The sequence below is a fragment of the Stenotrophomonas sp. 115C5 genome, from assembly GCF_056861055.1.
The window spans coordinates 1-111,552 of record NZ_JBSPUQ010000001.1; the positions used below are offsets into that span (position 1 = coordinate 1).

Genomic DNA, 111,552 nt, shown 5'->3' on the forward strand with positions numbered 1-111,552 from the left:
GGTGTCGGAGTGCGGGGACGCCGTAAACCCGTCCATGGGGGCTTGGCAGCCGCATCCATGCGGCTGACACCCCGCACTCCGACACCGCCCCACCTCTGACAGATTCTCGCGATCTGATGGATCCATGCCATGCGTGGATGAATCTCCATCGAGTTCGACTATTTCGACAATTGATCGAAGAGCATCCACGCATGGCGTGGATCTAACGTGTCGACCAAGGTCGACACCCACCAAGAGCTGGCCATCCCATTCCGGCAGATCGCGGAAAACTGTCGAAGGCGGGGTGGGTCCGGTTGCGGGAGTGTCCGCGGCATGGATGCCGCGGCCAAGCCCCCATGGACGGGTTTACGGCGTCTCCCGCAACCGGACCCACCCCGCCATCCCTCAGCAAACCAGCTTCTGCTGTTGCTGTTGCTGTTGCCCTGGATCGTAGCGGGTGCAGGGCGCAGCCCTGCCGTACCCCTAACCCCGTGCCATTGACTGCCACCACTGCGACAGCAGCTCCGGCCTGCGCAGACGCTCGCGCCACCAGCGCAGTGCCGCGCCATCTTCACCGGTGCGCCAGGCCAGCCAGAAGGTTTCTTCCGGCTTGTGCTCCTCCACCTCACGGATCACCAGCTGGCCGCGCGCGACCGCGGCGCGCGCGCACGGCTCGGGCAGGAAGCCGAAACCCACGCCTTCGCACTGCAGTTTCAGCTTGCTGGCCATGTCCGGCACCGTCAGCATCTCCTGCCCCATCAGCAGGCCGACCGTGCGCGGCAGCAGCCGTCGCGCCGAATCGGAAACCGCGATCGCACAGTGCTCGACCAGCTGCTCGCGACCCAGCACGCCAGGCACGTTGGCCAACGGATGTTCGGGCGCGACCGCGAATACGAACTCCACCGTGCCCAGCGGCTCGACCACGTAGCCACCGCCGCTGGGGCCCTCGCCCGGCGCGCCGACCAGCAGGTCGGCACGGCGGTCCAGCAGGGCCTCCCAGGTGCCGGACAGGGCCTCGCCGATCAATCGCAGCCGGGTCGGTGCCTCGGCCTCACGAAACGCGGCGATGTCCGGGCCGAGCAGCCAGGTCGGGAACACCGAGTCCACCGCCAGGGTCAGTTCGGTCTCCCAGCCCGACGCCACCCTGCGTACCCGCAGTTCCAGCTCGCGGGCGGCGCGCAGCAGGTGCCGCCCCTCGTCCAGCAGCGCGCGGCCGGCGTCGGTCGGCTCGGCGCGCGGGCCAACCCGGTCGAACAGCTGCACGCCCAGGTCCTCCTCCAGCTTGGCCACGGTGTAGGAGATGGTCGAGGGCACCTTGTGCAGGGCCTTGCCGGCGCCGGCAAAGGAGCCGCGGCGGTCGATGGCATCCAGGATCTGCAGGGCATCGAGGCTGAGCTTGAGCATTCGAATTTTTCGATGATGGCTGTCAAAACTATCCGTTTTTCAAACCCCGGGCGCAAGCGGATACTTCTCTTCAACGGGGAAACACAGCGGCTACCGGCCCACCCCGCCCTATCGAAACCATCGAACAAGGAGATTCCATCATGCTGCAGATCCGCAAGAGCGCTACCCGTGGCCTGGCCGAGCATGGCTGGCTGTCCTCGCGCCATACCTTCTCCTTCGCCAACTACTACGACCCTCGCTACGTCAGCTTCGGCCCGCTGCGGGTGATCAACGAAGACAAGGTGATCGGCGGCCAGGGCTTCGGCACCCACAGCCACAGCAACATGGAAATCATTTCCTACGTGCTGGGTGGCGCGCTGGAGCACAAGGACTCGATGGGCACCGGTTCGGTGCTGCGCTACGGCGACGTGCAGCGCATGAGCGCCGGCAGCGGCGTCAGCCACAGCGAGTTCAACCACTCGGCCGACGAGACCGTGCATTTCCTGCAGATCTGGATCTTCCCGGATACCGAGAACATCACGCCGTCCTACGAGGAGACCCACTTCGCACCGGAGACCAAGCGCGGCCAGCTGCGCCTGATCGCCTCGCCGGACGGTGCAGACGGTTCGCTGCGCATCCACCAGGATGCCCGCATCTTCGCCACCATCCTCGATGGCGGCCAGAAGCTGCACCATGCGCTTGGCAACGGTCGTGGCGCCTATGTGCAGGTGGCGCGTGGCCAGCTGCAGGTCAACGGCATCACCCTGGAAGCCGGCGATGCACTGCAGGTCAGCGACGAAGCCCAGCTGACGCTGGAAAACGGCAACGACGCTGAAGTGCTGGTGTTCGACCTGCCGCTGTAACCACAACGCCCGCGATGCCGAAAAGCATCGCGGGCGTATGTGTAGAGCCGAGCCCATGCTCGGCTGCGGTTTGACAGCCAGCCGAGCGTGGGCTCGGCTCTACAAAACCCGCGTCAGAACCTGTAGTTCAAGGTCAGCCGCACATTGCGCGGCTCGCCCCAGGTGTAGGTGCTGTACCAGTTGAAGATCGTGTAGTACCGCTTGTCGAGCAGGTTGTTGACGTTGACCGTGGCCGACAGGCGATCGTTGAACTGGTAGCGCGCCATCGCATCGAGCAACCAGTAAGGCTGCGTGCGATGCACCACCTTGGCCTGGGTGGCGGGATTGGTGATCTCGCCGAAGGTCGAATCCTGCCAGCGTGCGCCACCACCCAGCGTGAGCCCCTGCCAAGCACCGCGCAGGCGATAGCTGGTGTGCAGGCTGAACTGGTTCTCCGGTTCCAGCGTGGTCACCTTGGTCCCCGCCTGGCGGGCGATCTTGTGGGAGAACCCACCCTGCACCTGCCAGCCCTCGGCCAGCTGGCCCGACATTTCAAGCTCATAGCCCTTGGTACGCACGCCCATCAACGCGCGGTAGGCATCCTGGCCATCCGGCGTCTTACCGCCGGTGGGCTGGGCGAAGTTGTCCTGATCAAGCTGGAAAAGCGCCGCGCTGGCATTGAGGCGTCCATCGAAGAACTCGGCCTTCAGCCCCATCTCGTAGCTGCGGCCTTCCAGCGGATCCAGCGCTTTGCCCTGCTCGTCGCGCTCGCTGTGCGGCTTGAAGATGGTGCTGTAGCTGGCATACACCGAATAGTGCTCGCCGAGGTCGTAGACCACGCCGGCATACGGCACATAGACGCCGGTCTCGCGCGTGTCCGGCGAACGGTAGCTGGCCAGACGGCTGCCGACGATCAGCTTCAACGGATCGGCCACGTCGAAGCGGCCGACCACGTACAGGCCGTTCTCGCGGGTCATTTCATTGTTGTCGTAGCTGCGCTGCCATTGCGGCTCAGCAATGTCGCCATTCCAGCTGCGGTAGTCCGGCACCGTATCCGGGAACCCCGCCTGCGGGCCGTAGCCGGTATTGGTCCAGCGCTTGCGCGAGGCACTGCCGCCAACCACCAGCTCATGCTCACGCCCGAACAGGCCGAAATGCCCGCTCACATAGAAGTCGGCGGCGTTGCTGACGGTCTTGCCAACGTACTTGCCGAGCCAGAGGCTGACACCCTCGCCGGTCAACGGATCGGGATTGCCAGCGGCGGCACCGGCCAGTGCGGCGTCATAGCCGTTGACCTGGTGGTTGAGCTGCAGCTTGGCAATCCAATCGTTGGCGAACGTGTGCTCCAACGTGGCGAAACCGGTACGCACGTACTGGCGCCAGCCGGCCCATTGCGCACCATTGTTGAACGAGCGCGGCATGCGGTTGAAGTTGCCGGCGCTGTCCAGCAGCGGAATGCCGCCCCACGTCGAGCCCTTCGGGTCGCTGTCCATCACGTCGCCACCGACCGACAGCAGCGTGCGTTCGCCCAGATCGGCTTCCAGCACGGCATAGCCCACCTTGCTGGTGCGCTGGTAGTTGTCCAGGCTGGAGCGCTTGTCTTCCCAGGCGCCCACGGCACGGCCACGCACGCGGCCATCGGCAGTCAGCGGACCGCCCACATCAAGCTCGGCGCGGTAGTCATCCCAGCGGCCGACACCCAGTGAGGCACTGCCGGCGAAGTCCTTGCCCGGCTTCTTGCGCACCAGGTTGATGGTCGCGCCCGGATCACCCATGCCGGTCAACAGGCCGGTCGCGCCCTTGAGCACTTCGATGCGGTCATAGATCGCGGTATCACTGAGCGTGTTGCCCGCCGAGTAGGCCGAGTCACGCGACATCGGGATACCGTCGTACTGGAAGTTCTGCACGGCGAAGCCACGCGCGTAGTACTCGGTGCGTTCGCTGTCGTAGGTGACGATGCTGATACCCGGGGTCACCCGCATGACGTCGTCGATCCCGTGCAGGCCGAAATCACCCATCTGTGCGCGGGTGATCACGCTGATGGTCTGCGGGGTCTGCCGTGGCGTCAGCACCAGGCGGGTGGCGGTAGCGATGGTGCCGGGCGTGTAGGCGCCGCTGCCCTCGGTGATGGTGCCGAGCAGGTTGGCCGTGACCTGCACGGTCTGCAGGGTCTGCGAGGCGGGTGCCGGTTTGGCCTTGTCCTCGTCCTGGGTGGACTGGGCAGCAGCGGTGCCGCTGCTCAGTGCAAGCAGCAGCAGGCCTTGAGCCAGTGCATGCGGCAGCGGCAGGCGACGCGGAAACAAGCGCGGAAAACGGACAGGCACAGACAGCACGGCGGGACCTCCACGATAGGGTGGGATCCTCTGGCGGCGGCTGGAGGGAAGAGAGGGGAGCGGCCGGATGACCGCAGGCGCAGGAGTGTACTCCCCTGCGCCCCGGCTGTCGTGCGGTGTGCTGGCGCGGGATCAGCCGCCGATGGCGGCGCAGGCCTCCAGGATCAGCGCGGTCACTTCCTTCGGCTGCGAGGCCAGTGAAGCATGGCTGGCATCGAGCTCCAGCAGGCGCTTGGGCTGCATCCTTGCGGCCATGGCCTTCTGGTTTTCCGGCGCGATCATGCGGTCGTGGCGGGACAGCTGGTACCAGCTCGGCCGGTGCTTCCACGCGGGTTCGCTGACCGTATCGCCGAAAGTGCTGGCCAGCGGCGCCTTCTGGGTAACGGCCATCACCCGGCCTTCGTCTTCGCTCAGATCCTGGCAGAAGCTCTCATGGAACTTGTCCGCACGCAGCCACAGGTAGCCATCACTGTCCGGTGCCAGGTTCGGTGCCGCCTCCGGCAGGTGCTGCTGGGTGATGCCACCCGGGCTCTCGCCGGCATCAGGCGCGAAAGCGGCGATGTAGACCAGGCCCTTCACGTTGGGCTCGTTTCCGGCCTGGCTGATCACGGCGCCGCCATAGGAGTGGCCGACCAGCAACACCGGACCGTCGATCTGCCGGATCATTTTCTGGGTGCGTCCTGCGTCGTCGGCCAGCGAGGTCAGCGGCAGTTCCACCGCCTGCACACGGTCGTGGCCGTTGCGGTGCAGTTCCAGGATCACCTTGGCCCAGTGTGCGGCCCCGCCCCAGAATCCATGGACGAGGAGGATGGTCGGTGTCGTGCTCATGTACGGATCTCCGGCAGCGGCCGGCGGGGTGCCGACCGTGCAGCCACTGTCCGTGGGCGACGTTAATCGCTGGTGACGCGATCGGGTCACTGCAATCGTATGCGTCGCCCGATGTCACGCATGGCACTTGCCGATCCGGCCTGAAAACGTTTTCATGAAAGTCCCCTGGAGCTTCGCATCGCGCATGACGCCTTCATCCCCACGTGCCCAGCAGCACGCCACCCGTGCCGCCTTCTTCATTCCCGGATTCGCCACCGCCGCGTGGGCGCCGATGGTGCCCTACGCCAAGGCCAAGGCCGGGCTGTCCGACGCCAGCCTTGGCGCCGTGCTGCTGTGCCTCGGGCTCGGCTCGCTGCTGGCGATGCCGTTGGCGGGCGCGCTGACCGGGCGGCTGGGTTGCCGACGGGTGATGGTGATCACCTGCGCGATGATGCTGTGCGCCCTGCCCTTGCTGGTGCTGGCGCCCTCGCCGGTGGCACTGGGTGCCGCGCTGTTCGTGTTCGGCGCCGGCGTCGGTGCGCTGGATTGTGCGATGAACATGCAGGCGGTGGCGGTCGAGCGCGACGCCGGGCGCGCGATGATGTCCGGCTTCCACGCCTTCTACAGCATCGGTGGCTTCGTCGGCGCCGGCTGCATGACCGGCCTGCTGATCCTGGGTACACCGCTGTGGCTGGCCGCGCTGGTGTCGGTGGCGGCACTGCTACTGGTCGCGGTGCTGTCGGCGCCGCACTGGCGACCGCAACGGATCCTGCACGAAGGCCCACTGCTGGCGCTGCCGCACGGCGTGGTGCTGTTCATCGGCGTGCTGGCCTTCGTGGTTTTCCTCGCCGAGGGCTCGATGCTGGACTGGAGCGCGGTGTTCCTGGCCGAAGTGCGGCAGGTGCCGCGTGACCAGGCCGGCGCCGGCTTCGCGCTGTTCACGCTGGCGATGACCGCGATGCGCCTGTTCGGCGACGGCATCGTCGAGCGCCTCGGCCGCACCCGCACCCTGGTCTTCGGCGGCATCACCGCCGCAGCCGGGTTCACGTTGGCCACGCTGGTACCGTCGTTCCCGGTGGCGTTGGCGGGCTATGTGCTGGTCGGGCTGGGCTGCGCCAATATCGTGCCGGCACTGTTCTCGATGGCCGGCCAGCAACGGGTGATGCCGGAGAGCATCGCCATCACTGCGGTGACCACGCTGGGTTACGCCGGCATCCTCGCCGGCCCGGCAGCGATCGGTGCACTGGCACACGGCACCAGCCTCGGATTCGCCTTCCTTTGCGTGGCCGCGCTGCTGCTGGGCGTAGCCGCATCCGCGCGAGCACTGGCACGACGGGTGGCCTGACAGAAAAAGGGGACGGAGGGGATTAAGTCGTTTCCAACCTGGGTGTGCAGGAAACGACTTAATCCCCTCCGTCCCCTTTTCTCAGCTGCGCGTCAGCCACTCGGCCTGGGCCGGCAGTTGCGGTGCCGGGCAGGCGCTCTGCGGATGGTGCTCGTCGCGCGCCATCCAGTCGTCGACCACTCCGGCCAGCAGATCCAGCCGCAGCGGCAGGGTGATGTGGTCCTCGCCGCGCATCTCGATGTAGTGCGCGCGCGGATTGGCCTGGGCCAGTTCACGGCCCTGGCTGACCGGTATGTGCTGGTCGCCCTGCCCGTGCAGCAGCAGCACGCAGGCGCGGGTATCGGCCAGCGCGCGCGCTACATCCACGCGGTCCAGATCGACGTCGATGCGGCGGCTCGCGGCGGCGATCACCTGGTTGATGTCCTGGCCGCCATAGCGCCAACGTGCGTACGACGCCACCGCCTGCGCCTTCAGGCCTTCCGGCTGCAGCCCCATCAGGTGCGGGATCATCGTGCGGATCGCCACACCCGCATTGGCGAACGATTCCATCGCCACCACGCCCTCCACCTGGTCGCCGAGCTTTTCAGCGGTGAACACCGCTGTGGCGGCGCCATAGGACACGCCAAACAGGTACAGCGGGCCGGTCACTTCACCACGTGCACGCAGCTCGCTGATCACATCGACCACGTCATCCGATTCATAGGTGCCATAGCCCGACGGCCCAGTGCCGGACTGTCCATGGTTGCGCAGGTCGAGCGTGACCACGCGGTAGCCGGATTCGGCCAGCTGCAACGACCACGGCAGCATCGAATCACCATTCATCATCCAGCCGTGCAGCAGCACCACGGTGCCGCGCGGTGCCTGCGCGCGGAACGGTTGCGGTACTGCCAGGCTCAGGCCGGTATCCAGCGGCAGGCCGTTCTCGTGGCGCTGCGGCAGGTAGTGGTAACGCGCGCCGTAATCACCGGGATCGAACACACGCCAGAAGATCGGCACGCCATCGCGGCCCGGCGCGAAGCCGTGGCGATTGGGCAGTTCGGCAATGGCCGCGGCAATGCGCGGACGATCGAGCAGGGTCGATACGCCACCCGGCGCGATCAGCCGATCGGCGAGCGAGGTGGACGAGGCATTGATCGAGGATGAGCATGCAGCCAGCCACAGGCCGGCGCACGCCAGCAACAACAGCAGCAGGCGCTTCATGGGCAATCGGGGAAAAGGTGCGACAGCGTGGCAGGTTAGCGACGCGTGCGTGGGCCATCTATCGCGCGTGGATGACGGCTTGATGACAACGCAGGAACGATTCAGCTTGGTGTAAAAGCTGTATCCGTTCAGTCATTGATCCGGATCAATGAACGCGCGCGCGGGATTGCCCACAGTGCCGCCATGCGCACCTCGTTCAAGCTCGCCATTGCCCTGGCCGCCACGCTGGCCGCCGCCTACGGCATCGCCCGCACCACGCCCTACTGGTTCGCACCGCGACAGACGGCGCAGGTCGACATCCACGATCCGACGCTGATCACGCAGGGACAGTACCTGTCGCGCGCGGCCGACTGCGCGGCCTGCCACACCGCGCCCGGCGGCAAGCCGTTCGCCGGTGGCCTCGGCATGCAGACGCCAATGGGCACGATCTACTCGACCAACATCACGCCCGATCCGGACACCGGCATTGGCGCCTACGACTACGCCGACTTCGAGCGCGCGGTACGTCGCGGCATCCGTCACGATGGGCAGCCGTTGTATCCGGCAATGCCGTACGCCTCGTACGTGATCGCCAGCGACGCCGAAATCAAGGCGCTGTACGCCTACTTCATGGGCTCGGTGCAACCGGTGAAGCAGAACAACGCCGACAGCACGATCCCGTGGCCGGCCAACATGCGCTGGCCACTGGCCTGGTGGCAGCTGCTGTTCACACGCCCGCGCACGTTCAACCCGGATCCGTCGCTGGATGCCAGCCAGCAGCGCGGCGCCGAACTGGTGGAAGGCCTGGCCCACTGCGGCGCCTGCCACACGCCACGCGGGTTGGCGTTCCAGGAAAAGGCGATGGCCGATGATGGCAGCCGCCAGTTCCTGTCCGGCTCGGTGCTGGAAGGCTGGTATGCGAAGAACCTGCGCAATGAATCGACCGGTCTGGCCAGCTGGAGCGAGGGCGAGATCGTCGACTTCCTGCGCACCGGTCGCACCGATCGATCGGCGGCCTTCGGTGGCATGGCCGACGTGGTCGAGCACAGCACGCAGTACCTGTCCGACGCCGACCTGCTGGCCATGGCCCGCTACCTGAAGCAGCTGCCAGCGCGTGAGGGCCGTAGTGCGCAGTGGTCCCCCGGTACCGACACCACCACCGCCGCACTGCGCAGCGGCGACTACCGTGTCGCCGGTTCGCTGGCCTATGCCGAGCACTGCCAGGCCTGCCACCGTGCCGACGGGCGCGGCATGCCCCGCGTCTATCCGGCCCTGGCCGGCAACTCGATCGTGTTCGCCGATGACCCCAGCTCGCTGGTGCAGGTGACCCTGATCGGCGGCCGCACGCCGCATACCCCGCATGACCGCATGGCCTTCACCATGCCGGGCTTCGAGCAGCTGCCGAACGCGCAGCTGGCACAGATCCTGACCTTCATCCGCAGCAGCTGGGGCAACCAGGCCAGCGCGGTGAGCGAGGTCGACGTGGCGCGCATGCGCCGGGTGGTGCGCGACAAGCCGGTGCACTACGTTCCGCAGGAGGCCGCACAATGAAGCGTTCGCGCACGCGTTCCCGCCTGCTGATCGGCAGTGCGATCAGCCTCGTGGTGCTGGCCGGCGCCGGTGCCCTCGCCTACCGTCATCTGTATCCGGACCTGGATGCCGCTGTGGCCAGCACGATCGATATCCTCGATGCGCAGGGCAAGGTGGTCGGCCACTACCACGCACCCAGCGCCGAAGAGATCGCCGGGCTCGGCAATGCCGAATCGGTGATGCTCGGCCGCCGCATCCTCAACGAGACCGCACGGCTGCTGCCGGACAATGTCGGCAACGATCTGAACTGCAACTCGTGCCACATGGCCGAAGGCAAGCGGCCGTTCGGCAATCACTACTTCAATACCGGCGGCGGCGCCTATCCGCGCTACATGCCGCGCCCGGGCAAGATGATCGGGCTGACCGAGCGCATCAACGGCTGCCTGCAGCGTTCAATGAACGGCAAACCGCTGCCGAAGGACTCGCCGCAGATGCGCGCGATGCTCGATTACATGGCGTGGTTGAGCAGTCCTGTGCCAGAGGGTGCAAAGGTGGCCGCCCCCAGTGAGGGGCCCATCGACAGCACGCTGACCCCGGACCCGATCCGTGGCCAGGCACTGTACGCCGTGCAGTGTGCCGCGTGCCATGGCGACAACGGCGAAGGACGGCGCGACGCCAGCGGTGACATCGCCTTCCCGCCGCTGTGGGGTGACCACAGCTTCAACATCGGCGCCGGCATGGCACGCCTCTACAAGGCCGCCGGTTTCGTCAAGCACAACATGCCGCCGGCGGTGACCCGCGAGCCACCACTGGGCCAGCAGGCGATGCCCGACCAGGATGCGGTGGACATCGCCAGCTACTTCATCAACCAGCCCCGGCCGGACTTCGCCAACAAGGCCAAGGACTGGCCGCGCGACCCGAAACCCAAGGACGCCCGGTACTGAGCACCCCGTCGGTCAGCGCTTGACCAGCTCGACCCGGCGATTGCGCGACTTGCCTTCCTCGCTGCCATTGTCGGCCACCGGCCTGTCGGCGCCGAAGCCGGCCGCCTGCAGGCGGTCGGCGGCGATGCCCTTTGCGGTGAGCGCGGCCACCACCGAGGCCGCGCGATCCTCCGACAGGCTACGGTTGCGTGCCGCGGCACCGCTGTTGTCGGTGTGACCTTCGATCGACAGTTTCAGCGAGGGATCGGCACGCAGCAGGTCCAGCACCTGCGCCAGCTGTGGTTCGGACGTTGGCAGGATCTGCGCCTTGTCGGTGGCAAAGTTGACCTGGATCGCCACGCGGCCGTCGCTGTCCAGCTTCTTCTTCAACGCATCGGCCGGCAGCAGCGCCGCGGTCTGGGTGAAGCCCTTGCGCTCGGCCACCACCCAGCCTGCGCTGAGGTATTCCAGGCGCGCGTGCACCCACACCTGGCGACCATCAGCCAGATCGACACGGTAGACCACGGTGTCGTAGTTGTCCCAGCTGTAGCTGGCCGCATTGCCGTAGGACGACCGCACCTGCTTCGGCACGCCCTCGGCCGCTTCGTGCGGGATGCGCCCCTCGAACACCTTGGTGCCGTTGACCTGGGCCATCATCGCCTGCAGGTTGCGACGTACTTCATGCATCGAGTACTCGCGCTCGCCCTTGTCGAAATCGGCAGCGAAGGTGCGGCCCTCAACCTGTTCGAACTGATCGCCGGTCCAGAACGGGAAGGCATCGAAATCACGCTGCTCGGGCTTGTTCCGGTCACGATAACCGGCCGGCGGGGACAGGTGCGGGAAGCTGTCCGACCACTGCACGGTGGCCTTGAACGGCACTTCATCCACGACCACCAGTCCAGCGCCATTGCTGTCCACTGCCAGCTGCACCCACACGGTGCGATTGGCCTGGCGCAGCACGTACACCGTAGTGGGAGCTTCCTGCTCACCGTTCACCGCATCGATGAAACCACCTCCGATCTCGCCTTCCAGCTGCGGGCCGTAGTAGATGTCGCGCAGCAGCGCGCCTTCGAAAACCTTGCGGCCGCCGGCGGCGGTGATCACACCGTCGAAGTTGCGCTGCACTTCCAGTGCGGAAAACGTTTTGTCCGGTGCGCCATCGCCGTCGGTCACGATACGTGCCGACCAGCTCGGGCCTTCCACCCAATGCACGCCGTTGCCCATCCGGAACGGGAAGCGCGCCCAGGCGCGTGGGTGGGCGTTCTGCGACGCATAGCCCTGCGGCAAGCTGAAGAACGGCAGTTTGCCCAGCGGGGCGTCGCTCAGCGGCACGCTGGCTGGGTCGAAGGACACCAGCGGCACAGCCTTGCCCTCACGGTCGGTGAGTGCGGCGCCATCGGCGGCGGCTGTTGAACCGACTGGGGCGGCGGCCGCTGCTGCGGTCTCATCCGCCGTGGCTGGCGCAGGCGGTGCCACTCCTCCATCCGAGGGCGTCCGGTTGCATCCTGCCAGCAGTACCAGGGCTGCACCGCCCAGCCAGATCTTCGATCGCTTCTGCATCGCCACCACCTCAGGTCCATTGAAGCGCCGAGCATACCCGAACGCCGTGACCGCCCCCACAGTGCCATCGTTCCTGCGCTGCCACGTCATGCCGATGTCATTGCCGCTGCCGACACTCCGGGGTTTCCTCCCTCTGAAGGTCCGGTTTCGATGCGAACGATTGCGCGTTTTCCCCGTGTCTCGCTGCTGGCTCTGCTGATCGCCCCCGCCCTGGACGCCCTCGCAGAAGCACCGCAGGGCGATACGGGCCAAGCGCGCAGCAGCGATGCGCGTACCCTCGACCAGGTGCAGGTAATCGGCCAGGCCACCAGCTACGCCAAGACCTCGGTGCGCGCGGAAACGCTGAACCGGCAGACCGTGATGAGCAGCGTCAACGACGCGCTCAACGAAGTACCCGGCGTGGTGGTCAGTGAAGCCGATGCCACGGGTTCTTCGGTATGGGGCACGCAGATCAGCATGCGCGGCTTCGTCACCAATCGCGATACGCAGCAGATCGGCACCACCATCGACGGCCTGCCCAACGGCGGCTCCGGCTACGGTGGCGGTTCGCTGGCCAACCGCTACATCGACACCCTCGACCTGGAGACGGTGGAGGTCAGCCAGGGCACCGCTGATATCTCCTCGCGCTCGAACGAGGCGCTGGGCGGCACGCTCAACTTCCTCACCAGCGACCCGCTGCAGGACAGCCGCCTGCGCTTCGTAGTCGGCGCCGGTGACAACGAGGCACGCAAGTACTACGTGCGCTACGACACCGGCCAGCTCGGCGGCCACACCCGCGCCTGGGTCAGTGCCTCCTCGTCGAAGGTGCACGACTGGATCGATGGCACCGGCCACGCCAGCAACGACCACATCGCCGGCAAGTTCATCACCGAACTGGATCGCTGGACGCTGACCGGCTACCTGTCCTACAACGATGCCGACGAGCCCGAATACACCAGTGTTTCGCCGAAGGGCTTCGCAACCAACCCGGAGCGCGACAACCTGGTCGGCACCCTCACCGGCATTCCCTACCTGGACCAGAACTACCGCTCCGGTTCACGTGCCCTGCGTGAGAACACCTTCGGCTACCTGCGTGCGGCCTTTGACGGCGGCAGTGGTTTCAAAGCCTCGGTGGCCGCCTATGGCCACCGCATGCAGGGCCGCGGCGACTGGCTGCCGCCGTACCTGGCGCAGGTCAACGACGATGGCGCGGGCCGCCCCGAGTCGGAGTACATCGGTGGAAAAACCGTGTACGGCGGCAGCAACCGTGGCCAGATCTTCTTCGTCAATCCCGATGGCAGCGCCGCACAGCGCCTGGCCAGCTGCACGCCGCGGCTGGGCTTCACCGCCGAGTACGATCCGAACTGCTACGCCGGCAATGTGCTGGGCGCGCAGTCGTATCGCCATACCCACTACGACAACGACCGCATGGGCGTGACCGCCGACGTCGAGTGGCGACAGACCTTCGGCGCGGTCGACAACACCATCCGTGGCGGCCTGTGGGTGGAGAAGCTGGACCGTTCGGCGCGCCGCGACTGGCATCGCCTGCTCGCTGTCGGCCAGAGCATCGACTTCGACCACCAGCCGTACTGGGTGCAGTTCGAGGACAAGTACAAGGTTGACGAGCAGATGTACTATGTCGAGGACGTGGCCCGCTTCGGTCCGTTCAGCGCGCGCCTGGGCGTGAAGCAGTTCTTCGTCGACCAGTCGCGCCGCCGCGTGATCGGTGCCAGCGAGCACGTGACCTCCGATTCCAGGTCCGATCCGCTGCTGTCCACCGGCTTCACCTGGGCGCCAGGCGTGGAAGGCATGGAGTTGTTCGCCGGCTTCTCGCAGAACTTCGCCGCCATCCCGTCCGGTGTGCTCGGTGAGACCGACCCGCAGCGCTTCCGCAACGTCGAACCGGAAACCGCCGACAACATCGAAGTGGGCATGCGCATCAGCCGCTGGCCGCTGACCGCCTCGGTCACGCTGTACAACATCAAGTTCGACAACCGCATCGTCTATCTGCCGGCAGGTTTCGTCAGTGGCATCGACTACCTGGGCGAGACCGATGGTGTCTACGAGAACTTCGGCGGCGTGGAAAGCAACGGCCTGGAAGCCGCGTTCGGCTATGGTTGGGACAACGGCTGGCGGCTCAACGCCGCCTACACCTACAACCGCTCCAAGTACCTGGGCAGTGGCGATGCCGCACGCGATACCCAGCTGGGCATCGTCGACGGAGCCAAGGTGATCGGCCAGCCGGAAAACACCCTGGTGCTGTCGGCCGACTGGCAGGGCGCGAACTGGAACTTCGGCCTGTCCGGCCGTTACCTGGGCACGCGCTACCTCGATGCCGCCAACGTCAACAAGCTGCCCTCCGCCACCGTGTTCAACGCCAACATCGGCTTCGACCTGCAGGGGCTGTCGCCACGCCTGAAGGGCATGGGCGCCAACCTGGTGGTGAGCAACCTCACCGACAAGCGGTATCTTGCAGGGGTGGACGGCCGCGACAATGCCTTCATCGGCGCCCCGCGCACCGTCGGCATCTCCTTCCGCGTGGACCTGTGAGTGAGCCCGTGACTGATATCGGCCGACGCCGGTTGTTGCAGGCCGGCGTTGCCGCCGGCCTTTCCCCGCTGCTGCCCAGCATTGCCCGGGCAGCAGCGATCGCCCCCGCCGCGCAGACGCGCAGCCTGGAAGACCTGCAGCACATCGTGGTGTTCATGCAGGAGAACCGTTCGTTCGACCACTACTTCGGCACGCTGCCGGGGGTACGTGGTTTCGGCGACCGCTTCGTGGCCCCTGCGCCGGCGCTGCAGGCCAGCGGCCGCACCCGCAGCCTGTGGCTGCAACCCGATGCCAGCGGCCAGCGCGCGATCGCACCGTTCCCGCTGGATACCGCCGCGCACTTCGGCTACATGCGGGTGGAGGGCACACCGCACACCTGGCCGGACGCACAGCGTGCCTGGGACCACGGGCGCATGGGGCAATGGCCGAAGGCCAAGCAGAACCACTCGATGGGCTACTTCCAGCGCAGCGACCTGCCGTTCCAGTTCGCCCTGGCCGACGCCTTCACGATCTGCGACGCCTACCACTGCGCGATGCAGGCCGGCACCAACCCGAACCGGGTGTTCCTGTGGACCGGCCACAATGATGCACACGCGCGTGCTGGTGGCCCGGTGATCGCCAACTCGCACGACAATTTCCCCGAACAGGGCGGGCACCCGGCGTCGTACCGCTGGACCAGCCATGTCGAGCGCCTGCAGAACGCCGGCGTGTCCTGGCAGATCTACCAGGACATGGCCGACAACTTCACCGACAACCCGCTGGCCGGTTTCGAGGTATTCCGCCAGGCCCATCGCGCCGCGCCGGGGCATGACCCGCAGTTGCGCGCACGCGGTGTCAGCACCCGTGGCCTGGCGCAGCTGCGCCAGGACGTGATCGGTGGGCGCCTGCCGCAGGTCAGCTTCATCATCGCCGACGCGGCCGGCAGCGAGCATCCCGGCCCCTCCAGCCCCGCCCAGGGCGCGGCCTATACCGCGCGCGTGCTGGACGCGCTGACCGCCGATCCAGAGGTGTGGAGCCGCACCGCGCTGTTGCTGATGTTCGACGAGAACGACGGCTTCTTCGACCACATGCCGCCACCGGCACCGCCTTCACCGCTGGGCACCGGCTGGGCAGGTGCGTCTTCGGTCAGTACCGAGGGCGAGTACCACCGCCATCCGGCACCGGGCGACGAGAAGTACGACCTCGCCGAACTGCGTGGCCGCCCATATGGGCTGGGTCCGCGCGTGCCGCTGTATGTGATCTCGCCGTGGAGCCGCGGTGGCTGGGTCGATTCGCAGGTGTACGACCACACCTCGGTCATACGGTTGATCGAACGTCGCTTCGGTGTGGCCGCACCGAACATCTCGCCGTGGCGCCGCGCGGTCTGCGGTGACCTGAGCAACGCGTTCGACTTCGCCCAGCGCGATACCCGCCCGTTCGTACGCGGCCTGCCGGACGTGAGCGCGGTGGCCGCGCGTGCCGCCGCCCTGCCGGGACGCACCGTGCCCGCGTTGCCCGAGGGACTGAAGCCGGCGAAACAGGAAAGCGGTGTACGCCCGGCGCGTGCCCTGCCCTACCGGCCGCAGGCATCGATTGCCGCTGTCGACGCCTCGGGTGTGGATCTGGCGCTGTCCTGCGAAGGCGCAGCAGCAGTGCTGCATGTTTACGACCGGCTGCGGCTGGATGCGGTGCCACGCCGCTACACGCTGCTGCCGGGCATGCCGCTGCGCGAGCGCTGGCCGCTGGACACCCAGGGTCGCTATGACCTGTGGCTGCTGGGCCCGAACGGCTTCCACCGCCACTTCCAGGGAGCGGCCACGGGTCCTGCCGTGCAGGCTTCAACCGATCGTGCGGATGGCCAACTGCGGCTCCGCCTGCACAATCTGGGTGACAGCGCGCAGCAGGTGCGTGTGCAGCCTGGCGCCTATGCCGGGCATATGCCCGAGCAGACGCTGGTGCTGCCCGCACATGCAGAGACCGCGTTGGCGTGGGACGCAACGCCCACCGCAGGCTGGTACGACCTCCTCGTCGGTGTGGGCGACAGTGCCCTGCGCCTGGCCGGCCGCGCCGAGGATGGGCGCCCCGGCACCAGTGATCCGGCGATGGGCAGCGAGCCATTGCGCTTCGATCACGATTGAAGGATCTCTGTAGAGCCGAGCCCATGCTCGGCTGCTTTTCCGGTCAGCTATCGAAGAGCAGCCGAGCATGGGCTCGGCTCTACAGGGTAGACCGGTAGATTCAGGCTTCCTGCAGCCCCGGCCGGCCATGCTCCACCGCATAGCGCTTCCAGCTCTGCACCGCGCCATTCGGCTGCATCACGGTATCCAGCGTCTTCATGTCGCCGATCCACGCATCGCGGGTGACATCGCACAGCACGTAGCCACGCTTGTCGGTGGTCGCCTTCAGATAGGGGCTGTGCGCAAGCTGGTTGCTGGCATACGCGTCCACACCCTGGCCATCGGCGCCGGAAGTGATCGACGTGGCGAGGAACTCGCTGGAGATCACGCCCGAGTCACGGTGGTCCTGCACCAGATCGCTGGCATAGTGGCGATGCGCGTCGCCGCAGGCGGTCACCACGTTGCCGAAGCCCACCTTCTGGATGTGGTCAAGCAGGCGCCGACGGCTGTCCAGATAGCCTGACCACTGGTCGTCGGACGACTGCACCACGCCGTCCTTCTCGCGCATGTAGTTGCCCAGTGCCACCTGGTGGGCGATCGTGTGCCAGCGTGGTGCGGCATCGGCCAGGCCGTCGAACAGCCAGCGCTCCTGCTTGACCCCCACAATGCTGCGCTCTGGCGATTCCACCTCCTCACGCAACGCCATGTTCACCTGCTTGCTGCGGTACTGGCGGGTGTCGAGCAGGTGCAGATCCATCAGCGTGCCGTAGCGTGCGCGTCGGTACATCTGCATGTGGCCATCGCGCGGGAATGCCGAGCGGCGCAGTGGCATGTTCTCGTAGTAGGCCTGGAACGCCTGTGCGCGACGCAGCAGGAACACTTCGCTGGGCGTGTCATCCTGGTCTTCGGCACCGGCCCAGTTGTTGTCCACTTCATGGTCGTCAAAAGTGACGAACCACGGTGCCGCCGCATGCGCGGCCTGCAGGTCGGGATCGCTCTTGTACTGGGCGTAGCGGCGACGGTAATCATCCAGCGTATAGATCTGCGGGCCGACGTGGTTGCGCAGGTTGGTGAACGGCTGGCCGTTCATCTTCCGCAGGCCAGGCTGGCTTTCGCCTTCGTAGATGTAATCACCGTAGTGGAAGACGAAATCCAGCGGTTCCTCGGCGATGCGCCGCCACGCGGTGTAGTGGCCTTCTTCGTAGTGCTGGCAACCGGCCACCGCGAAGCGCACGCGATCCACTGCGGCCGTGGCTGCGGGCAGCGTGCGGGTACAACCGACCGCACTGGCGTGGCCGCCTACGGTGAAGCGGTACCAGTAGGGCCGTCCGGGCGCCAATCCGTCCAGCTCCACGTGCACGGCGTGGCCGAGTTCGGGATGCGCCATTGCCGAACCCTGGCGCACCACCTTGCGCATGCCATCGTCTGCTGCCAGTTGCCACTCGACCGCCATCGGCCGGGTCGGCATGCCACCGCCGAACACCAGCGGTTCGGTCGCCAGGCGCGTCCACAGCACCATGCCATCGGCCGAGGGATCACCCGAGGCCACGCCCAGGGTGAAGGGTGTGCTGGCAAAGCGCGGCTTGGCCAGCAGGTTGCGCGGGTTCAGCGCGGTGGCATCGGCCTGCGCGGCCAGCGCGTGTGCCGTGCCCATCCAGGCACCGGCAGCGGACAGGCCGGCCAGGGCCAGGAATCGCCTGCGATTGATCGTCTCCACGGCTGTGCCCTCAGTTGTAGATGATGTGGAAGTAGAAGAAGCGGCCGTAGTCGTCGATCTCGGTACGGAAGCGCCCGTTCGGGCCGGTGCTGTAGGTCGGCTGGGTGTTGAACAGGTTCTTGGCTTCGTACTTCAGCGTCACGTGCTTGCTGACCTTGTGGCTGAAGGCCATGTTGAAGGTCATGTACGGGTCGTAGTAGGAATCCAGCCACTGGGTGTCGCCGAAGTCGACCAGCATCCGGCTGCGGTAGGTGCCGGACAAACGCAGCTGCGCGCTCTTCCACGGCATGCGCCAGATCACCGAGCCATTGAGCGACCAGTCCGGCTGGTACAGCAGGCGGTCCAGGCGGCGCTCGGTGCCATCACTGATGCGGTAGTTGGTCTGGCCTTCCAGCCGCGTGGCGTTGAAGTACATGTCGAAGCGCTGGCGGCCCCACTGCAGGTTGCGGTTGGCCACCGCGAACTCGACGCCGCGCAGCGTGGACTCATCGGTGTTCATCGGCTGGGTCACCCGGTAGCGCGTGTCACCCACGTTCTCGAAGGTGGTCAGGGTGTAGATGTCGTCCTTGATCACCTTGTCGAACAGCGCAACCGAGACCAGGCCGTTGTTGCCGTTGAAGTACAGGTCCCACGCCAGGTCGATGTTGGTGGAACGTCGCGGCTGCAGATCGGCATTGCCCTGCTTGATGGTGCAGAAGCCCCTGCCCTCCTCGTCATCGCCACAACTGGTGCTGGTGGCCTGGGCGATGTTGCTCGGCGTCGGCCGGCCCAGCGTGCGGCTGGCGGAGAAGCGCAGGCGCTGGTCCTCGGTGAGCTTGAAGGTTGCGTTCAACGAGGGCAGCAGATTGTTGTAGCCACCGCTGGTCGTTCGGAAGGCAGAGGTATAGGTGGTGCCACCATCGTCGCTGAATGGACTGTAGGCATCAAAACGGGTGTGGTCGTAGCGCAGGCCGCCGATCAGCAGCAACCGGTCCCAGGCGTAGTGCGCGGATACATAGGCATTGGTGATGTCCTCCACATACTTGTAGTCGCTGGTGAAGTTGGCATTCGGATACGCCGCATTGTTGTTGCCCAGTTTCGGCAGCAGTTCCTCGTTCCACTTGCGGTTGTCGACCAGCGGGAAGCCCGGCACGCTGCCCAGCAGCGTCGAACCCGGATACAGGTAATCGTTGAGCGTGGCATTGCTCTTGAAGTAGTCGAAGTCGATGTCCTGCCAGATCTTCAGATGGCGGTACTCGGCGCCGGTGGCCAGGCCGAAGCCACGCGCATCGGCGTCGATGTTGTAGCTGAAATCCGCGCGCAGGTTGTCGATGCTCTCCTTGGCATCGCGCGGGGAGACATAGGCCTGCGCCGGATTGAGCTTGAACGCGGAGCTGGTCAGCAGGCTGGAATCGGAAACCGCCACCGCGTTGGGGAACCCGTGGCTGTCGTTCTCGTAGTCGACGAACAGATTGCTTGGGTAGGCGCGCACACCCCAGTAGACCTGGTTGTTGTGGAAGGTCTCTTCGGTGTGGCCACCGCGCAGGGTCAGCCGCGAGCGATCACCGATATCCCAGTTGAAGCTGGCGATGGCACCGCGGTTGTTGCGGTCCCAGCGGTCGTGCCGGTTCTTGATGTAGATGCTGTTGATCTGGGTGGTGCCGCTGTCCCCGGTCTGGTTACGGATCGGAAACTTGGCATTGCCGTACAGATCGGTCTTGTTCATCGTCGAGTTCTCGTAGAACCGGTACGAGTACAGCAGCAGCGATGCGTAGAACGGATCATCCGAGGGCTTCCACTCGAGCTTGGCAGAGCCGCCGAAGTTGGTGATGAAGTTGGTATAGGTGCCGGTGCTGAAGTTGCCAGGCGCACGCAGCCCGTTCCAGCCCTTGGCGTCGTCCGGACCCGTGGTACCGTCAGTGAGGTATTTGCCAGCATCGTTGTAGTAGTAGTTCGACTCCACCCAGCGCTTGACGCTGTTGCGCGAGCGCTGTTCATAGCGCGCCACCGCAACGATGCCGAATTCCTGGTCGGCGCCGAACTGGTTGGAGAACACCATCTTGGCGCTCTTGCCGAAGTGACCCAGGGTCTCGTGGTTGCCGCCAGCGCTGCGCTCGACGTTGGTCTCGGCGGTGGAATAGATGCCTGCCACATCGGCAAACACGTACTTGCCGGACCGGTCGAAAGCACTGCGGCTGATGATGTCGATCACGCCGCCGATCGCATCCGGTGCCTGCTCCGCACTGAAGCTCTTGTAGATGTCGGTACGGGTGCCGATGTCGCTGGGAATCAGCTGCAGGTTGTTCATGCGCTCGCCGGAGCCACTGCCTCCCACGCTGGCAATCGCGATGCCATCGATGGTGGTGTAGTTGAGGTTGGCCTGTACGCCGCGCACGGTCACGTAACGTGGCTCACCGGCATCCTCCACCGCGCTCAGGCCTGGAGCGGCCATCAGGCTCTCGGCCAGAGTCTCGTCGCCGTAGCTGTCCATCTCGTCGTAGACCACCGAATCCTTGATCACCGGCGAGGTCTTCTTCTGGTCGATCACCTCGTGCGCGGCAATCACCTTGACGGTGTCCAGGGTCGGCGCGACCACCGCCTCTGCCTCGCGCGGCTTTGGCGCGGCCGGCTTCGGTTCGTTGCGAGCTGGCGCCGGATCGATGGCGATGACATTGCCATCCACCACGGTGTACCCCAGTCCGGTACCGGCCAGCAGCGCATCCAGCGCCTGCCTGACGGTGGCACCGCGCGGCACCGCACCGGCCATGCGGGCATCACCGTCGGCCGAGTACAGGAACTGCACCCCGGAGCTGCGCGACAACTGCTCCAGCGCATGGGCCAACGGCTGCGCCGCGATCGGCGTGGATACACGCGCCTCCAGGCCATCGGCACCGGCGGCGAAGGCCAGCGGCACGCTGCAGGGAGACAGGGCGAGGATGATCGACAGGTAGAGCGTGTTGCGCATCACGGGTCCTTGGAAGAGAGAAGGCAGCAGGCGCCGCTGCGCGGATCGGCAGCGGCTTCTCCCAAGTAAGAGCCCGCATCCACCGAAGTGGAGAACGCGGATTCGATGAATTTTTTCTGACAGTCCACGGCCACGTCGGCCTCAGCGACTGACAACCCGCACGGTGTCGCCTTCGCGCCTCACCACGAAACGCGGGTCGCGTTCGAGGAAGGCCTGCAGCGCACCGATGCGATGCGCATCGAGACTGCCCGACAACCGTGCCGATGCCGCGCCTTCGTCCAGCACGCGCACCTGTACCTGGTTGTGCCGGTTGAAGGCAGCGGCTACCTCGTCCAGCCGCTCATCCAGGAAGGACACCTTGCGTTGCTGCCAGTCCAGCAGCATCGACAACGGTACATCCAGCGACTCCACCGCATGGCTGCGCGCGTCGACCTGCACCACCCGGCCTTCGCCCAGTTGCGCAAGACGCCGGGCGTCCGCACCCTGGCTCCAGATCTCCACCTCGCCGGAAACCACGCCGATGCGCGTGCCCTGCAACCGTCGGGACACATCGAACACCGTGCCGATATCGCGGATCTGCAGTCCGTTCACCTGCACCTCGAACGACCGTCGGTCACGGGCGATATCGAACGTGGCCTCGCCCTGCAGCAGCTCCACCTTGCGGCTGAACCAGCCCATGCGTACCCGCAGGCGGCTGTCCGCGTTGAGCCGCACCTGGGTCTGGTCGGGCAGCACCACGTCGCGAAGCTCACCCTGTCCGGCACTGTACAGCTGCTCGGTGGGCATCACCTGCGGAACCAGACCCACGCCGAGCAGGGCGATACAGGCTGCGGCAGCCGCCACCCACCAGCGCGCACGACCGCGACGCGGCACAGCGCGCGGCGGCGCGTGCACGCTACCGAACAGCGGCACCACCTTGGCGGCTGCCTGCCGTGGCGGCACCGGCGCCTCTTCAGGCAACGGCGATTGCAGCGCCTCACCGACCTGCCGGTGCAGCGCGAGGGCGTGCATATAGGCGCGCACGTGCTCCGGCGAGCGCTTCATCCAGTCCAGGAACGCAACCCGCTCGGCCTCGCCCAGTGTTCCGTCACGATTGCGCAGGAACCAGTCCATGGCCTCGCAGGCGAGCGTGTCGTCGGCCACGGGCGAAGAGTTCCGGTTCATGTGTGCTCCCTGGCGCCCAGCGCCTTCCTGCAAGCCTCCAGCCCCTTGCCGATGTGCTTGCGCACCATGTGCACCGACACCTGCAGCTGCTGGCTGATTGCCGGGCAATCCAGCCCATCGCGGTAATGCAGCTCCATCACCCGCCGCGTGGTTGCAGGCAGTCGTGCGATGGTGGTGCGGATATCGTTCCAGCGCTGCGCACGCTCGAATTCGCCTTCGATGTCTTCTTCGCTTTTCAGCACTTCGGCCAGCAGATCGACATCTTCCAGCGGCGGCAGCGACGACCGCGCGCGCGCATGCTCGCGCGCCAGGTTGGCCGCCACGGTGAACAGGTAGGCTTCCGGGTTCTCGACCGCATCGGCATCCTCGCCGGTGCTGCGCAGCAGCCGCAGGTAAACCTCCTGCGCCAGGTCTTCGGCATCCTCGCTGGCCGAACCGCGACGCAGGAAGAAGCCACGCAGCAGTCGTCGCCGCAGCGCGTAGCTCTTCTCCCAGATCCTCACGCTGTTCACGGCCGGCCAACCACCCCGAGGCTGGAAAGCCCCGCAGGGTGACCGCCATCGATGACAGTGGCGTTTCAACCTCCGGCAGGCAGCCGCTAGAATGCCGCCCCTGCACTGTCCCGGCAGCCGGCACAAGGAGTGCCCCGCAATGAACGCACGCACCGCCATCAACACCCTCAGCAGCCTGCTGTTCCTGCTGCTGGTCGCCCACACCACCGCCTACCAGCAGCAGATGTGGCCGCCCAGCCGGGTCATCCATGTGCATCCGGTAGTCGTCGCCCTCGCCTATGCACTGGGCGTGCTCACGCTGCTGCTGTGGATCGGTGGCCGTCGTGCACCGGAACCCGCCCAACGCCTGGCGCGCTGGCTACCCATCGTCGCCTGGTGCCTGCTGGGCGTCGGCGTGGCGATCATCCCGGTGTTCCTGCCTGGGCTGTCCCCGGCCTGATCAGCGGCCACACCCAGCGCATGCGCGCATGATACGGCGCGCGGTGCCAACCCTTGCTTGCCAGAGACCCAAGCCCCGCCCGCCTACCGAAGCCCGGGGGGCAGGCCTACGCTTGTCTTCTCGGTGGCCGCCACGGTCGCCCTTCGCGTCACGGCCCCCGCCGTTGCGACCCCGCTCCAGTGCTGTGCGCCCTGCCGGTGTTGTCGCCCAGGCAGAAGTCCGACCGGCGCCCTCTGGAGACAGCCATGAACCAAGCCCTCATTCCCTTCGATACCGACCCACTGGAAACCCAGGAGTGGCGTGAATCGCTGGAGGCGGTGATGCAGGCCGGCGGCCGGCCGCGCGCGCACTACCTGATCGACCAGCTGAGCGATCTGGACGCGCAGCAGCACGGCGACCTGCATACCCGTGCCTGGACTGCCTACGTCAACACCATCCCGCCCGAACGCCAGCCGGCCTACCCGGGTGACCTGGCCATCGAGCGCCGCCTGAATGCGATGATCCGCTGGAACGCGATGGTGATGGTGCTGCGTGCCGGCAAGCATTCCAACGTCGGCGGCCACATCGCCACCTACCAGTCCGCGGCGGTGCTGTACGACGTCGGCTTCGATCACTTCTTCCGTGGCCGCACCGACACCTTCGACGGCGACATGATCTACATCCAGGGCCATTCGGCGCCGGGCATCTACGGCCGCGCGTACGTGGAGGGCCGCATCGATCCGGCACGGATGGACAACTTCCGCCGCGAAGCCGGCCGCGAAGGCCTGTCCTCGTATCCACACCCGCGCCTGATGCCGGAGTTCTGGCAGTTCCCCACCGTATCGATGGGGCTGGGCCCGCTGACCGCTGCCTACCAGGCGCGCTACATGCGTTACCTGGAATACCGCGGCCTGAAAGAACACCAGGGCCGCAAGGTCTGGGCCTTCCTCGGCGACGGCGAAATGGACCAGCCCGAATCGCTGGCGGCAATTTCCCTGGCTGGCCGCGAGCGGTTGGACAACATTGTGTTCGTGGTCAACTGCAACCTGCAGCGCCTGGACGGTCCGGTACGCGGCAACGCCAAGGTCATCCAGGAACTGGAAGGCACCTTCCGCGCGGCCGGCTGGAACGTGATCAAGCTGATCTGGGGCAGCGGCTGGGACGACCTGCTGGCCCGCGACCACAACGGCCTGCTGCGCCAGCGCATGATGGAATGCGTGGACGGCGACTACCAGACCTTCAAGTCGCAGAGCGGCGCCTACGTGCGCGAGCACTTCTTCGGCCGCTATCCCGAGCTTCTGGAGCGGGTCGCGCACATGAGCGACGACGACATCTGGGCGCTGGCACGTGGTGGCCACGATCCGCAGAAGGTGTACGCCGCCTACCAGCAGGCGGTGAACACCAGCGGCCGGCCGACAGTGATCCTGGCCAAGACGGTCAAGGGTTTCGGCATGGGCGAAGCCGGCGAAGGCCAGAACATCAACCACCAGCTGAAGAAGATGAGCGCCGATGCGGTGCGCGCCTTCCGCGACCGCTTCAACCTGCCGGTCAGCGACGACCAGCTGGAGGAGATGCCCTATCTGCGCCCGGAACCCGGCAGCGCCGAGGCCACCTACTTCGCCGAGCGCCGCCGCATCCAGGGTGGGCAGCTGCCGGCGCGCCTGGCCAAGGTCGATCCGCTGCCACTGCCACCGCTGTCGATCTTCAACACCCAGCTGCAGGGCAGCGGCGATCGCGGCCAGTCCACCACCATGGGCTTCGTGCGCATCCTCACCAGCCTGCTGAAAGACCCGGAACTGGGCAAGCTGGTGGTTCCGATCGTGCCCGATGAATCGCGCACCTTCGGCATGGAAGGCCTGTTCCGCCAGATCGGCATCCACTCCTACCTGGGCCAGCTGTACACCCCGCAGGATGCCGGCCAGCTGAGCTATTACAAGGAAGCCAAGGACGGCCAGATCCTGCAGGAAGGCATCAATGAATCCGGTGCGATCTGTTCGTGGATCGCCGCCGGCACCGCCTACAGCAACCACGGCCTGGCCACGATTCCGTTCTACATCTTCTATTCGATGTTCGGCCTGCAGCGTGTCGGTGACCTGGCCTGGGCCGCTGCCGATGCGCGTACCCGCGGCTTCCTGCTCGGTGCCACGTCGGGCCGCACCACGCTGATGGGCGAAGGCCTGCAGCACGATGACGGCCACAGCCACGTGCTGTCGTCGGTGATTCCGAGCTGCGTGTCCTACGACCCGACCTACAACTACGAGCTGGCGGTGATCATCCATGACGGCCTGCGCCGCATGTATGTCGACCAGGAAGACATCTACTACTACATCACCGTGCTCAACGAAAACTACCCGCAGCCGGCACTGCCGGAGGGCGTGGAAGCGGGCATCCTGAAGGGCCTGTATCTGCTGCATCCGGCAGCCGCCGATACAGCCTCGCAGCCACGCGTGCAGCTGATGGGCAGCGGCTCGATCCTGCGCGAAGTGGAAGCCGCAGCAGAACTGCTGCAGCAGGACTTCGGCGTCGCCAGCGATGTCTGGAGCGCCACCAGCCTGACCGAACTGCGCCGCGACGGCCTGGCCGCCGAACGCTGGAACCTGCTGCATCCGGCCGAGGAGCCACGCGTACCCTACGTGCAGCGGTGCCTGCAGGGCCATGAAGGCCCGGTGGTGGTGGCCACCGACTACATGAAGATCGTAGGCGACCAGATCCGTCCCTTCATCAACGACCGCCGCTTCACCGCACTCGGCACCGATGGCTTCGGCCGTTCCGATACACGTGAATCGCTGCGCACTTTCTTCGAAGTAGATCGCCACTTCATCGTGCTGGCCGCCCTGAAATCACTGGCTGACGAAGGTCGCATCGAACGCTCGCGGATGCAGGAGGCCATCGACAGGTACGGCATCGACACCGGCAAGCGCGACCCGGCTGCGGTATAAGGCTGCTGCATTCACCACGCCCGCTGTGCGGGCGTGGTGCAGGCGTCGCCGCTACGGTATCCGCTTGAACAGATTGGTCTGCAGGATCGGGGTACCGTCGTGACCGTAGAACGCCTTGGTCTCGGTCATCGTCGTACGGTCGGCCGCCACGGTATAGATGCGGGTGGAGGCCGGCGTGCCGTGGTCCACCAGCTGCATCACCAGGGTGTTCGGCGCCGGCAGTTTCAGATTGGCCTTGTCCGCGCCGTAAGTACCGGACAAGGGCCCCGGCGTGCCGTCCAGCGCCAGCGTGCCGTCGGACTTCATGGTCTTGCCATCGTGCAGGACGATGTCCACGTGTGAACTCCAGCGACCCGCACCGGCGTCCTTGAACTCGAGCACCACGTGCTTCGGGCGCTGCGCTTCGGGTAGCGCAGACGTGGCGATATCCAGCGACCAGCGCCCCAGCAGCGGTGAGGGCGAAGCTTCCACCGCCAGCGCCGGAACGGCCGAGAGCGAAAGCGCAGACAACAACACAGCGGACAACAGTTTCATACGTTGCTCCGTTCCAGTGAAGAAAGCGCTGCGTGACGCGTGATCGGGGGCAGCAGGGCGAATGCTGCGCGCCTGCGGCGGGGGGTGCAAGCCACTCGCTGAATGCCCGGCCACGCGCCATGTCAGGACCATGTCACACAGGGGTAGTAGAACGATCCAGCATCTCCGGCTCTTCTCCCCCAGTACACGGCGTTGAACGCGCAGCCCTCGCCACGGCACCTTTATGCCGCCGGCCACTTTGCCCGCACCCTGGCCTGGTCGTTCGTGGATCTGGTGCTGGGCTACTACCTGCACGCCCGGCTGGGGCTGCCGGCGGCCCACACCGGCCAGCTGCTGGCCATTTCACTGGCCTACAGCAGCCTGCTCGATCTGCTGCTGGCCGCCGTGTTCACCCGCATGCGCAACCAGCAGCGCCTGGCCCTGCGCCTGCAGCTCATCGGCGGGCTCGGCACGGCGGCCAGCGCCTGCCTGCTGTTCAGCCCGGGCAACGCAACCGAGCCCGCCTTCCTGCCGTTGCTGGTCGCATCGTTGCTGTTCCGTACCTGCTACGCAGTCTACGACGTGGCCCAGAACGCGCTGACGTCGTTGCTGCCCCGTGACGAGGACGAGGCCATGCGCTATGTCTCCACCCGCGCCGTGGTGGTGCCGATCTCCAAGCTGTGCATTGCCTCGGCGCTGTTCGGCGTGGTCGGTACGCCTGCGTCCCAGGGCAGTGGCAACGCGTTGCTGATCTGCATAGTCATCGGCGTGCTGATCGCGGCCGCTGCGCTTCCTTTGGCCCGCGTCGCAACGCCCTCACGGCCCTCCGCAACCAGGACGCCCGCTGCCGTTGCCCTGCCCCTGCCCCTGCCCCTGCCCCTGCCGGCGCTGCTGCCGGTTCTGCTGGCCGCGGCGGCGGAGACGGCGCTGGTTGGCCTGGCAGGGCGTCTGTTCCCCTTCGCCGAACATGGGGCAGCGCTGACCTTCGCGATGGTGGCGGGCATGGTGGTTGCCCCCTGGCTCTGCCTGCGCCTGCGTTCAACGCTGCACAGCGAGACCGGGATGCTCGCGCTGATGTCGGTGCTGGCCGTCGCCGCCGTTGGCGTGTACCTGGCCATCCCCTCCACGCCCATAGCGATTGCATGTGCCGCCATCCACGGGACGGCGGTGGCCAGCGTCGGCCTGGTGCTGTGGCGACGCACCGCGCTGATCGCCCGTCGCCATGCCATCCATAGCGGACGCGACGATGACCTCAGCTGTTTTGCACTGCTCACCGGAACCATGAAGCTATCCATCGCGGCCTCTTCGTTGCTGCTGGGGGAAGTGCTGCCCGGTATACAGGCGGGCGATCCGGGCACCTCGGCCGCACTGGTCTCGCTGGTCGCCGCCGGCAGCCTGCTTTCGCTGGCCGCATTGGCCTGGCCCATCCCCCCAGCACGCACCGAGGGCCTGCAACCGTGAGCCTGGCCCCGACATCGCGGCTGCGCCGCAAGCCGCTGATCGCGCTGGATGCGGACCACAAGCGCATCATCTGGCTGTTGCGCACGATGGGCGCCGTTCCCCGCATCACCATCGCCCACCAGCTGGGCATGCACAACGGCGCGTTGACCCGCCTGGCGCGTGAACTGCTGATGCTGGAAGTGGTCGAGGAACAGGGACAACTGTCCGATGGCCAGCGCGGCCGTCCCTCGGTGCCACTGGCGCTGTCCGGTCGGGGCGGCTATGCCGCCGGTGCCACGGTGCATCCCGGTTGGCTGGAGATCGCACTGGTGGATTTCGCCGGCCAGGTCATCGCCCGCGATGCCACCGCATTCGACAGCGCAGATCCCCTCGATTTCGTCCATTGCGTGGACCAGCGCCTGCGCAGCCTCACCAGCAGCACCGGACTGATGCGCGCGCGCTTTCTGGGCCTCGGCGTGGCCGTTCCGGGGCCCGTGGTCGAAACCGGTCCGGCACGCCGGCACGCGGTGGACTGGCTGCATGGCTGGCGCGATATCGACAACGACCAGTTCTTCGAAGACTACTTCGGCTTCCCGGTGTGGGTGGAGAACGATGCAACCCTGGCGGCGTTGGCGGAGTATTACGACAGCGGTCTGATCCGCGACTGCGCTTCGGCGCTGCTGCTGTATGTCGGCCACGGCGTGGGTGGCGGCGTGATCCACCGGCGTGATGTGATGCGCGGTGAGTTCGGCAATGCAGGCGACATCGGCCGCCTGTTCCGCATGGACGCACCGCGCCCCTCGGGTATCGACTTGCTGGCCACGTTGCGCGAGGCCGGCGCCGGAATTCCTTCGTTGTTCGAGCTGGAGGCCTGCCTGGAAAGCCATGCCGGCATCATCAGTGCCTGGGCCGAACGCGCGGGAAACCAGCTGGGCGCAGCGGCCAATACCGGCGTGGCGTGGCTCGATCCGGGCGCCGTGATCCTGTCCGGTTCGCTACCCCGCCAGGTACTGGAAGCGTTGGGGCAACACCTGCAGCAGCCGGCACGCTGGAGCAGCGCGCTGGACAGCCTGCGCCTGCCGCAGGTGCATGTGTCACGGCTGGGAGGATCCGCGGTTTCGGTGGGCGCAGCGCTGCTGCCGATCCACCAGCTGGGCGCCGATGCCATCGTTTAATTGTTTATTTCCGCCGAAGTAAACAATTCCGTCATCGCCCGGACCTACCGTGCAGCGGTCCCCCTTCCCTGCATGGCCGCCCTCCGATGAACATCAGCCCCCTGGTCCTGGGAATCTCCCTGGCCTTGATATCCCTGCATGGCAACGCTTCTGCGCAGGACGCCTCCGTCCAGAACCAGGGCAGCGCCGACGCCGCAACGCTGGACGCGGTGGTGGTCACCGGTGCGGCACGCACCCAGCGTCGTTTCGATGCGTCCTTCGCGGTCAATTCACTCAGCCGCGAAGACGTGCAGAAACTCGCACCGAAAAGCTACGCCGACCTGCTCGGGTCCGTGCCCGGCATCCATGTCGAAGCCACCGGAGGCGAGGTGCAGAACATCACCCGGCTGCGCGGCATTCCCACCGATCGTGGCTTCATCGCTTTCCAGCAGGACGGCCTGCCGCTCTACCAGGAGCTGGATGGCCACTTCTTCAACTCCGGCGACGGCATGAACCGGTTCGACGTGATGAACCAGCGGGTGGAGATCGTACGTGGTGGCCCGGCGCCGATCTATGCAAGCAGTGGCGGCGCCATCGTCAACAACATTCTGGCCGAGGGCTCCGAAGAGACCCACGGCAAGGCCCAGCTGACCGTCGGTGACACCGGGCTGTACCGCGGCGAGATGTACCAGTCCGGCGCCCTCGGCAAGGACACCTTCTACGCGGTCGGTGGATTCCTGCGCCAGCACGATGGCTACCGCGACAACGGCTTCCCGAACGACAAGGGCGGGCAGATCAGGGGCAATATCAAGCACTACTTCGATGACACCAGCTGGTTCAAGGTCAGCGGTACCTTCGTCGATGACCACAATACGTTCTACCTGCCGATCCCGGTCGCCGATCCACGCAATCCCAGCGTTCCGCTGGACCCGTACATCGACTACTTCGACGGTACGCTGAACTCGCCGTCGCTGCGCAGTGTCAACCTGAAGTACCTCGATGGCGGCGGCGTCCTGCAGGGCATGAACCGCGACCTGGCTGATGGCCGGCACATGCGCTTCGGCAATATCGGCTTCCAGTACGAGAATACCGCCAGCGATTGGACGATCTCGCTGAAAACCGGTTACACCAAGGGCCGCAACACCTTCGACGCACTGTACTCGACCACCAACCCGGTCGACGCACGCACTTTCGCCAACGGCTATCTGGGCGCGGCCCGTACCTCCTTCGGCGCCGGCGTCGCGCGGATCGGCTACGCACTGGCCGGCAGCAACGGGGCGAGCGCCTACGACCCCTATGCCGACTCCGGCCTGGTGATCTCGGCCCAGTACCGGGCCGCAGATTCGGATTTCTACTCCGGCCAGGCCGACCTCAGTGCGACGCGGCTGTTTGAAACGGCCTGGGGCAGCCACGATCTGAACATCGGTGCATACACGGCCTTCTTCGGCACCACGGCCTTCAGCCTGTACCAGGACATGCTGATGGAGATGCGCGGCAAGCCACGCCTGCTGGATCTGGTGGCCTACGGCAACGATGGCGCCCCCTTGGGATACGTCACCGACAAGGGCACGCTGCGTTACACCACCACCCTCAATCGCGGCAAAGTGGATGCCCGCATGTTCGCGGTGTATGCCAATGACACGTGGGCACTGACGGACCGCTTCAAGCTCGACGCTGGTATCCGCCATGAACGCTATCGCTATGAAGGCTACGCAGAGCAGACCGCCCAGGTCGACCTCGGCGACCGCAGCACACTGGCCGACAACACCACGCGCCGGTTCACCGGCGTCGTCCAGAACCATCGCCTGGACCCGTCCGCGACCAACTGGACCGTCGGTGCGAACTTCGATTTCACCCCTTCGGTGGGTGCTTACGCCCGCGTCTCGCACATGGAGATCGTTCCCAACTCGTCAGTGGCACGCTCGATCGATCCCACTATCGTGCAGACCCAGCTGGACCAGTACGAGTTGGGCCTGAAGGCCGGGTTCGGCCGGTCCTACCTGTACCTGACCGCGTTCTACACGAAGTTCGACCCACTCAACGCCTCGTTCGTGGCGTTCAACCCGACCACCGGCCGCAATGACCAGTCGGTGCCGTTCATCGGTACCGCCGTCTCCAAGGGCATCGAACTGGATGGGCTGTTCCGGCCGCTGGACTGGTTCAGCATTGCCGGTTCGATCACGGTCAGCGATCCGCAGTACGACAGCCTGCAGAACGATTCCGGCGCCGATCCGGCCGCCGTCAACGGCAAGCAGATCGTTCGCGAGCCCAAGCTCTACGGCAACCTCCGCCCGACCTTCAGCTTCCAGCACGGCCAGGACCAGTTCGAGACCTGGCTGCGCTATGACGTGGTCGGAAAATCCTATGTTGATCTGTTCAACCAGACGGCGCTGCCTGCCTACCAGACCCTGGGGCTGGGCGTTTCATGGAAGCGCGGCAACTGGGGCGCACAGCTGGTGGGCGACAACCTGACCAATGAAAAGGGACTCACCGAGGGCAATACCCGCACCGACGCCCTGGCCGGACAGGGTTCGGCCGAGGCAATCTATGGACGGCCGCTGTTCGGCCGCAACGTCCGCCTGATGGTCAGCAGGAGCTGGTGATGCATCGACGATTTGCCTTGTCCCTTGCCCTGCTTGCCACGGCAGCGCTGCCGCTTGCGGCGGCGGCCGACGACCGCGACAGCGCCGCGCTGGCCGCACGACTGTTCCCGACCCTCGTACAGTTGAAGCCCGATACGCTGCCCGGTGATGCGCGTGCCCTCCTGGCCGAACGCATGCAGCAGCTGGCCGGCTGCCGGACCGCCACCTGCACGCTCGCGTCCGCACGCTGGACGCCCGCGCAGGCAGGCCTGTTGACCGCTGCGGCTCCCGCGCACGCCGAGGCCATCGAGCGGGAGCTGGCGGGCCTCAACAACATCCTCTCCGTCTATGGCCAGGGCCAGCCGCCCCGCTACGACGCCATCGACGGCCCGATCGGCGCAGCGGGCAGCACGCGACTGGCCGGCGACGTCACCATTGCCATGCAGATGAGCGAGGTGGACGCCAGCGCGGCCTACACCGCCTTCGATCGCAGCATCGCGGTGGCGGTGGGCCTGCTCGATGCCAATGACCGCCTCGATGCGATCCGCTTCGAGCCGATCAGCGCGGAAACGAACGCCGCGCCGTTTGCGCGTGCGCGGCAGCTCGATTGGAATGCGCATCCGTACACCGCGCTCATCGTGCTGGGCCAGGGACCGGACGAATTGACCACCCCGCTCAGCGCCGGCAGCAAGCTGCGCCTGAAGGCAGCCGCGCAGCGCTACGCGGCAGGTGATGCACCCTTCCTCATCGTCTCGGGTGGTGCGGTACACCCACGCGGCACCCGCAGCGTCGAAGCGGTGCAGATGCGCGAAGCGCTGATGGCACGCTTCGGCATTCCCGCAGATGCAATCATCATCGAGCCGTATGCCCGCCACACCACCACCAACCTGCGCAATGCAGCCCGGTTGCTGGCGGCCCTGCAGGCACCGCCGCGGCAACCGGCATTGGTGGTCAGCAGTCCATCACATATCGATTCGGTCGCCAGCAGCGCCTTCAGCGAGCGCAACCGCCATGAACTGGGTTACGTTCCGGGCGAGGTCGGTTCACGTGTTTCGCCCTACGCGATCCCGTTCGTGCCGGCTCCCGAATCGCTGCGCATCGACCCGATGGATCCGCTGGATCCCTGAACCGCGCGACGGCATCCTCAGTAGCCAACCTTCACCGTGAACATCACGTTTCGCGGTGCCCCGTACCAGCCCTGGTTGTAGAAGCCGATCTGCGAGTAGTAGTGGCGATCGAACAGGTTGTTGATGTTGACCGCCGCCGACACGTTGGAGCTGAACTGGTATCGCGCCATCAGGTTGACCAGCGCATAGCTGGGCTGCTGCACCGGCACCCGGCGATTTCCGGGTGCGGTGGCGGTCTGGTACATGCGGTTCTGCCAGTCCACGCCACCGCCGATCGTCAGCCGGTCCCAGGTACCCGGCAGTCGCCAGGTGGTGAACAGCTTGAACAAGCTGCGCGGCTTGGCGGTGTTGATCGCCCTGCCCTGCGCGTCCTGCGCGATGAAGGTGGTGAAGCTGGTGCCCAGGCTCCACCCCGGCAGCGGCTCACCGGCCAGTTCCAGTTCCAGGCCGTCCACCGTTGCGCCCTTCACCGCACGATACGCCGCCTGCGTACTGCCCTCGACCAGACCCCCCGTGGCCTCGGCCAGATTGTCCTGCTGGGTGCGGAACAGCGCCGCCGACGCATTCAAGCGCTCCTGCAACCAGCTGCCCTTCAGGCCCAGCTCATAGCTGCGGCCGCTGACCGGGTCGAGGATCTGCCCGGATTCGTTGCGGTTGTTCTGCGGCTTGAAGATGCCGGTGTAGCTGGCGTAGGCGCTGCTGTAGCCGTTGAGGTCCCAGACCACACCGGCATACGGCACGAACTCGTTGCGGTACCGGTACTTACGCTTGCTGCCGAAGTAGACCTGGTCGGTCTCCCAGTTGCTCAGGCGGCCACCGACGATTACATGCAGCGGATCGGCCAGCGACAGCCGCACCACCGCATAGGCACCGCTCTGCTGATTGTCCAGATCATCGGCCTGGGTCTTGCTGCTGGCCCACACCGGTTCCGGCGTACCGGGCCCGTGCCAGTCCAGATAGCTTGCCAACGGCGGCAACGGCGCCAGTGCGCGGTACTGCCCCAGTGCGATCTCGTCGCGTGAGCGCGACCAGCCGACGGACGCCGTGTGCTGGCGGCCGAACAGCTGGAAGGGACCGGTCAGGCTGACGCTGACCGCCTCGCGGCGCACCGGACCGTCGTAGCGGGTGAAGCTGTTGCCATTGGGCATCGCCCCGGTCACCGGATCGGGATAGCCGCCCCGGTAGAGATGCTTCATCTCCATATCGGTATGCGAGCGGCTGTAGGACACGCGTGCCTGCCAGTCGTTGCCGAAGCGATGGTTGAAATCGAAGAAGCCGTTGCGGGTATCGGTGGTCATCCGTGCCCACGGCGCGGTGGCCGATACCGAGCGGTCGAAGCGGGTACGCGTGCCGTCGGCGTTGAACAGCGCGAAGCCGCTGCCGAAGCCACGATTGTCGTTGGCCTGGTAGGAGATACCGGCGATCAATCCGGTGTCCTCGCCCAGGTCCACGCTGACCACGCCGTAGAGCGTCTTCGCGGTGCTGTCCAGGCCCGCCGTATAGCTGTCCCCCTCGGCCTGCGCGGCGACCATGCGGCCACGCACGCGCCCTTCCGGGCTGAGTGGGCTGGACACATCCACCCAGGCGCGGCGTGCGTCCCAGCTGCCGAGGCTGATGCCGCCATTGGCGGCAACGTCGCGCAGCGGGCGCTTGCGAACGTAGTTCACCGCCGCCGACGGATTGCCGGCACCGGTCATCAGGCCATTGGCGCCGCGCACGATCTCGATGCGGTCGTACACCACCATGTCCAGGTTGTTCTCGCCGAAATTCCACGGCGACAGCACCGGCATCACCACGCCATCGAACTGATAGTTGTCGATGTCGAAGCCGCGTGCCGAGAACGAGTAGCGGTTGGCATCACTGCGCGTGACCGAGATGCCCGGAGCAGTGGCCAGCGCATCGGCGGTGCTGAGCAGGCCCCGGTCCTCGATCTGCTGGCGGGTGATGACGCTGACCGACTGCGGCGTCTGCCGCGAGGTCAGTGACAACCCCGTCGCCGTGCCCATGGAGTCGGTGGTGTAGGAACGTGAGGATTCGGTGCTGCCATCGAGGTCGGCCGTGACCTGCACGGTGGGCAGCTGCGAGGTGTTCGCGGCAGGGGCGCGCTCGGCGCCGTGGGCAGTATTGAACAGCGCCAGGGTCGTGCCGATGGCGGTTGCCAGGGCGCGCGGGCGGATACAGGCGGGCATGGGAGATCCAGCAGGAGGGAAAGGCTGGATGAGAATTATTGTCATTTGAGCGTGAGCACACGTATGCCCGGACGCAGCAGATGTATGCGCGCTGCCGACGCTGATCCGGGGTCAGCGCAGCTGGCTGGGCGCGATACCGTAGCGCGCACGGAACGCGGTGGCGAAATTCGTAGCGTGCCGGTAGCCGACGAAATGCGCGGCCTGCTGCACGCTGCAACCCTGCCGCAGCTGCTCGCAGGCCAGTTGCAGGCGATGCTCGCGCAGCCAGCCGAACACCGAGCACTGATACACCTGCTGGAACTTCAGGCGCAGGCTGCTTGGGCTCATACAGGCCAGGCGCGCCAGATCCTCCAGGCAATGGTCGGCGGCTGGAGCCGCCTGCAGGCAATCTATCACCCGCAGCAGCATGCGACGATCACGTGCTGAAACACGCAGGTCCGGCGATGCCTCCCGCGCAGGTGCGCCCAGCGCCAAGGCCAGCATCTGCAGGCCGATACTCTCGCACAGCAGTGCATGCATCGCGCCGTGCCAGCTGCCCGACAGCAGCTGGTCAGCGGCGTGCTCGAGGTGCCCGGGGACCTGCCAACCACGTAACCGCGGGTGACCGGTGCGATGTGCGGTGGACAGCAGTTCGCTGATCATCGGGTCGTCAATCCCGTCGGGTGCCTCCAACGAGACATTCAGGCTGCGCATCCGCTGCCCTGCGGGATGAATCGCGGTCATCGGCGCCGCCTCGGCCAGCACCATCGCGCCGGCGCCCGGGCTCATGCCGATCACCGCCTGCCCGGCCAACCGGGCCCCTGCGCGTCCCTCCAGCATCACGATCGCCGAGAAGGCCGGCGGCGATTCCGAGGTTGCCTCGAACGGCTGATGGGCGATCACGTCCGACAGCGCCAAGGTCATGCCCGGGCGCAGGCGACGCTGCTCCACCCTGCCCTGCACCACGCACTGTTCACCCGACAGATCTGCGGCCAGTGCAGGCAGGCGATAGCGGAAGCCGCTGCTGCGGCCCAGGCGATCGAGGTCGGCAAGGGTGAGGTTGAGCATGATGGGACCAGGCTGGAACGTCCTGCATTTTCATATGAGAACCATTCTCATATCCAGCCCCGCCACAAGGCCCATTCCACCCTTGTCGATACAAATAGTTACGTTATAACATTTCACATTGTTTTCACGGATCGTGCCATGCGTCGCCACCTGCTTGCTGCTGCCATTCTGTTCGTCGTCCACACCGCCCAGGCCGCGGACGAACCCACCCTCCCCACCCTCCAGGTCCAGGCCTCCCAGCCCTCGCGCATCGACAGCCGGGTCACTGTCGACAACCCACACGCGCAGAACCGCACCCTCGGCGGCCTGCTCGAACACGTCTCCGGCGTGCAGAGCAGCGCCTTCGGGCCGAATGCCGGCGCTCCGGTCATCCGCAGCCTCAGCGGCAACCGCGTGCAGATCCTGCAGGACGGCCAGTCCATCCTCGGCATGAACGCGATCAGCGGCGACATCAACATTCCGTTCGATCCGCTGTTCGTACGCAGTGTGACCGTCAACAAGTCCTCCGACACCGTGCGCTACGGCGGCAATGCGATCGGCGGCAGCGTGGAGATCGATTCGGGCCTGATCTCGCGCAGCATGGAAGACAAGGACCAGTCGATGGAACTGGTCCTGCGCAAGGGCTTCAATGCCGCCGACGCGCAGGGCTTCCGCATGAACTTCAACAACCAGCGCAACCTCTCGACCAACCTGCAGGTCTCGCGCCAGCGTATCTCGCACTACGACATCCCCGGCAACAGCAAGGCCAGTGTCTGCAACACCGGGCTGTTCCCGCCCACCGGCGGCGTCAACTCGGCGCTGGCCGACAGCTGCCAGAAGGAGGCGCGCGTCCAGCAGATCTACAACAAGGCCTCGCAGCCCTACATCGACCAGTTCATGACCGAAAACCCGGACTGGGCCGATGGTGATTTCTCGTTCTACACCAACAACCCGACCTCGATCTGGCAGCGCCGCACCTACATCAATCCGGTCAATCCGGCCTATGTCGCCGGCACGCCGTCATACGTACAGAAGCAGATCAACAACGATGTGACGCCCGATTACCATCACCGGTTGGGCAACAGCTACGCGCGCAATTCGCAGGTGGCGTTCGGGTCGACCCTGTTCTTCGAGCGTGGTTACGTGGGTGTCAGCATCGATGCCAAGGACAGCGAATACGGCGTGCCGGGGTTCTCGATGCAGAACCTGTCGTTCGGTTCCAACTACGCCAACGCATTGCCGGTGGGCGTGGTGATCAAGCAGGAACGCTACGCACTGGAAGCCCTGCTGCGCGATCCGTTGCCGTGGTTCGAGCGCGCCGAACTGCGTGTTTCCAAGCTGGACAACACCTCGGGCGAGCGGCTGGGTGCCACCCGAGCCAACGACTACGATTTCGAGAGCACCCAGGCCGAACTGCTGCTCAGCCACCAGCGGATCGGACCGCTCAGCGGCCTGCTCGGATTCAGCCACCAGTCGCGTGATGTCACCGGCAGCGGCTCGCTGCGCTACCTGCCTGACGTCGACACCCGCAGCAACGCGGTGTTCCTGAAGGAGACGCTGGACTTCGGCTGGGCCAGTTTTGACGCTGGCGTGCGCCACGAGCGCGTTGACCATGACCTGCAACCAAGCCGCTTCAAGACCGCGCGCAATGCCGCCAACACGAAACTGCAGGATCGTTCCTTCCGGCTCAACAGCTACAGCCTGGGTTCGTATGTCGAGCTCGGTCCGTTGTTCGCCGCCAAGGTGCGCTACTCGTCCTCGCAGCGCGCACCGGAGATCAACGAGTTGTATGCGAGCAACGCACACTACTCGGTGATGACCCAGGAAGAAGGCAACCAGAACCTTGAGCCGGAACGCGCGAAGAACCTCGAGCTGACCGGCCTGTTCCACGTAGGCGGTTTCGAACTGTCGGCCACCGCCTACCGGATGAAATACGAGAACTATCTCTACCTCGGCTATTCCGGCGTGCAGACGGCCAACCGCCTGCCGCTGAAGTACTGGAAGCAGACCGACACCACGGTGAAGGGCTTCGAGATCGACGCATCGCAGGCTCTGGACCTTGGCCGCTATGGCACGTTGAACATCTCTGCCTTCGCCGACCTGGTGAAGAACAAGGCCGATCACCCCGATTCGCTGCGTGCCCACAACGACGGCGAGTACCTGCCGAACATGCCGACCAACCGCTACGGCGCCAACCTGCAGTGGCAACGCGAGGGTTGGAAGGCGCAGCTGTCCAGCACCTACTACGACACGCAGAAGTACCTCGGCCGCAACGTCAGCGAGGAAGTGCCGCTGGATGCCTTCAATCTGGTCGACCTGCAGGTCAGCCGCGAGCTGCCGGTGCGCAACAGCTACATCGCCGGCATGGAGGTGTTCGTCAATGGCAGCAACCTGCTCAACGAGGAAGCACGCCCGCACAACTCGCCGCTGAAATACATCGCGCCGTTGCCGGGGCGTGGGTTCCAGGTGGGGGTGACGGTAAGGCTCTGAGCCGGGGGCATCCGAAGCGCCATCCATTGATCGATGATCAGTGGATGGTGCACCGGCAATGAGTGCCGCCATAAAGAAAAACGCCTGCAGATCGAGGATCTGCAGGCGCTTCTTTGTATCTGGCGGAGTGAGAGGGATTCGAACCCTCGATAGAGCTTTTGACCCTATACTCCCTTAGCAGGGGAGCCCCTTCGGCCACTCGGGCATCACTCCGGGGTTTTCTCCGCGTCTGGTGCGTTGCACCTCAGCGGGGCGTGAATCATAACGTTAATCGAGTGCGAAGGTAAAGCGTTATTCGGCAGAATTTTCGCTACCGGTGCCACCGGCTTCGTCACCGCGCTGGATGCGCTGATAGATCTCTTCGCGATGCACAGCGACGTCCTTCGGCGCGGTGATGCCGATACGCACCTGGTTACCCTTGACGCCAAGCACGGTGACGCTCACCGAGTCACCGATCATCAGGGTTTCGCCGACGCGGCGAGTCAGGATCAACATTTTTGTAAGTCTCCATGGAACCGTGTGGAAGGGTATCCCCCACCGGCTTGACGCTCCGTCAAGAAGCGCTACCACGACAAAGGGAAAAGATTCGCAATGGTACCGTCAGCCGTCCCGCTCCTACAAGGAGGGGGACGGCCAGGTTCATCACAGGCGGGGGCTGACCCATTCGACGACTGCAGCCAGCGCAGTGGCAAGGGCGGGCCCGTCCTCGCCACCACCCTGGGCGAGGTCCGGGCGTCCGCCGCCCTTGCCCCCGATCTGACTGGCGATATGGGACAACAGTTCCCCAGCCTTGACCTTGCCCATTGCGCTGCCGTTCACACCCGCGACCAGGGCGGCCTTGCCGTCCTGGGCGCCGGCCAGCACGATCACCGCGTCGCCCAGCTGCTGCTTGAGGCGGTCCATGGCGTCACGCAGGGCCTTGGCGTCGAAACCCTCCAGACGGGCGGCCAGCACCTTCACGCCAGCAACCTCGACGGCCTGGCCTGACAGGTCGGCCGTGGCACCGGCGGCGACCTTGGCCTTCACGGCTTCCAGTTCGCGCTCCAGCTGCTTCTGGCGCTGGCCGAGGGCACGGATCTTCTCGACCACGTCCGTGGCGCTGCCGCCGAGCAGCTCGGCGGCTTCGGCCAGGCGGGCCTCTTCGGCATCCACATAATCCAGGGCGCCCTGACCGGTAACGGCCTCAATGCGGCGTACGCCGGCGGAAACACCGCCCTCGGAGGTGATCTTGAACAGGCCGATGTCGCCGGTGCGGTTGACGTGGGTGCCGCCGCACAGCTCGGTGGAGTAGTCACCCATCTTCAGCACGCGCACGTGCTCGCCGTACTTCTCGCCGAACAGCGCCATCGCACCGAAGTCCAGCGCTTCCTGCATGCCCATGTTGTGCACTTCGGCGGCGTTGTTCGCGCGCACCTGCTGGTTGACCTTGCGCTCGATCACGGCCAGCTCTTCCGCGCTGATCGGCTGGAAGTGCGAGAAGTCGAAACGCAGGCGGTCCGGAGCGACCAGCGAGCCCTTCTGCTGCACGTGGGTGCCCAGCACTTCGCGCAGGGCGGCGTGCAACAGGTGGGTGGCCGAGTGGTTGAGAATGGTGGCGCCACGGCGCTCGCCATCCACCTGGCCGGACAGCACATCGCCGACCTTCAGGCCGCCTTCGGACAGGGTGCCGACGTGGCCATGGAACTGGCCGGCGAACTTCTGGGTGTCTTCCACCACCAGGCGCACGCCGTTGCCGGTGAGCACGCCGGTGTCGCCGACCTGGCCGCCGGACTCGGCGTAGAACGGGGTCTGGTTGGTGATGACGATGACTGCGTCACCAGCATCGGCCGACTGCACCGGACGGCCGTCCTTGAGCAGGGCCAGCACGGTCAGGCCGTCGGCCTGCAGGCGGTCGTAGCCGAGGAACCGGGTCGGGCTCAGGGTCGCCACCAGCTCGGCCGGCAGCGTCACGCCGCCACCGAACTTGCCGGCCGCACGTGCGGTTTCGCGCTGCTGTTCCATCGCAGCATCGAAGCCGGCGATATCGACGGTCAGGTCGCGCTCGCGGGCGATGTCCTGGGTCAGGTCGAGCGGGAAGCCATAGGTGTCGTACAGGCGGAACGCGTCAACGCCCGGGATCACGCCATTGCTGGCCTTGCCCGCGACGTCCTCGAAGATCTTCATGCCGGCGTCGAGGGTTTCAGCGAAACGCTCTTCCTCGGCCTGCAGCGCACGGGTGACGGTGTCCACCGCTGCCGGCAGTTCCGGATAGGCCTCGCCCATCTGCTCGACCAGGGTCGGCACCAGCTTGCTGAAGAACGGCTGGCGCACGCCCAGCATCCAGCCGTGGCGCAGGGCGCGGCGGATGATACGGCGCAGCACGTAGCCACGGCCTTCATTGGAGGGCAGCACACCATCGACGATCAGGAACGAACAGGCACGGATGTGATCGGCGATCACACGCAGCGACTTGTTTTCCAGGTCGGCGGTGCCGGTCAGCTCGGAGGCCTTGCGGATCAGAGCCTGGAACAGGTCGATCTCGTAGTTGGTGTGCACGTGCTGCAGGATCGCCGCCAGGCGCTCCAGGCCCATGCCGGTGTCCACGCACGGCGCCGGCAGCGGCACCAGGGTGCCATCCGGCTGGCGGTCGAACTGCATGAACACCAGGTTCCAGATTTCGATGAAGCGGTCGCCGTCCTCATCCGGGGAGCCCGGGGGGCCACCGGCGATATGGTCGCCGTGGTCGTAGAAGATCTCGGTGCACGGCCCGCACGGGCCGGTGTCGGCCATCTGCCAGAAGTTGTCCGAAGCGAACGGCGCGCCCTTGTTGTCACCGATGCGCACGATGCGCGCTTCCGGAATGCCGACCATGTCGCGCCACAGTTCGTAGGCTTCGTCGTCGGTCTGGTAGACGGTGACCAGCAGGCGCTCGGCCGGCAGCTTCCAGACCTGGGTCAGCAGTTCCCAGGCCCAGGCGATCGCGTCCTTCTTGAAGTAGTCGCCGAACGACCAGTTACCCAGCATTTCGAAGAAGGTGTGGTGGCGTGCGGTGTAGCCGACCTGATCGAGGTCGTTGTGCTTGCCGCCCGCGCGCAGGCAGCGCTGGACGTCGGCCGCGCGCACGTAGCTGCGCTTTTCCGCGCCAAGGAACACGTCCTTGAACTGCACCATGCCGGAGTTGGTGAACAGCAGGGTCGGATCATTGCCCGGCACCAGCGGCGCCGACGGCACGATGGTGTGGCCTTTGCCCTTAAAGAATTCAAGGAAGTCGCTGCGGATCTGGGAAGTCGTGAATTTGGCGGATGCGTTCATTGGGGGCTGGCAGTCTGCGGGCCGGCGGGCCCGGACCACCGGCCGCATTGGCCAGGGTCGCGAGGGACCGCCGAAAACCTAAAGGGTATCAGGCCCGGCGCCGCCAGTCTCAGTCATCCGGGTCGTAGCGGGTCGCGCGGCGGATGCTGTCGCCGTCGAAGCCGCGTCGGGCCAGCAGATCGGCGGCCTTGCGCCGCTGCGTCAGGTCCTGCGGGCCGGCCTCGCCAAAGCGTCGACGGACCAGATCACGGGCGTTTTCCTGCCAGTCGCCTTCGTAGCTGTCCATCGCCGCGGCAATCGCGGCACTGTCCAGGCCGTGGGTCCCCAGCTCGGCGCGGACATGGATCGGCCCATAGCCGGTGTTGGCACGCATCCGCACCAGATTCTCGGCAAAACGGGTGTCGTCCTGCCAGCCGGCCTCGGTGAGCTTGGCGACAGCCGCCTGCGCCGCATCGTCTTCGATGCCGCGTGCGGTCAGCTTGCGGGTGAGTTCCTTGCGCGAGTGTTCGCGGCGGACCAGCAGGCCCAGCGCCCGTTGCACGGGGGTCTGCTCACGCGGCCGGCGTTTGCGACCGGTGGGAATGTCGTCGGCGTCGGACATGCGTACTCCAAGGGTGGCGCCATCCGTGGCACCCAGCCCATCCCTGGGCGATTCGAACCTGCGGGACAGGGCGACGTCACTGACGGCGCCGCCCTGCCCCACAGCAAGCTTTACTCGTCGTCGCCTTCGTCGTCGCCTTCCTCACGGCTGGCTTCGGTCGGCTGGAACTTCTCGCGCAGCTCGGCTTCGAGCTTCGCAGCAACTGTCGGGTTGTCGCGCAGGTAACCGCGGGCGTTGTCCTTGCCCTGGCCGATGCGCTCCTCACCGTAGCTGTACCAGGCACCGGCCTTCTCGACCAGCTTGGCATCCACGCCCATGTCGATCAGTTCGCCTTCGCGGCTGATGCCCTCGCCATATAGGATCTCGGTGATGACCTGCTTGAACGGAGGCGCCAGCTTGTTCTTGACGACCTTGATCTTGGTCTGGTTGCCGATGATCTCGTCGCCCTTCTTGATCGCGCCGATACGGCGGATGTCCAGGCGCACCGAGGCATAGAACTTCAGCGCGTTGCCGCCGGTGGTGGTTTCCGGGCTCTGGCCCGGCATCATCACACCGATCTTCATGCGCAGCTGGTTGATGAAGACCACCAGGGTGTTGGAGCGCTTGATGTTGCCGGTCAGCTTGCGCAGTGCCTGGCTCATCAGGCGGGCCTGCAGGCCCGGCAGCTGATCGCCCATCTCGCCTTCGATTTCAGCCTTCGGGGTCAACGCGGCGACCGAGTCGATCACCAGGATGTCGACCGAACCCGAACGGACCAGCATGTCGGCGATTTCCAGCGCCTGCTCACCGGTATCCGGCTGCGACAGCAGCAGGTCGTCCACGTTCACGCCCAGCTTGGCGGCGTAGATCGGGTCCAGCGCGTGCTCGGCGTCGATGAAGGCCGCGGTGCCGCCCATCTTCTGGCATTCGGCGATGGCCTGCAGGGTCAGCGTGGTCTTGCCCGAGGATTCCGGCCCGTAGATCTCGACGACACGGCCCTTCGGCAGACCGCCGATGCCCAGTGCGATGTCGAGCATCAGCGAACCGGTCGGGATGGCTTCGACGGGCTCGACCACGCGGTCGCCCATGCGCATCACCGAGCCCTTGCCGAACTGCTTTTCGATCTGGCCCAGAGCTGCAGCGAGGGCGCGCTTCTTGTTCTCGTCCATCGGTTGGGTCCTTGCAGAGGTCGTGTCGTTGGAGGTGCTGTCTTTGGGGGTCTTCTTTGCCATGGGCTCACTTTAAGTCGGATGTATCGCACAGGCTGAGATTCTGCCCGGCGCTCTGAAAAGAATTATCGGACATCCGTACCAACCTCAGTGGAACCAGAGAATCGCCACAAAAGACCGCGGGGTAATGCGCTATGGAACGGGTCAACGGTTGGGTCGCAACAGGCCGCAATAGAGGCCTTCGATCGAGAAGTCCTGGTCCGGCAGCACCTCGATCGGCTTGTAGTCGGGGTTGCGCGGCAGCAGGCGGATACGATCCTTGGCGATCTTCAGCAGCTTGACGGTGATCTCGTCATCGATGCGGGCCACCACGATCTGGCCGGAATGGGCGTCGCGGGTGCGGTGCACGCCGATCAGGTCACCGTCGAAGATGCCTTCGTCGATCATCGAATCGCCCTGCACCTTCAGCAGGTAGTCCGGTGCCGGCGAGAAGAACACCCGGTCCAGCACCACGAAATCGTCCGAGCCGATATCGGCGCCGATCGGCAGGCCCGCCGCAACCCGGCCGAGCACCGGCAGGCGCAGCACGCTGTCGGGCAGGCCCGGCTCGGCCAGCTTCTCGACCGGCGGCGCCTGCACCAGGCGGATGCCGCGGGCCTGGCCCGGGATGCGACGGATCGCACCGGCCTGCTCCAGGGCCTCCAGGTGGTACTGGGCCCCGCGCACGCCCTTGAAGCCGAACGCACGTGCGATTTCAGTCTGCGACGGCGGCGCGCCTTCGCTCTCGATACGCTCGGCGATCAACTGCAGGATCGCCTGCTGGGTGTCGGTCAGGTCCATGGTTAGTAGTATTACTACTAACGTGCAGGACTGCAAGTGCCGGAGACGACACGGCGACATCTGTAGTGCCGAGCCGTGCTCGGCAATGTGGCGAATGGCTGGGCTGACCTGGGCAAGAGCAGCCGAGCATGGCTCGGCTCTACAGGAATCGGTGCGGCAAGCACACTAGGTGTGCTTGCCGCTTCTCCATATCGAGAACAGGATCCACACGCCGCAGAAGCCGGCGCCGATGAAACCGCACACACCCAGCGCCAGCAGCCAGCGGCTGGAGACACCCCCTACGCTGTGCATCACGATCGACGAGCCGATGATCAGCGCAGCAGTGACGATGCCCATCACCAGCCGGTTCGCCGCACGGTTCACCTGCTCGCCGAAGCCCTGCAGCGCGCTGGTTTCCACCTTCAGCTGCAGCCGCCCACGGCGCGCCGCCTGCACCAGCTTGCGCAGGTCGCGGGGCAGCTCACCGGCGAAGTCGACCAGGCCCAGCAGGCTGCGCCGGCCACGCTTGAGCAGCGCCCTGGGCGCATAGCGCTGCAGCACCACGCGCTCCAGGAACGGGCGCGCGGCGCTGGCCATGTCGAAATCGGGGTCCAGCTGGCGGCCCATGCCTTCCAGGGTCAGGAAGGCCTTGATCATCAGTGCCAGATCGGCCGGCAGGGTCAGGCTGTAGCTGCGCAGCAGCTGGGTGATGTCGCCCAGCATCAGGCCGATGCGCAGGTCCTTCAGCGGCACGCCACGGTACTGATCGACGAACTGGCTGATGTCGTGCTGCAGCCGGTTCTCGTCCACCTCGACACCGCCGGCCCAGTCCAGCAGCACGTCAGCCACGCCCTGCGGATCCTGCTCGACCAGCCCGTGCAGCAGCTGCGCAACCTGGAAACGCCGTACTTCGGACAGCGCGCCAACCATGCCGAAATCAATCACGCCGATGCGGCCATCACGCAGATAGATGATGTTGCCGGGGTGCGGGTCGGCGTGGAAGCTGCCGTCCTCCAGCACCATCTTCAACACGATGTCGGCGCCACGCCGTGCCAGCTCGCGGCGGTCCAGCCCGGCCGCATCGACACCGGCCAGGTCTCGGCCGGGAATGCCGTCGACGAAATCCTGCACGTTCAGGCTCTCGCAGGTCCACTGCCAGTGCACGCGGGGAATCAGGATGTCATCACGACCATTGAAGTTGCGCGCGATGCGCTCGGCATTGCGGCATTCGGCGGCGAAATCCAACTCGCGGCGCAGCGACACGGTGAACTGCTGCACGACTTCGGCCGGGCGGTAACGACGCAGGTCTGGCAGTCGGGCCTCGACGATCTCGGCCAGGCGGGCCAGCAGCCGCAGGTCGGCCTCGACCACATCGCGGATGCCGGGGCGGCGCACCTTCAGCACCACCTCGCGACCATCATGCAGGCGCGCGCGATGGGCCTGCGCCAGCGAGGCGGCGGCCATCGGGGTTTCATCGAGGAACGCGAACACGTCCTGCGGAGACGCACCAAGATCGGCTTCGAGCTGCTCGCGGATATCCGCATATGGCAGCGCCGGCACCGCGTTCTGCAGCTCAGAGAGCTCGGCGATCCATTCCGGCGGCAACAGGTCGACACGCGTCGCCAGCACCTGGCCGAGCTTGACGAAGGTCGGGCCGAGGTCCTGCATTGCGCTGCGCACACGCACCGGCGCGGTCATCCGCAGCAGCTCCTGCCGCTCCTCGTTCCAGTGCAGCAGGCGCCCTGCCCGCTCCAGCGTGCTGGCCAGGCCGATGCGCCGCACCACATCGCCGAAGCCATAGCGGATCAGGACGACGGCGATTTCCTGCAGTCGGCCCAGGTCACGGACCGTGCCCAGCGTTTCCCACATCATGCGTGCTCCGGACGATTACCGGAGCAGCATGTCACAGCTGGGCGTCGATACCGCGCAATGCCGCCGCCACGGTTTGCCGGCGGATGGCTTCGCGGTCACCATCGAACTGGAAGAGTTCGGCGCGGGCATAGCCGCCACGGCGCTTCCAGCCGATCCAGACGCTGCCGACCGGCTTGTCCGGGCTCCCTCCACCGGGGCCGGCGATCCCGGTCACCGCGACGGCGATACCGGCGCCGGAGTTGACCAGCGCACCGGACACCATTTCCAGCACGGTTTCGCGGCTGACCGCGCCGAACTGCTCCAGGGTCTGCGCGCGTACGCCCAGCAGGCGCTGCTTGGCCTCGTAGCTGTAGACCACCATGCCGCAGTCGAAGAACGCCGAGGAACCGGCGATGTCGGTCATGCACTTGGCGATCCAGCCACCACTGCAGCTTTCAGCGGTCACCAGCTGCAGCGAGGCCTGCTGCAGGCGCTGCCCGAGCGCGGCGGACTGGGCATTGAGATCGGCGTCGGTGGGAATGGACATCGGCATGACGGTGGGGTGAAGAACCTGCACGTTGTACCGCAGATGACAGCCGGATGTCGCGCCCCTCCAGCAAGGTCGCGCTGCCGGCCAGCGGCCGGCACTACCGGGCCGGGCCGCTAGCTCACCACTCCGGCAGTTTCTCCGGCAGCAGCGCCCGGATCGGCGCGCCGTCGGCACTGGCGGCCAGCTTTTCGGCTTCGGCGATCGGCAGGTCGACCTGCAGCAGCCAGCCATCTTCATCGGCCTGCTCGCTGCGGATCACTTCCAGCTGGTGCAGGCGCGCACGCAGGCGGCCGGCATCCGGCGGCAGTCGCAGTTCGCCGGTAACGTGCTGCAGGCCCAGGCGCTTGCCCAGCACTGCCTGCAGCAGCTCCAGGCCCTGCCCGTCACGCGCGGAAATCCACACCCGCTCGCGACGGGACTCGTCCGGGATACCATCCTGGCCATCGTGGCGGACGTCGGCACCGTCGATGCGGTCGATCTTGTTGAATACCAGCAGCTGCGGCAGGTCACCGGCACCGACCGCGGTCAGTACCTCGTCCACCTGCGCGATGCGCTCCTCGCGGTGCGGATCGGCAGCATCGACCACGTGCAGCAGGAAATCAGCCTCGCGCGCCTCGGACAGGGTCGAGCGGAATGCGGCGACCAGATCATGCGGCAGGTCACGGACGAAGCCGACGGTATCGGCCAGCACTACGTTGCCCCCCGGCACCGCAATGCGGCGCACGGTCGGATCCAGCGTTGCGAACAGCTGGTCGGCGGCATAGGCCTCGGCGCCGGTCATGGCGTTGAACAGGGTCGACTTGCCGGCGTTGGTGTAACCCACCAGGGCCACGCGCGGCAGCTCGCTGCGCACGCGCGCACGGCGCATCTGGGTGCGCTGCACTTCAACCTTTTCCAGGCGCTTCTGCAGCTGCTCGACCCGCTTCTGCAGCAGGCGGCGGTCGGTTTCCAGCTGGGTTTCACCCGGGCCGCGCAGGCCGATCGAACCGCCGCGCTGGCGCTCCAGGTGGGTCCAGCCGCGCACCAGCCGCGTGGCCAGGTGACGCAGCTGCGCCAGCTCGACCTGCAGCTTGCCCTCGTGGCTGTGCGCACGCTGGGCGAAGATGTCCAGGATCAGGCCGGTACGGCCGATCACCCGACGCTCGAGGAAGCGTTCCAGGTTGCGCTCCTGGCCCGGGCTCAACGCATGGTTGACCAGGATCAGGTCGGCACCACTGGCGTCGGCCGCAGCCTTGATCTCGTCCAGCTTGCCGCTGCCGATCAGGGTCGACGGATTCGGACGGTCCAGGCGCGCGGTGATCGTCGCGGCAATGCTGGCCCCAGCCGAGCGGGCCAGATCACCGAATTCTTCCAGCACATCGTCTTCCAGCTTGCCGAAATGGGGCTGGATCAACAGGGCGTGTTCGCCCTTTTTCGAGCGGTCAAACATTCACCGCTCCGGTATTACTCGTCTGCTTCATCACCTGCCTGACCACCTTCACCCGACTGCACGTAACCACCGCCCGGACCGACCTTCACGTTGCGTGCCGGAACGACCGTGGAAATGGCGTGCTTGTAAACCATCTGACTGACCGTATTGCGCAGCAGGACCACGAACTGGTCGAACGACTCGATCGTGCCCTGCAGCTTGATGCCGTTGACCAGGTACACCGAAACCGGCACGCGCTCGCGCCGCAGTGCGTTCAAGAAAGGATCCTGCAGCGATTGCCCCTTGGACATTGCACACTCCTGTTTATTGTTCTTATTGGGTTGCCGACGGTTGCCACGGCCCCCGAGCCGCCCGCCGACCGATGATGTTACACGGCTGGCGGCGGTTCAGCGTGCGACGAAGGTCGACACCGCGCCGGCCAGGCGCTCATGGTCGATATGGGGGTCGAACCAGCGCGCATCAAGTTCGCCGCGCAGCCAGGTCAGCTGGCGCTTGGCCAGCTGCCGGGTGGCGAAGATCGCCTTGTCACGGAAACGGGTGGCATCGCCCTCGCCGTCGAGGTATTCCCAGGCCTGGCGGTAGCCGACCGCGCGCACCGCCGGCAGGTCCAGCGGCGCCGTCACGGCGGCCATTTCCGGCATCGCGCGCAATGCCCGCACCTCGTCGAGGAAGCCCTGCGCCAGCATGGCGTCGAAGCGCGCCTCGATACGCTGGTGCAGCACCGCGCGGTCACGCGGCGCCAGGATCAGCTTGAGGGTGCGTACCGGCAGCGGCGCCACGCCCGGCCGACGCTGCCATTCGGTGATGGGGGTGCCGGTCAGGCGGTAGACCTCCAGCGCCCGCTGGATGCGTTGCGGGTCGGTGGCATGGATGCGTGCCGCCGCAGCCGGGTCGACCTTTGCAAGCTCAGCATGCAGTGCCGCCCAGCCACGCTCGGCCGCCTCGGCGCTGAGCGCCTCGCGCATCACCGGGTCGGCCTCCGGCATCGGCGACAGGCCCTGCAGCAGGGCCCGGAAATACAGCCCCGTTCCACCGGCCAGGATCGGCACTTTGCCACGCGCCACGATGTCGGCCACAACCCGGCCGGCATCGGCGGCGAACTCGGCTGCCGAGTAGGTCTGCCAGGGATCGCGCAGATCCAGCAGATGATGCGGCGCCTGTGCACGCTCGGCGGCGTCAGGCTTGGCCGAGCCGATGTCGAGGTGGCGGTAGACCAGCGCCGAGTCGACGCTGACGATTTCGCCATCCAGCTGCTGTGCCAGGGCGATCGCGGTTGCGGTCTTGCCACTGGCGGTCGGCCCCATCACGGCGATCGCCAGTGGCCGCCGGTCGATGCCCATCAATCTTCGTCCGGCCAGCGGATCGTCGGCGTGGCGTCGGCACGTGGCGTCGGCACGGCGTCGACGGCCTGCCAGATCTTCAGCGCATCCACCGTAGCCGCCACGTCATGCACGCGCACGATGCGCGCACCGCGCTGCACCGCGATCAGATGCGCGGCCACGGACGCCGCCACGCGTTCAGACGGGGTGTCGCGCCCGGTCAGCTCGCCCAGGCTGCGTTTGCGCGACAGGCCAGCCAGCATCGGCACGCCCAGCTCCAGGAAGCGCTCCGAGCGGGCCAGCAGGGTCATGTTGTGGGCGGTGGTCTTGCCGAAGCCGAAACCGAGATCGATCAGCAGGTTCTTCTTCGCGATACCTGCCATCTCGGCAGCGAACAGGCGCTGCACCAGGAAGCCGTGCACCTCGGCGACCACGTCGTCGTAGTGTGGATTCCCCTGCATGTGGCCCGGCTCGCCCTGCATGTGCATGAGCACCACCGGCACGCCGACGTCGGCAGCGGCTTCCAGTGCGCCGTCCTGACGCAGGCCGAAGATGTCGTTGATCATGCCGGCGCCAGCGGCCACCGCCGCGCGCATCACCTCCGGCTTGAAGGTGTCGATGCTGATCGGCACCTGGGTGCGGGTGGCCAGCTGCTCGATCACCGGAATCACCCGGCGCAGCTCATCCTCGATCGATACCGGCGCAGCGCCCGGGCGGGTCGATTCGCCGCCGATGTCGAGCAGGTCGGCGCCCTCCTCGACCAGCTTCAGGCCGTGGGCGACGGCCGCCTCGGTGGTGTCGTGCGCGCCGCCATCGGAGAACGAGTCCGGGGTGACATTGACGATGCCCATGACCCGGGCACGGTCCAGGCGCAGGATGCGGCCGGCGCAATCGAGCTGGGGCGAGGTATCGAACATGGGCAATCCTGCAGGGACAACGGCGGGTAGTTTAGTTCGGCAGGGCGGCGCCCTGCACCCGCCGAGGCCAGAGCGACAGCAACAGCCGGAGCAACAGCGGGTTTACTGAAGAATGGCGGGGTGGGTCCGGTTGCGGGGGCCGCTGCAAGTACGTCCATGTAAGCTCGGTCGCCGCATCCATGCGGCTCACGCCCCCGCAACCGGACCCACCCCGCCTTCGACAGATTTCCGCGATCTGCAGTAGATCCACGCCATGCGTGGATGAATCTCCATCGGAATCGAATATTTCGAATTGGAATCGAAATGCATCCACGCATGGCGTGGATCCACCGCGTCGACCAAGGTCGACACCTACCAACAGCCACCGAAATCTGTCAGAGGTGGGGCGGTGTGGGTTGGCAGGACCGTTGGCGCCATGGATGGCGCCATCGAGCCCCCAAGGACGGGTTTACGGCGTGTCCTGCCAACCCACACCACCCCGCCATCCCCAGCAACCCGCTGTTGCTGTTGCTCTGGCTCGTAGCAGGTGCAGGGCGCAGCCCTGCCGCGCCCTCAACGACGGCGGCGCTTGCGATCCACGTACAGGGTCTTGGCAATGCTCAGCACGATGCCGACCGCGATACCCACCACGCAGCCCAGCAGCAGGTTGTCGGCGCCCAGGCCCACACCCACGCCGACCACGGTGGCGATGACCATTTCGACGGTGTGGGAAATCGGTTCGGGCTTCGGGGCGGACATGCGGGCTCCAGCGTCAGTGCGGTTCTTCGGGATGGGCCAGTGGCCCGGAAACGACGAAGCCGGGTTGCCCCGGCCTCGTCTGGTGTCACATGCAGCGGGCCGTCAGTGCGATTCGGCCGGGCCTGCGATCGGCGGCAGCGGACGGGCGTCGCCGCCCTTGTCGTTGCCACCGTCCTTGTTCGACTTGTTCCAGCCGGCCGGCGGCGGCGGCTCGCGGCCTTCCATGATGGCGTCGATCTGCGGCGCGTCGATGGTCTCGTACTGCAGCAGCAGCTGGGACATCGCGTGCAGCTTGTCCAGGTTGGCCGTCATCAGCTCGGTGGTACGCGCATAGGCCTCGTCGAGGATGTTGCGCACTTCCTCGTCGATGCGGCGAGCGGTGTCGTTGGAGACACTCTTGTGCTGGGTGACCGAACGACCCAGGAACACTTCGTCGTCCTCTTCGCCATAGGCGATCGGGCCAAGCTGGTCGGAAAGACCCCACTTGGTGACCATGTTGCGGGCCATCTTGGTGGCGCGTTCGATGTCGTTGGAAGCGCCGGTGGTGACCTTGTCGGCACCGAAGATCAGCTCCTCGGCGACGCGGCCACCGTACAGCGAGCACAGCTGCGACTTGATCGCCACGCGGTTCATCGAGTACTTGTCGCCTTCCGGCAGGTACATGGTCACACCCAGCGCACGGCCGCGCGGAATGATGGTGACCTTGTAGACCGGGTCATGCTCGGGCACCAGGCGGCCGACGATGGCGTGACCAGCTTCGTGGTAAGCGGTGAGCGTTTTCTCTTCTTCGCTCATGGCCATCGAGCGGCGCTCGGCACCCATCAGGATCTTGTCGCGGGCACGGTCGAAGTGGTCCATGCGGACTTCCTTCTCGTTGCCACGCGCAGCGAACAGGGCGGCCTCGTTGCAGAGGTTGGCCAGATCCGCACCGGAGAAGCCGGGGGTACCACGCGCGATGACCATCGGCTCGACATCGTCGGCCAGCGGCAGCTTGCGCATGTGGACCTTCAGGATGTGCTCGCGGCCCTTCACGTCCGGCAGGCCGACCACGACCTGGCGGTCGAAACGGCCCGGACGCAGCAGCGCCGGGTCCAGCACGTCCGGACGGTTGGTCGCGGCGATCACGATCACGCCTTCGCCACCTTCAAAACCGTCCATCTCGACCAGCAGCTGGTTCAGGGTCTGCTCGCGCTCGTCATGACCGCCGCCCAGGCCAGCGCCACGGTGGCGGCCGACGGCGTCGATTTCGTCGATGAAAATGATGCACGGCGCATGCTTCTTGGCCTGCTCGAACATGTCACGCACGCGGCTGGCGCCGACGCCGACGAACATTTCCACGAAGTCCGAACCGGAGATCGAGAAGAACGGCACCTTGGCTTCGCCGGCGATGGCCTTGGCCAGCAGCGTCTTGCCGGTACCGGGCGGGCCCACCATCAGCACGCCGCGCGGAATCTTGCCGCCCAGCTTGGTGAACTTGGACGGGTCGCGCAGGAAGTCGACCAGCTCACCCACTTCTTCCTTGGCCTCGTCGCAGCCGGCGACGTCGGCGAAGGTGACCTTGATCTGGTCTTCGCCCTGCAGCTTGGCGCGCGACTTGCCGAAGGACATCGCGCCCTTGGCACCGCCGCCGCCGCCCTGCATCTGGCGCATGATGAACAACCAGAAGCCGATGATCAGGATGACCGGCAGGAAATTCATCAGGATCGCGCCGAGGGAAATGCCGCTGGACGGCTCCTCCTGCACGATCTCCACGTTCTTGGTGCGCAGCACGTTGATCAGGTCACGATCGAACGGCGCGGTGATGGTGGACGACTGCCCACCGCGGGTGGTGTAGGTCAGCTGGCTGGTACCGCCGCGCATGTCGCCGCCAAAGGCGACCTTCTGCACGTTGCCGCTGTCCACCTGGTCCAGGAACTGCGAATACGACGCGCCCTGCGCCCCGGCCCCGGAGGACTTCGGCGAGAAGCTCTGGAAGACCACCATCAGCACGACGGCGACGACCACCCATAGCAGGAGGTTCTTGGTCAAGTCGTTCATCCTCATTGGCTCCGGTGTTCCTCTCAGTGCTGGCGTTGCGTTGGGGTCGAACTTGCGTACGTTGCGAGCTTACTTCATGTGGGCGCGTTTTCCCTGACCCAAGGCATACACCTCGGGAGAGCGCTTGCGCGAGGCTTCCGGCTTGCGGATGGAGACCTTGTCGTACCGGCGGCGCATGTCGCGCACGTAGTCGTCAAAGCCCTCGCCCTGGAACAGCTTGATCAGGAATGCCCCACCGGTCTTCAGGTGGTTGTCGGCAAAATCCAGGGCCAGCTCCGCCAGGTGCATCATCCGCGGCTGGTCGACCGCGCCTACACCACTCTTATTGGGGGCCATGTCCGACAGCACAAGGTCTACCGGCTGATCCCCGAGCATGGCTTCAAACTGCGATAGAACGGCTTCTTCCCTGAAGTCACCATGAAGGAACTCCACACCGGCCAGCGGCGGCATGTCCAGGATGTCCAGGGCCAGCACGCGGCCGGTGTCGCCGATCTGTCTCCGCACCTGCTGAGACCAGCCGCCCGGGGCCGCGCCAAGGTCGACCACCACCATGTGCGGCTTCAGCAGGCGGTCACGTTCGAGCAGCTCTTCGAGCTTGTAGGCGGCGCGCGAGCGCATGCCTTCGGCCTGGGCCTTCTTCACGAAGGGGTCGGAGAAGTGTTCCTTGAGCCAGCGCTGGCTGCTTTTGCTGCGGGTAGCCATTGAAAATAGGGGCTGATGGGGTCCTCATGATACCCTGATCGCCCCATTCAACCGTGTTTTCCTGCATGTCCATCGCCCTGACCGCTTCCCAGACCCGTTTCCTGCGCGGCCAAGCCCACGACCTGAAGGCCCTGCTGCAGACCGGCGGCAAGGGTGTGACCCCGGCCTTCATCGCTGAGCTGAACGAAGTGCTGGAGCGCCACGAGCTGGTCAAGGTGAAGGTCGCTGCCGAAGACCGCGACGCCCGTGACGTGATGATCGGCGAGATCGTCGAAGCCACCGAAAGTGCGCTGGTGCAGCGCATCGGCCACGTCGCCGTGTTGTACCGCCCGAGCAAGGAACAGCGCCAGATCGTGCTGCCGCGCGGCTGATCGCCCTACTGCCATGCAGCTGAACCACGAACCGCCGGATTACGCCTACAGCCTGCGCGCCGCAGATGGCCGCTCGGCCAAGGTGAATGATCAGGTGCTGGGCAGCAGTTTCTTCCTGACCCCGGACCAGCTGGTCGAGCACTGGCCGGTGAAGCAGGCCGCCGAACTGCAGCTGGCCGACCTGGAGCCGATCCTGGCGCTGAACCCGGCACTGATCGTACTCGGCACCGGCGACCGCCAGGTGTTCCCGCCAGCGGTGGTGATGGCCGCCTGCCTGTCACGCGGCATCGGCCTGGAAGTGATGAACAATCCGGCCGCCGCGCGCACCTTCAATATCCTGGCCGGCGAAGGCCGCAAGGTCGCCGCCGCCTTCATTCTCGAAGGCTGACGTGGCGTCGCCGGGCATGGCCCGGCGGTACCCTGGATCACACGTACTCTGTAGCGCCCCAGCCCATGCTCGGGCGGCGCCGCGTCGCGGCGCGGAAAGCCGCCGGGCGTGGCCCGGCGCTACCCGATCACACGGTGATCAGCGTGCCGGCAGATACTGCTGCGGGTCGACCGGCTTGCCGTTGTAACGAATCTCGAAGTGGACCATGTCGCGGTTCGCACCGGTACGGCCCATCTCGGCGATCTGCTCGCCGGCCTTCACGCTCTGCCCTTCATTCACCAGGCGCTTGCGGTTGTGGCCATAGGCCGACAGCCACTGGTCGCTGTGCTTGATGATGATCAGCTCGCCGTAGCCGACCAGGCCGGCACCGGAATACACCACCACGCCATTGGCGGTGGCCTTGACCGCCTGGCCGCTGGTGCCGGCGATGTCCACGCCCTGCTTGGTCGCATCACCGGCCACGTAGCGGCCGACGATCGCGCCGTCAGCCGGCCAGCGCCAGGCGATATTGCTCTTCACCGGACCGACTGGCGCCGGAGCCGGCGCGGTGCTGCCGCCGCTGCTGCTACCCGAACGCGGCGGGGTGACCACCGTGGTGGGCGCGCGGCCGCCGCTGGCACCGGCCGGATACAGCCGGATCACCTGGCCCGGATGGATGGTCGAGGGGTTGTCCAGGCTGTTCCAGGCAATCAGGTCGGCCGGGGTGATGTCGTGGATGCGGGCCAGCGCATAGATGGTGTCGCCCTTGCGCACCACCACGGTCTGCCCGGGCTTGGGCACCGAGGTCTTCGGCGTGGTCACGCCACCGGTGCTGCCGCCACCCGGGCGGACCACAGTGGCGGTGCCGCAGGCGGCCAGGGTGGAAACCAGCAACGCCAGCGCGCCGATGCGCACTCCCTTGCTCAGACGATCAGGACTCATGCGAACTTCGACCTCCATACAAGCCAGGCGATCAGCACCACCACCAACGCGGTGGCGATCCAGCCCAGCGGTTCAATCCAGCGACGCAGTGCCGCTTCAGCACGCGCACCACCGATACGGATGACCGCAGCCAGCACGAACACGCGCTTGCCACGACCGATCAGCATGCTCAACAGATACTGCGGCATCGGTACGCCGACGATACCCGATGCCCACGTGAAGACCTTCATCGGGATGGGCATGAAACCGCCCAGTACCAGGAAGGTGAACACCGCCCACGGCGACTCGGCCATCTTCGCCTGCACAGTGGTGATGCCCTGCTCGATCGCCGGCAGCATGCCCAGCGCTTCGAACAGCGGCTTGATCGCCTCGAAGGCGAAGTGGCCCAGCGCGTAGCCGACAACCGCCCCGACCATCGAGCCGGCCAGGCTGAGGGTGGCGAACCACCACCCGCGCTTGGGCTGGGCCACGCACATCGGCGCCAGCATCACCTCCGGCATCACCGGGAAGATGATCGCCTCGAAGAAGCTCAACACCGTCAGGTAGGTCGGCGCGCGTTCGTGCGCCGCCCACTTCATCGCCCGCTCGTACAGCGGCCCGAAAATCTTCATGCAACCCTGCTCCGTGGATTAGTCGAGCATGCCAGACAGCAGCGGCACGAACGTGACCGGCGCCAGCACGTGTTGTTCGATGCTGCCGTCGGCCTTGCGATCCAGCTGTACCAGCGACTGCGCCCCGGGGCCACCGACCGGCGCCACCAGGCGGCCGCCCCCGGCCAGCTGCTCGATCAGGGCGTCGACCAGTGCCGGCGCCGCCGCAGTGACCACGATGGCATCGAACGGACCGTGCTCGGCCCAACCGACGCGGCCGTCGTCATGCTTGGTGCGGATGTTCATGCCCAGCGCACGGAAGCGCTTGCGGGCCTGGCGCAGCAGATCGCCGATGCGCTCCACGGTGTAGACCTCCAGGCCCAGCGCACCGAGGATGGCGGCCTGGTAACCGGAACCGGTGCCGACTTCCAGCACCCGCTTCGGCGCGACCTGGAGCACCGCCTCGGTCATCCGCGCGACCACCCAGGGCTGCGAGATGGTCTGGCCGTGGCCGATCGGCAGCGCGGTGTCTTCATACGCACGCGAGGCCAGTGCCTCGTCGATGAACAGATGGCGCGGCACCACCCGGATCGCGTTCAAGGTCGGCTCGTCGACGATGCCGGCTTCGCGCAGGCGATCGACAAGTCGGTCGCGCACGCGCTGCGAGGTCATGCCGATACCGACGGCTTCCGGTTGCAGGCGCAGGCGTGGGCTCATGCCGGCTGGTCCAGCGCCGCACTGAGGCCGCCAACCCAGCTGGCCACCTTCTCCAGTGCCTGGTAACGGGTCAGGTCGACCTGGATCGGAGTGATCGAGATGTGGCCGGTGCGCACCGCATGGAAGTCGGTGCCGGGACCGGAGTCCTGCTCACGACCAGCCGGGCCGATCCAGTACACCTCGCTGCCGCGCGGGTCCTTCTGCGCGATGCAGCCTTCGGCGCGATGACGGTTGCCGAGGCGGGTGACCTCGAAGCCCTTGACCTCGTTCCACGGCAGATCCGGCACGTTGACGTTGAGGATGGTGTCAGCCGGCAACGGATCGGCCTTGAGCCGGGCGACGATCTCCACTGCGGCGCGCGCGGCGGTCTCGAAGTGCTTCGGATCATGGTTGCGGGTAACCAGCGAGACCGCCACCGCCGGCAGGCCGAGGAAGCGACCTTCCATCGCCGCCGAGACGGTGCCGGAATAGATCACGTCATCGCCGAGGTTGGCGGCGTTGTTGATGCCGGACACGACAATGTCGGGTTCGAACTCGAGCAGCCCGGTCAGCGCAAGGTGCACGCAGTCGGTCGGGGTGCCGGCCACCGAGACGGTGTAATGGTCGATGCGCTTGAGGCGGATCGGCAGGTCCAGGGTCAGCGAATTGCTGGCGCCGGAGCGATCGCGGTCGGGCGCGACCACCGTGACCTCGTGTCCGGCCTCGCGCAGCACCGAAGCAAGCATCCGGATGCCTGCGGCGTCGACGCCATCGTCGTTACTGACCAGGATTCGCATCTTCGATTTAACCGCTTGATTTTCCAAGAATTCGATTCCATCACCGTGCAGTGTGGGCGGGACCGTCGTACTCCCCTGCGGAAGCCGTCGACCCTGCAAGGGCATCGTCTATTGTGCCGCATGCGAGCCGCCGGTCCTACCCTGCCGGCGGTCACGGCCGACATCGAACCGTCATAGGCAGACCTGCGCCGGCGGTTTACCCTGTACGCATGTCGCACCCTGAAGACGAAGATCCGGCCGCATTGTTCCGTGCGGCCATCGGCGAAGTGACGCCGCTGCGCAAGGATGCCGAGCCGGCACCGGCTGCGCCCCGGCCGAAGCCGCGCGCGCGCATGGCCGAACGTGACGAGGCCGAAGCCGCCGGCGAGTTCGCCCGGCTGCTGCGCGACAGCACGCCGCTGGAAGCCGGCGACGTGGCCAGCTATCGCCGCGACAACCTGCCACCACGCCTGTTCCAGCGCCTCAAGCGTGGCCAGTACTCGGTACAGGACGAACTGGACCTGCACGGCGCCACCGCCGCGCAGGCGGAGACGCTGTTGCGCCAGTTCCTGCTGGAGGCGCATGCACACGACTATGGCTGCGTGCGCATCATCCACGGCAAGGGCCTGCAGTCCGATGGTGGTGCGCCGGTGCTGAAGAACCTGGTTGATCGCCTGCTGCGGCTGCGCAACGACGTGCTGGCGTTTCATTCGGCGCCGACCGGGCAAGGTGGCACCGGTGCGGTGCTGGTACTGCTGGCGCGCAGATGAAAAAGGGGACGGAGGGAATTAAGTCGTTTGTGGCACAAACGACTTAATTCCCTCCGTCCCCTTTTTCTGTCAGGCCTGCGAGGCGTCTTCCACCGCGCCGAGCTCGTGCAGCACGGCGGTGGCGTAGCAGCCAGGCGGCAGCGCGAACGACAGCTCCAGTACGTCATCGGCCAGCCACTGGTGCTGCAGCAGCGCCGGACGCAGGCGCAGCGCGCGGCGCTCCTGCTTCAGGCGTGCGTCTTCCAGGCCGGCCCGCAGGGCCTTCGATTCCTCGTCGTCCAGCGCAGCCAGCTCCAGCTCGCGTGCCGCATCGGTGCTGCGCAGCTCGCCTTCGCCCCACAGCGGCGCGCTGGGATGGATGTCGAAACGCGCCAGGCGCTCGGCCAGCACGTCGGTGTACGGCTCGGGTCCGAACACGCTGCGGCTGCCATCGAGCATCCACACTTCGCCCTCCAGCGGCTGATCCCAGTTGCCCTGCTCCACGCGCGCGGCCAGCACGCGGTTGAACAGCGCCGAACGCGCGGCTGACAGCAGCAGCGAACGCTGATCCTTGCGCATGCGGCGGCCACCGAACATCGCCAGTGCCGCCGGCACGTTGCCGCCGTCGCGGCCAAAGCGCTGCTCGCCGAACCAGTTCGGCAGGCCGCGCTCGGCAACCTGCTGCAGGCGTTCGCTGATCGCTGCGGCATCGCCCTGCACTTCACGCAACACCAGCTTGAAACGGTTGCCGGCCAGTGCGCCACGCTGCAGCTTGCGGTTGTGCCAGGTGGCTTCAAGCACTTCGATCTCATCACTGGCCAACTCGGCCAGGTCCGGCGCAATGCGCTTGGGCAGGTGCACGCTGAAACGCTGGGTGGTGACCGCGTGGCGATCCTTCATGCCGGCGTAGCTCACCGCCATTTCCGGCAGGCCGGCCCACTTGGCCAGCACCTTGGCCACATGCACGGTGTTCGCGCCGCGCTTGCGGATGTGCAGCAGCAGGTGCTCACCTTCGCCGGTGGCCTCGAAGGCCGGCAGTTCGTCCACCTGGAAATCTTCCGGGGTGGTGCGGATGCGCGCTGTGAGCAATGGCGCACCGAATGCAAGCGGCAGCGGAATCATGCGGCCACCAGCAGCACCACGGCCTGCGCGGCGATGCCTTCACCACGGCCGGTGAAGCCCAGCTTTTCCGAGGTGGTGGCCTTGACGCTGACCGCATCAAGCGGCAACTGCAGCAGTCCGCCGATGCGCTCGCGCATGGCCAGCGCATGCGGGCCGACTTTGGGTCGCTCGCAGATCACGGTGATGTCAGTGTTGCCGACACGCCAGCCACGCTCACTCAGCAGGCTGTCGCAGTGGCGCACGAAATCACTGCTGTCGGCACCCTTCCAGCGGTCGTCACTCGGCGGGAAATGCTGGCCGATGTCACCCAGCGCCAATGCGCCGAGCATCGCATCACACAGCGCATGCAAGATCACGTCGCCGTCGCTGTGGGCGAGCACGCCGCAGCTGTGCGGTACGTTCACGCCGCCGAGCATGATGTGATCGCCTTCACCGAAGGCATGGACGTCATAGCCCTGGCCGATGCGGACGGGCGGGAAAGGTGCGGTGCTCATGGATGCAACCCTTGCAGCAGGGCCGCGCGGGCAATCAGCTGGCGCGGCGGGAAAGTACGAATTCGAACCGGTCCAGATCGGCCGGGGTGGTGACCTTGAAGTTGTCCTCACTGCCTTCCACCAGCAGCGGGCGCTGGCCCTGGCGCTCCATGGCCATGGCCTCGTCGGTGACTTCAACACCGGCGGCAGCAGCGTCGGACAGCGCGCGGCTGAGCTGGTGGCGACGGAACAGCTGCGGGGTCAGTGCGCGCCACAGGCGCTCGCGCGGCTCGGTGCCGTCGATGCCACCGTCGTCGCCTGCACGCTTGAGCGTGTCGCACACCGGGGCGGCCAGGATCGCGCCAACCGGGTCGGCACGGCCGACTTCAAGCAGGCGGCCGAGATCGGCCAGGGACAGGTTCGGTCGCGCCGCATCGTGGACCAGCACGAACTCATCGGCGCGCACCGACTCCGGCAACGCCTGCAACCCGGCCAGCACCGAGGCGGCACGGGTCGCACCCCCGACACAGGTCAGCACCGGCTTGCCCGCCCACTCGTTCCAGCCCGGCCAGTCGGCGTCGTCCTGGCCGATCACCACCATCGCACCGGCCACGGCCGGGTGCGCCAGCAGGGCGTCCAGGGTATGGGCGAGCAGGATCTGCCCACCTGCCTGCAGGTACTGCTTGGGCAACGGCGCGCCGAAGCGGGTGCCACGGCCAGCAGCCGGAACCACGACCCAGATGGCCGCGCTCATGGCACGTCCGCCGGATGTTCGCCAGCCTGGGCAGTGACGCCTGCAGCAGGCTGCGCCGGGTGGACCGGCGCATCCTCGACCACGCGGTAGAACTTTTCGCCAGGCTTGATCATGCCCAGCTCGCTGCGCGCGCGTTCCTCGATGGCGGACTGGCCTTCCTTGAGGTCCTTCACTTCGGCAGCCAGCGCATCGTTGCGCTGCTGCAGGCCCTCATTGTCCCGCTCCTGGTTGGTGACCTGGGCTTCGAGCATCATCACTTCGCCCGAGTTGCCCGGACCGAACCAGAAGCGGTACTGCAGCCAGCCCAGCAGCAGGGCCAGCACCAGCAGCATCCAGCGCCAGTCGCGCATCGGCTCAGCGCTTCAGCGAAACGAACGCGTCACGACCGGCGTAACGCGCGCCGGCGCCGAGGGCTTCCTCGATGCGCAGCAGCTGGTTGTACTTGGCCACGCGATCGCTGCGGCACAGCGAGCCGGTCTTGATCTGGGTGGCGGTGGTGGCCACTGCGATGTCGGCGATGGTGGTGTCTTCGGTTTCGCCCGAACGGTGCGAGACCACCGCGGCATAACCGGCGCGGTCAGCCATGGCAATCGCTTCCAGGGTTTCGCTCAGGGTGCCGATCTGGTTGACCTTGATCAGGATCGCGTTGGCGGTGCCCGAGTCGATGCCTTCCTGGAAGATCTTCGGGTTGGTCACGAACAGGTCGTCACCGACCAGCTGCACCTTCTTGCCGATGCGGTCGGTCAGCAGCTTCCAGCCGGCCCAGTCGTTCTCGGCCAGGCCGTCCTCAATCGTGATGATCGGGTACTGCGCGGCCCAGTCGGCGAGGAAGTCGACGAACTGCTCGGAGGTCAGGCGCTTGTTCTCGCCGACCAGGTTGTACTTGCCATTCTCGAAGAATTCGCTGGAGGCCACGTCCAGGCCCAGCAGCACGTCTTCACCGGCGGTGTAGCCGGCCTTGCCGATGGCTTCAAGGATGGTGTCCAGCGCTTCGACGTTGCTGCGGAAGTCCGGTGCGAAGCCGCCTTCGTCGCCAACCGCCGTGCTCAGGCCGTGGCCCTTCAGCACCGACTTCAGCGAATGGAAGATCTCGGTACCGGCGCGCAGCGCTTCGGAGAACGAGGTGAAGCCGACCGGCAGCACCATGAACTCCTGGAAGTCGACGTTGTTGTCGGCATGCGCGCCGCCGTTGATGATGTTCATCATCGGCACCGGCAGCGACGGGGTCACGCCGGTCTTGGCGGCCAGGTACTGCCACAGCGCCTGCTTGCTTGATGCGGCAGCGGCGTGCGCGGCGGCCATCGAAACACCCAGCAGTGCGTTGGCGCCGAGGCGGCCCTTGTTCTCGGTGCCGTCGAGGTCGATCAGGCGACGGTCGAGGCCGGCCTGGTCGGTGGCCTCCAAGCCCTTCAGTGCGGCGGCAATCGTGGTGTTGACGTTGTCGACGGCCTTGCGCACGCCCTTGCCCAGGTAACGGGTCTTGTCGCCGTCACGCAGCTCGACCGCTTCCTTGGTGCCGGTCGAGGCGCCGGAGGGAACCGCGGCACGACCGAACGAACCGTCCTCCAGGATGACTTCGGCTTCCAGCGTGGGGTTGCCACGACTGTCGAGGATTTCACGGGCGTGGATGCTGCGGATCGTACTCATGGTCGGACCGGTTACCTGTCTGGAGAGGGGCGACAAAACGAATGCCGCGTGATTATCCCCGGCTGCCCGCCACTTGCCAAATGGAATGGGCGGCTTCAGCCCCAGCTGGACCCGATCACGATCAGCACCAGCGACACCAACATCACCAGCAACGCACCGGCAATCGCCGCCAGGATGGGGCCACGCCGCCGTCGCCAGGCCAGCACCATCGCCACCGGGCTGCCCAGGAAGGACAGCACCATCGTGACCAGCGCGCCCAGCAACCACCATTGCGTGGCCTGCACGCCGCTGTTCCCGTCCCCCGGCGGCCGGAAACTGGCGGTGAAGGCCAGCACGCCCACCACCAGCGCGATCCAGGTCAACACGGACAGCCCCAGGGCGATCAGGCCCCAAGGCCAGCCGCGCGCCGATGTGGTCGTATTCATCAAAGCACTCCGTAGAACAGGGCGCCCAGCCACAGCGAGAGCAGGATGATCGCCAGGCCAGCGGCCACCTTGCCGCGATTCAACCGCCAGGCCAGCACAGCGGCAGCGACGCATCCCGCGGCACCGAGCAGCTCCGCCACCAGCAGCGCAATGAAGTACGCGCGCAGATTGAGCGCGCTGCCACCATCACCCGGTGGGCGCACGGACGCGGCGCCGATCAGCACCAGCCCGAACATGCCCACGGTGAACAGCACGGCCAGGGCCAGTGCGATCAAGCCCCACGGCCACTGCTTCCAGTGCCGGCGGCGGCGCTGGTTTTCCAGCGCCCGCCACGGGTCACGACTCACGCGAAGCGCGAGAAGCCGTGCTTCTTGGTCACCGCATCGAGTTCCATCAGGGTCTCGAGCAGCGCTTCCATCTGGTCCAGCGGCCATGCATTGGGGCCATCGGACAGCGCCTTGGACGGGTCCGGATGAGTCTCGGCGAACAGGCCGGAGATGCCCACCGCCACGGCGGCACGGGCCAGCACCGGCACGTGCTCACGCTGGCCACCGGAACTGGTGCCCTGCCCGCCCGGCAACTGCACAGAATGGGTGGCGTCGAACACCACCGGGCAACCGGTATCGCGCATCACCGCCAGCGAACGCATGTCGCTGACCAGGTTGTTGTAGCCGAAGCTGGCACCGCGCTCGCAGACCATGATCTGCTCGTTGCCGGTGGCCTTGGCCTTCTCCACGACCGGCTTCATGTCCCACGGCGCCAGGAACTGGCCCTTCTTGATGTTGACCGGCTTGCCGGCCGAGCACACCTTGCGGATGAAGTCGGTCTGGCGGACCAGGAACGCGGGGGTCTGCAGCACATCCACCACCGAGGCCACTTCGTCCATCGGGGTGTATTCGTGGACGTCGGTCAGCACCGGCACGCCGATCTGCTTCTTGACCTCGGCCAGGACCTTCAGGCCCTCCTCCATGCCCGGGCCACGGAAGGCGGTACCCGAGGTGCGGTTGGCCTTGTCGAAGCTGGACTTGAAGATGAAGTTGACGCCGAGCTTGTCGGTGACTTCCTTCAACTTGCCGGCGGTATCCAGCTGCAGCTGCATCGACTCGATCACGCAGGGGCCGGCGATCAGGAACAGGGGCTGGTCCAGCCCGACCTCGAATCCACACAGTTTCATGGCGTTTCCTTGTTGTCCGCAGCACCGGCCGGGCCGGTGCGCTGGGGGTTGAAGCATGCAGGATGGGGGCCGAAGCCCCCATTCACAAGTCAGGCGCGCGCTTCGGAAAGCAGCTTGCCGCCGGCCTTTCGCTCACGCGCGGCACGGATGAAACCGATGAACAGCGGGTGGCCGTCACGCGGCGTGGACAGGAATTCCGGGTGCGCCTGGCAGGCCAGGAACCACGGGTGCGCATCGCGCGGCAGTTCGACCACTTCCACCAGGGTGTCGTCCATCGACTTGCCGGCGATCACCAGGCCAGCATCTTCCAGCTGGGTGCGGTAACGGTTGTTGAACTCGTAACGGTGGCGATGGCGTTCGGCGACCACGTCCTTGCCGTACAGCTCGCGGGCCAGCGTGCCCGGCTTCAGGCGTTGTTCCTGCAGGCCCAGGCGCATGGTGCCGCCCAGGTCGCTCTTGTCGTCGCGCTTTTCGACATCGCCGGTGGCGGTGCGCCATTCGGTGATCAGGCCGATCACCGGGTTCGGTGACTGGCGGTCGTTCTCGGTGCTGTTGGCGCCTTCCAGTCCGACCACGTTGCGGGCGTAGTCCACCACCGCCGCCTGCATGCCGTAGCAGATGCCGAAGTACGGCACCTGCTGCTCGCGGGCGAACTTCGAGGTCAGCACCTTGCCTTCGAAACCACGGTCACCGAAGCCACCCGGCACCAGGATGCCGTCGACATCGGCCAGTGCAGCCATGTCGGTGCCTTCCAGGTCCTGTGCTTCCAGCCACTTCAGGTTGACCTTGGTGCGCTGGCGCAGGCCACCGTGCTTGAGCGCTTCGCCGACCGACTTGTAGGCGTCCTGGTGATCGACGTACTTGCCGACCACGGCGATGGTCACTTCGTCCAGCGGGTGCAGGGTCGCATCGACCGCGTCTTCCCACATCGACAGATCGACCGGACCGACCTTGTCGGCCAGCTTCAGCTGGTTGACCACGATTTCGTCCAGGCCCTGCGCGTGCAGGCCCGACGGAATGCGGTACAGCACGTCCACGTCCGGCACGCTGATCACCGCGCGCTCGGAAACGTTGGTGAACTGGGCGATCTTGCGGCGCTCCGAATCCGGCACCGCCTGCTCGGAGCGGCACAGCAGCACGTCCGGCTGGATGCCGATCGAGCGCAGTTCCTTCACCGAGTGCTGGGTCGGCTTGGTCTTCAGCTCACCGGCGGCGCCGATGTACGGCACCAGGGTAAGGTGCATGAACAGCGCCTTCTCCGGGCCACGCTCGGTGCGCACCTGGCGGATCGCCTCCAGGAACGGCAGCGACTCGATGTCGCCGACGGTACCGCCGATCTCGACCAGCGCCACGTCGTAGCCTTCGGTGGCTTCGTCGATGCAACGGCGGATCTCGTCGGTGATGTGCGGAATGACCTGCACGGTCGCGCCCAGGTAGTCGCCGCGGCGCTCCTTGCGGATCACGTTCTCGTAGATGCGGCCGGTGGTGACCGAGTTCTTGCGGCTCAGGCGTGTGCGCACGAAGCGCTCGTAGTGGCCCAGGTCGAGGTCGGTCTCGGCGCCGTCGTCGGTGACGTAGACCTCACCGTGCTGGAACGGGCTCATGGTGCCCGGGTCGACGTTGATGTACGGGTCGAGCTTCATCATCGTGACCTTCAGGCCACGGGCTTCAAGAATGGCGGCCAGCGACGCGGCGGCAATGCCTTTGCCGAGCGAGGACACCACGCCGCCGGTTACGAAAATCAAGGGAGTCATGGCTGCAAGCATCCTGTCTGGAAATGGAAAACGGCAGCACCACGCGCACCCGGAGGGCGGGCATGGTGCTCAGAGGGGGTTTTCCGGTTCGCTGGGACAGCGAGGGAGGCGCGGATCCGTGCGGCGGCAGGCGCCGGACGGGGACCACCGTGCGAGGTCGGGGCGGCCGTGCCGGTCAAATCGACCGTCACCTGCGACCCGCCATGCTGGAAGCCACGCTTGGCCGCTCCAGCCCATTCGCAAATGGTGGACACGCACTTACTCCCGGAAAGCCATAGTTTACAGATTGATGGCCGCCAACCCAAGAGGCAGATGGCACGCCACTAAAAAGAAACGCCCCGCAAAGCGGGGCGTTCCGGAGCGCAACCCTTGTCGCAAGGGCGCCTGGCAGGCTGCGGGATCAGCGCTTCTTGCGCGCTTCTTCCTCTTCTTCCTGCTGCGGGGCCGGCTGGCCCTGCGCCTTCATTTCGGCATTGGCCTGGGCCCGACGCTTGGCCTTGGCATCGGCTTCGGCCTGCGCCTTGTCGGCCTGGTCGCCCTGCTGCGGGGCCGGCTGGCCGGCGTTCTGCGCCACCACCAACGGCACTGCAACGGCGGCAGCGGCCAGGATCGCAATGGTCAGCAACTTCTTCATGAGGTCCTCCTCGCGGTATGGCTTGGATGTTTCGACCCAACAGGGGTCGCCGGCGTTCAGATTCCAGCGGCTGCCATTTTACCCCCTCTGCGTCGCCGAGACTGAACCGCAGGCGTGCAAAATCCCGTGCCAGACCCCACACTTGCCCGTCGCTCCAAGCTTTCGAAGACAGATGAACGCCCGCTATAACGCCGCCGATATTGAAGTCCTGTCCGGCCTTGACCCGGTCAAGCGCCGTCCCGGCATGTATACCGACACCGCGCGCCCGAACCACCTGGCGCAGGAAGTGATCGACAACTCGGTGGACGAGGCCCTCGCCGGCCACGCCCGCTCGATCGAGATCACCCTGTACAAGGACGGCAGCGTGGAGGTCAGCGATGACGGCCGCGGCATGCCGGTGGACATCCATCCGGAAGAGAAAATCCCGGGCGTCGAGCTGATCCTCACCCGCCTGCACGCCGGCGGCAAGTTCAGCAACAACAACTACACTTTCTCCGGCGGCCTGCACGGCGTCGGCGTCAGCGTGGTCAACGCGCTGTCGACCCTGGTGGAAGTGCACATCAAGCGCGAAGGTGCCGAACACCGCATCACCTTCCGCAACGGCGACCGTGCCACCCCGCTGGAAGTGGTCGGCAGCGTCGGCAAGAAGAACACCGGTACCCGCGTGCGCTTCTGGCCCGACCCGAAGTACTTCGACACGCCCAAGTTCGCGGTGCGCGCGCTCAAGCACCTGCTGCGCGCCAAGGCCGTGCTGTGCCCGGGCCTGACCGTGAAGCTGACCGACGAAGCCACCGGTGAAGTCGATACCTGGTACTACGAAGACGGCCTGCGCGATTACCTGAAGCTGGAACTGGGCGATCGCGAGATGCTGCCGGCCGAGCTGTTCGTCGGCAACCTGAAGAAGGACACCGAAATTGTTGACTGGGCCGTGGCCTGGCTGCCGGAAGGCGAGCTGGTGCAGGAAAGCTACGTCAACCTGATTCCCACTGCCCAGCACGGCACCCACGTCAACGGCCTGCGTACCGGCCTGACCGAGGCGCTGCGCGAGTTCTGCGACTTCCGCAACCTGCTGCCGCGTGGCGTCAAGCTGGCCCCGGAAGACGTGTGGGACCGCGTGTCGTTCGTGCTGTCGCTGAAGATGACCGACCCGCAGTTCAGCGGTCAGACCAAGGAACGCCTGTCCTCGCGCCAGGCTGCAGGCTTCATCGAAGGCGCCGCCCACGATGCCTTCAGCCTGCTGCTGAACCAGAACGTGGAACTGGGCGAGAAGATCGCCCAGATCGCCATCGAACGCGCCAGTGCGCGCCTGAAGACCGAAAAGCTGGTCGTCCGCAAGAAGGTCACCCAGGGCCCGGCCCTGCCCGGCAAGCTGGCCGACTGCATCAGCCAGGACCTGTCGCGCACCGAGCTGTTCCTGGTGGAGGGTGACTCGGCAGGCGGCAGCGCCAAGCAGGCTCGCGACAAGGACTTCCAGGCGATCCTGCCGCTGCGCGGCAAGATCCTCAACACCTGGGAAGTGTCCTCCAACAGCGTGCTGGCGTCGGAAGAAGTGCACAACCTGGCCGTGGCCATCGGCTGCGACCCGGGCAAGGACGACATTGCCGGCCTGCGCTATGGCAAGGTCATCATCCTGGCCGACGCGGACTCCGACGGCCTGCACATCGCTACCCTGCTCACCGCGCTGTTCCTCAAGCACTTCCCGGCGCTGGTCGATGCCGGCCACGTGTTCGTGGCGATGCCGCCGCTGTTCCGCATCGACGTGGGCAAGCAGGTGTTCTACGCCCTGGACGAGGAAGAAAAGCGCTCGATGCTGGACAAGATCGAACGCGAGAAGATCAAGGGCGCGATCAACGTCACCCGCTTCAAGGGCCTGGGCGAGATGAATCCGCCACAGCTGCGCGAGTCGACCATCCACCCCGACACCCGCCGCCTGGTGCAGTTGACCGTGGACGATCGCGAGCAGACGAGCTCGCTGATGGACATGCTGCTGGCCAAGAAGCGTGCGTCCGACCGCAAGGGCTGGCTGGAGTCGAAGGGCGATCTCGCCTCCCTGGAAGTCTGACTCCCGCAGCCCTCCTGTAGAGCCGAGCCCACGCTCGGCTGCATTCCGCGCCGTGCCGGGCAGCCGAGCATCGGCTCGGCTCTACAGAGATCCCGCCCCCATCGGCAAACCCGGCGGCGCCATAATGCGCGTCCATCCGCGTGGACCATCGTATTGGCCAGCCACTCGCTGCTGTTCCCGGGCCTGCCGCTGCACAGCGCACGCCTGGTCCTGAGCCCGATCCGCCGCGACGATGCGGCCGCCCTGTTCGCGATCCAGTCCGATCCGGACGTGATGCGGTTCTGGAACCACCCGGCGTGGACACGACCGGCCGAGGCGCGTGCGCAGATCGACGATGACCTGGCCGCACAGGCCACCGGCACCCAGCTCAAGCTGGCCGTGCGCGAAACGCTGGACGGACCGTTGCTGGGCATCTGCGTGGTGTTCGCCCTGGACCGCGATGCCGCACGTGCCGAGATCGGCTACCTGCTGGCCCCCGACAGGCAGGGCCAGGGCTACATGCACGAAGCGCTGCAGCACCTGCTGGACTACCTGTTCCAGACCCTGCGCCTGCATCGCGTGGAAGCCGAAGTCGACCCGCGCAACCGGCCCTCGGCACACGTGCTTGAACGGCTGGGCTTTCACCTGGAGGGCGTGCTGCGGCAGCGTTGGCGCATCCAGGGCGAACTGTCCGATTCGGCGGTATACGGCCTGCTGGCCGACGACGACGTGCGCACTCCTCTGCCCGCTTGACCCAATCTGGCCAGTGGCGGCCTCGACGCGCGGGCATGCCTTTGGACACATACGGCATGCCCGCCACCGGCCTAGCATCGGAACCCCCTTCCGCTGCCAATCCGGTGCCATGAAGTCCCTGCTGCATACTGCCGCGCTCTGCGTCGGCCTGCTCATCGCCCCTGCCAGCGTGCTGGCCGCGCCTGACGCCGAGGCCAAGCCCGATCCGAAAGACGACAAGACCGAAGCACCTGCGCTGCCCGCCGATGCGTCGGCCCGCCAGAGCATGCGCCTGGCCGGCCGCACCCTGGACTACACCGCCACTGTCGGCACCCTGCCGGTGCGTGATGCGAAAGGCAAGGTGATCGCCGATGTGGTGTTCACCGCCTATACGATGCCGGGCAAGGACCGGCCGGTGACCTTCGCGCTCAACGGCGGCCCGGGGGCATCGTCGGTCTACCTCAACATGGGCGCGATCGGACCCAAGGTGGTGACCTTCGGCTCCGAGGGTGACAGCGCCTCGGCACCCGCCACGCTGCACGACAACCCCGGCACCTGGCTGGACTTCACCGACCTGGTGTTCATCGATCCGGTCGGCACCGGCTTCAGCCGCGCGCGCATCGGCGATGACGAAGCGAAGAAGCAGCTGTACAACCCCAGCGCTGACATCGAGTACCTGTCGCGCTCGATCTACGACTGGCTGCTGCGCAACCAGCGCATGGGCGCACGCAAGTACCTGACCGGCGAGAGCTACGGTGGCTACCGTGGCCCCCGCATCACCCACTTCCTGCAGACGCGGCTGGGCGTGGCGATGAACGGCCTGGTGCTGGTCTCGCCCTACCTGAGCCCGACCCTGGAAGACAACGCCGATGTCTCGCCGATGGCATGGATGCAGACACTGCCGTCGATCGCCGCCGCGCACCTGGAGCGCCAGGGCAAGCTGACCGATGCAGCGATGCGTGACGTGGTGGAGTACACCCGTGGCGACTACGCCACCGCGCTGATGAAGGGCCGCAGCGACCCGCAGGCGACCGAGGCGATGCTGCGCCGGGTAACCGAGCTGACCGGGCTGGACCCGCAGTTCGTGCGCCGCGCCGGTGGCCGCCTGGAGACGCAGGCCTATCTGCGTGAGGTGTTCCGCGACAAGGGCACGCTGGGCAGCCGCTACGACTCGAACGTGACCGCGTTCGATCCGTTCCCGAATGATCCGGAGCAGCGCGCCAATGATCCGTTGCTGGACAGCATCATTGCGCCGACCACCACGGCGATGGTCGACTTCGTGACGCGCGTGGTCGGCTGGAAGGTGGATGCGCGCTACCAGGCGCTGAATTACGACGTGAACCGGCTGTGGGACCGCAACGGCGAGCTGCGCCAGGGCGCGGTGACCCAGCTGCGCCAGGCGGTGGCGATCGATCCGCATCTGCAGGTGCTGATCGTGCATGGCTGGAACGACCTGTCGTGCCCGTTCATGGGGTCGATCCTGACGGTGGACCAGATGCCGGCGATGGGCAGCAATCCGGACCGGGTGCAGGTGCGCAGTTATCCGGGCGGGCACATGTTCTACAGCCGGGCCGACAGCCAGGCGGCCTTCCGCAGGGATGTGCAGGCGTTGTTCCAACGTAATTAAGGGGTTCGGCCGGGCCTGCGGCCCGGCACCCGCCGGATCAACGGCAACGGCTAGGTCAACGGCAAGATCAACTGCAAAAGCGGGCTTCCTGAGGGCTGGCGAGGTGGGGTGGATATGCAGGACACGCCGTAAACCCGTCCATGGGGGCTCGATGGCGCCATCCATGGCGCCAACGGTCCTGCATATCCACCCCACCCCGCCGCTGACAGGTTCCTGCTGCTGTTGGTGGGTGCCGACCGTTGGTCGGCACGGGATCGGATCCCTGCTTCTGCTCTGGTAGGTGTCGACCTTGGTCGACACGATGTGTGCGGAAAAATTCTTTGCCCATGAAAAAGCCCGCCGGATATCGGCGGGCTTTTTCGTTTGCAACCTTGGCGTGGCGATCAGGTCCAGCCGAACAGCTCGAACAGCTTCAGGATCAGGTACGCACAGCCACCTGCCGCCGGGATGGTCAGGATCCAGGCCCAGACGATGCGTTCGATCACGCCGAACTTCAGCGAGCGCGGGTTCTTGGCGAAGCCGACGCCCATGATCGCTGTGGAGATGCTGTGCGTGGTCGAGACCGGCATGCCGAAGTGGGCGGCCAGGGTCAGGATGGTGGCCGAGCTGGTCTCCGCGGCGAAGCCGTGGATCGGGTGCAGCTTGACCATCTTGTGGCCCAGGGTCTTGATGATCTTCCAGCCACCCGAAGCGGTACCAGCAGCCATCACCACTGCACAGGTCAGCACGATCCACATCGCGATGCCGTCACCGGCGTGCGCGTCCGGGTGCATGAAGGCCAGCCAGGACGGCAGGTCGTTCAGTGCGCCGGTGGCTTCGGCACCGATCAGGGTCATGGCGATGATGCCCATGGTCTTCTGCGCGTCGTTGTGGCCGTGGGCAAAGCCCATGTAGGCCGCCGAGGCGATCTGCGCCTTGCCGAAGAAGGCGTTGACGATGCGCGGACGGGCCAGGCGGCCGATGGCGCCACCGATCTTGGCCAAGCCGGCGATCAGGCCCCACAGCAGCACCATCACCACGATGCCCAGCAGGAAGCCGGCGATCGGCGAGGTGATCATCGGCACGAACACCTTCCACAGCAGGCCCTTGTTCTGCGCCCAGCTGCCCAGGCGCTCGGACCAGATCAGGGCGTCCCAGTTGTTGTGGGCCGCAGCCAGGCCGGCGCCGCAGAGGCCACCGATCAGGGCGTGCGAGGACGAGGACGGCAGGCCCTTCCACCAGGTGATCAGGTTCCAGATGATGCCGCCCAGCAGGGCGCACAGGATCACCTGCGGGGTGACGTCGACCACGTTGGTGTTGAGCAGGCCCGAGGCGATGGTCAGCGCCACCGCGGTACCGGTCAACGCGCCGATGAGGTTCATGAAGGCGGCCAGCATCACCGCCCAGCCGGGCGAGAGCACCTTGGTCGCCACCACGGTGGCAATGGAGTTGGCGGTGTCGTGGAAGCCGTTGATGAACTCGAAAACGAGCGCGGCCAGGATCACCACCAGGACAAGGGTCAACATGCGGCGGCGTCCGTCAGCTGTTCTTCAACACGATCTGGTACGCCACCACGCCGGCCTCGCGGCAACGGTCGATGGCCTTTTCCAGGATCTCGAAGAATTCCTTCAGCAGGAACATCTGCAGGTTGTCCAGGCGACCGGAATAGATGTCGCGGTACAGCTCGAGCATCAGGCGGTCGGCCTCGTTCTCCAGCGAGCGCAGCTTCTCGTTGAGCGCGGTCATCCGGTCCAGGTTCATGTGGCGCAGGTCGGCGACCATCTCCACCACCACGCCGGCAGCCTGTTCCAGCATCGCCGCGCGCGGCGCGAAGTCGATGTGCTCCAGGTGGGTCGTGGCCAGCGAATAGCGATCGGCGAACTTCTCGATCTGCTTCGGAATCTTGTACAGGGCCGAGCCCAGCGCCTCGATGTCTTCGCGCTCGATCGGGGTCATGAAGCTGTCCACCAGCGCCTGGCTGATCTTGTCCGAGGCCGCGCGTTCGCGCAGGCGGGCCAGCTTGAAAGCGTCCAGCGCGGGCTGGCGGTCGGCCTCGCGCAGCATGGAATGCAGCGCCTTGGCGGCGTCGGAAGCCGCGACGGCAGCCTCATCGAGCAGGGTGTAGAACTGTTTGCCGGAACCGAAAATGGTCTGCAGAGAGAACATTGAGAAACCTGTCAGCCGTCGCGGGAAGGACGGCACCAGACGGAATTATGACGGCTAGATGACCATCACGGGTATCCCTGCCTCCTTTCGGGGCCCTGAAACCCCCAACCTGAACAGGCGGTTGCCACCCTGCCACGCCCCTTTGCTAAGATGCCAGCGCGCCTCCGGGCGCACCTTATGGACGACGACCCTTATCCCCCTGCGCCGCGCCGGACCCTGTTCCTGAGCGCCAGCCGCCATCGCAAGCACCCGCCCTCCCTGCCACCAACCGGGGACGATGCCCGTGTTTGAAATGATCCTGATTGTCTTCGCGCTGGTTCTGCTGAACGGCTTCTTCGCCATGTCCGAGATGTCGGTCATGACCTCGCGCAAGAGCCGCCTGAAGCAGATGGCCGCCACCTCCAAACGTGCCGCCAAGGCGCTGGAGCTGTCGGAGAAGCCGGAGAGCTTCCTGTCCACCGTGCAGATCGGCATCACCGTGATCGGCGTGCTGACCGGCTACCTCGGCGGTGAAGCGCTGGGCGAGGCCTTTGCAGGCTGGATCCAGGGCCTGATGCCGGGCTTTGCCTACGCCGGCAATGTCGGTACCACGCTGGCGGTCAGCCTGATCACGTTCATCACGCTGATCTTCGGCGAACTGGTGCCCAAGCGCCTGGCACTGACCCGCTCGGAAGCCATCGCTGGCCTGGTTGCCATGCCGATGAGCTGGCTGGCCAAGCTGGCCCTGCCCTTCGTCTGGCTGCTGTCCAAGACCACCCAGCTGGTGCTGCGCCTGTTCGGCCTGGGCAAGGATGAAGTCGCCTCGGTGACCGAAGAAGAGATCCGCATGCTGGTGGCCGAGAGCCACGAGGCCGGGGTGATCGACGCCCACGAGCGCGACATGATGAACCGCGTGATGCGCTTGGGCGACCGCACCGCCGACAGCCTGATGACCCCGCGCAACCGCATCGCCTGGCTCGACACCCAGGCCGGGCTGGAGCGCAACCTGGAAATCATGGCCGAGCACGAGTTCTCGCGGTACCCGGTGTACCGCGACAACGACATGGACGTGGTCGGCGTGCTCGAACTGAAATCGCTGGCCACGCGCATGGCGCGCGGCGACAACGCGCTGTTCCAGACCCTGCGCGAACCGCTGTACGTTTCCGAATCAACCCACGCGATGAAGCTGCTGGAGATCTTCCGCGAGGAACAGCAGTCGATGGCGCTGGTGGTGGACGAGTACGGCGAGATCCAGGGCTTGGTGACCATCAGCGACCTGATGGGTGCCGTGGTCGGCCGCCTGCAGGCGGTGGAGAACGCCGACGAAGATGCGCTGGTGGTGACCCGCGAGGACGGCTCGCTGCTGGTGGACGGCTCGCTGCCGATCGAAGACGTGCGCGAACTGATCGGCAGCAACGACCTGCCCGACGCCGAGGACGGCGACTACTACACGCTGGCCGGCATGTGCATCCACTACTTCGGCCGCATTCCGCACGCCGGCGAGTACTTCGACTGGGCCGGCTGGCGCTTCGAGGTGGTCGATCTGGACGGAGCGCGGGTGGACAAGCTGCTGCTGCGCACGCTGTCCGACGAGCAGGCCGATGAGCTCACCGCCTGAGGCCGGCCAGGGTCCGGGCGAACAGCGCCCGGCCTACCGCAACGAGGGCATCCGTACCCTGTTGGAGATGTTCGCCTCCGGCGATCCCGCCGAGCACATGCCGCTCGGCCAGATCCTCAGCAACCTGCAGCAGAGCGCGTTTGGCGTGTTCCTGTTCGTGGCGATCCTGCCCTCGTTCATCCCGATCCCGGGCATGGGCGGTGCAGTCAGTGGCCCGCTGGTGATCCTGATCGGCCTGCAGATGCTGTTCTGCCTGCGCCGGCCGTGGCTGCCTGGCTTCATTGCCCGCCGCGGGCCAAAGCGCGGCACCATGCATCGCTTCCTGGACCGCATCGACCGCCCGCTGCGGCGCCTGGACAAGATGCTGAAACCCCGCCTGCCGCAACTGCTGACACCGCTGCCCGCCCACGCCTTCAGCGGCCTGCTGCTGGTGTTGCTGGGCCTGCTGCTGTCGCTGCCGATTCCGTTCACCAACTTCCTGTTCGGCTTCCAGCTGCTGCTGTTCTCGTTGGCGCTGCTGGAACGCGATGGCGCGCTGATGCTGTTCAACTGGATCGCGGCGCTGGCAGCGATCGCATTCTTCGGTTTCAGTTCGGGGCAGCTGGTGGGCTATACGGTGGAGCTGTTCCAGCGTTGGTTCTGATTGCTGTTGCAGCGCCCGCCGGGCATGGCCCGGCGGGCCGAAGCCCTCAGCGCAGATCGATGAACCCGTTGTCGGCCAACGCCGCCGGTTCGTCCTGCACCGCCGACAGAACGAAACTCAGCGCCGTGCCCAGCAGTGTGCCCGGTCCATCCCAGTACTCGGCCGACTCGGCCCGCACCTGGATCAGGCGCAGGTTCGGGTCATCCTTGCCGCCCGGGAAGAACAGCTTCATCGCCGGTGACCACAGCTCCTCGATCTTCGCGCGATCATCGACCACGCGTGCCCGCCCCGCCACCGACACGTAGGTGTTCTTCGAGGGCGAGGCGTAGGCCACGTTGACCCGCGGATCGAGCGCGATCTCGGCCACCTTCGGGCTGTCGCCGGTGATCACGAACCACAGGTCACCGTCGAAGGCGACCTGCTGGGTGGCCAGCGGCCGGCTGTAGAGCAGTCCGTCCACACCAGTGGTGGTGAACATCGCCACCTCCACGTCCTTGATCAGCTCGGCCAGTTGGGCAATGTGTTCGGCACGGGTCTCGGCCATGGTGGGGACTCCAGTAAGGGGGAGCCCCCATCAGACGCGGATCGGCCGCAACAGGCCGTGACGCAATTGTTCAGCCCGCGTGGCGGGCGTGCCAGGCCTGCATCGCCAGTTCGAACGAACGCAGGCGCGCGCGGTGGTCGTACAGGTTGGCGGTGAGCATCAGCTCGTCCGGCTTGTGCCGGTCGACGAAGGCTGCGATGCCTTCGGCCACCTGCTTCGGATCGCCCAGCACGGTGCAGGCCAATGCCCGCTCCACGCCCAGTTTTTCGTGCGGCTCCCAGAAGGACTCGATGTCGTCGATGGGTGCCGGAATCTTGCCCGGCCGGCCGCGACGCAGGTTCACGAAACTCTGCTGCTGGCTGGTGAACAGGCGGCGCGATTCGGCCTCGCTGTCGCTGGCAACGACGTTCAGGGCCAGCATCGCGTGCGGCTGCTTCAGCGTGGCCGAGGGGCGGAATTCACGGCGATACACCGCCAACGCTTCGTCCATCACGTCGGGCGCGAAGTGCGAGGCGAACGCATACGGCAGCCCCATCGAGGCGGCCATGCGCGCACCGAACAGGCTGGAACCGAGGATCCAGGTCGGCACCCGCAGGCCACCACCTGGAACCGCCTGCACCGCCTGCCCGGGCTGCACCGGCTCGAAGTAGTGCAGCAGCTCGCGCACGTCCTGGGGGAACTGGTCGGCGCCGTCGAAATAGCGGCGCAGTGCACGCGCGGTCGGCTGATCGGTGCCCGGCGCACGACCCAGGCCGAGGTCGATGCGGTCCGGATACAGCGAGGCCAGCGTGCCGAACTGCTCGGCCACCTGCAGCGGGGCATGGTTCGGCAGCATGATGCCGCCGGCACCGACGCGGATGCGCTTTGTGCCACCCGCCACGTGACCGATCAGCACGGCGGTGGCCGCGCTGGCGATGCCGGGCATGTTGTGGTGTTCGGCCAGCCAGTAGCGGCGGTAGCCCAGCGCATCGGCGTGCTGGGCCAGTTCCAGCATGTTGGCGAAAGCGGCTGTGGTGTCACTGCCCTCGCAGACCGGGGCCAGGTCAAGGATCGACAACGGGATCATCAGGCGTTTTTCCGTCACAGGATCCCCCATGCATGGGGACGGCCAGGCGCCGCGGCTAGTGACGGTGGCGGGATGCTGATTCCCGTGGGGCAGGTTCAGCGCCCACCGGATCGTGTAGAGCCGAGCCCATGCTCGACTGCCGTTCGTCGACCAACAGCGGCCGAGCATGGGCTCGGCGCTACAGAAGCGCGGTCAGAACGCGCTGGGGCGCGGCTCCGGCAGCGGCTGGTCCACCATCGGCTTCAGCTCGGCGTCCAGCGCCACGCGCTCATCGAACACGAAGCAACGGCCTTCGTAGCCTTCGCCGCCCACCTCCTCGAAGTAGCCGAGGATGCCGCCATCGAGCTGCAGTACATTGTCCATGCCGTCATTGACCATCCACAGCGCGGCCTTCTCGCAGCGGATGCCACCGGTGCAGAAACTGACCACGGTGCTGTCCTTCAGCGCTTCGCGGTGCGGCGCCAGCGCCTCGGGCAGGTCGGTGAACTTGTGGATGGGCAGCACCAGCGCATCCTTGAAGGTGCCGTACTCCACTTCCTGCAGGTTGCGCGTATCGAGCATCACCACCGGCTTGCCGGCGTCATCATGCCCCTGCCGCAACCAGCGCTGCACCGTGGCCGGATCGATCGCCGGCGCGCGCGGATAGTCCAATGGCTGGCCGTCGTCACGGCGGAAGCTGATGATCTCGTCCTTCACCTTGGCCTTCAGCCGCGCGAACGGCTGATGCTCACTGAGGCTGGTCTTGACCCGCATATCGGCAAAGCGCGCGTCAGAACGCAGTGCCACGTAGAAACCCTCGACCGCCTCTGGCGCACCGGCCAGGAACAGGTTCAGCCCCTCGCCCGCCACCAGGATCGTGCCCCGCAGCTGTGCCGCCTCGGCGCGCGCCAGCAACTGGTCACACAGGGCCTGGGGAGCGTCGATGACGGCGAAATGGTAAGCGGCGGTATTGGCGATCATCCCTCCATTTTAGCGCCAGAGTGCCCCAGGGTCAGATTTACCCGTTCATCCACGCATGGCGTGGGTCTGCTGTGTCGACCAAGGTCGACACCTACCAACAGCCGCGCCATCCCACGGGAACCAGCTTTTGCCGTTGCCGTTGCCTCTGCGGGTGCCGGGTGCAACCCGGCCGAACCCCCTTATCCCCGCAACACCACGAACGGCAGCAGCACCAGCGCCGCCGCACCGGCCATCGCCAGCAGCACCAGCACCACATACCCCGGTCGGCGCCGGAACAGGCTGCCGAACGTCTCCGCCGTCCCCTCGCGCAACGCCTGCTCGCGCTCGGCACGGATCCGCGGCCCGCGTTCGGCCTGATACTCCGCCATCAGCGCCTTCGCACGCGGATGATCGGCGTCCTCGCGCAGCCACAGGCCGCCGTTGGAAATGCCCCAGGGGCTGGGTTCGGTGCGATACCAGGCGATGCCGTGCTGGTCGAGCAGCGTGCAGACATCGGCATATTCGTCGTCACCGACATTGCGCAGATTGAGCAGGAGTTTTGCCATGCCCCCATGATACCCGGCGCCGATGCGCTACCCTTGCCGCCCTCGCCCTGCGCCCTTCCGGAGACGCCCGATGCGCCGCCTGCTGCTTCCCCTGCTGCTGTCCCTCGCCGCCGTTGGCTGCTCGACCGAACCGTCCGGCCCGCCGCCGGGTGGCACCCTGACCACCTTCGAGCGCCTCGATACCGTCCCAGGCACCGGCACCGAGGCCGTTGCCGGCAACAAGGTCACCGTGCACTACACCGGCTGGATCTACGACAACCGCACCGAGACCAAGCACGGCAAGACCTTCGACAGCTCGGTCAGCCGTGGCGAACCGTTCACCTTCGCACTCGGCGCCGGCCAGGTCATCCGCGGCTGGGATGAGGGCGTGGCCGGCATGAAGGTCGGCGGCAAGCGCACGCTGATGATCCCGCCGGACTACGGCTACGGCGACCGCCGGGTTGGCCCGATTCCGGCTGGCTCGTCGCTGGTGTTCGACGTCGAGCTGCTCGATGTCAAACCGTAATACTGCACTGCTCCAGCGGGTCGCCGTCATCGGCGGCGGCCCAGCCGGCCTGTTCGCCGCCGAGCGCCTGCGCGCCGCTGGGCTGGAGGTCGACCTGTACGAGGCCAAGGGATCGCCCGGCCGCAAGTTCCTGATCGCCGGCAAGGGCGGACTCAACCTGACCCATTCCGATCCGCGCCCGCTGTTCGACAGCCGCTACCGCGAGCAGGCTGCCGTGGTCGGCAGCTGGCTGGATGGCTTCGACGCGCAGGCACTGCGTGACTGGGCCGCCGGCTTCGGCGTGGAGACCTACGTGGGCAGCTCTGGCCGCGTGTTCCCGGTCGACCGCAAGGCAGCGCCGCTGCTGCGCGGCTGGGTGCGTCGGTTGAAGGAGCAGGGTGTGCGCCTGCACGCCAACCACCGCTGGATCGGCTGGAGTGACGACGGCGCCTTGCGCTTTGAAACCGAAGACGGCGCCGTTGAAGTACATGCCGATGCCACCCTGCTGGCCATGGGCGGCGGCAGCTGGCCGCAGCTGGGCAGCGACGGCGCCTGGGTCTCGCCACTGCAGGTCCGTGGTGTGGACATCGCACCGCTGCAGTCGGCCAACTGCGGGTTCGACGTGGACTGGACCCCGTTCTTCGCCCAGCGCAATGCCGGCGCGCCGTTGAAGCCGGTGGTCGCGCACTGGATCGACCTGGCCGGACAGCCACAGTCGCTGCAGGGCGAATGCGTTGCCAGCGAGTACGGCATCGAAGGCAGCCTGATCTATGCGTTGGCGGCGGACCTGCGCGAGACCATCAACCGCGATGGCCACGCGATGCTGTGGCTGGACCTGGTGCCGGGCCGTGACGAGGCGCGCCTGCTGGCCGATCTGTCACGCCCGCGCAAGGGCCGCAGCTTCGGCGAGCACCTGCGCCGCCAAGCCGGCCTGGATGCAGTGAAAGCCGCGCTGGTGTTCGAGATTCTGGGTAAAGAAGCGGGCAATGATCTGCCTGCCGTTGCGGCTACGCTCAAGCGCCTGCCGCTGCGCCTGCTGCGTCCCCGGCCGATGGCCGAAGTGATCAGCACCGCCGGCGGCGTGCGCTTGGATGCGCTGGATGATGGCCTGATGCTGCGGGCAGTGCCCGGCGTGTTCTGTGCCGGCGAGATGCTGGACTGGGAGGCACCGACGGGTGGCTACCTGCTGACCGCGTGCTACGCCAGTGGCCTGCGCGCTGCGGAAGGCGTGATCGGGTGGCTGGCGGAGCGGTGATGCCTGCCTTGTAGCGTCGAGCCATGCTCGACTGCGCTACCTGTAGAGCCGAGCCCACGCTCGGCTTGAATCAAAAGCAGCCGAGCGTGGGCTCGGCTCTACAGAACGCAGAAAACGGGCACTCACCACGGCCGGCGCATGCTCACCGAAGCCAGCGCCACGCCGCTGGGATGCGGGTAGGCCTCTTCGCGCACACTGATGAACCCCTGCCGCTGATAGAACGGCACGGCGTTGAGCGAGGCCGACAGCACCACCTCGCGCCCAGGATCGGCCATCGCCAGCAGGCGCTGCATCAGCGCCTGGCCGATGCCCTTGCCGCCACGATCCGGATCGACGAACAACGCATCGACTTCATTGGCATCGGCATCGAACACGCCAAAGCCGAGCAGACCGCCCTGCTCGTCCTCGGCCACCACGCAGCCCCCCTGCCCCAGCAACCGCGCGTACTGCGACGGTGGCGGCGAGGCAGACCACGGATCGATCACCTCCGCCGGGTAATGGCTGCTGCAGGTCTCGCGAACGCAACGCGTGCGCAGCGCCCACAGCGTGGTCACATCATCCATGGTGCCGGTCCTGAACTGCATGACATCTCCTTGTAGAGCCGAGCCCATGCTCGGCTGTTCTTCGTTCCAACGTCGCGATGCCTGATCGAAAGGCAGTCGAGCATGGCTCGACTCTACAGAGCCGTTATCGCGACTTGCTGGCGCGCAGTGCCTGGATCTTCGGCGGCGGCTGGAAGGAATCGCTGCGCGCATCGGCCCAGAACGCATGGAACACCGCATGGTCGGGCACCTTGTGCAGCAGCTCGCCCGGTTCCAGGTAGCGGTACAGCGAGGCCAGCGAACGGATTTCCACCGGCGAGACACGACGCAGGATGTGCTCCGGCCCCAGTTCGGCTGGATCGTTCAGGCCCGCGGCACACAGCAGTTCCTTCAACGCATGCAGCGTGTGCTCGTGGTAGCTGTACACACGGGTGGCCTTGTCCGGTGCATCCAGATGCCTCCAGCGCGCGGGATCCTGGGTCGCGATACCGGTCGGGCACTTGTCGGTATGGCAGCTCAGTGATTGGATGCAGCCCAGCGCGAACATGAAGCCTCGGCCGGCATTGCACCAGTCGGCCCCCAGCGCGATGGTGCGCGCGATGTCGAACGCACTGGTGATCTTGCCGGCCGCACCAATGCGGATGCGATCGCGCAGATCGAGGCCGACCAGGGTGTTGTGCACCAGCAGCAGCGCCTCGTGCATCGGCACGCCGACATGGTCGACAAACTCGGCCGGTGCCGCACCGGTGCCGCCCTCGGCGCCATCGACCACGATGAAATCCGGCAGCAACCCGGTTTCCTGCATCGCCTTGGCAATGCCGAACCACTCCCACGGGTGGCCGATGGCCAGCTTGAAACCGACCGGCTTGCCACCGGACAGCTCGCGCAGGCGCGCGACGAACTGCAGCAGCTCGACCGGCGTCGAGAACGCCGAGTGACGCGACGGCGACACACAGTCCACCCCCATCGGCACGCCACGCGTCACCGAGATCTCGGCGGTCACCTTCGGCGCCGGCAGCACGCCACCGTGGCCCGGCTTGGCGCCCTGCGACAGCTTGATCTCGATCATCTTGACCTGGTCATGGGTGGCATTGGCAACGAAGCGCTCCTCGCTGAAACCACCCTTCTCGTCACGGCAACCGAAGTAGCCCGAGCCGATCTCCCATACCAGGTCACCGCCCATCTCGCGGTGGTAGGGCGAGATCGAACCCTCGCCGGTGTCGTGATAGAAGCCGCCCTGGCGCGCGCCTTCGTTCAGCGCGCGGATGGCATTGGCCGACAGTGAACCGAAGCTCATCGCCGAGATGTTGAACACGCTGGCCGAATAGGGCTTGGCACAGTTCGGGCCGATCAACACGCGGAAGTCATGCTTGGCGATGGCGGTCGGTGCCAGTGAATGATTGATCCACTCGTAGTCCACCGCATAGGTGCTGCGCAGGGTGCCGAACGGCACCGTGTCCATCTCGTTCTTGGCGCGCTGGTAGATCAGTGCCCGCTGCTGGCGCGAGAACGGCACGTCTTCCAGGTCGCTCTGCACGAAGTACTGGCGGATCTCCGGGCCGATCGATTCCAGCCCGTAGCGGAAGTGCGCCATCACCGGATAATTGCGGCGCAGGGTGCTGCGCTTCTGCAGCAGGTCCCAGGTCCCCAGCGCCACCATCGCGGCAGTCAGGCCGACGCCCCAATACCAGGCCGGCCAGATCGTGGCCAGCCACAGGCATATCGGGAACATCAGGATGGCGAGCAGGTAGACGATATACCGGTGCATGGCTTTCCTCGGTTGCAACTGCCCCGAGTCTACCGCGCCGTTCGCTGCCCGGGCTTACAAGCGATCGTCAACCACGTTGCGCGGCCAGGCCGATTTCACGTCGTAGACCAGGCCACCCGGCGCCAATAGTCCCCGGATTGCGGATTCATCCATCGCCTTGAAACGGGCGTGGGCCACCGCCAGCACCACCGCGTCATAGCGCCCTGCCCCGGGCTCGGCCAGCCAATCCAGGCCCTCGCCGGTCAATGCCGCCGGGCCGACCCACGGGTCGCTGACCTCTACCTGCGCGCCGGCATCGCGCAGCCGTTGCGCCAGTTCCAGCGCGCGGCTGTTGCGCAGGTCCGGGCAATCCTCCTTGAAGGTCACGCCCAGCACCAGGATGCGTGCGTCCGCCGGCGCACGGCCACGCTCGGCCAGCATCGCCAGCACCCGCGCGGCCACGTGCTCGCCGACGCGGTTGTTGACCTGCCGTGCGGTGTGGATCAGGTCCGGGTGGTAGCCCACGCTCTCTGACTTGTGCAGCAGGTAATACGGATCGACGCCGATGCAGTGACCGCCGACCAGCCCCGGCCGGAACGGCAGGAAATTCCACTTGCTGCCGGCGGCGTCGAGCACGTCCTGGGTATCGATGCCGAGCCGATCGAATATCAGGGCAAGCTCGTTGACCAGCGCGATGTTGACGTCGCGCTGGATGTTCTCGACCACCTTGGCCGCTTCAGCCACGCGCATCGAAGGTGCCGGGAACGTACCGGCGGCGATGATGCGCTGGTACAGACCATCAATCACCGCAGCGGCTTCCGGTGTCGAGCCGGAAGTGATCTTGCGGATGTCGGCCAGGCGCCGCTGACGGTCGCCGGGACTGACCCGTTCCGGGCTGTAGCCGCAATAGAAGTCTTCGTTGAAGCGCAGGCCCGACCCCTGTTCCAGCAGCGGCACGCACACTTCCTGGGTGGTGCCGGGGTACACCGTGGACTCGTAGATCACCAGATCGCCGGCGCGAAGATGACTGGCAATCAGCCGTGTCGCCGAACGCAGGGGCTCCAGGTCAGGCTGCTCGTAAGCATCGATCGGGGTCGGCACGGTGACGATGTAGACATTGCAGGCATCGAGCAATGCCGGATCGCTGCCGTACTGCAGAAGCTGCGCACTGGCCAGCTCGTCGGCTTCCATTTCCAGCGTGTGGTCCTGGCCGCTGCGCAGCTCGGCGATGCGACCGGCATCGATATCGAAGCCCAACGTCGGCCACTGCCGGCCAAACGCCGCCGCCAACGGCAGGCCGACATAACCCAGGCCGATCACCGCAAACCGGGGGGCGCTGGCCGCCGCAACCGGCGCACTCATCGGCACATCCCGTGCAACGGATGCGATCGCACATACGCTGCCATGGCTTCGGCCAACACACTCATCTGCTGCACCACTCCGGGAAACCTGCGCCAGAAAGGCTACAGCCTACCGGCCCCGACGCCCTGCCGCCAAGGCGGGCTCAGGACCCCAACGCCACCGCGGCCGGTTCCAGTTCACCGTCTGCGCCGGTCCAGGCCTGCAGCAGGCGCTCGAATCCACCGCTGCCAAGCAGGAAGCCGGGCCACGCGGCATCGACAATCTGCGCCAGCAACTCCGGCTCGATCCGCCGCGTGCCCATCGACCAGCGCGGAAATGCGCGCTGCACCACGGGTGCACGGCACAGCACCTTCAGCTGCACGTGGCTGCGCGCGTTGAGAATGCGCTGGAACACCGAATCGATGCCGTCCTCCGGGCCCTCGAGATACTGCAGGAAGCGTGCTCCGTCGAACATCAGGACACCGGTGACACCGGCTACACGATTGAATGCCGTGGCGTCGGCCAGCAGGCGGTCAAGATCGGTTGTCTGCAGATCGGCGCGGGCCTCACTGGCATAGGCAATCGCGTGCAGCGACATCAGGTGGCTCCCCCCCTGGGAACGATGGCAGGGACTATGACATGAATGCGATCGACAGTTAAGCACGCCGCCGTGATGCAATCCGGTCGCGGCACCGCAGGTGGGCTACAATCGGCGCCGCGCTGCAGGCCCGGATGGCGAAACTGGTAGACGCATCGGACTTAAAATCCGCCGGGGGCAACCCCATGCCGGTTCGATTCCGGCTCCGGGCACCATACGCACGCAGCACCCCCTCTCAGATCGCCCGCGAGTAACGCGGTTGCTCGTGCGCGGCACGCAGATACGGGTCGAAGCACATCGCCAGCAACCGCAGCAACGGTCGCCCAGGTTCGCTGGCACGCACCACGCCATCGCGGTACTCGGCCAGTCCGTCTTCCTGCAGCCGCTGTACCGAATGCAGGTCCTCGGCGAAGTACTGCTCGAAATCGATGCCATGGCGCCGCCCCAACAGGGCGCCATCCACCTCGCCCTGGCACATCAGCTGCTGGATCAGTTCCGCGCGCAGCTGGTCGTCGGCACTCAGCGCCACGCCGCGCCAGACCGGCAGCTGGCCCTGGTCCACCGCATCCTCCCACGACGGCAGGTCGCGCGGATTCTGGCTGTAGGTGGCACCGATGTGGCTGATCGCACTCACGCCCAGGCCAAGCAGATCGGTATCGGCGTGGGTGGTATAGCCCATGAAGTTGCGATGCAGCTGGCCGGCGCGCTGTGCGCGTGACAGATCCTCCTCCGGCAGCGCGAAATGATCCATGCCGATGTACTGGTAGCCGGCCGCAGAGAGCTTCTCCACCGCCAGGCCCAGCAGCGCCAGCTTGTCTTCCGGCGAAGGCAAGCGGCTTTCGTCGATCTGCTTCTGCGCGCGGAACAGATGCGGCAGATGCGCGTAGCCATACACCGCCAGGCGATCCGGGCGCAGCGCCAGCACCAGTTCGAGGGTGCGGCCGAATCCTTCCAGGCTCTGCCCCGGCAGGCCATAGATCAGGTCGACGTTGACCGAACGCATGCCGCTGTCGCGGCAGGCGCGCAGGATGTCCAACGTCTGCTGCACACCCTGTATGCGGTTGATCGATTCCTGCACCTGCGGGTCGAAATCCTGCACGCCAAGGCTGGCCCGGTTGAAGCCCAGCCGCGCCAGCATGGCGACGTCGCGGGTGTCGATGAAGCGCGGATCGAGTTCGATCGAGAAATCGCGCTGCGGCGAATCACTGAAATCGAAGCGCCGGCGCAACCCTTCCACCAGCGTGGTCATCGCCTCGGCATCGAGGAAATTCGGCGTACCACCGCCCAGGTGCAGCTGGATCACCTCGCGGCCATCATCGAACTGCGGCGCCAGCAGGTCGGCCTCGGCCAGCACGCGCGAGACGTAGCTGTGGCCACGACCGCGATCTCGGGTGATCACCCGGTTGCAGCCGCAGTAGAAGCAGGGGCTGGAACAGAACGGCACATGCACATACAGCGACAGCGCGCGGGCCAGCTGGTTGCTGTCGGAGATCGCCTGGCGCAGCGCCGGCGCGTCGAAGCCATCATGGAAATGCGGCGCGGTCGGATACGAGGTGTAGCGCGGGCCCGGCCGGTCGTGCCGGCGCAGAAGGTCGGGGTCGAAGGTCCAGGCCAGGCCACCGGCGGCGGGAGAGAACGTGTCCATGCCGCCAGCATCGCGCCGGGCGGCCTGCGCCGCCTTGACCCAGATCAATCCTTGCCGGGGATCCCCAGCACCGGCAGGCCTACCTGCGGCCAGCGCAGCATCTGGTAGCGCTTCCAGAAGGTGTCACCGATGCGCGCGGCCACGTCGTTGGCCAGCTCCTGCATCGGCGGGTTGTTGCATTCGGCAGTGGTGATCCGGAACAGCACCAGCCAGCGGTCGAACAGGTCCTTGTCCAGCTCGATGGCCATGTGCTTGGACATCGGCGAGCCCTTGAATCGGCGGGTGCCGCGCAGCATTGCCGACCAGAAGTCGACCAGCTGCGCCAGATGCTCAGGCCAATCGTGGACGTGCGCCTCGAACACCGCTCCCAGCCGTTCTTCCTCACGCACGCGGGCATAGAAATCGTGAACCAGGCGGGTCACTTCCTGCTCGGTGCACAACTCGGGTGAGGCGACGGGGAGGACAGGCGGCGGTGTTGCGTTCATGGCGTACCCAAAGCGTGCCGGCAGTGTGCCGCACCCAGGCGGCAGCGCCGTTGATCCAGATCAATGTCGGCGCAGTCCGCTGCACCTAGGCTGCCACGCTTGCAGGAAGCATGCCCTGCGGATACAGCGCCGACCCTGGCGAAGTATACGCGCCGCCCACTTTTCGATCCGGGACAGCATGAACAGACCTTCTCCCAACCGCCGCCAGCGGCTGATCCAGCAGTGGGGCGCCATCCTCTGGCCCAGCTTCATCGCCGCCGGCGTTGCCAGCGTGGTGTTCTTCGCCTTCGTCGATCCGTTGCGCCTGCAGGCCATCAGTTTCCCGGGCACGGCAATCAGTCGCGAACTGGGCTATACGGCGGGATTCTTCATGTTCTGGACGGTAACGTCGCTGTCCAGCGCGGTCACCTGGTACCTGCAGCGGCCCATGCCGAGCGATGACGACGACGAGCTGCCGCTGGGATGAGCACGTCCTGCACCCGTATTCCTCGCCCCTGGCACTGGCGCGGCACGCTCAGCGCCGCCTTGCTGGCGCTGTTCTACGCACTGCCGTGGCTGCGCTGGGAGGGTCGCCAGGCGCTGTTGCTGGACATCAACGCGCGGCGATTCGACCTGTTTGGCTGGACGTTGTGGCCCAGCGACGCCGGCGTGCTGATCGGACTGCTGGCGGTGCTGGCGGTGGGCCTTGCGCTGCTTACCCACCTCGCCGGGCGCATCTGGTGCGGCCATGCCTGCCCGCAGACCCTGTGGCGGCGCGCCTTCGACGGGATCGCCCGCAGCGCGGCCCGCATGCTGCCTGCACCTGCTGTACGCCCGGCCACCCAGCTGGCCTGGGGACTGCTATCCGTGTGGACCGGCGTTACCTTCGTCGGCCTGTTCAGCCCCATCGCCGAACTGTTGACCGCTGCGCCCCACGCCGGCTGGAGCCGCTGGGAAACCTTCTGGGTGCTGTTCTATGCAGTCGCGACCTGGGGCAATGCCGGTTTCCTGCGCGAGCAGGTCTGCCGCTCGCTGTGCCCGTTCGCACGCATGCAGCCGCTGCTGACCGATCCGCACACACCGCGCATGCTGTACGACGCCCGTCGCGGTGAGCCGCGCGGGCCACGTCCGTCCGGGCTTGGCGGAGTACTGGGCCGTGGCCGCGGCCTGCTCGACCCGACCACTGCGCAGGACTACGTATTCCGCGCCGCGCATCCGCTGCTGGCCGGACCGATGCCGACCTTCAGCGCCGACCGCCTCGGTGACTGCATCGACTGCGCTGCTTGTGTCAGCGCCTGCCCGATGCAGCTGGACATCCGCCAGGGGCCGCAGGCCGATTGCCTGGCCTGCGGCGCCTGCCTGGAGGCCTGCGCACAACAACAGCACCGGGCCGGTTTCGGTCCGGGGCTGGTGCGCTACTGCAGTCCGCAGGCGATGGCTGGACAACCGAAGCGCCTGTGGCGACCCCGGACCCTGGCCCTGCTGTCCTTGTTGCTGGCGCTGCTTGCCTGCGGCGCCTGGCGCCTGCTCTGAATCAACGCGACCCGTTGGCGTGCGGCGGCACAAGCTGCGCACGCCGGACGATGCCCAGCTGTTCGATGATCAGCGCCATTTCGTTGGTGACTTCGGTACGCTCGGTCCCCTGCGGGACCAGACGGTCCAGCACCTGCTGGTAGGTATCCCAGAACGCCGGACCGCATCCGTGTTTGTGGTAACTGGCTTCCAGTTCGCGGCGTACCCGTTCAGCCAAGCCATGCATGCCGTATTCCATACGACCTCCGTTGGACTTGTTCTGCATTGTTGACGGTCTACCGACTCACTTGCGTGCTACTGAAAGACTCCCAGGCTTCACGCTTGGTTGACTCCAATTAGTCATAGATTTCACGACAGGTCAATTACATGCAGCGACTTTCGCGATTGAAATTATTAATCGTTCACGAAACTACATACGGGGACCCGGACCCCGCGGATGGGGTGAAGCCGACAGTAAGCGGGACCCAGGGACCGACACCTCCAGTAGATGGCGCCGATTGTGATTCTCAGATCGATCGATCTTACCTATTTTGCTAAGCATACTTAGCAAAAGGCGCTTAGCGTGCTAGATGCGACAAAAGGCGGCGCAAGTCAGATGGATTCGCCCGCCGACGCTTCTGTCGTGGGGAACAGGTTCGGATAGCGCTGATGCAGGATGTATTGCCGCAGGGCCGGAATCGGGAAGTCCCTCGGCCATTGCGACACTGCGGAACGGCTTATGCCAAAGAAGCGTGCCAGTTCGGCGTCGGTGCGGAATCCCAGCCGGGTGCGCACCTGCCGCTTGCTCCAGAATTCGGTCACGGTCGGTCCTTCTGTTAACCAGACTGATTCTTGCGACAAGGCTTCTTCGCAATCCACGCGTTAAGCTGGCTTGCATAGATGAATACTCTCGGCCAACGACTCGCGGCAGCCATGAAGAAAGCCGGGCACCCACGCCCGGCCGATCTGGCACGCGCCGCCAAATCAACGACAGCAACCATCAGCAACTGGCTCAACGATCACGTGAGCGCCTCGCACGTGAAAGCCGAACAGCTGTTCCGCATCGCAGATGCGGCCAAGCTGGACGCCCGCGAACTGCTGTACGGGGTCAGCGGGCTCGGCGTCGGTGAGCCCGGCAGTGCCTACATCCCCAGCCAGGCCCATCTGGATGTCTGGCAGGACGCCTACGAGCTGGTCAGCCATCTGGTGGCCGAGAACGGGCTGGAGATCGACCACCGCCGCCATGCGGCGCTGGATCTGCTCGCGTTCGAACTGCTGATGGATGGCTTCAGCCGCAGCAAGGTGGCTCGCGTTCTGACGACCTCGATGACGTGAATGCACCGCCGCTGGTAGCATGGACCGCGATGGGGATGGGGCTCCCCCGATAACCGCCTGAGAAGGCTGATGGCTCCTGCCAGGACGAACCCGGTGTTCGTCGACGGCAGGTCGTGCCTGCCCTCGGCGTTCGCCATTGACCCTGCGAACCCGCATTCGAGGCACGCCATGCAAGCATTGAACAATTATTTCCTGGTCTTCGTCGGCGGCGGCATCGGCGCCTGCCTGCGCCACGCCTGCAACCTGATCGGCGCGCGGGTGGCGGTCGGCAGTCCCTGGCCCTGGTCGACCTTCCTGATCAACATCAGCGGTGCGCTGCTGATGGGCGTGGTGGTCGAGGTCTTCGCCATGCGCAATGGCGCCTCGCCGCAGCTGCGCCTGCTGCTGGCCACCGGCATCCTCGGCGGCTACACCACGTTTTCCACCTACGCGCTGGAGATCGGCCTGCTGCTGCAGCGTGGCCAGCATGGGCTGGCGGCACTGTATGCCGGTGGCTCGGTGGCGCTGGGCCTGGCCGGTCTGTTCGGTGGCATGAAGCTCGCCCGGCTGGTGCTGGGCTGACCGATCAGGCCGCGCTGGCCCGCGCCTGCCCGCGCCATTCCCGTGGCGACTGCCCGGTATGCGCCTTGAACGCGCGCGACAACGCCGCTTCGCTGCCATAGCCCACATCGTCGGCGATCCGCTTCAGCGGCCGCCCCTGCCGCAGCGCCTGTTGCGCGAGTCCGACCCGCCACCCCTGCAGGTACTGGCCTGGCGTGGTGCCCATCGCCTCGCGGAAGCTGGCGGCGAACACGCTGCGTGACATGCCGGCGACCTCGGCCAGGTCTTCCAGGGTCCAGGACTGTGCGGGCGCTTCATGCATCGCCACCAATGCCAGCCGCAACCTCGGATGACCCAGCCCGGCGAACAGGCCGCCGCGCATCTCGCCACCTTCCATCAGCTGGCGCAGCACCTGGATCATCACCACCTCGAACAGCCGGTTGACCATCGCCGCCCGCCCGCAGCGCTGCTCGAACGCCTCCTCGAACAGCAGCTCCAGCGCCGCGTTGCCGCCATACAGGTCGGCCAGCGGCAGGCAGATGAAATCGGGCAGCGCAGCGCTGATCGGATTGAGTCGGCCGCCCTCGAAATGCAGGTTGGCGCAGGCCATGTCGGCGCCCTGCTGCGGGTCGGTACTGAATCGATGTGGCATCGGCCGCGGATACAGCAGCAGGCTCGGCACTTCGACCTGCACGGTCTGCTGCCCGTGACTGACCTGCAGCGGCCCGCGCCGCACCAGGTGCAACTGACCCGCCTCGTCCTCGCCGTCCACCGTGTTGATACCGCACAGCGCGCCGGCATGGAACACCGAGGCAGTGACCGCAAAACGTTCGAGCAGGATGGCGAGACGGTCGACCATGGCGGGACTCCGGGTCAATCAAAAAGGGCTCAATGCGACAGATCGTATCGGAATCAACACTGAAAAGGACGGCACTGGCCGCGTGATCCCCCGGGCGCTATACAGGCCGTACGTTCCCGCGCATGGAGGCACCGATGTCTCTCCGCATCGCCTTGGCCCTGTTGCCGCTGCTGCTCGCGGCCCCGCACGCACTGTCCGCCTCACCCTCGAAGATCGAACACCTGGCCTGGCTGGCCGGTTGCTGGCAGCTTGATGGCCAGTCGGCCGGTGCCGGCGAGCAGTGGTCCATCCTGGCTGGCAACACCCTGTTCGGCAGCAGCCGCACCCTGCGGGACGGCCGCACGGTGGGCTTCGAGTTCATGCAGCTGCGCCAGCACGATGATGGACGCCTGGTGCTGACCGCCCTGCCCTCTGGCCAGAACGCCACAGACTTCAACGCCACCCGGGTCGATGGCAATGAAGCCGTGTTCGAGAATCCCGCCAACGACTTCCCGCAGCGTATCCACTATCGGCGCCTCGACGACCAGCGCGCGCATGCGCGCATCGAGATCGCGCAGGACAATCCGAAGCAGGCAATGGACTTCCCGATGCATCGCGTCGCATGCGGTGGACCGGTGCCCGCGACCTGACCGGCACCGCGCCCAGTCCTACGCCGTATGGCGGATCACCACGAAGCCCTCTTCCGCGGCCGGTGCCACGAAGTGGCGGGTGATCTGTGCGAACTCCTCGTCGCTGGCCTGGAACGGATGCTCGCCGAGTGCATTGCGCGCGCGCAGCCGCGCCTTGCAGACGTCGTCGGCAACATCGAGGAAATGCAGTTGATGTGCAGCGCCAGCCGGCGAGAACACTTCACGTGCCCACGCGCGGCTGGCTGGCGTATTGAATGGAAAATCGAGCACCACCGAAACACCCGCCTGCAGCAATGCGCGCAGATGATCGGCCAGCACAGTGCGCAACGTGGCTGCGCGCTGCAGATAGTCGGCAATGGAATGGATTTCGCCCGGGTACAGCGCCGCCAGCCATGCGTCTTCGCTGATCAATACGTGGCGCGGCGCCAATGCCAACTGCTGAGACAGGGTGGATTTGCCGGCACCGATCTTGCCACACACCAGGTGCAGGGTCGGCGCAGGGTCGTTCGATGAAGAGTCGTGCATCTGCGTTCTCCTTGGTGGATTCATCTACCCGGGAGAGCGCTGCATGCAGCCCGCCTTCCCGGGCGGGCTGCATGGCCGTGACGACCGCGCGCTACCCCGCCTTCCCGTGAGGAATGCGGATAATCGACGCGGTGCTGAGCAGGGCCATGCCGCCAGCGTAGAGCGCCGCCTGTTCGGCCCGCAACCCCCTGCGGCAGTGCAGCGCGCGCAACGTTTCGTTGGCATCTATGCTCGGCGCCATTCCCGCATGGAATGACCCCGATGCGTCCCTTGCTTCGATGCGCTGTTGCCCTCTGCCTGCTGCCCTGGATGACATCGCTGGCTGCACCGCCGACGGCGGCACGCATGCTCAGCGGCGAACTGCAGGGCGCGCCCTGGCGGTTGGATGTACCGGCAGACTGGAACGGCGACCTGGTGATGCTGGCCCACGGCTATGAGCCCGTGGGCGTGCCGCGCACCACGCCGATGGCCGCCAACGACAGCACGGCAGCGCTGCTGGGCGCCGGTTACGCCGTCGCGCAGAGCGCATACTCCAGCCAGGGCTGGGCGGTGACCGATGCGATTACCGATACGGAACGCCTGCGCCAGCAGGTAGTGGCTGAACTCAAGCATGTGCGCCACACCTGGATGCTGGGATTCTCGATGGGCGGTGCCGTGACCATTGGCAGCCTCGAGCGCTTCCCGCAGCACTATGCCGGTGGCGTGTCGCTGTGCGGTGCCAATCTCAGTGGCGAACAGATCGCGGCCGACCTGCTGACCACGCTGGTCGCGTTCGATTATTTCTTCCCCAAGGCGAAGGGGCTGCCGGGCACCGGGTTGGCATCGCGCGAAGCCGCCGCGCTGCCACAGGGCGAGTTGTACCAGGGCATCGCCAATGCACTGCAGCACGATCCATTGCACGCCGCGTTGCTGGCGCAGCGGCTGCAGGTCTCCGCTGATGCACTGGCCGGCACGATCAGCCTGCATGCGCTGGTCCTGCATGAACTGGCCACGCGCAGCGGCGGCATGCCGGTCGGCAACCTTGGTGTGGTGTACAGCGGATTCGGTGACGACGCCGCGTTCAATGCCGGCGTGCAGCGCATCGATCCCGTGCCTGCGGCGCAGGCGCATGTCCGCAATGCGCTCGCATTGACCGGCGCGGTGAAGCGACCGCTGGCGATCCAGTTCAACCACAACGACCCCACCATCGTGCCGCACATGCAGGCGGTGTATCCGCAGATGGCCGCACGGGCTGGCGCGCGACCATTGCCGCGCGTGCTGCCGCCAGTGGGCGAAGGGCATTGTGGCTTTTCGGAAGCACAGGTGGTCGACGCCTTGAAGGCGGTACAGCACTGAGACCACCGCGTGCCGCAGCGCATCAGGACCGTCCAGCAAGTGCTGCTATGGTGGCCCGGCCCATTGACGGGCACACAAAGGACTGACGTGATGATCAAGACGACCTTGAAGACCGTGATGCTCCTTGGCATGGCCGTGACCGGGCTGGCCTTCGCCGCAGGCCCCTGTGAATTCTGCAGCCAGCAGTACGAATATTGTCTGCGTGCAACCTCAGGCCCACTGGCCAAGACACCCGCAGAATGCCTGGCCCAGTACAAGATGTGCCGCGAAATGGATTGCCAGTCCTCCTGACCGGCATCCGGCCGGCTCCTGCGGGAGCCGGCTCAGCCGGCGATGCCGCCAAGCGCTTACGATGCAGGGACCGGTGCAGCACCCGCCACCTCCCTCCCTGCAGAAGCAACGCACACGATGGCCTTCTTCGAACGACTGAGCGACACCCGCTACCTGCCGACCGAACACACTGGCGGTGCCTGGAACATCCGCGAGCAGCACATCGCACCGGCGATCGGGCTGCTGGCGCACCACCTGGAACGCGACGCCGCAGCGCGCGGCCACGGCTTCCTGATCGCGAGGCTGTCCTACGACATCCTCGGCACCATTCCGATCGAAGCGATGGAGGCCGACGCACAGGTGCTGCGCGGTGGTCGCACCATCGAACTGGTCGAAGCCACGCTGCGCCATGACGATCGCCCGGCGCTGCGCGTGCGTGCATGGCTGATGCAGCCGAACGATACGCAGGCCATCGCCGGCACGCCGATCGCTGCTATCGCACCACCGGAATCAATGCCCGCGTGGGATCCAGGTACGGTGTGGCCAGGTGGTTTCATCAAGAGCGTGGAGATCCGCCGGTACGACCAGGGGCCCGGCCGGGCCACTTACTGGGCGCGCGCGAAGCACGCGCTGCTGGACGGCGAGCCGGTCAGTCCACTGGCCCGTGCCGCCACCCTGTTCGATCTGTCCAATGGCATGGCCGTGCGCGCCGATCCGAAGGAAGTCGCCTTCCCCAACCTCGATCTGACCGCGCACCTGTTCGGCATGCCCGAAGGCGAGTGGCTGGGCTTCGATACGTCGGTGTCGTTTGGCCACCAGGGTCTCGGCTTGACCAGCACGGTGCTGCACGATGCACGCGGTCCGATCGGCATGCTCGGCCAGGCACTGACCGTGCGCCCGTGATCCCAACGGGCGGCGTCAGCCGCCCAGCGTGCCCATGGTGAAGGTGTAGCCGGAGCTCATCAGGAATTCGCGCATGCGCATTTCGGCGCGCCGCGGTGAGGCCAGGTTGGCCGGGGCGTACAGAGCATAGACCAGGCCCGATCCTTCGATATGCTCGCGGCGGACTTCGCAGCGGGCGGTTTCCGAGGCAATCACCCATCCGTCTTTCAGCCGATCCGGTCCGATGGATTGCCCGTTCTTGAGCCGAAAGGTCAACCAGCGCACATCTGCCATGATTTTGCTCATTTCCGATTCGCTCCGTGCCGCAAGCGATCCGTAGTGTCCTTGCTCGCCATTGCAGCTCCCTAAGACGTGGAACTCGACCATAGCGCCTTTCCATGTCGCAGGTGGCTGAGACTGACCGCAGGGCTCAGGTCGCCAGGGTGAACAGCCGCCACAGTGCCTCGCGCCCCGGCGGAGTCAGGCGTAGTTCGCGCCGGCCCTCGACGCGTCGGAGCCAGTCGTTGCTCACGAAGCTGTCCAGCATCGCCTCGCCGACCAGGCCCGCCAGATGTGGACGCCGCTCGGTGCAGTCCAGGCACCCCCTGCAATAGCGCGCAGGCTTGGCCGCGACGGGCTGCCTGAGTAAATCGGCCAGTGGCTGGCCCAGTCCTCGCAGGAAATCGGCACCGCCCTCGCTCACCCGCCAATGCCCCAGGCCCGGCAACACATGCCCCGCCCTCAGCAAATGGTCGGTGATGGCCACCGCGTGCACGCCGGCCAGGTGTCGATAGCAGGAACGTGCCTCACGCAACGCCGGCATGCTGCGCGATGCGGAAGCCGTGCAGGACGGCGTGCGGTCAGCAACGCGCAGGATACCCTCCAGCATGTCGGCAACCTCGTGCGAGGCCAGCCGGTGGTAGCGGTGGCGCCCCTGCGCGACAGACACCAGCAGATCGCCCTCAACCAGCCTGCGCAGATGCGTGCTCGCCGTCTGCGGTGTCACTCCGGCCACGCGAGCCAGCTCCGTCGCGGTATACGCACGCCCATCCATCAGCTGCAGCAGCATGGCCGCGCGCGCCTGGTCGCCGACCAGGGCACCGACGCTGACAAGGGAACCAGGGGTGTGGACCATGGCCGCATTGTGGCACGCCGTCGCAGGCCAACAGTTCGATGCAGGCCGAAGCGTCGGCACCGTCTGCCAAGGCACAGTGGCTACCCCGTTAGCGCAAGGCCTGCCGTGAAAAACGCTCCGATCCCCCGCCGCCGCATCACCCCTTCAGTCCTGTATCCGGGCACGCCGGTGCTGCTGATGACCACGCTGAACGACGACGGCAGCAGCAACATCAGTCCGCTGTCTTCGTTCTGGGCCCTGGGCAACCGGGTGGTGCTGGGCCTCGGCGTGCAGGGCCAGGGCTATCGCAACCTGCAGTTGCGCAACGAGTGCGTACTGAACTTCCCCTCATCCGCGCAGGCCGCACAGGTCGAGGCCATCGCGCGGGCGACAGGCTGCGATCCGGTGCCCGCTGCCAAACAGGCGATGGGCTACGTGCACGTGCGCGACAAGTTCGCGCTGGCCGGCTTCAGTGCGGTCGCATCGACACACGTCGCGCCAGAGGCGATTGCCGAGTGCCCGCTGCAGGTGGAAGTCAGCGTGATGGCGATGCACCCGCCCGGCGAGGATGACGGCCAGGGCTTCGTGATCGTTGAAGGACGGATCCGTTGCGTGCATGCGCACGAAGCGATCACCGTGGCGGGCACCCAGCACATCGACGTTGCGCACTGGAAACCGCTGATCTACCTGTTCCGCCACTACGTGGGCGTGAGCGAACCGGTCGGGCGCAACTTCCGCGCGGAGACCCCTATGGGCGCTTCTGCCTAGCTCCCTAGACCGTTTCGCCCTGCAGATCGAGCACGGCCGTGGTCCAGCGGCGCTCTCCCAGCGTAGCCACCATGCCGCCTCGATAGACGAAACGGCGCGCGTGACCGTCTTCAATGAAGCAGGTCTCGTTCTGCATTGGCACATAGCCCGCAGAGGCATAGTGCCGATGATCCAAGGCGAACAGCACGGCGAAATCGATACCGTGCCGACGCAGCTCCGCATGGGCCGCCTCGATCAAGCGCGAGGCAACGCCTTGCCGGCGAACGTCGGCACGCACCACCACGCCGCCGATCAAGCCTATGCGTTCCGGCTCGCCATCCAGCAATACGTTGCGTTCGTACAGCGCAAGGTGAGCGACCACATGATCGCCTTCCATCGCCAGGACCAGAGCGACCGGCCCCGGGATAGCATAGCCGTCGCCCTGCATGTCCGGGAACGCCTCGCGGAGCAGATCCTCCGCTTGGTGACGGTGATCCGGCGCCACGCGCTCCCTGCTGGATACCTGAACGTGCATTGCCCTGTCTTCCTGGAACATGTGTCCAGCCTCATCGTGCCACGGAAACATGACCGTGCCCGCGGCAACATTTCACCGTCAGTGCAGCGAGATCCAGTACGAGACGATATCCGCGTAGCTGCCCGCGCGTTTGACTGCCCGCGGCTCTGTGCCAATTACGCTGAAGCCCAGCGATTCATACAGCGCGCGCGCGGCAGTGTTGTCCGCCAGCACCGTGAGGTTGAGCGATTCAATGCCTTCCGCGCGCGCAGCCGCGAACGCTGCAAGAAGAAGCTGGCGGGCGACACCCTGGCCACGATGTTCGGTGCCCACATGGACACTGTGCACTTCCGCCGTATGCCGTCGCGCCATTCGCATCGGGCGTACATAACGCAGGAAGCCCGCAAGCATGCCGTCGATGAAAGCGCCGAAGTAGCGCGCACCAGGATCAGCAAGCTGGGCGCGCATCACCTCCGCCGAGTCATTCTGCGCCTCGGCCAGCGTGGACAGGAACGCCGCAGGCGACTCGCAAAGCGCCTGCAACCGCGCTTGCCAGAGAATATCGGCGTCGTCAGCGCTGAGTTGCCGGATAGGCATGCGACACCCCCGTGAAGTTGTTGATGCACAGGTGCCCAGCGTAGCGCGGGTCCACTGATGCGGCGTGCATGCAAGAATGTGGAACGTCCTTTTTCATTCTCCGCCATGACTGAACTGCAGATTCCCCGCGTTGGATGCGGCGCCGTCGTCCGTGATGCCGACGGCCGCATCCTGCTGATCCAGCGCGGACGCGAGCCGGAGCGCGGGCATTGGGGCCTGCCCGGTGGCAAAGTCGACTGGATGGAAACGGTGGAGGCCGCCGTGGTCCGCGAAATCCGCGAGGAAACGGCGCTGGAAGTGACGCTGCTGCGCCTGCTGTGCGTGGCCGATCATTTCGAGCCTGCGCTCGCGCAGCACTGGATCGCGCCGATCTTCGAGGCTCGGGCAGCTGCGGGTGCCGACGCCTCCATCCAGGAGCCGGGGGTTCAGACCGGGCTGGGCTGGTTCGCGCTGGATGCTCTGCCCCAGCCGCTCACGCAGGCCACGGTGCAGGCGCTGGCCCGGCTGTAGCGGGTATCGATCCGGGCGCGTGCCGGCATCCAGGCAAACAAAAAGCCCTGACCGAGGTCAGGGCTTTTCAATTGGAGGCCTCAAGCGGAATCGAACCGCTGTAAACGGATTTGCAATCCGGTGCATAGCCACTCTGCCATGAGGCCAACGTACTGCGCGCCAGGAACGGAGCCCTGACAAGACAAAACCCCAAGATGGGGCCTGTCGGAACATGGAGCGGGAAACGAGACTCGAACTCGCGACCTCAACCTTGGCAAGGTTGCGCTCTACCAACTGAGCTATTCCCGCGTAAGCCGACATGGTACCGGAAATCCGGAAAACACACCAGCGATTTCACTTTTCTGACTGCGCGTAAAGCCTTGTGGCCCAACGTGCCCCGCCTTGCCGTTGCGAGAGAAAAACAAGGCCCCTACCGGGGCCCTGTAGAATCTGGAGCGGGAAACGAGACTCGAACTCGCGACCTCAACCTTGGCAAGGTTGCGCTCTACCAACTGAGCTATTCCCGCAGATTCCGTTCGACCTGCGTCGAAGGAGCGCTATTGTGTCCAAATTCCTTCACGCCGTCAACAGTCTTCACATCGTGAGGTCACGGGCGTCCGCACTGGGGTACGCTGCCCCGCCCGGCCCGGTTCGTCCATGTTCCTTCGCGGCACGCCCCTGTTGATCGCCCTGCTGCTGCACCTGCTGGTGGCGTTGCTGTATTGGGTACTGATTCCGCTGGGGATGAACGGGTATCGCGACCATTTCGGCTTCACTTCACATCGTGACATCGGCCTGGGCATCGCCCAGTTTTATCTGTTCTGGATGTTCATTGGCGCGCAGCCGCTGATCGCGGTGTTGCGGCCGCTGTTCGCCAAGCTGTTGGTGCTGGCGATCCCCTTGGCGTTCGCGACCTGGACACTGATGCACAACCACCCGCTGCGCCTGCTGTACTTCACCATCGGGCCCGGCCTGCTGGCACTGGCCGCGATCGTCACATCCGCATGGTATGCATCACGCAGCCGCCTGCCCGCCACCACGGACACCGCCGATGCCTAGACGCTACATCCGCCTGTTCTGGTTGCTGGTCGCGTTGACCTGGTTGGCGCTGATCGCCGCACTGGTCAATACCGGCTTCACTCCGGACTACTGGCTACTACATCGTCTGGAAGGCGCCGAGCTGCCCTACCCGACCAGCACCGTCATCGTGTTCGCGTTGCTGGGTACGGTTGAACTGGTGGTAGCCGCCTTGATCGTGCGGCCCTGGAGACTGAAACGACTGTGGCTGCGCCTGCTGATCGCCTTCGTTCTGCTGCTGGCGTGGTCGGTACCGTGGATGCTGTCGGCCATGCACCAGCCACCCGTGCACGGCATGCATCTGCTGTGGTTGCTGCTGCTGGACGTGGGCCTGCTGCTGGCGCTGTGCGCGGTGTCGGCGGTGAGCGCGTGGCGGACACTGAGGCATCGAAAGGGCCCATAGACGGCCCCACCCCAACGCCTACTTCCGGAACTCCACGCGCACATGCTGGCCGAAGCGCGCCTTGGCTTGCCCGTCGAACTCCAGCACGCATTCCACCACCTTGGCTACGCCACGCCCTGCATCTTCAGGCAGGCGCGCCTGCGCGAACACCGGGCTGATGCGCACCACGCGTGCCGGCGGCAGCGTGCCGGTGTTCTCGGCGCCATCGCTGTCCGGCACCACGATGGCGTGCATGCCGACCTGCACGGCGTCGGCATAGGCGGCGCTGAGTTCGGCACGCACCTGCAGCGGGCGCGCCGGCAACAACGAGATCGCCGGCTTGCCGGCCTGCACGAAGGCGCCAAGGCCCGGCACCTGGCCGACCACCGTGCCGGCTTCCGGTGCGCTCAACGACATCTGCTGCAGTTTCAACCTGGCGTGTTCCAGCTTGTGCTGCGCCATGTCGACCTGCGCACCGGCCACGTCGACATCGGCGCGCACACCCGCCAGCTGCTGCTTGGCCGCATCGGCCTGCTGGTTGGACGACACGCCTTCGCTGGCGCCGGTGGACAGGCGGGTGGCATTGCGCTCCAGTTCGCGCAGCTGCGCCTGGCTACCCTTCAGACGGTCATTGGCCAGGGCCAGATCAGCGGCGGCCATCGCCACCTCCTGCTGCAACAGGGCGCCATCCAGCGACAGCAGCAGCTGCCCCTTCTTCACCGTGGCGCCCTCCTTCACCGGGGCGGCAGTGATCGAGCCATCCACCGGCGGCGCCAGTGCGATCAGCCCGCCTTCGACGTCAATGATGCCCCGCGCCACGGCAACCTTGCTGGCGGCGGCTGCATCTGTCCTGCCCAAAGGCGCCGGTGCAGCCGCGGGCGCGTCCTTGGAACAGGCACCGAGCAGCAATGCCGCGGACAGGGCCAGGCTGAGGGGAAGCAGGTGCGACGTCTTGGTCATGGGGCGGACTCTACAGTTTCGTTCTGGCGGCGGTCATCACGAACCATGCCGTCTTCCATGGCGATCACCCGATCGGCATGCCGGATCAGGCGCGGATCGTGGCTCACGCACAGCACGGTGGCGCCATGCGCACGTGCGTAGCGATGCAGGATGTCGATCACGCGCTGGCCGTTCTCGGCGTCCAGCGCGCTGGTGGGTTCGTCGGCGAAGATCAGCGTCGGCGACTTGGCGAAGGCGCGGGCAACGGCCACACGCTGCTTCTCACCGCCGGACAACTGCGCCGGGCGCATGTTGCTGCGGTGGCTGAGGCCGACTTCTTCCAGCGCACGGCGCGCCAGCGGTTCGCTTTCACGATTGCTCATGCCGCGGTAGCCCAGTGGCAGCTGCACCTGCTCCAGCGCGGTCAGTGCCGGGAACAGGTTGAAGCCCTGGAACACGAAACCGACATGGTGCAGGCGGAAACGCTCCACTTCGCTGCGGCTCATGTGGCCCACATCCTGGCCGAGTGCGTGCACACGGCCACCATCGGGCGCGGACAAGCCGGACAGCAGCGACAACAGCGTGCTCTTGCCGCAACCCGACGGGCCCGACACCAGGGTCAGCTCGCCAGGATAGATGTCCAGCGACAGGCCACGCAGCACCGGCACCTGCACATCGCCGGACATGAAGCCCTTTTCCAGTGCGTCGGCCTGCAGGGTCGGGGCAACGGCGCGTGTAGAAGTCATCGGCCGGCCCTCAACGCAACAGCAACGATGGATCGGAGCGAACCACGCTGCGAACCGCCATGATGCTCGACAGCATGGCCATCACTGCAACCAGCGCCACGCAGCCGAGGATCACCATCGGCGTCAGCTGTACCGGCACGCGCTGGGACTGCGCGATCAACAGCACAGCGGTGCTGAACGCTGCGGCCAGCAGCATGCCCATGCCACCGATCAGCAGGGCCTGCTCGAACACCACCCGCGCCAGCGCATAGCGACCCGCACCAAGTGCATTGAGCGTGGCGTACTCGCGCACCGACCCGGCCACCACCGACGCGAACGACTGGTTGGTGATCACCGCGCCAACGAAGCAGACGATGACGGCCATGAACAACACTGCGATACCTGCGCCGGTATCGAACAGCCAGTACTGCTGCGAGCGGCTGGCAAATTCCGGTGCGGTCCAGAACTCGACCGGTGTGGCCTGGCCCATCGACGCTGCAAGGCGGTCACGCACGCGGTCGGCCAGCTCCGGCGAGCGCAGGCCCGCCACGAAATAGGTGCTGCCCTCGTGCGGATCAGTACCGGCGATGGCGCGCGCGGTATCCAGCGAGGCCAGCACGTTGACGCCACCCAGGCCACGCAGTCCCGGCTGCGCGGCAACCACACGCACGGCCTTGCCGTTGATCCAGGCGCGGTTGTTCTGCAGGTCCACGCCCAGCGTATCCAAGTCGGCGCTGTCGACGATCACGGCACCCGGTTCGCGCAGCTGTGCACGCACATCGGTCGGCAGGATGCGCGCGAACATCATGGCGTCGTCACGGGTGGAAATGCCGGACAGGTACACCGACACATTGCCGGTACCCTGCGCGCTGGAACGCCATTCGCCGTCGACCCACTCGTAGGGTTCGACGCGGGTGACATCCGGGTCCATGCGCAGGTGGCTTTCGACATCCGCGCTGATCGCATGGCCGTAGTTGACACTCTGGGTGCCGGGGAAACCGGCCCAGATATCGGCCGAGGATGCCTTCACGTAGATCGCGGCGGTACCAAAGATGCCCAGCACCAGCGCCGCCTGCACGATCAACAGCACGCCGGCGAAACACATCGCCAGCACCACCGGCAGGAACCGGCGCCACTCATAGGCCAGGGTCTTGCGGGCCAGCGCGATCATTGCTGTTCGCCCTCACCCTCAGCCGGCAGCGGGGCTCCGCCGAGGGCACGGTACAACGACGCGAAGGCCAGCACGCGCGCACCCTGCGCGCCGATCAGGTCGGCCTGCGAGGCGAGCGCGGCACGTTGCGTGTCCAGCCCATCGAACTCGCTGGACAGGCCCAGCTGCACCTGCCGCGCCTGGCGCTTGACCTGCTGGTCGGCGGCCTCATTGGCCACACGCAGCGACTGGATACTGCTGTCCTGGCGCGCCAGGCTGCCCAGCGCACCTTCTACTTCGCTCACGCCTTCCAACACCGCCTTGCGGTAGCCGAGCAATGCGGCGTCCAGCTGCTTCTCATCGGCCTGGAAACGCGCGCGGCGTTGACCCCAGTCCCACAGCGGAATATCGACGTACGGACCGATCGACGGACTGGAATCGGAATTGGAGCGAGCGTTCTGGGTAAGGTTGTAGGCGTACAGGATGGAGCCGCCAAGGCTGACCCGCGGATACATCGCGGCGCGCGCCGAACCCTTGCTGGCGGCAGCCTGCATCACCTCCGACTCGGCCAGCAGGATCTGCGGACGATGGCGCAGCAGATCGGCGGGCACCTGCTGCAACGAGAACGTGCCCAGCTTCGGCGGCGTGCGATACGCGCGCCAGGCCGGATCCGCGCCGTCACGGCCCAGCAGCAATGCCAGCGCGCGGGCCGCGTTGTCGGCGTTTTCCCGAGCCTGTGCGATGGCGGCGCGGGTGGCGGCCTGGCGTGCACGCAGGCGGTCCAGCTCGCCCGGCTCATCCAGGCGCAGGCGCTGTCGGACCAGAGCCAGTTGCTCGCCGCGGACATCCACGGTCTGTTGCCGGGCCAGCAGGTCCTGCTGGGCCTGTGCCACGGTCAGGTCCAGATAGCTGCGCACCACGTCGGCAATCACCGCCACTTGTGCGGCATTGCGCAGCGCCTCGGCATTGCCGGCCGAGGCCTGCGCGCTGAGCTGCGCACTCTCGGCGGCGCCGAACAGGCCAAGGTCCCAGATCGCTTCGATGCCGGCATGGAAATAGGTATCGACCGCAGCAGCGTCCTGCACCTGCTTTGCGCTGGCCGAGATTTCCGGCAGGAAACGCGAGTCGGAGGTGCCGGCGACGATCCGCACGGCCTGCAGCCGCAGCGTGGCCTGCTGCAGGTCGAGGTTGCCTGCGATGGCCTGGTCCACCAGTCCGTCCAGCGCCGGGTCGGCCAGCACCTTCCACCACTGCCTGGCGTCCACCGCCACACCCTGCCCCTGCGGCACCTGGGTCCAGGCGCTGGGTGTGCGATCAGGCAGGTCCGGGACGGACACCGACATGCAACCCGCCAAGGCCAGGGTTGCCAACAACGCGCCGGGGCGCAGCACTGCCTGCAGGGAGAGTCCACGCCCTGTCCTGGGCACTGCCACTGAAGTGATACGCCTGACCACCAGCCCGCCAACGTGTAGAAGGAGCATGAAGGCTACCGTGCGATTGTGGAGCGAACATGGAGAAATCGTCCGAAAAAGGTCACAGCACGCGTGCGGTTCAGGCAACGCCGACCCAGCCTTTCACTACGCTTTCAATGCGTTCCCGGCACGGAACACTGGACGACTTTCACGGCGTATTGCACATTGCGGCACTGCCTTGCTTCGATGCTGCCCGACCGTGAAACACCCTCGCCGCTGGCTGCTGATTGGCTCGATCACGACAGCGACTGTCGGTGTGATCGTGCTCGTCCCGACAACCCCACTGGTCTCGAACGCCCTGCTCCTACTGATGGAGCGCAGCAACTTCATTCCCGATGAATCTTCGATCTTCACCTTCGAGCCATATGCCATCAACCAGCGCTCGTCGAACTACTGGTTGTACGGAAAGGATCGCACCTACTACTACCACTTCACCTACGAGGATGACGTTCCCTACGTCTACATCCCGCAGGACAACCGCTGCCCCGGTTTCGACCGGCAGAATGCCCGGACCTGGTGCAGCGCCCTGCCCGGCAAGGCACACTAGCGCGTGGGTGGTGCAACCGGTGTGACAAACGAAAAACGCCCCCTTGCGGGAGCGTTTTTCTTGAATCTGGAGCGGGAAACGAGACTCGAACTCGCGACCTCAACCTTGGCAAGGTTGCGCTCTACCAACTGAGCTATTCCCGCAGATTTCGTTCGACCTGCGTCGAAGGAGCGCTATTGTGTCGATATTGCTGCACGGCGTCAACAGGAATTTTCACCTGAAGTGAAGGGCGGCGTTCAGGCCTCCAGGACCGATACCTCAGGTCCGCAGGCCACGGCGGTGGAAGTAGACCTGCTCGGCAATGCGCCGCGTGGCCGCCGTGTGCAGCAGCGCGTTGAGCGGCCAGTCGACCTGCAGATGATCCATCGCCCAGCGCAGCAGGCGCTTGCCATGGAATGCCGGCGCCACCTGCCGCGCCACCCGTTCCGCTTCCGGCCCTTGCCCGCGCAGATGGCGGGCCATCGCCTCGCCGACCGCCCAGCCATGCCGCCACGAGGAGTGGATGCCCCCGGCGGAGAGCGGCGAGACGATGCCCGCCGCGTCGCCGGTCAGGATCACGCGTTGGCCGGTGATCGGCCCATCCGGCCGGCCGCAGGGCACCAGGCCGGCGCGGGTGGCCGAGGGACGCGCCGAAGGCGGAATGCCGACCACATCGCGCACGTGGCCGAGGAAACCTTCAATATCCGGCGGCCGCACCGGTTGCGGGTCATGACGCAGCGCCAACCCGACCTGCAGGCCGGTTGGATTCTGCGCGACCCAGCCGATGTAACCCGGCGCGTAGCGCTTGCTGACGAAGCAGTGCAGCGCGTCGCCCTGCGTCACCTGCAGGCCGGCGAACTCACGTTCGACGCCGTAGAGGTTGTCACGCACCTGGCCGAGCCCGGTGCGCTGTGCCACGCGTGAGCGTGCACCATCAGCGCCAACCAGATAGGCACATCGCCCTGCCCCATCCACCAGCCAGCCGTCACCATTGCGATGTGCATCGGTGAAGGACTGCTGCAGGCGCAGGTCGACACCATTCGCGCGCAGTTCGCTGGCCAGCCAGCGCATCAGGTTCGGCGTATCGGTGGTGAGGAAGTAATAGCCCGGCGCGGCCAGCAACACGCTGCGCAGATTCGGCGCATACAGGCGCACGTTTGCGACGCGTTGCACGAGATGTTCGGGCATTCGCCCCAGCCAGGTCTGCTCCATCGCCTCTTTCACCACGATGCCGGTGGTGTGCAGGCGCTCGCCGGGGTCGGCCTTGCGTTCCAGCACGCAGACGCGCAGGCCGTACTGGGCAGCAGCCAATGCGCAGGCGGCACCGGCGAAACTGGCGCCGACGATGACCACGTCGTGATCGTAGGCGGAAGGAGTGTGGAGCATGGCTGCATCGTCCTGGAGGAACGGAGATGCAGCTTCGAACTGCCGCGTGGTGAGGCGAAGGAGTGGCGGTGAAGTGGGGATGAAGCGGGTTCTACGCAAACGAAAAACGCCCCCTTGCGGGAGCGTTTTTCTTGAATCTGGAGCGGGAAACGAGACTCGAACTCGCGACCTCAACCTTGGCAAGGTTGCGCTCTACCAACTGAGCTATTCCCGCTTGGGAGGCGAAATTTTACCTATTCCAAGGAAGGCGTCAAGCGCCTTTTTTTTTAGGGTCTGCGAGATGCCCGGCGTCGCGTATCGGCGCCATGCGTGGATACGCGCATCGATGGGCTCAGTTGCCCAACTTCTTCTGCCGCGCACGCTCACGCGCGGCGCGCTCGTCATCGCGCAGGCTCGGCCAGGCGGCGTGCAGGTACTGCAGGCCCGACCACAGGGTCAGCACTGCGGCAATCGCCAGGGTCCAGTCGCCGATGTGGAACACCGGCCAGCCCATCCAGATGTCTTCCACCGGTACGTTCGGGGCCACCGAGTACAGCAGGCACAGCAGCGCGACCATCTGCGCGGTGGTCTTGACCTTGCCGATCATCGCCACGCGCACCTTGGCGCGCTGGCCCAGCTCGGCCATCCATTCGCGCAGCGCCGACACCGCGATCTCGCGGCCGACGATGACCGCCGCCCAGAACGCCATCCACGGCGTTGGGTGGCCCTGCACGATCAGGAACAGTGCCACTGCCACCATCAGCTTGTCCGCGACCGGGTCGAGGAAGGCACCGAAGGCTGACTCCAGCTGGTAACGGCGTGCGATCCAGCCATCGAGCCAGTCGGTGATCGCGGCCAGGCCGAAGATTGCCGCCGAAGCGAAGTTGGTCCAGGTGTAGGGCAGGTAGAACACCAGCACCAGCACCGGGATCATCACGATCCGCAACAACGTCAGCCAGGTGGGCAGGGTCAACTTCATGCTTGCGTGCTTCTCTCTCTACTCGGCCGCATCAGGCGTGGCCAACCCGTGCAGGTTAGCGTAGATACGTGCCGCGAGGGCGTCATTGATGCCTTCCACCTTGGCGATTTCCGCTTCGCCAGCGGCTTTCAGGCCCACCAGGCCACCAAAATGCTTGAGCAGGCTGGCGCGGCGGCGGGGGCCGATACCGGGGATGTCCTCCAGCTTGCTGGTCATCCTCGCCTTCTGGCGGCGGCCGCGGTGGCCGGTGATGGCGAAGCGGTGCGCCTCGTCGCGCACCTGCTGGATGAACTGCAGGGCCGGGTTGGCTGCGCCCGGGCGCAGCTCGCGGCCATCGGGCATCACCAGTGCTTCGTGGCCGGCGCGGCGCTCCACGCCCTTGGCCACGCCCACCAGCAGAACGCCTTCCACGCCCAGGTCGGCCAGTGCGGCCTGCGCCTGTGCCAGCTGCCCGGCGCCGCCGTCGATCAGCAGCACATCCGGCAGCACGCCCTGCTCTTCCACCGCACGGCGGAAGCGGCGATCGATGGCCTGGCGCATGGCGGCATAGTCGTCGCCCGGCTCGATGCCGCTGATGTTGAAACGGCGGTACTGCGCGCGCACCGGACCGGCGGCGTCGAACACCACGCATGAGGCCACGGTGGCCTCGCCCAGGGTGTGGCTGATGTCGAAACACTCGACACGCTTGACCGGCTCGGCCAGGCCCAGCATGTCGCGCAGTGCATCGCTGCGCGCGTGTTGAGCATTGCGGCTGTTGAGCTCGGTGGCCAGGGTCAGCTGCGCGTTGCGACTGGCCAGCTCCACGTAGCCGGCACGCTCGCCGCGCACGTTCCACTTCAGCTGCACCTTGCGCTCGGCCGAGGCCGACAGCGCGGCGACCAGCAGGTCGGCGTCGGGAATCTCGCGGTCCAGCAGGATCTCGCGCGGCGGCTCGAACTCGATGTAGTACTGCGAGACGAACGCGGCCAGCACTTCCTCCGGGCTCTCCTCGCCGTTGGTGCGCGGGAAGAACGGGCGGGTACCGAGGTTGCGGCCATCGCGGAAGGCCAGCAGCAGCACGCAGGCCTGAGACCCCTGCATGGCCACCGCCAGCACGTCCAGATCCGCGGCGCGGCCGTCCACGTACTGGCGGGTCTGCATACTGCGCAGCGAGGAGATCAGGTCGCGCAGGCGTGCGGCCTGCTCGAACTCCAGCGCCTCGCTGGCGGCCTGCATCTGCTCGCCCAGCTCGCGGGTCAGTTCGTCGCTCTTGCCTTCCAGGAAAAGCGCAGCGCGGCGCACCGATTCGGCGTACTCGGCAGGCGCCACCAGTTCCACGCAGGGCGCGCTGCAGCGGCCGATCTGGTACTGCAGGCACGGCCGCGAGCGGTTGCGGAACACGCTGTCTTCGCAGCTGCGCAGCTTGAACAGCTTGTGCATCAGGTTCAGCGTTTCGCGCACCGCCGTAACGCCGGGATAGGGCCCGAAATAGCGACCGGGAATGGCGCGCGGGCCGCGATGCAGGGCGATGCGCGGCCAGTCCTCGCGGGTCAGCAGCACATGCGGATAGGTCTTGTCGTCGCGCAGCGAGACGTTGTAACGCGGCGACAGCGACTTGATCAGCTGGTTTTCCAGCAGCAACGCCTCGGCTTCCGAGCGCGTCACGGTCACGTCCATGCGCGTGATCTGCGAGATCATCGACATGATCCGTGCGTTCTTCGGGCTGCCGTTGAAATAGCTGCCGACGCGGTTGCGCAGCGCACGGGCCTTGCCAACGTACAGCAGGGTGTCGTCGGCCGCGTACATGCGGTACACGCCGGGGGCGGTGCTGAGCTGGGCCGCGAAGGCCTTGCCGTCGAAGACCGGAGCGGGAACGTCGGTCATTCGCTGATCGGCACTTCGCTGAGCACGCCGCTGTCGGGGTCGAAGCGCAGCACGGCGTGGGCGTCGGTCTCGGCGATCCACACCGCACCTGCGCCCACCGCCAGTCCCGCCGGGCCATGCAGGCGGCGCGGCAGCGGCTGGGTGGTCAGTTCACCGCCGCCCAGGCGCAGCGTGCGCAGGCGGCCGTTGCCGGTATCGGCAATCCACAGCAGCGGTGCATCCGGGCTGAGCGCGATCGCCTGCGGGAACTGCAGGCTGGCGTCCGCACGCGGGCCGTCTTCACTGCCGAAGCGCCATGGCCCCTGCCCGACCAGCGTCTGCACCAGGTCGCCGCGCAGCTGCAGTGCGCGGATCGAGGATCCCAGTGCATCGGCGACGTACAGCACCTGCTGCACTACGGCCAGCGCAGTCGGTTGTGCGAACGCGGCCAGATGGCCGCTGCCATCACGCTCGTCGATGGAACCACTGCCCGCGCGCCATCGCAGGCTGCGCTGACCCAGGTGGTAGCTCCAGATACGGTTGTCGCCGGCCATCGCGATGTGCAGCTGGTTGTCGGCGATGGCCAGGCCGACCGGATGGTCCAGCGAGACCTGCCGGGCCTGCGCGACCGGACCTTCCACCGGCGCACCGGGGCGGCCATTGCCGCACAGCGTGTCGACGATGCCGGTCAGCAGGTTGATGCGGCGCACGGCGTGGTTGCCGGTGTCGGCGACGTACAGCGCATCGCGTTCCAGCACCAGCGCCTGCGGGCGGTGGAACGCCGCTTCGGCGAGGTTGCCGTCCATGAAATCGGCGGTACCGAGACCGAACTGGCGCAGGATGCGGCCGCCATGGCTGCATTCGAGGATGCGGTGATGGCCGCTGTCGGCGATGTAGAGGCGCTCGGTACTGACCGCCAGGCCCAGCGGGAAGCGCAGTGCCTGGCGGGGCTCCGGATGCAGCTCGCTACCGCCACGCGGCGGCGCCGACGGCGCACCCTCGCACAGCGCATTCAAGGCACGCTCCAGTTCGCCGGGCGCGCCCTGCCCGACCAGCCGCTGCTGTTCGCGGCCCTGCGCATCCAGCAGCACCAGGGTTGGCCAGGCGGTGATCCCGAAGCGGCGCCAGCCATCCCAGTCGGCATCGAGCAGGACCGGCATCGTCAGGCCCTGGCGACGCAACAGCTTCAGTGCGTCACCGGCGTCGCGTTCGAAGTCGAAGCGCGGCACCTGCAGCACCAGCGGCTGCAGCTTGCCGGGGTGGCGCGACAGCCATTGGCCGAACTCGGCCAGGCGTTGCGCGCTCCAGGCGGAGGCGGCGTTGACGAACAAGAGCGCCACCGGCCGACCGCGCAGTTCGGTCAGGGTGCAGGGGGTGGCATTGAGCCAGGTGGCGAACTCGGGCAGGTCCGGGACGGGCTGGACGTTCATGGCCCGATTATGCCGGAGTCGGCGTCATGCAACAGTCGTGCCACGACACGTTTTGCAGCATTGTCGACCAGCGACCAGACCTGTTCGAAATGATCACTACCGCCGGTGTAAGGATCCGGGATCGCCACCCGGCCCTCTCCGCCCGACCAGGGCAGGTACAGTGCCAGGCGTTCGCGCTGGGCAGAGGTGGCCAAGCGACCGGCATCACGCAGGTTGGCTTCGTCGGCGCACAGGATCCAGTCGAAGCGGTCGAAATCCGCGGCCCGCAGCTGGCGCGCACGCAGGCCGCCGATGTCCACACCGTGCCCGGCCGCGCAGGCGATCGCACGCCGATCCGGTGGCTCGCCCACGTGCCAGTCGCCGGTGCCAGCCGAATCCACCTGCACCCGCCCGGCCAGCGGCGAGGCCTCCAGGCGGGCGCGCAGCGCACCTTCGGCCATCGGCGAACGGCAGATGTTGCCGAGGCAGACGACCAGCAGCTTCATCGTGCCGCCAGCGTCTGCAGCAGTGCTTCGGCGCGCTCCAGGTCCTCGGGCGTGTCGATGCCCGGCGGGAACGGTTCCGGCGAGATCGCCACGCTGATCGGGAAGCCCGCTTCCAGCACGCGCAGCTGCTCCAGCGATTCGACCTGCTCCAGCTGGCCCGGCGGCATCGCCGCGAACTGCTGCAGGAAACCGGCCCGGTAGCCGTAGATGCCGATGTGACGCAGCCAGTTGTGACCGGCCGGCAACGTGTCACGGCTGCGTGCGAAGCCATCGCGATGCCAGGCGATCGGCGCGCGGCTGAAGTACATCGCCTCGTTGCGCACGTTGCGCACCAGCTTCACCACGTTCGGATCGAACAGGGTTTCTGCATCCTCCACGGCGGTCGCCAGGGTCGACATCGGCGCATTGCCGTCAACCAGCGCCTGGGCCACCGCACGGATACCCGCAGCGGGTGCAAACGGCTCGTCGCCCTGCAGGTTGACCACCACGGTGTCATCGGCCCAGCCGGCGATGCGCGCGCACTCGGCCAGGCGATCGGTGCCGGAGGCATGCGAGGTGGCGGTCATTGCCACCTTCACTTCGGCCAGGCCGGACAGTACGTCGGAAATGCGTTGATCGTCGGTCGCGACCCAGACTTCGCCGGCACCGGCCTGCAGCGCGCGGCGCGCCACATGCAGCACCAGCGGCTCACCGCCCAGCAGGCGCAGCGGCTTGCCCGGCAGCCGCGAGGCGGCATAGCGGGCCGGGATGGCGACGACGAATTCGGTCATGGGGCGGTACTCGGCAGGCTCGTTACAACGGGAATGCGGCCGGCGGCGCATGAATGCAAGCGCCGCCGTGCCACTCAGTTCGGTCGCAGCTTGTCCAGGCGGTCGGTCAGCGCCACCCAGAACGCGGCAGGCAGCTCGGCGCGCAGCGGGACCGCGTAGTGCCAGTCATTGCCGAACGCCCGGCATTTCACCGCGTCCTTTTCGGTCATCAGCACCGGCAGCTGGCTGCCAAAGGACAGGTCCTGCGGCTGATAGGCCTGATGGTCGGCGAAGGCGTGCGGCACCACACCGATGCCTCGCGCGCGCAGCATGTCGAAAAAGCGCTGCGGGTGGGCGATGCCGGCCACTGCGTGCACACGCTGGCCCTTGAAGTACGACAGTGGACGGGCACGGCCACCGGCCAGCGGCTGCGCGCTGTCGATGTGCAGGGCCATCGGCCACTGGCCGAAACCACAGGCCTGGGCCGCAGATTCCTCATTGGCCTGGCCA

The 111,552-nt window shown here is 66.4% G+C and carries 107 protein-coding genes, 7 tRNA genes and 1 riboswitch (1 of these 115 only partly in view); of the genes, 37 read left to right on the plus strand and 77 right to left on the minus strand.

All coding sequences use genetic code 11. The annotated features are described in order from the left end of the window. Positions 1-462: 462 nt before the first annotated feature. Positions 463-1,383: a LysR family transcriptional regulator gene (locus AC13FN_RS00005; RefSeq protein WP_217015629.1), complete on the minus strand. Its 921-nt coding sequence runs from the start codon at positions 1,381-1,383 to the stop codon at positions 463-465. A 140-nt stretch (positions 1,384-1,523) separates the two neighbouring features. Here AC13FN_RS00005 and AC13FN_RS00010 point away from each other — a divergent pair, with 140 nt between their 5' ends. After that, the gene (locus AC13FN_RS00010) at positions 1,524-2,225 is read left to right on the plus strand and encodes a pirin family protein (RefSeq protein WP_049434728.1); all 702 of its coding nucleotides are present in this window, start codon (positions 1,524-1,526) and stop codon (positions 2,223-2,225) included. Between the two features lie 113 nt (positions 2,226-2,338). Here AC13FN_RS00010 and AC13FN_RS00015 read toward each other — a convergent pair whose 3' ends face one another. Together AC13FN_RS00015 and AC13FN_RS00020 are read right to left on the minus strand one after the other, a co-directional pair. Beyond that, positions 2,339-4,537, minus strand: coding sequence for a TonB-dependent siderophore receptor (locus AC13FN_RS00015; protein WP_482984347.1), 2,199 nt, complete (start codon positions 4,535-4,537; stop codon positions 2,339-2,341). Positions 4,538-4,669: 132 nt separating this feature from the next. Beyond that, entirely contained in the window at positions 4,670-5,365 is a 696-nt protein-coding gene (locus tag AC13FN_RS00020) for an alpha/beta hydrolase (RefSeq protein WP_049434731.1), read from the minus strand. A gap of 184 nt (positions 5,366-5,549) precedes the next feature. On the opposite strand from AC13FN_RS00020, the gene AC13FN_RS00025 reads away from it, so the two are divergent. Further along, on the plus strand, positions 5,550-6,689 hold the full coding sequence (locus AC13FN_RS00025; RefSeq protein ID WP_010484275.1) for an MFS transporter: 1,140 nt from the start codon (positions 5,550-5,552) through the stop codon (positions 6,687-6,689). A gap of 81 nt (positions 6,690-6,770) precedes the next feature. Here AC13FN_RS00025 and AC13FN_RS00030 read toward each other — a convergent pair whose 3' ends face one another. After that, a complete protein-coding gene (locus AC13FN_RS00030) occupies positions 6,771-7,889 on the minus strand; it encodes an alpha/beta fold hydrolase (protein WP_401742691.1) in 1,119 nt (372 codons plus the stop codon). A gap of 183 nt (positions 7,890-8,072) precedes the next feature. On the opposite strand from AC13FN_RS00030, the gene AC13FN_RS00035 reads away from it, so the two are divergent. Then, positions 8,073-9,419 (plus strand): c-type cytochrome, encoded by a 1,347-nt coding sequence (locus AC13FN_RS00035; RefSeq protein WP_401742688.1) that lies wholly within the window; start codon positions 8,073-8,075, stop codon positions 9,417-9,419. Further along, positions 9,416-10,342, plus strand: coding sequence for a c-type cytochrome (locus AC13FN_RS00040; protein WP_482984346.1), 927 nt, complete (start codon positions 9,416-9,418; stop codon positions 10,340-10,342). Before AC13FN_RS00035 ends, AC13FN_RS00040 begins: the two co-directional genes overlap by 4 nt. A gap of 12 nt (positions 10,343-10,354) precedes the next feature. Here the strand turns inward: AC13FN_RS00040 and AC13FN_RS00045 are convergent, their stop codons facing one another. Further along, entirely contained in the window at positions 10,355-11,881 is a 1,527-nt protein-coding gene (locus AC13FN_RS00045; protein ID WP_482984345.1) for an OmpA family protein, read from the minus strand. Positions 11,882-12,031: 150 nt separating this feature from the next. Between AC13FN_RS00045 and AC13FN_RS00050 the strand changes: the two genes are divergently transcribed. Then, complete coding sequence (locus AC13FN_RS00050) at positions 12,032-14,410, plus strand: TonB-dependent receptor domain-containing protein (RefSeq protein ID WP_478415881.1); 2,379 nt, start codon at positions 12,032-12,034, stop codon at positions 14,408-14,410. An 8-nt stretch (positions 14,411-14,418) separates the two neighbouring features. After that, the gene (locus tag AC13FN_RS00055; protein ID WP_482984344.1) at positions 14,419-16,527 is read left to right on the plus strand and encodes a phosphocholine-specific phospholipase C; all 2,109 of its coding nucleotides are present in this window, start codon (positions 14,419-14,421) and stop codon (positions 16,525-16,527) included. Between the two features lie 100 nt (positions 16,528-16,627). Here the strand turns inward: AC13FN_RS00055 and AC13FN_RS00060 are convergent, their stop codons facing one another. The 4 genes from AC13FN_RS00060 to AC13FN_RS00075 all read right to left on the minus strand — a co-directional run bounded on the left by AC13FN_RS00060 (position 16,628) and on the right by AC13FN_RS00075 (position 22,843). After that, complete coding sequence (locus tag AC13FN_RS00060; RefSeq protein ID WP_043402421.1) at positions 16,628-18,223, minus strand: alkaline phosphatase D family protein; 1,596 nt, start codon at positions 18,221-18,223, stop codon at positions 16,628-16,630. A gap of 10 nt (positions 18,224-18,233) precedes the next feature. Further along, positions 18,234-21,167: a TonB-dependent receptor gene (locus AC13FN_RS00065; protein WP_478415878.1), complete on the minus strand. Its 2,934-nt coding sequence runs from the start codon at positions 21,165-21,167 to the stop codon at positions 18,234-18,236. 141 nt (positions 21,168-21,308) lie between these two features. After that, positions 21,309-22,331, minus strand: coding sequence for a FecR family protein (locus AC13FN_RS00070; protein ID WP_478415877.1), 1,023 nt, complete (start codon positions 22,329-22,331; stop codon positions 21,309-21,311). Continuing rightward, positions 22,328-22,843 (minus strand): RNA polymerase sigma factor, encoded by a 516-nt coding sequence (locus tag AC13FN_RS00075; RefSeq protein ID WP_049434751.1) that lies wholly within the window; start codon positions 22,841-22,843, stop codon positions 22,328-22,330. The genes AC13FN_RS00070 and AC13FN_RS00075 overlap by 4 nt, the downstream gene beginning before the upstream one ends. Before the next feature lie 139 nt (positions 22,844-22,982). On the opposite strand from AC13FN_RS00075, the gene AC13FN_RS00080 reads away from it, so the two are divergent. Both AC13FN_RS00080 and aceE read left to right on the plus strand, forming a co-directional pair. Further along, on the plus strand, positions 22,983-23,282 hold the full coding sequence (locus AC13FN_RS00080; protein WP_049434752.1) for a hypothetical protein: 300 nt from the start codon (positions 22,983-22,985) through the stop codon (positions 23,280-23,282). 245 nt (positions 23,283-23,527) lie between these two features. After that, the gene (gene aceE / locus AC13FN_RS00085; protein WP_054171445.1) at positions 23,528-26,200 is read left to right on the plus strand and encodes a pyruvate dehydrogenase (acetyl-transferring), homodimeric type; all 2,673 of its coding nucleotides are present in this window, start codon (positions 23,528-23,530) and stop codon (positions 26,198-26,200) included. A 51-nt stretch (positions 26,201-26,251) separates the two neighbouring features. On the opposite strand, the gene AC13FN_RS00090 is transcribed toward aceE, so the two are convergent. Next, positions 26,252-26,734, minus strand: coding sequence for a hypothetical protein (locus AC13FN_RS00090; RefSeq protein ID WP_010484263.1), 483 nt, complete (start codon positions 26,732-26,734; stop codon positions 26,252-26,254). A gap of 192 nt (positions 26,735-26,926) precedes the next feature. Between AC13FN_RS00090 and AC13FN_RS00095 the strand changes: the two genes are divergently transcribed. From AC13FN_RS00095 to AC13FN_RS00110, 4 genes are all read left to right on the plus strand, one after another. Next, complete coding sequence (locus AC13FN_RS00095; protein ID WP_482984343.1) at positions 26,927-28,174, plus strand: MFS transporter; 1,248 nt, start codon at positions 26,927-26,929, stop codon at positions 28,172-28,174. After that, positions 28,171-29,328 (plus strand): ROK family protein, encoded by a 1,158-nt coding sequence (locus tag AC13FN_RS00100; RefSeq protein WP_217015615.1) that lies wholly within the window; start codon positions 28,171-28,173, stop codon positions 29,326-29,328. Before AC13FN_RS00095 ends, AC13FN_RS00100 begins: the two co-directional genes overlap by 4 nt. An 86-nt stretch (positions 29,329-29,414) precedes the next feature. Beyond that, the gene (locus AC13FN_RS00105) at positions 29,415-31,910 is read left to right on the plus strand and encodes a TonB-dependent receptor (protein WP_482984342.1); all 2,496 of its coding nucleotides are present in this window, start codon (positions 29,415-29,417) and stop codon (positions 31,908-31,910) included. Then, entirely contained in the window at positions 31,910-33,016 is a 1,107-nt protein-coding gene (locus AC13FN_RS00110; protein ID WP_482984341.1) for a YdcF family protein, read from the plus strand. The genes AC13FN_RS00105 and AC13FN_RS00110 overlap by 1 nt, the downstream gene beginning before the upstream one ends. A gap of 17 nt (positions 33,017-33,033) precedes the next feature. On the opposite strand, the gene fauA is transcribed toward AC13FN_RS00110, so the two are convergent. After that, complete coding sequence (fauA, locus tag AC13FN_RS00115) at positions 33,034-35,205, minus strand: TonB-dependent alcaligin siderophore receptor FauA (RefSeq protein ID WP_054171440.1); 2,172 nt, start codon at positions 35,203-35,205, stop codon at positions 33,034-33,036. 111 nt (positions 35,206-35,316) lie between these two features. Continuing rightward, positions 35,317-36,252: a helix-turn-helix transcriptional regulator gene (locus AC13FN_RS00120; protein ID WP_482984340.1), complete on the minus strand. Its 936-nt coding sequence runs from the start codon at positions 36,250-36,252 to the stop codon at positions 35,317-35,319. A 138-nt stretch (positions 36,253-36,390) separates the two neighbouring features. Between AC13FN_RS00120 and AC13FN_RS00125 the strand changes: the two genes are divergently transcribed. After that, positions 36,391-38,721, plus strand: a complete 2,331-nt coding sequence (locus AC13FN_RS00125) for a TonB-dependent receptor (RefSeq protein ID WP_482984339.1) — start codon at positions 36,391-36,393, stop codon at positions 38,719-38,721. A 120-nt stretch (positions 38,722-38,841) separates the two neighbouring features. Here the strand turns inward: AC13FN_RS00125 and AC13FN_RS00130 are convergent. From AC13FN_RS00130 to rlmE, 15 genes are all read right to left on the minus strand, one after another. Then, positions 38,842-38,934, minus strand: a tRNA-Ser gene (locus AC13FN_RS00130). A 78-nt stretch (positions 38,935-39,012) separates the two neighbouring features. Further along, positions 39,013-39,216, minus strand: a complete 204-nt coding sequence (gene csrA, locus AC13FN_RS00135; RefSeq protein ID WP_004152909.1) for a carbon storage regulator CsrA — start codon at positions 39,214-39,216, stop codon at positions 39,013-39,015. A 147-nt stretch (positions 39,217-39,363) separates the two neighbouring features. Further along, on the minus strand, positions 39,364-42,012 hold the full coding sequence (gene alaS, locus AC13FN_RS00140; protein ID WP_482984338.1) for an alanine--tRNA ligase: 2,649 nt from the start codon (positions 42,010-42,012) through the stop codon (positions 39,364-39,366). 109 nt (positions 42,013-42,121) lie between these two features. Next, positions 42,122-42,613: a recombination regulator RecX gene (gene recX / locus AC13FN_RS00145; protein WP_010484253.1), complete on the minus strand. Its 492-nt coding sequence runs from the start codon at positions 42,611-42,613 to the stop codon at positions 42,122-42,124. 110 nt (positions 42,614-42,723) lie between these two features. Next, on the minus strand, positions 42,724-43,761 hold the full coding sequence (recA, locus tag AC13FN_RS00150) for a recombinase RecA (protein ID WP_010484252.1): 1,038 nt from the start codon (positions 43,759-43,761) through the stop codon (positions 42,724-42,726). Positions 43,762-43,965: 204 nt separating this feature from the next. Beyond that, on the minus strand, positions 43,966-44,601 hold the full coding sequence (lexA, locus tag AC13FN_RS00155; RefSeq protein WP_482984337.1) for a transcriptional repressor LexA: 636 nt from the start codon (positions 44,599-44,601) through the stop codon (positions 43,966-43,968). A 165-nt stretch (positions 44,602-44,766) separates the two neighbouring features. Then, entirely contained in the window at positions 44,767-46,449 is a 1,683-nt protein-coding gene (gene ubiB / locus AC13FN_RS00160) for a 2-polyprenylphenol 6-hydroxylase (RefSeq protein WP_054171438.1), read from the minus strand. Between the two features lie 34 nt (positions 46,450-46,483). Further along, positions 46,484-46,978 carry a CinA family protein gene (locus AC13FN_RS00165; protein ID WP_005409020.1) on the minus strand — a complete coding sequence of 165 codons (495 nt, stop codon included), beginning with the start codon at positions 46,976-46,978 and terminating at the stop codon, positions 46,484-46,486. Positions 46,979-47,099: 121 nt separating this feature from the next. Beyond that, entirely contained in the window at positions 47,100-48,410 is a 1,311-nt protein-coding gene (gene hflX / locus AC13FN_RS00170) for a ribosome rescue GTPase HflX (RefSeq protein ID WP_482984336.1), read from the minus strand. Between the two features lie 14 nt (positions 48,411-48,424). Continuing rightward, positions 48,425-48,700 carry an RNA chaperone Hfq gene (hfq, locus tag AC13FN_RS00175; RefSeq protein ID WP_004152891.1) on the minus strand — a complete coding sequence of 92 codons (276 nt, stop codon included), beginning with the start codon at positions 48,698-48,700 and terminating at the stop codon, positions 48,425-48,427. A 96-nt stretch (positions 48,701-48,796) separates the two neighbouring features. Next, positions 48,797-49,750 carry a tRNA (adenosine(37)-N6)-dimethylallyltransferase MiaA gene (gene miaA / locus AC13FN_RS00180; protein WP_049434773.1) on the minus strand — a complete coding sequence of 318 codons (954 nt, stop codon included), beginning with the start codon at positions 49,748-49,750 and terminating at the stop codon, positions 48,797-48,799. Then, positions 49,750-50,646 carry a dihydropteroate synthase gene (gene folP, locus AC13FN_RS00185; RefSeq protein ID WP_482984335.1) on the minus strand — a complete coding sequence of 299 codons (897 nt, stop codon included), beginning with the start codon at positions 50,644-50,646 and terminating at the stop codon, positions 49,750-49,752. The genes miaA and folP overlap by 1 nt, the downstream gene beginning before the upstream one ends. Positions 50,647-51,198: 552 nt before the next feature. After that, the gene (locus AC13FN_RS00190) at positions 51,199-51,384 is read right to left on the minus strand and encodes a hypothetical protein (protein WP_008265807.1); all 186 of its coding nucleotides are present in this window, start codon (positions 51,382-51,384) and stop codon (positions 51,199-51,201) included. Between the two features lie 102 nt (positions 51,385-51,486). After that, entirely contained in the window at positions 51,487-53,421 is a 1,935-nt protein-coding gene (gene ftsH / locus AC13FN_RS00195) for an ATP-dependent zinc metalloprotease FtsH (protein WP_053442800.1), read from the minus strand. A 69-nt stretch (positions 53,422-53,490) separates the two neighbouring features. Continuing rightward, a complete protein-coding gene (gene rlmE / locus AC13FN_RS00200) occupies positions 53,491-54,123 on the minus strand; it encodes a 23S rRNA (uridine(2552)-2'-O)-methyltransferase RlmE (protein WP_005409014.1) in 633 nt (210 codons plus the stop codon). Positions 54,124-54,188: 65 nt separating this feature from the next. Between rlmE and yhbY the strand changes: the two genes are divergently transcribed. Both yhbY and AC13FN_RS00210 read left to right on the plus strand, forming a co-directional pair. After that, positions 54,189-54,494: a ribosome assembly RNA-binding protein YhbY gene (gene yhbY / locus AC13FN_RS00205; protein ID WP_004152868.1), complete on the plus strand. Its 306-nt coding sequence runs from the start codon at positions 54,189-54,191 to the stop codon at positions 54,492-54,494. A 13-nt stretch (positions 54,495-54,507) separates the two neighbouring features. Beyond that, entirely contained in the window at positions 54,508-54,882 is a 375-nt protein-coding gene (locus AC13FN_RS00210; protein ID WP_049435938.1) for an Mth938-like domain-containing protein, read from the plus strand. A 138-nt stretch (positions 54,883-55,020) separates the two neighbouring features. Here AC13FN_RS00210 and AC13FN_RS00215 read toward each other — a convergent pair whose 3' ends face one another. Genes AC13FN_RS00215 through surE form a run of 4 tightly spaced genes read right to left on the minus strand, consistent with a single transcriptional unit; the run spans position 55,021 to position 57,886 of the window. Next, positions 55,021-55,803, minus strand: a complete 783-nt coding sequence (locus AC13FN_RS00215) for a peptidoglycan DD-metalloendopeptidase family protein (RefSeq protein WP_049435939.1) — start codon at positions 55,801-55,803, stop codon at positions 55,021-55,023. After that, entirely contained in the window at positions 55,800-56,414 is a 615-nt protein-coding gene (locus AC13FN_RS00220) for a YqaA family protein (RefSeq protein ID WP_004152860.1), read from the minus strand. Before AC13FN_RS00220 ends, AC13FN_RS00215 begins: the two co-directional genes overlap by 4 nt. A gap of 18 nt (positions 56,415-56,432) precedes the next feature. Beyond that, positions 56,433-57,110 carry a protein-L-isoaspartate(D-aspartate) O-methyltransferase gene (locus tag AC13FN_RS00225; protein WP_049435940.1) on the minus strand — a complete coding sequence of 226 codons (678 nt, stop codon included), beginning with the start codon at positions 57,108-57,110 and terminating at the stop codon, positions 56,433-56,435. After that, complete coding sequence (gene surE, locus AC13FN_RS00230) at positions 57,107-57,886, minus strand: 5'/3'-nucleotidase SurE (RefSeq protein WP_049435942.1); 780 nt, start codon at positions 57,884-57,886, stop codon at positions 57,107-57,109. The genes AC13FN_RS00225 and surE overlap by 4 nt, the downstream gene beginning before the upstream one ends. Positions 57,887-58,095: 209 nt before the next feature. On the opposite strand from surE, the gene AC13FN_RS00235 reads away from it, so the two are divergent. Beyond that, entirely contained in the window at positions 58,096-58,635 is a 540-nt protein-coding gene (locus tag AC13FN_RS00235; RefSeq protein WP_049435943.1) for a Smr/MutS family protein, read from the plus strand. Between the two features lie 69 nt (positions 58,636-58,704). On the opposite strand, the gene truD is transcribed toward AC13FN_RS00235, so the two are convergent. The 10 genes from truD to AC13FN_RS00285 form a co-directional block, all read right to left on the minus strand. Continuing rightward, on the minus strand, positions 58,705-59,736 hold the full coding sequence (gene truD, locus AC13FN_RS00240; RefSeq protein WP_049435944.1) for a tRNA pseudouridine(13) synthase TruD: 1,032 nt from the start codon (positions 59,734-59,736) through the stop codon (positions 58,705-58,707). Next, positions 59,733-60,230 carry a 2-C-methyl-D-erythritol 2,4-cyclodiphosphate synthase gene (ispF, locus tag AC13FN_RS00245; RefSeq protein WP_049435945.1) on the minus strand — a complete coding sequence of 166 codons (498 nt, stop codon included), beginning with the start codon at positions 60,228-60,230 and terminating at the stop codon, positions 59,733-59,735. Before ispF ends, truD begins: the two co-directional genes overlap by 4 nt. Positions 60,231-60,264: 34 nt before the next feature. Then, a complete protein-coding gene (gene ispD / locus AC13FN_RS00250; RefSeq protein WP_482984334.1) occupies positions 60,265-60,963 on the minus strand; it encodes a 2-C-methyl-D-erythritol 4-phosphate cytidylyltransferase in 699 nt (232 codons plus the stop codon). Further along, positions 60,960-61,313: a cell division protein FtsB gene (ftsB, locus tag AC13FN_RS00255; protein ID WP_043402126.1), complete on the minus strand. Its 354-nt coding sequence runs from the start codon at positions 61,311-61,313 to the stop codon at positions 60,960-60,962. The genes ispD and ftsB overlap by 4 nt, the downstream gene beginning before the upstream one ends. A gap of 4 nt (positions 61,314-61,317) precedes the next feature. Beyond that, positions 61,318-62,610 (minus strand): phosphopyruvate hydratase, encoded by a 1,293-nt coding sequence (eno, locus tag AC13FN_RS00260; protein WP_049435947.1) that lies wholly within the window; start codon positions 62,608-62,610, stop codon positions 61,318-61,320. 95 nt (positions 62,611-62,705) lie between these two features. Further along, positions 62,706-63,035: a hypothetical protein gene (locus AC13FN_RS00265; protein WP_049435948.1), complete on the minus strand. Its 330-nt coding sequence runs from the start codon at positions 63,033-63,035 to the stop codon at positions 62,706-62,708. Beyond that, complete coding sequence (locus tag AC13FN_RS00270) at positions 63,035-63,382, minus strand: hypothetical protein (protein ID WP_482984333.1); 348 nt, start codon at positions 63,380-63,382, stop codon at positions 63,035-63,037. Before AC13FN_RS00270 ends, AC13FN_RS00265 begins: the two co-directional genes overlap by 1 nt. After that, positions 63,379-64,209 carry a 3-deoxy-8-phosphooctulonate synthase gene (gene kdsA, locus AC13FN_RS00275; RefSeq protein WP_014036736.1) on the minus strand — a complete coding sequence of 277 codons (831 nt, stop codon included), beginning with the start codon at positions 64,207-64,209 and terminating at the stop codon, positions 63,379-63,381. Before kdsA ends, AC13FN_RS00270 begins: the two co-directional genes overlap by 4 nt. Before the next feature lie 89 nt (positions 64,210-64,298). Next, positions 64,299-65,963, minus strand: coding sequence for a CTP synthase (locus tag AC13FN_RS00280; RefSeq protein WP_106548957.1), 1,665 nt, complete (start codon positions 65,961-65,963; stop codon positions 64,299-64,301). A gap of 400 nt (positions 65,964-66,363) precedes the next feature. Then, positions 66,364-66,597 carry a hypothetical protein gene (locus AC13FN_RS00285; RefSeq protein WP_005416022.1) on the minus strand — a complete coding sequence of 78 codons (234 nt, stop codon included), beginning with the start codon at positions 66,595-66,597 and terminating at the stop codon, positions 66,364-66,366. Positions 66,598-66,769: 172 nt separating this feature from the next. Here AC13FN_RS00285 and parE point away from each other — a divergent pair, with 172 nt between their 5' ends. From parE to AC13FN_RS00300, 3 genes are all read left to right on the plus strand, one after another. Then, a complete protein-coding gene (parE, locus tag AC13FN_RS00290; protein WP_010486000.1) occupies positions 66,770-68,659 on the plus strand; it encodes a DNA topoisomerase IV subunit B in 1,890 nt (629 codons plus the stop codon). 153 nt (positions 68,660-68,812) lie between these two features. After that, complete coding sequence (locus tag AC13FN_RS00295; RefSeq protein ID WP_049421510.1) at positions 68,813-69,391, plus strand: GNAT family N-acetyltransferase; 579 nt, start codon at positions 68,813-68,815, stop codon at positions 69,389-69,391. Positions 69,392-69,500: 109 nt separating this feature from the next. Next, complete coding sequence (locus tag AC13FN_RS00300; protein WP_049435952.1) at positions 69,501-70,997, plus strand: S10 family peptidase; 1,497 nt, start codon at positions 69,501-69,503, stop codon at positions 70,995-70,997. A 383-nt stretch (positions 70,998-71,380) separates the two neighbouring features. Here AC13FN_RS00300 and AC13FN_RS00305 read toward each other — a convergent pair whose 3' ends face one another. Continuing rightward, positions 71,381-72,502 carry an inorganic phosphate transporter gene (locus AC13FN_RS00305; protein ID WP_006431323.1) on the minus strand — a complete coding sequence of 374 codons (1,122 nt, stop codon included), beginning with the start codon at positions 72,500-72,502 and terminating at the stop codon, positions 71,381-71,383. A gap of 13 nt (positions 72,503-72,515) precedes the next feature. Beyond that, complete coding sequence (locus AC13FN_RS00310) at positions 72,516-73,142, minus strand: DUF47 domain-containing protein (RefSeq protein ID WP_004152833.1); 627 nt, start codon at positions 73,140-73,142, stop codon at positions 72,516-72,518. Between the two features lie 277 nt (positions 73,143-73,419). Here AC13FN_RS00310 and AC13FN_RS00315 point away from each other — a divergent pair, with 277 nt between their 5' ends. After that, on the plus strand, positions 73,420-74,739 hold the full coding sequence (locus AC13FN_RS00315) for a hemolysin family protein (RefSeq protein WP_049486951.1): 1,320 nt from the start codon (positions 73,420-73,422) through the stop codon (positions 74,737-74,739). Then, the gene (locus AC13FN_RS00320; protein ID WP_054171427.1) at positions 74,723-75,382 is read left to right on the plus strand and encodes an exopolysaccharide biosynthesis protein; all 660 of its coding nucleotides are present in this window, start codon (positions 74,723-74,725) and stop codon (positions 75,380-75,382) included. The genes AC13FN_RS00315 and AC13FN_RS00320 overlap by 17 nt, the downstream gene beginning before the upstream one ends. Before the next feature lie 46 nt (positions 75,383-75,428). Here AC13FN_RS00320 and AC13FN_RS00325 read toward each other — a convergent pair whose 3' ends face one another. From AC13FN_RS00325 to AC13FN_RS00340, 4 genes are all read right to left on the minus strand, one after another. Then, positions 75,429-75,926, minus strand: coding sequence for a pyridoxamine 5'-phosphate oxidase family protein (locus AC13FN_RS00325; protein ID WP_482984332.1), 498 nt, complete (start codon positions 75,924-75,926; stop codon positions 75,429-75,431). 70 nt (positions 75,927-75,996) lie between these two features. Continuing rightward, the gene (locus AC13FN_RS00330; protein WP_482984331.1) at positions 75,997-76,992 is read right to left on the minus strand and encodes an LLM class flavin-dependent oxidoreductase; all 996 of its coding nucleotides are present in this window, start codon (positions 76,990-76,992) and stop codon (positions 75,997-75,999) included. 192 nt (positions 76,993-77,184) lie between these two features. Next, positions 77,185-77,952: a sulfurtransferase gene (locus tag AC13FN_RS00335; RefSeq protein WP_054171425.1), complete on the minus strand. Its 768-nt coding sequence runs from the start codon at positions 77,950-77,952 to the stop codon at positions 77,185-77,187. A gap of 179 nt (positions 77,953-78,131) precedes the next feature. Further along, the gene (locus tag AC13FN_RS00340; protein WP_312392706.1) at positions 78,132-78,497 is read right to left on the minus strand and encodes a DUF6164 family protein; all 366 of its coding nucleotides are present in this window, start codon (positions 78,495-78,497) and stop codon (positions 78,132-78,134) included. 70 nt (positions 78,498-78,567) lie between these two features. Here AC13FN_RS00340 and AC13FN_RS00345 point away from each other — a divergent pair, with 70 nt between their 5' ends. Beyond that, positions 78,568-79,002, plus strand: a complete 435-nt coding sequence (locus tag AC13FN_RS00345) for an FKBP-type peptidyl-prolyl cis-trans isomerase (RefSeq protein WP_312392708.1) — start codon at positions 78,568-78,570, stop codon at positions 79,000-79,002. Beyond that, positions 78,989-80,236 carry a TIGR03862 family flavoprotein gene (locus AC13FN_RS00350; RefSeq protein ID WP_482984330.1) on the plus strand — a complete coding sequence of 416 codons (1,248 nt, stop codon included), beginning with the start codon at positions 78,989-78,991 and terminating at the stop codon, positions 80,234-80,236. Before AC13FN_RS00345 ends, AC13FN_RS00350 begins: the two co-directional genes overlap by 14 nt. 122 nt (positions 80,237-80,358) lie before the next feature. On the opposite strand, the gene AC13FN_RS00355 is transcribed toward AC13FN_RS00350, so the two are convergent. The 4 genes from AC13FN_RS00355 to AC13FN_RS00370 all read right to left on the minus strand — a co-directional run bounded on the left by AC13FN_RS00355 (position 80,359) and on the right by AC13FN_RS00370 (position 84,464). Beyond that, entirely contained in the window at positions 80,359-80,820 is a 462-nt protein-coding gene (locus tag AC13FN_RS00355) for a GNAT family N-acetyltransferase (protein ID WP_054171423.1), read from the minus strand. A gap of 103 nt (positions 80,821-80,923) precedes the next feature. After that, a complete protein-coding gene (locus tag AC13FN_RS00360; RefSeq protein ID WP_191863160.1) occupies positions 80,924-82,546 on the minus strand; it encodes an FMN-binding glutamate synthase family protein in 1,623 nt (540 codons plus the stop codon). A 54-nt stretch (positions 82,547-82,600) separates the two neighbouring features. Further along, complete coding sequence (locus AC13FN_RS00365; RefSeq protein ID WP_482984329.1) at positions 82,601-83,887, minus strand: nucleotide sugar dehydrogenase; 1,287 nt, start codon at positions 83,885-83,887, stop codon at positions 82,601-82,603. Positions 83,888-84,029: 142 nt separating this feature from the next. Continuing rightward, positions 84,030-84,464, minus strand: coding sequence for a BLUF domain-containing protein (locus tag AC13FN_RS00370; protein ID WP_010486035.1), 435 nt, complete (start codon positions 84,462-84,464; stop codon positions 84,030-84,032). A gap of 128 nt (positions 84,465-84,592) precedes the next feature. Here AC13FN_RS00370 and AC13FN_RS00375 point away from each other — a divergent pair. Beyond that, positions 84,593-84,679, plus strand: a tRNA-Leu gene (locus AC13FN_RS00375). 20 nt (positions 84,680-84,699) lie between these two features. Here AC13FN_RS00375 and hemN read toward each other — a convergent pair. After that, positions 84,700-86,109 carry an oxygen-independent coproporphyrinogen III oxidase gene (gene hemN, locus AC13FN_RS00380; protein ID WP_054171433.1) on the minus strand — a complete coding sequence of 470 codons (1,410 nt, stop codon included), beginning with the start codon at positions 86,107-86,109 and terminating at the stop codon, positions 84,700-84,702. A gap of 44 nt (positions 86,110-86,153) precedes the next feature. Further along, positions 86,154-86,594, minus strand: a complete 441-nt coding sequence (locus tag AC13FN_RS00385; RefSeq protein WP_019337199.1) for a group III truncated hemoglobin — start codon at positions 86,592-86,594, stop codon at positions 86,154-86,156. A 178-nt stretch (positions 86,595-86,772) separates the two neighbouring features. Here AC13FN_RS00385 and AC13FN_RS00390 point away from each other — a divergent pair, with 178 nt between their 5' ends. Beyond that, complete coding sequence (locus AC13FN_RS00390; RefSeq protein ID WP_049436583.1) at positions 86,773-87,060, plus strand: hypothetical protein; 288 nt, start codon at positions 86,773-86,775, stop codon at positions 87,058-87,060. After that, complete coding sequence (locus AC13FN_RS00395) at positions 87,057-88,106, plus strand: 4Fe-4S dicluster domain-containing protein (RefSeq protein ID WP_482984328.1); 1,050 nt, start codon at positions 87,057-87,059, stop codon at positions 88,104-88,106. Before AC13FN_RS00390 ends, AC13FN_RS00395 begins: the two co-directional genes overlap by 4 nt. 1 nt (position 88,107) lies before the next feature. Here AC13FN_RS00395 and AC13FN_RS00400 read toward each other — a convergent pair whose 3' ends face one another. Further along, entirely contained in the window at positions 88,108-88,344 is a 237-nt protein-coding gene (locus AC13FN_RS00400) for a hypothetical protein (protein WP_019337197.1), read from the minus strand. A gap of 353 nt (positions 88,345-88,697) precedes the next feature. Then, entirely contained in the window at positions 88,698-88,907 is a 210-nt protein-coding gene (locus AC13FN_RS00405) for a helix-turn-helix domain-containing protein (RefSeq protein ID WP_010486042.1), read from the minus strand. A 111-nt stretch (positions 88,908-89,018) separates the two neighbouring features. Between AC13FN_RS00405 and AC13FN_RS00410 the strand changes: the two genes are divergently transcribed. Together AC13FN_RS00410 and crcB are read left to right on the plus strand one after the other, a co-directional pair. Continuing rightward, positions 89,019-89,420, plus strand: a complete 402-nt coding sequence (locus AC13FN_RS00410) for a transcriptional regulator (protein WP_010486043.1) — start codon at positions 89,019-89,021, stop codon at positions 89,418-89,420. A gap of 22 nt (positions 89,421-89,442) precedes the next feature. Beyond that, positions 89,443-89,506: riboswitch (Fluoride riboswitch) on the plus strand. 82 nt (positions 89,507-89,588) lie between these two features. Next, the gene (gene crcB / locus AC13FN_RS00415) at positions 89,589-89,981 is read left to right on the plus strand and encodes a fluoride efflux transporter CrcB (RefSeq protein ID WP_005412844.1); all 393 of its coding nucleotides are present in this window, start codon (positions 89,589-89,591) and stop codon (positions 89,979-89,981) included. A gap of 4 nt (positions 89,982-89,985) precedes the next feature. Here the strand turns inward: crcB and AC13FN_RS00420 are convergent, their stop codons facing one another. Then, the gene (locus AC13FN_RS00420) at positions 89,986-90,819 is read right to left on the minus strand and encodes an AraC family transcriptional regulator (protein WP_482984327.1); all 834 of its coding nucleotides are present in this window, start codon (positions 90,817-90,819) and stop codon (positions 89,986-89,988) included. 134 nt (positions 90,820-90,953) lie between these two features. On the opposite strand from AC13FN_RS00420, the gene AC13FN_RS00425 reads away from it, so the two are divergent. Next, positions 90,954-91,448, plus strand: a complete 495-nt coding sequence (locus AC13FN_RS00425) for a DUF6265 family protein (RefSeq protein ID WP_482984326.1) — start codon at positions 90,954-90,956, stop codon at positions 91,446-91,448. Positions 91,449-91,466: 18 nt separating this feature from the next. On the opposite strand, the gene AC13FN_RS00430 is transcribed toward AC13FN_RS00425, so the two are convergent. Further along, positions 91,467-91,973: a P-loop nucleotide/nucleoside kinase family protein gene (locus tag AC13FN_RS00430; protein WP_049455314.1), complete on the minus strand. Its 507-nt coding sequence runs from the start codon at positions 91,971-91,973 to the stop codon at positions 91,467-91,469. Between the two features lie 261 nt (positions 91,974-92,234). Here AC13FN_RS00430 and AC13FN_RS00435 point away from each other — a divergent pair, with 261 nt between their 5' ends. The 3 genes from AC13FN_RS00435 to AC13FN_RS00445 all read left to right on the plus strand — a co-directional run bounded on the left by AC13FN_RS00435 (position 92,235) and on the right by AC13FN_RS00445 (position 94,481). After that, a complete protein-coding gene (locus AC13FN_RS00435; RefSeq protein ID WP_241877053.1) occupies positions 92,235-93,308 on the plus strand; it encodes a hypothetical protein in 1,074 nt (357 codons plus the stop codon). A gap of 90 nt (positions 93,309-93,398) precedes the next feature. Further along, the gene (locus tag AC13FN_RS00440; protein WP_197654468.1) at positions 93,399-93,599 is read left to right on the plus strand and encodes a hypothetical protein; all 201 of its coding nucleotides are present in this window, start codon (positions 93,399-93,401) and stop codon (positions 93,597-93,599) included. A gap of 117 nt (positions 93,600-93,716) precedes the next feature. Beyond that, on the plus strand, positions 93,717-94,481 hold the full coding sequence (locus AC13FN_RS00445; RefSeq protein WP_482984325.1) for a thioesterase family protein: 765 nt from the start codon (positions 93,717-93,719) through the stop codon (positions 94,479-94,481). A 15-nt stretch (positions 94,482-94,496) separates the two neighbouring features. Here the strand turns inward: AC13FN_RS00445 and AC13FN_RS00450 are convergent, their stop codons facing one another. Both AC13FN_RS00450 and AC13FN_RS00455 read right to left on the minus strand, forming a co-directional pair. Then, positions 94,497-94,766, minus strand: coding sequence for a hypothetical protein (locus AC13FN_RS00450; protein WP_043402175.1), 270 nt, complete (start codon positions 94,764-94,766; stop codon positions 94,497-94,499). A 124-nt stretch (positions 94,767-94,890) separates the two neighbouring features. Then, positions 94,891-95,595, minus strand: a complete 705-nt coding sequence (locus tag AC13FN_RS00455; protein ID WP_197643860.1) for a helix-turn-helix domain-containing protein — start codon at positions 95,593-95,595, stop codon at positions 94,891-94,893. A 105-nt stretch (positions 95,596-95,700) separates the two neighbouring features. On the opposite strand from AC13FN_RS00455, the gene AC13FN_RS00460 reads away from it, so the two are divergent. Then, positions 95,701-96,342, plus strand: a complete 642-nt coding sequence (locus AC13FN_RS00460; RefSeq protein WP_159359988.1) for a flavin reductase family protein — start codon at positions 95,701-95,703, stop codon at positions 96,340-96,342. Positions 96,343-96,346: 4 nt separating this feature from the next. Here AC13FN_RS00460 and AC13FN_RS00465 read toward each other — a convergent pair whose 3' ends face one another. Both AC13FN_RS00465 and AC13FN_RS00470 read right to left on the minus strand, forming a co-directional pair. Beyond that, entirely contained in the window at positions 96,347-96,877 is a 531-nt protein-coding gene (locus AC13FN_RS00465) for a GNAT family N-acetyltransferase (RefSeq protein WP_230080551.1), read from the minus strand. Between the two features lie 57 nt (positions 96,878-96,934). After that, a complete protein-coding gene (locus AC13FN_RS00470; protein ID WP_482984324.1) occupies positions 96,935-97,432 on the minus strand; it encodes a GNAT family N-acetyltransferase in 498 nt (165 codons plus the stop codon). A gap of 57 nt (positions 97,433-97,489) precedes the next feature. Here AC13FN_RS00470 and AC13FN_RS00475 point away from each other — a divergent pair, with 57 nt between their 5' ends. Next, the gene (locus AC13FN_RS00475; RefSeq protein WP_482984323.1) at positions 97,490-97,942 is read left to right on the plus strand and encodes an NUDIX domain-containing protein; all 453 of its coding nucleotides are present in this window, start codon (positions 97,490-97,492) and stop codon (positions 97,940-97,942) included. A gap of 72 nt (positions 97,943-98,014) precedes the next feature. Here the strand turns inward: AC13FN_RS00475 and AC13FN_RS00480 are convergent. The 3 genes from AC13FN_RS00480 to AC13FN_RS00490 form a co-directional block, all read right to left on the minus strand. After that, a tRNA-Cys gene (locus AC13FN_RS00480) sits at positions 98,015-98,088 on the minus strand. Between the two features lie 66 nt (positions 98,089-98,154). Next, positions 98,155-98,230: transfer RNA gene (locus AC13FN_RS00485), tRNA-Gly, on the minus strand. Positions 98,231-98,372: 142 nt separating this feature from the next. Beyond that, positions 98,373-98,448 (minus strand) — tRNA-Gly (locus AC13FN_RS00490). A gap of 130 nt (positions 98,449-98,578) precedes the next feature. Between AC13FN_RS00490 and AC13FN_RS00495 the strand changes: the two genes are divergently transcribed. Together AC13FN_RS00495 and AC13FN_RS00500 are read left to right on the plus strand one after the other, a co-directional pair. After that, entirely contained in the window at positions 98,579-98,980 is a 402-nt protein-coding gene (locus AC13FN_RS00495) for a hypothetical protein (protein ID WP_460131841.1), read from the plus strand. Then, positions 98,973-99,401, plus strand: coding sequence for a hypothetical protein (locus AC13FN_RS00500; RefSeq protein WP_482984322.1), 429 nt, complete (start codon positions 98,973-98,975; stop codon positions 99,399-99,401). Before AC13FN_RS00495 ends, AC13FN_RS00500 begins: the two co-directional genes overlap by 8 nt. Before the next feature lie 18 nt (positions 99,402-99,419). Here AC13FN_RS00500 and AC13FN_RS00505 read toward each other — a convergent pair whose 3' ends face one another. The 4 genes from AC13FN_RS00505 to AC13FN_RS00520 are packed head-to-tail and all read right to left on the minus strand — an operon-like array spanning position 99,420 to position 103,675. Further along, positions 99,420-100,340, minus strand: coding sequence for an HlyD family secretion protein (locus tag AC13FN_RS00505; protein WP_241873840.1), 921 nt, complete (start codon positions 100,338-100,340; stop codon positions 99,420-99,422). Beyond that, positions 100,337-101,065, minus strand: coding sequence for an ABC transporter ATP-binding protein (locus tag AC13FN_RS00510; protein WP_460131837.1), 729 nt, complete (start codon positions 101,063-101,065; stop codon positions 100,337-100,339). Before AC13FN_RS00510 ends, AC13FN_RS00505 begins: the two co-directional genes overlap by 4 nt. Positions 101,066-101,075: 10 nt before the next feature. Next, positions 101,076-102,215 (minus strand): ABC transporter permease, encoded by a 1,140-nt coding sequence (locus AC13FN_RS00515; protein ID WP_043402958.1) that lies wholly within the window; start codon positions 102,213-102,215, stop codon positions 101,076-101,078. Further along, the gene (locus AC13FN_RS00520) at positions 102,212-103,675 is read right to left on the minus strand and encodes an efflux transporter outer membrane subunit (protein ID WP_482984321.1); all 1,464 of its coding nucleotides are present in this window, start codon (positions 103,673-103,675) and stop codon (positions 102,212-102,214) included. The genes AC13FN_RS00515 and AC13FN_RS00520 overlap by 4 nt, the downstream gene beginning before the upstream one ends. A gap of 190 nt (positions 103,676-103,865) precedes the next feature. Here AC13FN_RS00520 and AC13FN_RS00525 point away from each other — a divergent pair, with 190 nt between their 5' ends. Continuing rightward, positions 103,866-104,213, plus strand: coding sequence for a hypothetical protein (locus AC13FN_RS00525; RefSeq protein WP_482984320.1), 348 nt, complete (start codon positions 103,866-103,868; stop codon positions 104,211-104,213). Between the two features lie 67 nt (positions 104,214-104,280). On the opposite strand, the gene AC13FN_RS00530 is transcribed toward AC13FN_RS00525, so the two are convergent. The 9 genes from AC13FN_RS00530 to lpxK all read right to left on the minus strand — a co-directional run. After that, positions 104,281-104,356 (minus strand) — tRNA-Gly (locus tag AC13FN_RS00530). 115 nt (positions 104,357-104,471) lie between these two features. Then, positions 104,472-105,578: an NAD(P)/FAD-dependent oxidoreductase gene (locus AC13FN_RS00535; protein ID WP_482984319.1), complete on the minus strand. Its 1,107-nt coding sequence runs from the start codon at positions 105,576-105,578 to the stop codon at positions 104,472-104,474. Between the two features lie 138 nt (positions 105,579-105,716). Continuing rightward, positions 105,717-105,792: transfer RNA gene (locus AC13FN_RS00540), tRNA-Gly, on the minus strand. Between the two features lie 117 nt (positions 105,793-105,909). Continuing rightward, complete coding sequence (pgsA, locus tag AC13FN_RS00545; RefSeq protein WP_012510614.1) at positions 105,910-106,536, minus strand: CDP-diacylglycerol--glycerol-3-phosphate 3-phosphatidyltransferase; 627 nt, start codon at positions 106,534-106,536, stop codon at positions 105,910-105,912. 18 nt (positions 106,537-106,554) lie between these two features. Next, positions 106,555-108,399, minus strand: a complete 1,845-nt coding sequence (gene uvrC / locus AC13FN_RS00550) for an excinuclease ABC subunit UvrC (protein ID WP_049436565.1) — start codon at positions 108,397-108,399, stop codon at positions 106,555-106,557. Further along, positions 108,396-109,808, minus strand: a complete 1,413-nt coding sequence (locus AC13FN_RS00555; protein WP_482984318.1) for a hypothetical protein — start codon at positions 109,806-109,808, stop codon at positions 108,396-108,398. The genes uvrC and AC13FN_RS00555 overlap by 4 nt, the downstream gene beginning before the upstream one ends. Continuing rightward, positions 109,805-110,293 (minus strand): low molecular weight protein-tyrosine-phosphatase, encoded by a 489-nt coding sequence (locus tag AC13FN_RS00560; protein WP_197654457.1) that lies wholly within the window; start codon positions 110,291-110,293, stop codon positions 109,805-109,807. The genes AC13FN_RS00555 and AC13FN_RS00560 overlap by 4 nt, the downstream gene beginning before the upstream one ends. After that, positions 110,290-111,063, minus strand: a complete 774-nt coding sequence (kdsB, locus tag AC13FN_RS00565) for a 3-deoxy-manno-octulosonate cytidylyltransferase (RefSeq protein WP_482984317.1) — start codon at positions 111,061-111,063, stop codon at positions 110,290-110,292. Before kdsB ends, AC13FN_RS00560 begins: the two co-directional genes overlap by 4 nt. A 74-nt stretch (positions 111,064-111,137) precedes the next feature. Next, positions 111,138-111,552 carry the end of a tetraacyldisaccharide 4'-kinase gene (gene lpxK, locus AC13FN_RS00570; RefSeq protein ID WP_109813808.1) on the minus strand. 605 nt of this gene lie beyond the right edge of the window, so the window shows 415 of its 1,020 coding nt (coding positions 606-1,020); its start codon lies off the right edge, out of view — the gene reads right to left on this strand; it ends in the stop codon at positions 111,138-111,140.

Excerpts from the sequence above, each read along its gene's own strand:
- AC13FN_RS00005 (WP_217015629.1), bottom strand. The coding sequence starts at position 1,383 with ATGCTCAAGCTCAGCCTCGATGCCCTGCAGATCCTGGATGCCATCGAC.
- AC13FN_RS00010 (WP_049434728.1), top strand. The coding sequence starts at position 1,524 with ATGCTGCAGATCCGCAAGAGCGCTACCCGTGGCCTGGCCGAGCATGGC.
- AC13FN_RS00020 (WP_049434731.1), bottom strand. The coding sequence starts at position 5,365 with ATGAGCACGACACCGACCATCCTCCTCGTCCATGGATTCTGGGGCGGG.
- AC13FN_RS00025 (WP_010484275.1), top strand. The coding sequence starts at position 5,550 with ATGACGCCTTCATCCCCACGTGCCCAGCAGCACGCCACCCGTGCCGCC.
- AC13FN_RS00030 (WP_401742691.1), bottom strand. The coding sequence starts at position 7,889 with ATGAAGCGCCTGCTGCTGTTGTTGCTGGCGTGCGCCGGCCTGTGGCTG.
- AC13FN_RS00035 (WP_401742688.1), top strand. The coding sequence starts at position 8,073 with ATGCGCACCTCGTTCAAGCTCGCCATTGCCCTGGCCGCCACGCTGGCC.
- AC13FN_RS00040 (WP_482984346.1), top strand. The coding sequence starts at position 9,416 with ATGAAGCGTTCGCGCACGCGTTCCCGCCTGCTGATCGGCAGTGCGATC.
- AC13FN_RS00045 (WP_482984345.1), bottom strand. The coding sequence starts at position 11,881 with ATGCAGAAGCGATCGAAGATCTGGCTGGGCGGTGCAGCCCTGGTACTG.
- AC13FN_RS00050 (WP_478415881.1), top strand. The coding sequence starts at position 12,032 with ATGCGAACGATTGCGCGTTTTCCCCGTGTCTCGCTGCTGGCTCTGCTG.
- AC13FN_RS00065 (WP_478415878.1), bottom strand. The coding sequence starts at position 21,167 with ATGCGCAACACGCTCTACCTGTCGATCATCCTCGCCCTGTCTCCCTGC.
- AC13FN_RS00070 (WP_478415877.1), bottom strand. The coding sequence starts at position 22,331 with ATGAACCGGAACTCTTCGCCCGTGGCCGACGACACGCTCGCCTGCGAG.
- AC13FN_RS00080 (WP_049434752.1), top strand. The coding sequence starts at position 22,983 with ATGAACGCACGCACCGCCATCAACACCCTCAGCAGCCTGCTGTTCCTG.
- aceE (WP_054171445.1), top strand. The coding sequence starts at position 23,528 with ATGAACCAAGCCCTCATTCCCTTCGATACCGACCCACTGGAAACCCAG.
- AC13FN_RS00090 (WP_010484263.1), bottom strand. The coding sequence starts at position 26,734 with ATGAAACTGTTGTCCGCTGTGTTGTTGTCTGCGCTTTCGCTCTCGGCC.
- AC13FN_RS00105 (WP_482984342.1), top strand. The coding sequence starts at position 29,415 with ATGAACATCAGCCCCCTGGTCCTGGGAATCTCCCTGGCCTTGATATCC.
- AC13FN_RS00110 (WP_482984341.1), top strand. The coding sequence starts at position 31,910 with ATGCATCGACGATTTGCCTTGTCCCTTGCCCTGCTTGCCACGGCAGCG.
- fauA (WP_054171440.1), bottom strand. The coding sequence starts at position 35,205 with ATGCCCGCCTGTATCCGCCCGCGCGCCCTGGCAACCGCCATCGGCACG.
- AC13FN_RS00120 (WP_482984340.1), bottom strand. The coding sequence starts at position 36,252 with ATGCTCAACCTCACCCTTGCCGACCTCGATCGCCTGGGCCGCAGCAGC.
- AC13FN_RS00125 (WP_482984339.1), top strand. The coding sequence starts at position 36,391 with ATGCGTCGCCACCTGCTTGCTGCTGCCATTCTGTTCGTCGTCCACACC.
- csrA (WP_004152909.1), bottom strand. The coding sequence starts at position 39,216 with ATGTTGATCCTGACTCGCCGCGTCGGCGAAACCCTGATGATCGGTGAC.
- alaS (WP_482984338.1), bottom strand. The coding sequence starts at position 42,012 with ATGAACGCATCCGCCAAATTCACGACTTCCCAGATCCGCAGCGACTTC.
- recX (WP_010484253.1), bottom strand. The coding sequence starts at position 42,613 with ATGTCCGACGCCGACGACATTCCCACCGGTCGCAAACGCCGGCCGCGT.
- recA (WP_010484252.1), bottom strand. The coding sequence starts at position 43,761 with ATGGACGAGAACAAGAAGCGCGCCCTCGCTGCAGCTCTGGGCCAGATC.
- lexA (WP_482984337.1), bottom strand. The coding sequence starts at position 44,601 with ATGGACCTGACCGACACCCAGCAGGCGATCCTGCAGTTGATCGCCGAG.
- ubiB (WP_054171438.1), bottom strand. The coding sequence starts at position 46,449 with ATGTGGGAAACGCTGGGCACGGTCCGTGACCTGGGCCGACTGCAGGAA.
- AC13FN_RS00165 (WP_005409020.1), bottom strand. The coding sequence starts at position 46,978 with ATGTCCATTCCCACCGACGCCGATCTCAATGCCCAGTCCGCCGCGCTC.
- hflX (WP_482984336.1), bottom strand. The coding sequence starts at position 48,410 with ATGTTTGACCGCTCGAAAAAGGGCGAACACGCCCTGTTGATCCAGCCC.
- hfq (WP_004152891.1), bottom strand. The coding sequence starts at position 48,700 with ATGTCCAAGGGGCAATCGCTGCAGGATCCTTTCTTGAACGCACTGCGG.
- miaA (WP_049434773.1), bottom strand. The coding sequence starts at position 49,750 with ATGGGCATCGACCGGCGGCCACTGGCGATCGCCGTGATGGGGCCGACC.
- folP (WP_482984335.1), bottom strand. The coding sequence starts at position 50,646 with ATGTTCGATACCTCGCCCCAGCTCGATTGCGCCGGCCGCATCCTGCGC.
- AC13FN_RS00190 (WP_008265807.1), bottom strand. The coding sequence starts at position 51,384 with ATGTCCGCCCCGAAGCCCGAACCGATTTCCCACACCGTCGAAATGGTC.
- ftsH (WP_053442800.1), bottom strand. The coding sequence starts at position 53,421 with ATGAACGACTTGACCAAGAACCTCCTGCTATGGGTGGTCGTCGCCGTC.
- rlmE (WP_005409014.1), bottom strand. The coding sequence starts at position 54,123 with ATGGCTACCCGCAGCAAAAGCAGCCAGCGCTGGCTCAAGGAACACTTC.
- yhbY (WP_004152868.1), top strand. The coding sequence starts at position 54,189 with ATGTCCATCGCCCTGACCGCTTCCCAGACCCGTTTCCTGCGCGGCCAA.
- AC13FN_RS00210 (WP_049435938.1), top strand. The coding sequence starts at position 54,508 with ATGCAGCTGAACCACGAACCGCCGGATTACGCCTACAGCCTGCGCGCC.
- AC13FN_RS00215 (WP_049435939.1), bottom strand. The coding sequence starts at position 55,803 with ATGAGTCCTGATCGTCTGAGCAAGGGAGTGCGCATCGGCGCGCTGGCG.
- AC13FN_RS00220 (WP_004152860.1), bottom strand. The coding sequence starts at position 56,414 with ATGAAGATTTTCGGGCCGCTGTACGAGCGGGCGATGAAGTGGGCGGCG.
- AC13FN_RS00225 (WP_049435940.1), bottom strand. The coding sequence starts at position 57,110 with ATGAGCCCACGCCTGCGCCTGCAACCGGAAGCCGTCGGTATCGGCATG.
- surE (WP_049435942.1), bottom strand. The coding sequence starts at position 57,886 with ATGCGAATCCTGGTCAGTAACGACGATGGCGTCGACGCCGCAGGCATC.
- AC13FN_RS00235 (WP_049435943.1), top strand. The coding sequence starts at position 58,096 with ATGTCGCACCCTGAAGACGAAGATCCGGCCGCATTGTTCCGTGCGGCC.
- truD (WP_049435944.1), bottom strand. The coding sequence starts at position 59,736 with ATGATTCCGCTGCCGCTTGCATTCGGTGCGCCATTGCTCACAGCGCGC.
- ispF (WP_049435945.1), bottom strand. The coding sequence starts at position 60,230 with ATGAGCACCGCACCTTTCCCGCCCGTCCGCATCGGCCAGGGCTATGAC.
- ispD (WP_482984334.1), bottom strand. The coding sequence starts at position 60,963 with ATGAGCGCGGCCATCTGGGTCGTGGTTCCGGCTGCTGGCCGTGGCACC.
- ftsB (WP_043402126.1), bottom strand. The coding sequence starts at position 61,313 with ATGCGCGACTGGCGCTGGATGCTGCTGGTGCTGGCCCTGCTGCTGGGC.
- eno (WP_049435947.1), bottom strand. The coding sequence starts at position 62,610 with ATGAGTACGATCCGCAGCATCCACGCCCGTGAAATCCTCGACAGTCGT.
- AC13FN_RS00265 (WP_049435948.1), bottom strand. The coding sequence starts at position 63,035 with ATGAATACGACCACATCGGCGCGCGGCTGGCCTTGGGGCCTGATCGCC.
- kdsA (WP_014036736.1), bottom strand. The coding sequence starts at position 64,209 with ATGAAACTGTGTGGATTCGAGGTCGGGCTGGACCAGCCCCTGTTCCTG.
- AC13FN_RS00280 (WP_106548957.1), bottom strand. The coding sequence starts at position 65,963 with ATGACTCCCTTGATTTTCGTAACCGGCGGCGTGGTGTCCTCGCTCGGC.
- AC13FN_RS00285 (WP_005416022.1), bottom strand. The coding sequence starts at position 66,597 with ATGAAGAAGTTGCTGACCATTGCGATCCTGGCCGCTGCCGCCGTTGCA.
- parE (WP_010486000.1), top strand. The coding sequence starts at position 66,770 with ATGAACGCCCGCTATAACGCCGCCGATATTGAAGTCCTGTCCGGCCTT.
- AC13FN_RS00300 (WP_049435952.1), top strand. The coding sequence starts at position 69,501 with ATGAAGTCCCTGCTGCATACTGCCGCGCTCTGCGTCGGCCTGCTCATC.
- AC13FN_RS00305 (WP_006431323.1), bottom strand. The coding sequence starts at position 72,502 with ATGTTGACCCTTGTCCTGGTGGTGATCCTGGCCGCGCTCGTTTTCGAG.
- AC13FN_RS00310 (WP_004152833.1), bottom strand. The coding sequence starts at position 73,142 with ATGTTCTCTCTGCAGACCATTTTCGGTTCCGGCAAACAGTTCTACACC.
- AC13FN_RS00315 (WP_049486951.1), top strand. The coding sequence starts at position 73,420 with ATGCCCGTGTTTGAAATGATCCTGATTGTCTTCGCGCTGGTTCTGCTG.
- AC13FN_RS00320 (WP_054171427.1), top strand. The coding sequence starts at position 74,723 with ATGAGCTCACCGCCTGAGGCCGGCCAGGGTCCGGGCGAACAGCGCCCG.
- AC13FN_RS00325 (WP_482984332.1), bottom strand. The coding sequence starts at position 75,926 with ATGGCCGAGACCCGTGCCGAACACATTGCCCAACTGGCCGAGCTGATC.
- AC13FN_RS00330 (WP_482984331.1), bottom strand. The coding sequence starts at position 76,992 with ATGATCCCGTTGTCGATCCTTGACCTGGCCCCGGTCTGCGAGGGCAGT.
- AC13FN_RS00335 (WP_054171425.1), bottom strand. The coding sequence starts at position 77,952 with ATGATCGCCAATACCGCCGCTTACCATTTCGCCGTCATCGACGCTCCC.
- AC13FN_RS00340 (WP_312392706.1), bottom strand. The coding sequence starts at position 78,497 with ATGGCAAAACTCCTGCTCAATCTGCGCAATGTCGGTGACGACGAATAT.
- AC13FN_RS00345 (WP_312392708.1), top strand. The coding sequence starts at position 78,568 with ATGCGCCGCCTGCTGCTTCCCCTGCTGCTGTCCCTCGCCGCCGTTGGC.
- AC13FN_RS00350 (WP_482984330.1), top strand. The coding sequence starts at position 78,989 with ATGTCAAACCGTAATACTGCACTGCTCCAGCGGGTCGCCGTCATCGGC.
- AC13FN_RS00355 (WP_054171423.1), bottom strand. The coding sequence starts at position 80,820 with ATGCAGTTCAGGACCGGCACCATGGATGATGTGACCACGCTGTGGGCG.
- AC13FN_RS00360 (WP_191863160.1), bottom strand. The coding sequence starts at position 82,546 with ATGCACCGGTATATCGTCTACCTGCTCGCCATCCTGATGTTCCCGATA.
- AC13FN_RS00365 (WP_482984329.1), bottom strand. The coding sequence starts at position 83,887 with ATGAGTGCGCCGGTTGCGGCGGCCAGCGCCCCCCGGTTTGCGGTGATC.
- AC13FN_RS00370 (WP_010486035.1), bottom strand. The coding sequence starts at position 84,464 with ATGTCGCTGCACGCGATTGCCTATGCCAGTGAGGCCCGCGCCGATCTG.
- hemN (WP_054171433.1), bottom strand. The coding sequence starts at position 86,109 with ATGGACACGTTCTCTCCCGCCGCCGGTGGCCTGGCCTGGACCTTCGAC.
- AC13FN_RS00385 (WP_019337199.1), bottom strand. The coding sequence starts at position 86,594 with ATGAACGCAACACCGCCGCCTGTCCTCCCCGTCGCCTCACCCGAGTTG.
- AC13FN_RS00390 (WP_049436583.1), top strand. The coding sequence starts at position 86,773 with ATGAACAGACCTTCTCCCAACCGCCGCCAGCGGCTGATCCAGCAGTGG.
- AC13FN_RS00395 (WP_482984328.1), top strand. The coding sequence starts at position 87,057 with ATGAGCACGTCCTGCACCCGTATTCCTCGCCCCTGGCACTGGCGCGGC.
- AC13FN_RS00400 (WP_019337197.1), bottom strand. The coding sequence starts at position 88,344 with ATGGAATACGGCATGCATGGCTTGGCTGAACGGGTACGCCGCGAACTG.
- AC13FN_RS00410 (WP_010486043.1), top strand. The coding sequence starts at position 89,019 with ATGAAGAAAGCCGGGCACCCACGCCCGGCCGATCTGGCACGCGCCGCC.
- crcB (WP_005412844.1), top strand. The coding sequence starts at position 89,589 with ATGCAAGCATTGAACAATTATTTCCTGGTCTTCGTCGGCGGCGGCATC.
- AC13FN_RS00420 (WP_482984327.1), bottom strand. The coding sequence starts at position 90,819 with ATGGTCGACCGTCTCGCCATCCTGCTCGAACGTTTTGCGGTCACTGCC.
- AC13FN_RS00425 (WP_482984326.1), top strand. The coding sequence starts at position 90,954 with ATGTCTCTCCGCATCGCCTTGGCCCTGTTGCCGCTGCTGCTCGCGGCC.
- AC13FN_RS00430 (WP_049455314.1), bottom strand. The coding sequence starts at position 91,973 with ATGCACGACTCTTCATCGAACGACCCTGCGCCGACCCTGCACCTGGTG.
- AC13FN_RS00435 (WP_241877053.1), top strand. The coding sequence starts at position 92,235 with ATGCGTCCCTTGCTTCGATGCGCTGTTGCCCTCTGCCTGCTGCCCTGG.
- AC13FN_RS00440 (WP_197654468.1), top strand. The coding sequence starts at position 93,399 with ATGATCAAGACGACCTTGAAGACCGTGATGCTCCTTGGCATGGCCGTG.
- AC13FN_RS00445 (WP_482984325.1), top strand. The coding sequence starts at position 93,717 with ATGGCCTTCTTCGAACGACTGAGCGACACCCGCTACCTGCCGACCGAA.
- AC13FN_RS00450 (WP_043402175.1), bottom strand. The coding sequence starts at position 94,766 with ATGAGCAAAATCATGGCAGATGTGCGCTGGTTGACCTTTCGGCTCAAG.
- AC13FN_RS00455 (WP_197643860.1), bottom strand. The coding sequence starts at position 95,595 with ATGGTCCACACCCCTGGTTCCCTTGTCAGCGTCGGTGCCCTGGTCGGC.
- AC13FN_RS00465 (WP_230080551.1), bottom strand. The coding sequence starts at position 96,877 with ATGTTCCAGGAAGACAGGGCAATGCACGTTCAGGTATCCAGCAGGGAG.
- AC13FN_RS00470 (WP_482984324.1), bottom strand. The coding sequence starts at position 97,432 with ATGCCTATCCGGCAACTCAGCGCTGACGACGCCGATATTCTCTGGCAA.
- AC13FN_RS00475 (WP_482984323.1), top strand. The coding sequence starts at position 97,490 with ATGCGGCGTGCATGCAAGAATGTGGAACGTCCTTTTTCATTCTCCGCC.
- AC13FN_RS00495 (WP_460131841.1), top strand. The coding sequence starts at position 98,579 with ATGTTCCTTCGCGGCACGCCCCTGTTGATCGCCCTGCTGCTGCACCTG.
- AC13FN_RS00500 (WP_482984322.1), top strand. The coding sequence starts at position 98,973 with ATGCCTAGACGCTACATCCGCCTGTTCTGGTTGCTGGTCGCGTTGACC.
- AC13FN_RS00505 (WP_241873840.1), bottom strand. The coding sequence starts at position 100,340 with ATGACCAAGACGTCGCACCTGCTTCCCCTCAGCCTGGCCCTGTCCGCG.
- AC13FN_RS00510 (WP_460131837.1), bottom strand. The coding sequence starts at position 101,065 with ATGACTTCTACACGCGCCGTTGCCCCGACCCTGCAGGCCGACGCACTG.
- AC13FN_RS00515 (WP_043402958.1), bottom strand. The coding sequence starts at position 102,215 with ATGATCGCGCTGGCCCGCAAGACCCTGGCCTATGAGTGGCGCCGGTTC.
- AC13FN_RS00520 (WP_482984321.1), bottom strand. The coding sequence starts at position 103,675 with ATGCTCCTTCTACACGTTGGCGGGCTGGTGGTCAGGCGTATCACTTCA.
- AC13FN_RS00535 (WP_482984319.1), bottom strand. The coding sequence starts at position 105,578 with ATGCTCCACACTCCTTCCGCCTACGATCACGACGTGGTCATCGTCGGC.
- pgsA (WP_012510614.1), bottom strand. The coding sequence starts at position 106,536 with ATGAAGTTGACCCTGCCCACCTGGCTGACGTTGTTGCGGATCGTGATG.
- uvrC (WP_049436565.1), bottom strand. The coding sequence starts at position 108,399 with ATGACCGACGTTCCCGCTCCGGTCTTCGACGGCAAGGCCTTCGCGGCC.
- AC13FN_RS00555 (WP_482984318.1), bottom strand. The coding sequence starts at position 109,808 with ATGAACGTCCAGCCCGTCCCGGACCTGCCCGAGTTCGCCACCTGGCTC.
- AC13FN_RS00560 (WP_197654457.1), bottom strand. The coding sequence starts at position 110,293 with ATGAAGCTGCTGGTCGTCTGCCTCGGCAACATCTGCCGTTCGCCGATG.
- kdsB (WP_482984317.1), bottom strand. The coding sequence starts at position 111,063 with ATGACCGAATTCGTCGTCGCCATCCCGGCCCGCTATGCCGCCTCGCGG.